Raw genomic sequence first — 95,527 nt, forward strand, 5'->3', positions numbered from 1 at the left:
GGTCAGGCCGGGGGTGTCGGCCGGCACCAGGAAGGCGGAGACGCCGTGGTGGCCGGGGGCGTCGGTGGAGCGGGCGAAGAGCAGGACGACGTCGGCCCAGGTGCCGTTGGTGATGAACATCTTGGTGCCGTTGACGACGTAGTCGTCGCCGTCGCGGACCGCGCGCGTGGCGAGGTTCCCGGCGTCGGAGCCGGTACCGGGCTCGGTCAGTCCGAAGCAGCCCACGTGCTCACCGGAGGTCAGCCCCGGCAGCCAGCGCCGCTTCTGCTCCTCGTCACCCCAGGCGGCAACGGTCTTGGCGACCAGGCCGAGGGAGACCGAGACGATCCCGCGCACGGACGAGTCGCCGCGGCCGAGCTCCTCGGTCACCAGGCAGTACGCGAGGTGGTCGCCGCCCGAACCGCCGTACTCCTCGTCGATCGTCAGCCCCAGGAAGCCGACCTCGCCGAGCTTCTTCACGATGCCCCGGTCGACCTCCTCGGCCCGGTCCCAGGCGATCGCGTGCGGGTCGATCTCGCGCTCCACGAAGTCCCGGGCGAGCCGCCGGACCGCGGTCTGCTCCTCGCTGAGCTCCAGGTTCACGCCGAGTCACTCCCCATCACAGACATTTAAATTAGCACTGCTAGTTTAAGGTTGCAGCCCTACTATGTGCGCCATGGCCCGACCGCGCAAGCCCCTCCTCAGCACCGACCGGATCGTCGGGGCGGCCCGCACGCTCGTGGACGCGGAGGGCCTGGCCGCCGTCTCCACCCGGCGGCTCGCCGCCGAACTGGGGGTGAGCGGCCCTTCCCTCTACAACCACTTCAGCACCAAGGACGAGATCCTGGAGGCGGTCGCCGACTCGGTCAGCGCCCAGGTCGACCTGTCGATGTTCGACGACGGACGGGACTGGCGGACCGCCCTGCACGACTGGGCCGTCTCCTACCGGGCCGCCCTGCGCGCGCACCCGAACATCGTCCCGGTGCTGGCCCACGGCCCCGGCCGCCGCCCGGCCGGTCTGCGGCTCGCGGACGCGGTCTACGGCGCCATGGTCGCGGCGGGCTGGCCGCCCTCGCAGGCCACCTCGATCGGCGCGCTGATGCGGTACTTCGTCATGGGTTCCGCGCTCGGCTCGTTCGCCGGCGGTTTCGTGGACGACGCCAGCGCCTACGACCCTGCCGACTACCCCCACCTCGGACAGGCCCACCTCCTCGCCGAACAGCAGGAGAAGATCGACGAGCGGGCCTTCGAGACCGGCCTGACGGCCCTGCTGGACGGTCTGGCACAGCAGTACGCGCAGGTACGGCAGAGCGCGTAGACCGGTCCGACGGACACTTCGGCGGGCGCCGAAGCGTGCGTGTCCCATGCTGGACCACATGACCACCACCGACCCGCGGGCCACGGCCCTGGCCCGGTTCGCCGCGCTGATCGCCGACGAGACCCGGGCGGCCTGTCTGCTCGCGCTGCTCGACGGGCGCGCGTGGACCGCCGGGGAACTGGCCCGGCACGCGGGCGTCGCCGCCTCGACGCTGAGCGAGCATCTGAGCCGCATGGTCGCGGGCGGGCTGCTCACCGAGGAACGGCAGGGGCGGCACCGCTATGTCCGGCTGGCCGACGCCCGGGTCGCCCACCTGGTGGAGGACCTGGCGGCCCCCCTCGCACCCGGGGCCGCCCGGCAGCCGCGCACCCTGCGGGAGTCCGGCGCCGGGTCCGCGATGGCCCGCGGCCGCACCTGCTACGACCATCTCGCCGGACGGCTGGGCATCGTGGTCACCGACGCGCTGACCGCGCGCGGGCTGCTGCGCCAGGACACCGGGTTCGCCCTCACGGACGCGGGCGTGCGCTGGTTCGCCGCCGCGGGCATCGGACTGGACCGGCACGGCCGACGGCCGCTGGCCCGCGGCTGCCTCGACTGGACCGAGCGCCGCCCCCACCTCGCGGGGGTCGCGGGCGCGGCGCTGTGCCGGCACGCCCTGGACACGGGCTGGTGCGTGCGCATCGGCACCGAGCGGGCCGTGAAGGTGACGGCGGCGGGCGAGCGCGCGCTGTCCGAACTGCTGGGCATCGAGGCGCCGGCACTGCGCTGAGCAGCGCCCGCGTCCGCGGCCCCCGGTCCGAAATCCGCCGGTGGGGCCACCTCTTCCCCACCTAATCTCGGGAGCATGATGAACACCTCACCGCCCGCCCGTACGGGGCTGCTCACCGCCGGGGCGGCCACTGTCACCGTCGTGCTGTGGGCCTCCGCCTTCGTCTCGATCCGCAGCGCGGGCGCCGCGTACTCGCCGGGCGCGCTGGCGCTCGGACGGCTGCTGACGGGCGTACTCGCGCTGGGGGCGCTCTGGGCCGTACGGCGGGAGGGGCTGCCGCCGCGGTCGGCCTGGCGCCGGACAGCGGTGTCCGGGGTGCTGTGGTTCGGGTTCTACATGGTGGTGCTCAACTGGGGCGAGCAGCAGGTCGACGCGGGCACGGCGGCGCTGGTGGTGAACATCGGCCCGCTGCTGATCGCCGTGCTCGGCGCGCGACTGCTCGGCGACGCGCTGCCGCCGCGGCTGGTCGCAGGCATGGCGGTGTCGTTCGCGGGTGCGGTGACCGTGGGCCTGTCGATGTCGGGCGGGGGCGGCTCCTCGGCCCTCGGGGTGGTGCTGTGCCTGCTGGCCGCGATCGCCTACGCGGGCGGGGTGGTGACCCAGAAGCCGGCCCTGGAGCGGGCGAGCGCGCTCCAGGTGACGACGTTCGGGTGCCTGGTCGGCGCGGTGGTCTGCCTGCCGTTCGCCGGGCAGTTGGTGCGGGAGGCGGGCGAGGCCCCGCTGTCCGCCACGCTGAACATGGTCTACCTGGGCGTGTTCCCGACCGCGCTCGCCTTCACGACCTGGGCGTACGCCCTGGCCCGTACGACGGCGGGCCGCATGGGCGCGACGACGTACGCGGTGCCCGCGCTGGTCGTGCTGATGTCCTGGCTGGTCCTGGGCGAGGTGCCGGGCGTGCTCACCCTGGCGGGCGGGGCGCTGTGCCTGACGGGTGTCGCGGTGTCGCGGTCGCGGTCGCGGCGGCCCGCCGTCGTACCGGCTGCCGGTCCGGCCGCCGCGCCGCGGCCGGACCAGGAGCAGGTGTCCTGAGGCGCGCGTCTCAGAACACCACCAACGCCCGTCCGCCCTTGCTCGCCAGCATGTTCTCGAACGCCGCCGGGATGCCGTCCAGGCCGATCCGTTCGGTGACCAGGGCGCCCAGGTCCAGGCGGCCGGCGCGGACGTGCTCGGCCAGGACGGGCAGGTCGACCGCCGGGTTCGCGTTGCCGTAGACACAGCCGGAGAGGGTGCGGCCCCAGTGGAAGAGCTCAAGGGCGTTGAAGGTGACCTGCTGGTCCTTGCCGCCGATGCCGACGACCGTGGTGCGGCCGCCGCGGCGGGTGGACTCCCAGGCGGTGCGGATGGTGACGGCCCGGCCCACGCACTCGACGGCGACGTCGACGCCCGCCCGGCCGGTCAGGGCGCGGATCTCGCGGGCGGTGGCGTCGGAGGCGACGACGTAGTCGGTGGCGCCCGCCGCGCGCGCCAGTTCCTCCTTCGCCGGGGAGACGTCGACGGCGATGATCCGTGAGGCTCCGGCGATCCGGGCCGCCTGGAGCGCGGCGAGACCCACTCCCCCGGCGCCGAACACCGCCACCGTCTCGCCGCGCCGCACCTGCGCCGAGTGGTGGACGGCTCCGTGACCCGTGAGGACCGCGCAGCCGAGGAGGGCCGCGTCGGTGAGCGGTACGCCGGGCGGGGCCGGCAGCAGGCAGGACTCGGGCACCACGGTCTCCTCGGCGAACGCAGCGACGTTGAGACCGGGATGCAGTGCGACGCCGTCCACGGTACGGGCGTACACGTTCCCGGCGCCGTTGAGGGCGTTGGCGCACAGCCAGACCTCACCGAGCGAGCACGCGTGACAACTCCCGCAGGCGGGAGCCCAGTTGAGGACGACCTCGGATCCGACCGCGAAGTCGGTCACCCCCTCGCCGACGGCGACGACCGTGCCCGCGCCCTCGTGGCCGAGGACCGCGGGGACCGGCACCTTCATGGTGCCGTCGGACAGGGACAGGTCGGAGTGGCAGACCCCGGCGGCGGCGAGCCGGACCCGGACCTGGCCGGGGCCGGGCTCGGGCAGCTCGATCTCGGTGATCTCCAGCGCGGAGCCGATGGCGGGCAGGACGGCGGCACGGACAGCCATGACGGGTGACTCCCCTGGAACTGGACGGACTGGGACTGGGACTGGGACTGGGACACGAAACCGGACGGACCGGGGCCGGAGGGCCTAGAACTGCAGGGACTTGGTCTGGAGGTACTCGGACAGGCCGTGCGCGCCGAGTTCACGGCCGACGCCCGACTGCTTGTAACCGCCGAAGGGGGCCAGCGGGTTGAACCGCCCGCCGTTGATGTCGACCTGGCCGGTCTCCATCCGCCGGGCGAAGGCCACCGCCCGCTCCTCGTCCGCGGCCCAGACGGCGCCCGCGAGGCCGTAGACCGTGCCGTTGGCGATCCGCAGCGCCTCCTCCTCGTCCTCGTAGCGCAGGATCGACAGGACCGGGCCGAAGATCTCCTCCTGCGCGATCGCCATGTCGGGGGTGACGTCGGCGAAGACCGTGGGGGCGACGAAGTAACCCTGTTCGCGCGGGGGTTCGCTGCCCCCGGCGACCAGTCGCGCGCCCTCCGCCACGCCCTTGTCGATGTAACCGCGCACCCGCTCCTGCTGCTTGGCGTTGACGAGCGGGCCGATCCGGTCGCCGTACTTGGCGGCGGCCTCCGCGGCGAGCGCGACCGCCTCGTCGTACCGCTCGGTGTGCACCAGCATGCGGGTCCAGGCGCTGCACGTCTGACCGGAGTTGGACATCACGTTGGCGACGCCGACCTTCACCGCCCTGGCGAGGTCGGCGCCGGGCAGGATGACGTTGGCGGACTTGCCGCCGAGCTCCAGGGCCACCTTCTTGACGGCGGCACCGGCCGCGGCGCCGATCCGCCTGCCGACGGCCGTCGATCCGGTGAAGGAGACGAGGTCGACGCCCGGGTGCTCGGCGAGCGCCTGGCCGGCCACCGGTCCGAGGCCGGTGACGAGGTTGAAGACGCCCGCGGGCACCCCTGCCTCGTGGACCGCCTCGGCGAAGAGCTGGGCGGTGAGGGGGGTGTCCTCGGCGGGCTTCAGCACGACCGTGCAGCCCGCCGCGAGGGCCGGGGCGACCTTGGCGACGATCTGGTGGAGGGGGTAGTTCCAGGGGGTGATCGCGCCGACCACGCCGACCGGCTCGTGGTGGACGGTGGAGTTGCCGACCTTCTCCTCGAAGGCGTACGTCGCCGCGAGGTCGGCGTACGAGCCCGCGACCGCGACGGGGACGCCCGCGTGGACGGCCCGGGAGAACTCCGGGGGCGAGCCCAGTTCCGCGGTGACGGTCGCGGCGATCTCCTCCGCGCGGGTCACCAGGACGTCCCGCAGGGCGCTCAGCCGGGCGGCCCGCTCGGCGGGCGCGGTGGCGGCCCAGCCCGGCAGGGCGGCGCGGGCGGCCCGTACGGCGGTGTCGACGTCCAGGGCGGTACCCGCGGGGACCGTGCCGAGGACCTGCTCGTCGGCCGGGTTCACGACCTCGATCACGTCCTGGCCGGCGGCGGGGCGCCAGGCGCCGTCGATGTACATGCCGTCGTGTGCCTTCATCGTGCTTCCTCCCGGGCGGGGCCGTGACGCTGCGTCTTCCGGCACACAAACTAGCGGTGATAGTTTTTGTGCGCCAGACGCCGCTCGCCCAGGATGCCGCAGCGGCCTCATTCCTCCAGGTCCGGCAGGCGGTCCGGGGCGGGGCAGATCCGGTCGCCGTACTGGTCGAACACGAACAGATGGGCCAGGTCGACCAGGAGCGGCACGTGCATGCCGTGCCGGAGGTCGAAGTCCGGGGTGGTGCGCACGACGAGGTCACCGGGCAGGCGCCCGTCCGGCGAGGTCACCGCGGCACCCGGCGGCGCGGAGTCGGGGGAGAAGAGGCCGCGGGAGACGGAGCCGTGCGGCTCGGGGTCGTCCGCGGCGAGGACCGGTCCGGCCCGCAGGGATCCCGCCCGCCCCCGCAGCCGGTCCAGGACCGTTCCCTCCCGGCGCCTGCGGCGGACCGGCCGGACGGCGGGTCGCGGAGCCTCCAGATCGGGTACGACGGCGGGCCGCGACCCGGTGTCGAAGTGGACCAGCACCTCGTGCCCCTGGAACTCGACGTGCTCCACCAGTCCGGTGATCGCCACCTCGCCGGGCCGGGCGTCGGCGCGCGTGGCGATCCGCACCGCCTCCGAGCGCAGCCCGACGATCACCTCGCGGCCCTGCTGCACCCGCAGCAACTGGTGGTCCAGGCACAGGGGTTCGGGCAGCCGGAGGAACTGCTTGCCGAGACTGACGGTCATCGCCCCGTCGAGCGGCGCGCGGACCAGGCCGCGCAGCAGGTTGATGCGGGGGGTGCCGATGAAGGCGGCCACGAAGACGTTGCGGGGCAGCGCGTAGACCGAGCGCGGGGTGTCGACCTGCTGGAGCACCCCGCCGCGCAGCACGGCGACCCGGTCGCCGAGCGACATGGCCTCGGCCTGGTCGTGGGTGACGTAGACCGTGGTGACGCCCAACTCCCGGGTGAGCTTGGAGATCTCCGCCCGCAGGTGGTTGCGGAGCTTCGCGTCGAGGTTGGACAGCGGCTCGTCCATCAGGAACACCGCCGGGTGCCGGGCGATGGCCCGGCCCATGGCGACCCGCTGGCGCTCCCCGCCGGAGAGCTGGCCCGGGAACCGGTCGAGGAGGTCCTCGATGCCCAGCATGCGGGCGGTGGCGTCCACCCGCGGACGGGGGTCCGCGCCGGGCGCCTCGATGCGCAACGGGAAGCCGATGTTGTCCCGGCCGGTCATGCTCGGGTAGAGGGCGAAGTTCTGGAAGACCATGGCGATGTCCCGCCCGGACGGCGGCAGGTCGTTGCCGTGCTTGCCGTCGAGGAGCAGCACGCCCTCGTCGATGTCCTCAAGGCCGGCGATCATTCTGAGCACCGTGGACTTGCCGCAGCCGGAGGGGCCGAGCAGGACCAGGAACTCGCCCGGCGCGATGTCCAGCGAGAGCCGGTCCACCACCCGGACGCCTCGTGTGTAGGCCTTGCTCACGTCGTGCAGGGAGATGGCGCGTGTCATGAAGGTGTCCCTGGGGGCTCACTGGGGCGCTGGTGCTCCGCGGTCGATTGTCCCGTGCGGGTCGTACGGGGCTGTGAGTCACGGAAGTTAACGGACCGTGCCCGGCAGAGGGAAGACACCTGACGCGATCGGGGTGATCCGTCCACTGGGTGAGAAACCGGACGATCGCGTTCAGCAGATACCGGCCGACTGACGGCCGAAACACCGCAGTCGGCGGCCGCCGGCCGGAGTCCGGCGGCCAGGGCGACGACGGGTCAGGCCAGGAAGCGCTCGACGGCCTCGCGGGCACGGGCGTTCGAGGCCGCGGCGTCGGCCAGGGAGCGGGCCCGGACCGCGGTGCCCAGCGCGGTGAACTCCACGCCTCCTGCCGAGAACCCGCCGGTCTGCAGCCTCACCCCGACGATCCCGTCGCCGCCGAGGGCGCGGCACTCGCTCTCCGCACGGCGCAGCGCCAGCCTGCGCGCCGTGTACATCGTCCATTCCAACGGCTCGTAGGACGAGGCCCAGTGCGGCGAGGCGCCCCCCGGGCCGTCCGTGGCCGACCACGCGCCCGGGCAGCCCCAGACGCCGGTGTAGCCGATGTTGAAGACGGCCGTGCCGAGCACCTGCCCGACCGGTTCGAACCCGGCGCCCTCGATCGCCGCGAACTCCCTGGCGGTCAGCGCCGAGTCCCAGGTACGGCCGGCCGGGGGCCGTGCCGCCCCGTCGGCAGCGGCCTCCGGCGGACCGGCGTCCCATCGGTGTGTCATCGGCCCCCGTGCCTTCGCCCTTCCGGCTCGGCGCGCGGATCGCGTCGGCATTCGGCAGCGTATGCCATCGGGTGGCCCGGCGAGACGTCCGGTACCGGTTCCAACTGGCCTTTTCCTAGCGGTGTTTGGGGAGCGGCGGCACCGGGAGGGCGGGTGTCCCGCACCTCAGCCGACCGGGGCGACCTCGACGGGGAAGCCGTTGAGGACCGCGGTGCCCGACAGCGGGTCGAGCAGGGTGCCGTCGAGGAGCTGGTTGACGTTGACGCCGGGGTCGGTGGCGGCGTGGGCGAGGCGGGTGCCGGGCCGGTCGTGGCCCCAGCCGTGCGGCAGGCTCACCACCCCGGTGCGCACGCCGTCCGTGACCTCCGCCCGGGCGGTCACCTCGCCCCCGGCGCCCTTGACGCGTACCGGTTCTCCGTCCCGTACGCCCAGCCGTGCGGCGTCCTCGGGGTGGATGTGCAGGGTGCATCGGTTGGTGCCGCCGGTGAGGGCGGGGACGTTGTGCATCCAGCTGTTGTTGGAGCGCAGATGGCGGCGGCCGACCAGGACGAGCCCGTCGGCCCGCTCGCCGAGGGCCCGCCGCAGCCGTGGCAGGTCGGCGACGATGGGCTCCGGCAGGAGCTCGATCCGCCCGCTCCTGGTCTTCAGCGGCTGCGGCAGCCGGGGGCGCAGCGGTCCGAGGTCGATGCCGTGCGGGTGGTCCAGCAGCCGCTTCAGGCACAGTCCTTCGGGCCGGGCGCCGAAGCCGTCGCCGTAGGGGCCCAGGCGCAGCATCATGTCCAGCCGTCGTTCGGGCCCGGTGTCGCCGGTGAGCGCGGCGGCCAGCTCGCGCGGGTCGCGGCCGTGCACCGGGGAGCCGGGGTCCTTGACGGCCTTGCCGAGGGTCTGGTCGACGACGAGCGCGTCGACGGCGGCGGGGTCCGCTCCGTGCATGCCGGTCACGGCGAGGGTGAGCCGGGCCAGGATCTCGGTCTCTGCCATCCTGCCGGGTTCGAGGGGGACGGCGGGGCGGGTGTAGCGGACCTGGTTGCGTATCGCGAGGGTGTTGAAGGCGAAGTCGTGGTGCGGGCTCTGCGAGGGCGGGGGCGGCGGCAGTACGACGTCGGCGTGGCGGGAGGTCTCGTTGAGGTAGGGGTCGACGCTGACCATGAAGTCCAGCGAGTCCAGGGCCTTGTCGAGCCGGTCGCCGTCGGGCGCGGAGAGCACGGGGTTGGCGGCGACGGCGATCAGCGCGCGGACGGGCTCGCCCTCGGCGGTGGCGGTGTCGATCTCCTCGGCGAGCGCGGAGAGCGGCAACTCGCCCTTGGCCTCGGGGTGCCGGCCGACCCGCGAGTGCCAGCGTCCGAGCGCGAAGCCGTGTCCGGGGCCGGCCGGACGGGGTGTGCGGTCGGTGGCGGCCTGCGGGAAGAGGGCGCCGCCGGGGCGGTCGAGGTTGCCGGTGAGGATGTTGAGGACGTCGACGAGCCAGCTGGCCAGGGTGCCGTGCGGGACCGTACAGCTGCCGATGCGGCCGTACACGGCGGCGGTGGGGGCGGCGGCGAGCTCCCGGGCGAGCGTGCGGATGACGTCGGCCTCGACGTCGCAGGACCCCGCGACCGCCTCGGGGGTGAAGTCCCGCATGGCCGTGCGGAGTTCCGGCACGTCCTGGACGTGGGGCGCGAGCCGTCCGAGGTCGACGAGGTCCTCCTCGAAGAGGACGTGCGCCATCGCGGCGAGGAGCAGGGCGTCGGTGCCCGGCCGGATCGAGATGTGCCGGTCGGCGAGCTTGGCGGTGCGGGTGCGGCGCGGGTCGACGACGGTGAGGGTGCCGCCGCGGGCCTTGAGCGCCTTGAGCTTGCCGGGGAAGTCGGGGGCCGTGCACAGACTTCCGTTGGACTCCAGCGGGTTGGCGCCCAGGAGGAGCAGGTGGTCGGTGTGGTCCAGGTCGGGCACGGGGATGGCGTTGGCGTCGCCGTACAGCAGTCCGCTGGAGACGTGCTTGGGCATCTGGTCGACCGTGGACGCGGTGAACAGACTGCGGGTGCCGAGGCCGGCGATCAGGACCGGCGGGTAGAGACCGCCGGCCATGGTGTGCACGTTGGGGTTGCCGAGGACGGCACCGACGGCGTGCGGGCCGTACCGCTCGACGACGGGCCGGATCCCGGCCGCGACCGCGTCGAACGCCTCCTCCCAGGTGGCCTCGCGCAGCTCTCCGTCCCGGCGCACGAGCGGGGTGCGCAGCCGGTCGGGGTCACCGTCGACGGCCCCGAAGGAGGCCCCCTTGGGGCAGATGAACCCACGGCTGAACACGTCGTCGCGATCGCCGCGTGCCCCGGTCACCCGGGTGCCCTCGATGGTCAGGGTCAGGCCGCAGGTGGCCTCGCACAGGGGGCAGATGCGCAGAGCGGTGCGGGACACGGGTCCTCCCGGAGGGTGGCGGCGACGGTGACGCACGCGGATGCCGCCGAGCATACCGACCGGTATGCACGAGCGGGAGGGTCTTGAGCCCGCCCGCCGGGACCCGTGGCCGCCGACCCGACACCCCCGGCAGCCCCCGGACCGTCAGTCCAGCACCCGTCCCAGATAGGCGCGCAGCAGTTCCCTCGCCTCCGCGATGATCTTCTCGTCACCCTCCGGGTCCATCCGGAAGGCGAGGTGGACCAGGGTGTCGGCGGTCTCCACCGCGATCAGGAAGGTGCGGCGCAGGTCGTCGTCCGGGGTGCGGCCCAGATAGCCCGAGAGCAGGTCGGTGAGGCGGTCGGCCACGCGGTGGTTGGGTTCGGCGTCGCGGGCGCCGACCGGGATCTGGTTGCCGAAGTCGACGAGCGTGAAGCCGGGCGCGGTGTGCTTCATGGCCAGGTACTCGTCCAGCACGGCGTCCACGGCCGCGCGCCAGTCGCCCCGCTCCGCCCCGGCCAGCCGCCGGGTGACGCGCTCGGAGTAGCGTTCGAGATTGCGCTGGGCGAGGGCGTCGGCCATCTGGCGCTTGTTGCCGAAGAAGCGGTAGACGGAACCGATGGGGACACCCGCGCGCTGGGCGACGGCGCGGGTGCTCAGGTCGTCGTAGCCGACCTCGTCGAGAAGGTCGGCGCAGGCGTCGAGGATCCTGGTCAGCCGTTCGGCGCTGCGGCGCTGCACGGGCGCACGGCGCAACGAGGTCGCGTGGGGCACGGGTTTCATGATGCCTCTCCGCCGGGGTCCGGTGAACGTCGCCCCCCTGTACGAGGATTGATGCCCTGTGCACTCATCCCGGCCGGTCCGCCGTCGGGCCCGCGGCACCCGGCGGGACCGCCCCGGGCGACGGCACCGGTGTCCGCGGCGGTGCGCGCGAAGACGCCGAGCACGCCGAGAAGGTCGCGTCCGTCCGACATGCCCCGGAGCGTAGAGCACCGCCCCGCGGCACGGATCCCCTCGACGTCGGCGCGTGGGCGAACCCGCGTCCGCCACCCCGGGAGGGAAGTGGACCCCGGGTCCCTCTTGCGCGCGGGAAACCGCAATCCTACGGTGTTCCATAGGAATGAGGTTGCAAGGGAGCGATCATGAGCGATGGGGGCACCGCCCGCGCGAGCGAATCCGAGCGTGGGGGAGCACGGAAGACCGCCGAAGGGCTGTCCTATCTCTCCGGTTTCGGCAACGAGCACAGCTCCGAGGCCGAGCCGGGAGCACTGCCCGAGGGCCGCAACTCGCCGCAGCGCGCCCCCCTGGGCCTGTACGCGGAACAGCTCAGCGGTACGGCGTTCACCGAGCCCAGAGCCCACAACCGTCGCTCGTGGCTCTACCGGATCCACCCCTCGGCCGCCCACCCGGCGTTCGTCCGCACCGACAACGGCGCACTGCGGACCGGCCCGTTCACCGAGACCCCGCCCGACCCCAACCGGCTGCGCTGGAACCCGCTGCCGGCTCCCGCGGAGGGGACCGACTTCCTGGCGGGCCTGTGGACTCTCGGCGGCAACGGCGACGCGGCCCAGCGCGCCGGCATGGCCGTGCACCTCTACCACGCCGACGCTTCCATGGACCGCGTCTTCAGCGACGCCGACGGCGAACTGCTGATCGTCCCGGAGCGCGGCGGGCTGCTGCTGCACACGGAGTTCGGCAGGCTGCACGCCGAGCCCGGACACATGGCGCTGATCCCGCGCGGTGTCCGCTTCCGGGTGGAACTCCTGGACGCCACCGCCCGCGGTTACGTCTGCGAGAACTACGGCGCCCCCTTCCGCCTTCCCGACCTCGGCCCGATCGGCGCCAACGGACTCGCCAACGCCCGGGACTTCCGGGCGCCGACCGCCGCGTACGAGGACGTCGAGGGGCCGGTGGAGGTGGTGAACAAGTTCTGCGGCAACCTCTGGACGGCCCGTTACGACCACTCGCCGCTCGACGTGGTGGCCTGGCACGGCAACTACGTGCCGTACGTGTACGACCTGCGCCGCTTCAACGTGATCGGCTCGATCTCCTACGACCACCCCGACCCGTCGATCTTCACGGTGCTGACCTCGCCGTCGGACACCCCGGGCCTGGCGGGGGTCGACTTCGTGGTGTTCGCGCCGCGCTGGCTGGTGGGCGAGGACACCTTCCGGCCGCCGTACTTCCACCGCAACGTGATGAGCGAGTACATGGGGCTCGTCGAGGGCGCGTACGACGCCAAGGCGGAGGGCTTCGTGCCGGGCGGCGGCTCGCTGCACAACATGATGTCGGCCCACGGCCCGGACCGGGAGACGTTCGACCGGGCGAGCGCCGCCGAACTGCGTCCGCAGAAGATCGACGACGGACTGGCCTTCATGTTCGAGACCCGCTGGCCGCTCACCCTCACCCCGCAGGCGGCGCGGGCGGAACACCTCCAGCAGCGCTACGACGACGTCTGGCAGGGCCTCGAACGTCACTTCCGCCCGTTGCACTGACCGGTCACGACAGGTACGGATAGCCCGTGACCTCCTTCGCCCCGGACTCGATCGTCCTGAACCGCAAGCTGCCGCTGTGGTACCAGGTGTCGCAGTCGCTCCGCGCCTCCATACTCGGCCGTTCGCCCCACGACCCGCTACGGCTGCCCACCGAGGAGCAGTTGGCGGGGCACTACGGCGTGAGCGTGCTGACCATGCGGCAGGCGCTGAAGGAGCTGGAGGACGAGGGGCTCATCTCCCGGCACCGCAGGCGCGGGACGTTCATCGAGCCGGACGTGCTGCGCAGCACGCCGGTGCGGCTGCTGGGCTCGGTGGACGCGATCGTGGCCCAGCAGTCCGGCATGACGACCGAGCTGCTGGACCACGGACCGGCGCCGGTGCCGTCCGAACTCGCCGAGTTCTTCCCGGATCTGGCGCGGGTGGCGGGCTACCACCGGCTGCGCAGCGACGAGAAGACCGGCGAGCCGACCAACCACGCCCGCAACTGGGTCCGTCCGGAGCTGGCCGAGCGCATCGATCCGGCGGACCTGGTCCGCTGGCCGATGACGAAGGTGCTGCGGGACGTGGTGGGCGCGGACATCAGCCGCATCACGGACACGGTGGAGGCGCGGCTCGCGGACCCGGAGACGGCGCGGCTGCTCCAGGTCCCGCTGCTCAGCCCGATCCTGCACTACACGGGCATCACCTACGACCCGGCCGGGCGGCCGCTGGACGTGGCGGTCATCCACTACCGGGGCGACCGCTTCTCCTTCACGGTGACGCTCGACGCCACCTGACCCGCCCCGCCCCGGCCCGTCGTACGATGCCCAGCGTGACGCCCGACGACGCTCCGCCGCTGGCGGACCTCATGCCGTGGTCCGTCGCACCGCCGCGGCTCGGCCGGAGGTGGCCGACGGCCCCCGACCCGGCGTCCCTGAAGGCGCGCTGGGACACGCTGATGAAGGCCGAGGGGGCCGACCGGGAGGCGCTGTTCGAGCCCAGCCGCTCGCGCACCCTGCGCTCGGCGGTGGGCGGGCTGCCCGGCCAGACCAGCGGCACCCAGCGGCTGGCCCGCGCCTCGGGCCCGTGCCCGGAGCCGGTACGCGTCCTGCACGCGCCCTTCGACGAACAGTGGCTGATCCCCGACCACCGGCTGCTCGACGCGGCCCGGCCGGAGCTGTGGCGGGTGACCGACGAGCGGCAGATCCTCGTCGTGGAGAGCGCGGAGGGCCCCGGTCCGCGCCTGCTCGCCACCTCGCTGGTGCCCCTGCTGCGCCCCGGCCGGGTCCGCCCGCTCTACCGCCGGCCCGGCGGCACGGAACCGAACCTGGCCCCCGGCCTGCTGGAGCACCTGGCCGGCCGGCTCGGCCGGCTCCCCACCCCCGAGGACTTCCTGGCCTGGACCCTGGCGGCGGTCCGCCCCGACCTCACCGTCCCGCTCACCGGGGACGCCGATCTCTGGTACCGGGGCGTCGAACTGGGCCGCCGCTCACTGTGGCTGATGCGCCGCGACGGCGACCGCCCCAAACTCCCCGGCGGCCGCCGCCCCTACGTCCGCGCCCCGCTCCCCACCCGGCCCCTGGACGTGCGTTACGACCGGGACGAGGAGACCCTGCACCTCGACGAGGGCCGGATCTCCCCGGTGCCGCCGCAGGCCTGGGACTTCGAGGCGGCCGGGGTCAGGGTGCTGGAGCAGTGGATCGCGACGCGGACCGCCGAGGGCGAGCCGGGTTCCCTGGCGGCGATCCGCCCGGCGGCCTGGCTCCAGACGTGGACGTCGGAGCTGCTGGAACTGATCACCGTCCTCGCCCTGCTGGCGGAGGTGGAGCCGCAGCGGGCGGGGCTGGAGCCGCTCCACCCGGTCCCGGCCGCCGAGCTGCGCGCGGCGGGGGTCCTGCCGGTCCCGGAGGCGGCCCGCCGCCCGGCGACGGTCCTGGACCACCACGAGGAGGGCCCCGAGGGGCAGTTCGCCCTCGTCTGAGCCGGTTGCCCGGCTCCCCCGTCGACCACCGGACTGCCACCGGGTGCCACCGGGCTGCCGTCGCGCCCGGCCGGAGGTGAGCCGGTACACGCGCTCCCGGGCATGACAACGGGGCGGGCGCAGGACATGATCCAGCGCATGAGGCCACTTCCCCCGCCCCTGGAGGGCATCACCGTCGTCGCCGTCGAGCAGGCCGTCGCGGCCCCCTTCGCCACCCGGCAGCTCGCCGATCTCGGCGCCCGGGTCATCAAGGTGGAGCGGATCGACGGCGGCGACTTCGCCCGGGGCTACGACACCGCCGCCGGCGGCCTCGCCTCGCACTTCGTGTGGTGCAACCGCGGCAAGGAGTCGATCGCCCTGGACCTCAAGGACGAGCGGGGCCTGGACGTCGTACGGCGGCTGGTCGCGGACGCGGACGTATTCGTGCAGAACCTGGCGCAGGGGGCCGCCGCCCGGCTCGGTCTGGACGCGGCCACCCTGTGCGCGGCGCATCCGCGGCTGATCGCCGTCGACGTCTCGGGCTACGGGGCGTCCGGTCCGTACGCGGACAAACGGGCGTACGACATGCTGGTGCAGTGCGAGGCCGGGCTGGTGTCGGTGACGGGGACGCCGGAGCAGCCGGTGAAGGCGGGGATCCCGGCGGCCGACATCGCGGCGGCCATGTACGCGTTCTCCGGGGTGCTGGCGGCGCTGGTGCGGCGGGGCACCACGGGGCGCGGCGGGCCGGTGGAGGTGTCGATGCTGGAAGCGCTCGCGGAATGGATGGGGCATCCGCTGCACCACGCGATGCACGGGGGCACTCCCCCGGCGCGCACCGGGCTCGCGCACGCCGTCATCGCGCCCTACGACTCCTACCCGACGGCGGACGGCGGACGGGTGCTGCTGTCGGTGCAGAACGACCGGGAGTGGCGGCGACTGGCCGAACAGGTTCTCGGGGAGCCGGAGTTGGGGACGGATCCGGCCCATGCCACGAACGCAGCCCGAGTCGCGAACCGGGGCGGCACGGACGCGCACGTGGCGAAGGCGCTGGGCACGCTGGACGCCGACGAGGCCGTCGCACGGCTCGAGGCGGCGGGCATCGCGTGTGCGCGCCTGCGGGACCTGCACGAGGTGGCGGAGCATCCGCAGCTGGCGGCTCGGGAGCGGTGGCGGGAGGTGGGGACGCCGGTCGGGCCGCTGCGGACACTGCTGCCACCGATCACACTGCCGGGCGGAACGGAGGCGGACCTGGGGGACGTGCCCGCGCTCGGGGAGCACACCGAGGCACTGCTGCGCGCCGTGGGGATGACGGACGAGCTGATCGCAGCGCTGCGCCGGGACGGTGTGGCCGCCTGAGCGCGGGCCTCAGTTCCCGCCGAACAGGGAACGGCTCAGCCGGCGCAGCGGCGCGAAGAGCGAGACGCGACGGACGCGGGCAACCCTGCTGGTCTTGTCGGGCTGGGTGCTGCGTGCCGTCAGTTCGAGCATGAGCGAAGTCGCCTCGACCGTCTCGCGCTGCGGTATGGCGGGCCCCGCCAGCACCGACAGATGACGGTCGAGGCGCGAACTTGTCGCGCTGCTCCCGCAGGTGATCGCAGGGACCCTCGCCCTGCTGCGCACTGTTATCTGTTCCATGTCACTCCCCACCCGTACGAGTCCACCCAGCTCGGGCAGAGTAACCCTATCGCCCTCATGGGGCACTCGTGTATCGCAGGCACAGGATTCACCTGTTTCGCAAGGGGGTTGACGATTACTCTCCGAATCCGAGCGATTTCAGGGCGAGTTGGACAATCGGCTGGGTAGTGGGCTGCGCGGAGCCCCCGTCGGGCTCGACGGTGACAGCGAGTGACGTGGCGGATTTGTCGAGACCGGAGGTGACCAGGGGCGTGTCGCCGTCGAAGAGGCCCAGGGAGCGCGGTGGCCCGGAGGGGGGCATGAGCCACAACTGGTGCACGTGTCCGCTCGCCAGACCGTCGTATCCGCTCAGGGTCACGATCGCCCGGCCCTGCGAGGCGGAGGCGATCACGCCGATGCTGCGCCCCTGGGCGTCCCGGTCGGTGGTCGCTCGGGTGTCCGGCGCGGCGAGCACCCGGGCGATCTCCCGCGACTGGGCCCGCTCGGCGTCCAGCCGGTCCTGGGCGTGACCGGCCTGGACGGCGAAGAGCGAGGCGACGACGAGGGCCGCGGCGGCCGTCGCCGTGGCGAACGGCACGAACAGCGGGCGCGGGCGGGACACCCGGATCCGGGCGGGCGGCGGCCGGTTCCCCCAGACGTGCGGCGGCAGTTGGGCCGTCATGCGCTCCGGCTCGGGAGCGGACATCTGCGGAGTCGTCCGTACGGCGGCCAGGACCCGGTCGCGCATCGCGGCCGGCGGCGGGGCCGCGGTGGACCAGGCCAGCCGGACGGCGTCCTCCGACAGCGCGCGGACCTCGGCGGCGCACACCTCGCAGCCGTCGAGGTGCCGTTCGAAGCGCAGCCGCTCGGCGGGTTCCAGCGCGTCGAGGGCGTAGGGGGCGGCGAGCGAGTGCAGGTCCTCGCGTCGCAGCAGTCGGTCCAGGACGCTCATGCGACGCCTCCCAGGCATTTGCGCAGGCCCGTGAGTCCGTCGCGCATACGGGTCTTGACCGTGCCGAGCGGGAGCGAGAGCCGCTCGGCCACTTCACGGTAGGTGTATCCGTCGTAATAGGCGAGAGTGACGGACTGGCGTTGCAGGGCGGTCAGCCGGTCCAGGCAGCGGCGCACCCACTCGCGCTCCAGACCCGCCTCGACCTCCTCGGTGACCTGGTCGAAGGCGGGGTGGTGGGCGCGTCGCGCCTCGCGCTGCTCGCGTTCGCCGGCCGCCCGGACGCTGCGCACCCGGTCGACGGCGCGGCGGTGGGCGAGGGTGAGGATCCAGGACAGCGCGCTGCCCCGGCCGGGGTCGAAGCGGGCGGCGGAGCGCCACAGTTCGAGCAGCACCTCCTGGGACACCTCCTCCGACTGCGCGGGATCGCGCACGACGCGCCGCACGAGCCCGAACACCGGCCCGGACACCAGCGCGTACAGCTCCTCGAATGCCTTCTGGTCGCCACCCGCCACGAGCACCAGTAGCTCGTCCGCCTCCACGCGGTTCCCCTCTCCCCGGCCGCAGCCGGCCCGTCCCGTCACACCAGGCATTCGCAACGAACACACCTCCGGATGGGGTTACGGATCAGGGTGCACGAAACGCGGGTGGGGCAGGGAGAAAAGAAATTTCCCGATCGACCAATCCGACCGGTGCCTCCGCGCCGTATACCCGTCCGTCAAGCAAGTTGGACTGAGGACGGACGGCATGACACCTATCTCCAGGACCGGTACGGGACGCCGAGGCGTCGCGGCCCTCATATGTGCTGCGCTGGCCGCCGGGGGGCTCACAGCCGCCGGTGTGGCCCTGCTGGAGCCCGGGGCGGCCTCCGCCTCCAGCCACCGCGAGGCGCCGCTGATCTCGGGGACCCCCCAGTACGACAACACGGACGTGTACGCCTTCGTGAGCCCGGACAAGCCGGACACGACGACGATCATCGCGAACTGGATCCCCTTCGAGGAGCCGGCCGGCGGACCGAACTTCTACACGTTCGCGGACGACGCCCAGTACGACCTCCACATCGACAACGACGGTGACGCGCAGGGCGATCTGCTCTTCCGCTACACCTTCAAGACGCACGTCAAGAACAAGAACACGTTCCTCTACAACACGGGCGCCGTCGAGAGCCTCGACGACCCCGACCTCAACATCACGCAGACGTACGACATCGACCTGATCCGGCTGAAGCACCAGCACCAGGTGTCGAAGACGAAGATCGCGCACGATGTCCCGGTCGCGCCGTCGAACGTGGGCAAGGCCTCGATGCCGGACTACGGCAAGCTGCGCTACCAGGCGATCCACAAGCTCTCCAGCGGTGCGCAGACGTTCGCCGGGCAGGCTGACGACCCGTTCTTCCTGGACCTGCGGGTCTTCGACCTCCTCTACGGCGGGAACCTGTCCGAGGTCGGCCGGGACACCCTCAAGGGCTACAACGTCAACTCGATCGCCCTCCAGATCCCGAACAAGATGATCACGGAGTCGGCCCACCAGCCGATCGTGGGCGTCTGGTCGACGACCCAGCGCAAGACCGCGGGCGGCTACTACACGCAGGTGTCGCGCCTGGGCAACCCGCTGGTCAACGAGGTGGTCAACCCGCAGAAGGACAAGGACAAGTTCAACGCGTCCTCGCCCTGGCAGGACGCGCAGTTCCTGAAGAACGTCACCAACCCCGAGCTGCCGAAGCTCATCGAGGGGATCTACAAGATCAAGGCGCCGGCCGAGCCGCGCAACGACCTGGTCGACGTGTTCCTGAAGGGCGTCAAGGGCCTCAACCAGCCGCCGAAGGTGACGCCGGCCGAGGAACTGCGCCTCAACACCTCGATCAAGCCGACCGCCCACCCCAAGCGGCTGGGCGTGCTGGACGGCGACAACGCGGGCTTCCCGAACGGCCGTCGGCTCACCGATGACGTGATCGACGAGGCACTCCAGGTCGTCGAGGGCGAACTGGTCGGTTCCAAGAACGACCTGGGCGACGCGGTCGACGCCAACGACCAGAAGTTCGGTCACTCCTTCCCCTACCTGGCCAACCCGACCTCGGGCTCGCGCGGCGCGCTCGCCAAGGGCACGACCAGCGGCGCGGACGTGCGCAGCCAGCTCGGTGACGCGCTCCAGCCGGCCGGCACCTCGGGCAGCGGCACCGACACCACCCTGATCGCCGCCTCCGCGGCCTCGGGCGCGGCCGGCGTCCTGCTGATCGGCACGGGCCTGGCCTGGTGGCGCCGCCGCTCGCAGCGGCCCTACTAGGGCGTGTTTCGAAAGTCCCGTCTGCCCGGCGGCGTCTGGCACGCACTCCCCCAGAGGGGGCACCCCCAGCCGCGTTGTCGGGATCCCCCCGATACAACCAGTATCGGGGCGACCCTCCGCCTTGCGATCGCACGCACCAGACGCCGCCGGGCCCGCCCTTCGGGCGGACGACGCTACTTTCGAAACACGCCCTAGTCCGCATCCCCACAGACCGGCGCGGCCCGCACCTCTCCACACCCCCCACGGTGCGGGCCGCGTCGCCCCACGCGACGACCGAGGAGAGGGCATGTCCCCGCGCACGAACGACAACTCACCGCAGAGGGATTCCGTCTCGCCCTCCGCCTCGCCGGAGCCGGACCACTCGGGGACCGCGGCGCCCGGCACCGAACCGGGGGGTGACAGGACCGGGTCCGGCGAGGGTGCAGCCCCGGACCACGCCGGGACGGCACCCTCGCCGGACCCGGACGGGACCGGGACCGTCGCCGCTCCCGCCGACGACGCGTCTCCCACGGACACTTCACCCGCGGATGCTTCTCACCCGGGCGCTTCGCCTGGGGACGCCTCTCCCGCGGACGCCGCTCCCGCACACACTCCGCCCGCGGACGTCCGCGTCGCCGCTCTGCGGCGCGTCGCCGACGCCGGGCGGCGCTGGCGGGTCGGCCAACTCGCCTGCTGTGCGGCTCTGTTGGCGGTGGCACTGACCGCCGGATCCATCGCGGTGGGCGCGGTGCGGGACAGCCGGCCGGTCGCCGTCGCCGCGCCCGCGGCGGTGTCGCCCGCCCTGCTGGGCAGCGGCGACCTGAACGCGGGCATCTCCGCGCTCCAGACCCATCTGCGCGCGCAGCCACGTGACTTCGGCAGCTGGGCGACGCTCGGGCTGGCCTATGTCGAGCAGGCGCGTACCCAGGGCGACCCCTCCCGCTACCCGCAGGCCGCGCAGGCGTTCACCCGCTCGCTCGCCCTGGCACCGGACAACGACCCGGCCCTCGCCGGCCGCGCCGCCCTCGCCGCCGCCCGGCACGACTTCAAGAACGCCCTGGTCTACGCCGACCGGGCGCTGAAGCAGAACCCCTACAGCGAACGCGCCCTGTGCTCCCGTATCGACGCGCTCGTCGAACTCGGCCGGTACGAAGAGGCGCAGCAGGCGGCCGACCTCGCCGACGCCCGGCACCCCGGCGTCCCCGTCTTCACCCGGTACGCGTACGTCCACGAGCTGCGCGGCGACGTGGCCACGGCCCGCCGCGTCCTGCGGCAGGCGCTGGACACCGCGACCTCCCCGGGCGACGTGGCCTACGTCTCCGCCCAGCTCGGCCAACTCGCCTGGAACCAGGGCGACTACAGGTCGGCACTCGACTACTACGCCCGCGCGCTCGGCGCCGACGAGAACTACCTTCCCGCCCTGGAGGGCCGGGCCCGCGCCCAGGCCGCGAGCGGCGACCGGGCCGACGCGATCACCGGAATGGAGAACGTCGTCTCCCGGTACCCGCTGCCCGGACCCCTCGTCGAACTCGGCGAACTGTACGAGGCCCGCGGCGCCGAAGGGGACCGGGCGAAGGCCGGCGACCAGTACGCCCTGGTGGAGGCCTGGATCGCACTCGCCCGCGCCAACGGCGTCGACGCCGACCTCGACACCGCGCTCGCCGCGGCCGAGCACGGCGACGCCGAGGCCGCGCTGCGCGCCGCCCGCGCCGAGTGGGCCCGCCGGCACACCGTGCACACCGCGGACGCCCTCGCCTGGGCCCTGCACGTCAACGGGCGGGACGCCGAGGCCCTCACGCACGCCCGCGAGGCCACCGCGACCGGCTACCGCAACGCCTCCTTCCTCTACCACCGCGGGATGATCGAGCTGGCCACCGGACACCCGGAGGACGCCCGCACCCACCTGACCGCCGCGCTGAAGCTGAACCCCGGCTTCTCCCCCCTCGGCGCCCGCGCGGCCCGCGACGCGCTGAAGTCCCTGGAGGCCGCCCGGTGAAGCTCCGTCGTCCGTTCGCCTCCGTCATGGCCGTCCTCACGGCCGCCTGCGCGCTCGCGCTCGTCCCCGTCGCGTCCGCGAGCGCCCACCCGCTCGGCAACTTCACCGTCAACCGCTACGACGGCCTGGTCGCCGCCCCCGGCCGGCTCCGCGTGGACCACGTCGAGGACCTGGCCGAGATCCCGGCCACCCAGGCCGGCCCCGACCTGCGACGGCTGGGCACCGCCGAGTGGGCCAGGCAGCGCTGCGCGAAGGCCGCCGAGGACAGCCGGGTCACCGTCGACGGGCACGCCGTCGCCCTCACGGTCGGCGCCGCCCGGGCGCGGCTGCGGCCCGGCCAGGCGGGACTGCACACCCTGCGCGTCGAATGCCGTCTGACGGCCGAACTGCCCGAGGGCCGGCCGATCGCCCTCGGCTTCCACAGCGCGGGCGCCGCCACCGGCCCCGGCTGGCGGGAGATCACCGCGCGCGGCGACCGCACCACGCTCACCGCGACGGACGTACCGAAGAGCTCGGTCTCGCACGAACTGACCAGCTACCCGAAGGAGTTGCTCTCCTCCCCCGCCGACACCGCCACCGCCTCCCTGCGCGTGCGGCCCGGCGGTCCGGCACTGGCCGACGACACGGGACGCGACGCGCCCGCCGCCTCCGTGCTGCCGCGCGGCGCCGACCGCTGGACCCAGGCCCTGGACAACCTGGTCGCGCGCCAGCACCTCACTGTCGGCTTCGCGGCCCTGGCCCTGCTCGTCGCGGTCGTCCTGGGCGCGATGCACGCGCTCGCCCCTGGTCACGGGAAGAGCATCATGGCCGCGACGGCCGCGGCCCGCGGCGGCCGGGCCCGCCTCAAGGACGTCCTGCCGCTGGCCGCGTCGGTGACCGTCACCCACACCCTGGGCGTGGTCGCCCTGGGCCTCCTGGTCACGGCCGGCTCCGCCGCGGCGCCCTCGGTGATCGCCTGGCTGGGCCTGGCGAGCGGCGCGCTGGTGTTGTTCGCGGGCGTGAGTCTCGTACGCCGGGCCTGGCACAACCGGAACCACGGGCACGGACACGGTGGCCACGGGCACGGGCACGACCACGGACACGGGCATACCCACGGCCACGAACACGGCCATGAAGAGGGGCACACGCACACCCACACGCACGAGCCGGAGCCCGGGAGGACGCCGGAGCGTCCGCTCGCCCTCGTCGGCGCACGCGCCTCGACCGTGACCGCGCCTCACCGGACGCCCCGGCGTCCCGCCACGCACGGCCACGAACACGACCACAGCCACGAGAACGAGCACGAACACGGGCGCCCCCACGCCCACGAACACACCCCTGAACACGACCGCGGCCATGCGCACGCCCATGCCCACGGTCTCGAACACACCCACAACGGGTTCACCCACACCCACCCCACGGCCCCCACCCTCCGCGGCACGATCCTGCTCGGTTTCGCCGGCGGGCTCGTGCCCAGCCCCTCGGCCGTCGTCGTGCTCGTGGGCGCCGCCGCACTGGGCCAGGCCTGGTTCGGGCTGCTGCTGGTCGTCGCGTACGGCGTCGGACTCGCGCTCACGCTGACCGCGGCCGGGTTCGCCGTCGTACGGCTGGGCAGCCGTATGACCCGGGTACTGGACGAGGGCCCCCGCTGGACGACCCACCCGCTCGTCGCCGCGGTACGCCGCACCACCCCCCTGTGGTCGGCCCTGGTCGTCGTGCTCCTCGGGGCCGGACTGGTGCTCAAGGGGGCGGCATCCGTTATCGGTTGAGCTATTTTGGGGAGGATGTCCGCCAGGCTGCGGAGGGGGATGCCGGTGTCCGGAGAACAGGGCGCTGATCGTCTGGTCGCGGGCCGCTACCGCCTGCTGTCCCCGCTCGGCGAGGGCGGCATGGGGACCGTGTGGCGGGCCCGCGACGAGCTGCTGAACCGCGAGGTCGCCGTCAAGGAGGTGCGGGCGCCGGCCGGTCTGCCGACGTCCGACATGCAGCGGATGTACGCCCGGCTGGAACGCGAGGCGTGGGCGGCCGCCCGGATCTCGCACCGCAACGTGGTGACGGTGTACGACGTGGCCACCGAGGACGGCCGCCCCTGGATCGTCATGGAGCTGGTCCGCGGCATCTCGCTGGCCGAACTCCTGGAGACCGAGGGCGCGCTGACCCCGCAGCGCGCCGCGCACATCGGCGCCGAGGTGCTGGCCGCGCTGCGGGCCGCGCACGAGGCGGGGGTGCTGCACCGGGACGTGAAACCGGCCAATGTCCTGCTGTCGAACGACGGCCGGGTGGTGCTCACCGACTTCGGCATCGCCAGGGTCGAGGGCAGCTCGGCGCTGACCATGACCGGCGAGGTCATCGGCTCGCCCGAGTTCCTGCCCCCCGAGCGGGCACTGGGCCGCACCCCCGGACCCGAGTCGGACCTGTGGTCGCTCGGGGTGCTGCTGTACGCGGCGGTCGAGGGCAACTCCCCCTTCCGCCAGGCCACTCCGCTGAGCACGCTGCGCGCGATCGTGGAGGACGAGCTCCCTCCGCCGCACCGGGCCGGACCGCTCGCGCCCGTCATCGCGGGGCTGCTGCGCAAGGACCCCGCCGAGCGGCTGACCGCCGAGCAGGCCGGGCGGGACCTGCGGGTCGTCGGTGCCGGGGGCGCGCCGAGCGCGGACACCGTGCGGGCGGTGCCGTATCCGACGGCTCCGACCCGCCCGCTGCCGTCCCGGCAGGAACCGCCGCCGTGGCCCGGCCCCGCGGCCACCGCGCGCACCGCGCCCGTCGCGCCGCCGGACGAACGACGGCCGGACCGCGACCGCCGCGCCGCCGTGGTACTGGCCGCGGGGGTCATCGCTCTCGCGCTGGCCGTCGGGGGTCTGACGTACGTGCTGCTGAACAACGACAAGGGCGGGGGCGACGGCGGCCGGAACACCGCCACCGAGAGCGGCGGCGGGCTGACGCCCGGCACGAGCGCGCCGACCACCTCGGCCGCTCAGCCGACTCCCTCGGCGACCCCCAGCAGCAGTGCGCCCACGTCCGCCACCCCGCCGCAGAGCGTCGACATCACCCTCACGGGCAAGCACACGGACTACACGGGCAGTTGTCCGCCGTCGGACGCCGACGCGCCGACGTTCACGGCGACTTTCACGGTGGGCCGGCTGCCGGCCGAGGTCGACTACCGGTGGGTGTCGAAGAACGGAAGGATCTCGGACTCGGGCTGGAAGACGCTGTCGTTCCCCGAGGGCGGCGCGCGGTCGCGGCAGGACCAGGTGATCGTGACGACGTACTCGGAGAGCGGCACGTTCTCGAACGAGATCAGCGTGGAGGTGCGCGACCCGGTGCACCGGACGTCCGAGCCGGTGCCGTTCACGGTGACGTGCGTGAAGGAGACCCCGTCGGACGAGGTCTCCTCCTCGCCTGCCGTCACTCCATGAGGGTTCAGGCCGCGTTCGTGAGCACCGGGAGGTAGCCGCCCGACTGCCCGGTGGCGGTCGGGTGGTAGGACTCGCCGATGTCGAGCCAGTTCAGGCTGTGCAGCCAGGCGCTGCCGGAGCAGAGCTCGTGGCCGGTGAACGTGGAGCGTACGTCGCCGAAGGTGAAGCCGTGGGCGGCGGCCCGCGCGGCGACGGCGGTGTCGAGGTAGTCGGCCGCGCCGTTGATCGCGGCGCGCTTGGTGTCGGAGAGGCCGAGACAGGTGGCGCCGAGCTTGTAGAAGCGGGGGTAACCGATGACGACGACGCGGGCGTTGGGGGCATTGGTGCTGATCGCCGTGTAGACGGCGTCGAGTTTGCCGGGCAGCGTCGAGTCGACGTACGCCTTGGCGGTGTTGATGCGGGAGACGCAGCCGCTGTCGGACGACAGGACGCAGGTCGTCATCACGTCGGCGAACCCGGCGTCGTTGCCGCCGATGGTGATGGAGACCAGGCCGGTGGAGGAGTTCAGACCGCCGAGCTGACCGGCCAGAACATCATCCGTTCGGGCGCCCGAGCAGGCGGCGAAGGTGAACGAGGACGGCGCGTGGGCGGCGTTCCAGAGGTAGGGGTACGCCTTGGTGCTGCGGTCGCAGTCGCCGCTGGAGCTGATGTAGCTGCCGGAGCCCACTCCGGAGGAGTAGGAGTCGCCGAGGGCCACATAGCCGGTGGCCGCGGCCGTCGACGAGGCCTGCGCCACACCGCTCCCGGTGAGGGCGATGCCGCCGGCCAGGAGGAGTGAACTGACGAAAGCCGCGATTCGGGAACGTCTCATGGAACCTCCCTTTAGCAGGATCTCTGCCTCGACTTACGTAGCAACTACGCGTGTTGACAGGAAGTGTCCATGCCAAGATTGTTGCCCTCCGCCACAACTCGCGCCCAGAACGCACCAGGAGCGCACCCGCCGTTCGGCGGCGGATCAGAACCACGACGAACTTCCGCATCTTGACGGCCACCTTCGGGCTGCGCGACATTGAAGCCCGGCATCCGGCACTTCGGGGGGCAAAGTCGCCCATGCGGAACATCCAGAACATCCAGAACATGCAGCACATCCAGCACATGGACAACCGGACTTCACCGGCGCCCGCGGACCGCACCGAGCGCGCGGGGCCGGGACCGGGACCGGGCAAGGACCTGTCGCCGCTGCTCGCGGGAGCCGCCACGGCGGTCGGGGCGATCGGCGCGCTGCTCGCGCTCACCGGCTCCGGCTCGCCCCTGCGCGGCCCGTTCGTGCTCTTCTTCCTGCTCGCGGCCCCGGCGGCCGCCGTCGCCGCCGCGCTGCGCGGACTGGATCCGTTCGCCCGCGTGCTCGTCTCGGTCGCGGGCGCGGTCGTCCTCGACATGCTGGTGGCCCAGGCCATGCTGGCCGTGCACCGCTGGTCGGTGCCCGGCGGGATCGCGGCCGTGACCGTGCTCAGCGCCCTCGCCCTGCTGCTGGTCGTGGTGGGCCGACGCCGTGGCCGCACGGCGGGAAGACAGGGTTCCTGACATGGACATCAGCGTGTACCGCCCCGGCGAGCTGACCGCGGCCGACCGGGCGGCGTGGACGGCGATGCAGTCCAAGGCCCATCTGCACGACGCGCCCGGCCTCGCGAACCCCTTCCTGTCACCGGAGTTCACGCTCGCGATGGGCCGGGTCAGACGGGGCGTGCGGATCGCGGTCGTCCGCCAGGACGGGGAGCCGGCCGCGTACTTCCCGTTCCAGAGGTCCGCCGCCGGGGTCGGCAGAGCCGTCGGCCTCGGTGTCTCCGACGCCCAGGGGCTGGTGCACCGGCCCGGGTTCACCTGGGACGCCCGCGCGCTGTTACGGGCCTGCGGACTCTCCCTGTGGGAGTTCGACCATCTGGTGCAGGGCCAGGAGCCGTTCGAGGCGGGAGCCACCGGCACCTTCCCGTCCCCGGTCATGGACCTCGACCGGGGTTACGAGAGCTACCTGGGCGAACTGCGCGCCCGGTCGCCCAAGTTCACCCGGACCACGCTCGCCAAGGAGCGCAGGCTCGGCCGGGACGCACGGGACGTGCGCTACGTCCACGACGAACGCGACCCGGCCGCCCTCCAGACGCTGATGGCGTGGAAGTCCGCGCAGTACCGGCGCACCGGCCGCAGCGACCGCTTCGCCCACGCGTGGATCACCGGGCTGGTGCAGCAGCTGTTCCACACCCGTCACGAGCCGTCCGGGGGGATCCTGTCGGTGCTGTACGCGGACGGCCGTCCGGTCGCCGCGCACTTCGGACTGCGTAGCGAACGCGTCCTCGCCTGCTGGTTCCCGGCGTACGACCCGGCGTACGCGAAGTACTCGCCGGGCCTGATCATGCATCTGCGGATGGCCGAGGCGGCCGCCGCCGACGGCATCGCCTACCTCGACCTGGGCCGGGGGCACAAGGAGTACAAGGACTCCCTGAAGACACGCGAACTCGTCGTGTCCGAAGGGTGGGTGACCAGGCGTCATCCGGTGGCGATCGGGCACCGGGCGCACCGCGCCCCGGTCCGGGCGCTGCGCAACGCGGTGCTGGCCCGTCCGCAGCTCTTCGAGCCGGCGGACCGGCTGCTCAAGCGCCTGGGGCAGGCGCGTTCGAATCGGTGAGCAACACCGCACAGCGTATGTAACGCCCAAACCAATAAAAAGGTGAGCCCTCGTTCCAGGTCTTGCCATACGGGTTCATTCGTCAATACCGTCGTACAACTCACCCGCATCGGTCCGTCGGCACACGGCTCCAAGGGGAGGGACCAAGGGCCACGGCGTACCGGGGCGGGGCGCGGTAGGGGGGTGCCGTGCTCGGTGAGCGCAGTTGTCGCCGAGCCGTGCCGCGCAACCGGCCGTCGTACCACGGCGGACCGGTCAGCTTTGCCTGCTCATCCACGTGTACGGAGAGTGATCGTGTCGTGCCGTGGGGGAGAAACCCCCCTTTCGAACCGGACACACAGCCGGGCCGCCCAGGGGCGGGCGGTCCACCGGACGAGAGGGACCAGACTCATGAGTTCAGTTCTGCGCCCGCCCGCATCGGGCCAGGATCCGACGACGGCCGGCCATTACCGGCCGGTCTCCTCCCACCTGGCCATCGCGCCACCGGTGAGCGTGGTCATACCCGCCATGAACGAGGCGGAGAACCTGCCGTACGTCTTCAAGACCCTGCCGGACTGGATCCACGAAGTGGTCCTGGTGGACGGCAACTCCACCGACGGCACCGTAGAGGTCGCCCGCGACTTATGGCCCGGGGTCCGGGTCGTCGCGCAGGACGGCAAGGGCAAGGGGGATGCCCTGATCACCGGCTTCGAGGCGTGCACCGGCGACATCATCGTGATGGTCGACGCGGACGGCTCGGCCGACGGCAACGAGATCCTGTCGTACGTCTCCGCCCTCGTCTCGGGCGCGGACTTCGCCAAGGGTTCACGCTTCGCCAACGGCGGCGGCACCGACGACATGACCTTCGTCCGAAAGCTCGGCAACTGGGCGCTGTGCACGGTCGTCAACCGCAAGTTCGGCGCCCGCTACACCGATCTGTGCTACGGCTACAACGCGTTCTGGCGGCACTGCCTCGACAAGATCGACCTCGCCTGCACGGGCTTCGAGGTCGAGACCCTGATGAACATCCGGGTGGTCAAGGCGGGTCTGAAGGTGCAGGAGATCCCGAGCCACGAGTACCTCCGCATCCACGGCACGAGCAATCTGCGCGCCGTCCGGGACGGACTGCGGGTGCTCAGGGTGATCCTCGGCGAGCGCTCCAACCGGCGGGAACTGCGCCGCCGGAGCCACCACTCCCCGATGCTCGACTCGGCCCGGGGAGAGGTGTCTTGAGCGGTCCCGACATCTCCGTCGTGATCTGCGTCTACACGGAGGACCGCTGGGAGGACATCCTCGCGGCGGTCGCCTCCGTGCGCGCGCAGTCCCGTCCGGCCCGGGAGACGCTGCTGGTCGTCGACCACAACGCGGCGCTCCTGGACCGCCTGAGCGAGGAGTACGAGGACACCGACGGAGTGCGCGTCCTCGCCAACGCCGGACCCCGCGGACTGTCCGCGGGCCGCAACACCGGCATCGCCGTCTCGCACGGCGAGGTCGTCGCCTTCCTCGACGACGACGCCGTGGCCGAGCGGGACTGGCTGCGCCGCTTCGCCGAGGGGTACGCCGACCCGCGCGTGCTGGCGGTCGGCGGCCGTACGGTGCCGATCTGGGCGTCGGGGCGCCGGCCCGCCTGGTTCCCGGAGGAGTTCGACTGGGTGGTGGGCTGCACCTACCGGGGCCTGCCGACGGGCCGGGTCCGGGTGCGCAACGTCCTCGGCGGCAACGCCTCCTTCCGCCGCACCGCGTTCGACGCGGCGGGCGGCTTCGCCACCGGCATCGGCCGGGACGGCGACCGGCGGCCGCTGGGCTGCGAGGAGACGGAGCTGTGCATCCGGCTCGCCCGGGTCAGGCCGGACGCGGTCCTGTTGATCGACGACCGCGCGGTGATCCACCACCGGGTGCCCGCGACGCGCGAGCGCTTCGGGTACTTCCGCACCCGCGCCTACGCGGAGGGCCTGTCCAAGGCCCTGGTCTCCCGCAGCGTCGGCGCCGCCAAGGGCCTGGAGTCCGAACGCCGTTACGCCACCAGGGTGTTGCCGGCCGGGGTGGCGCGCGGCCTGCGGGACGCGCTGCTGGCGCGGCCGGGCGGCGCGGGCCGGGCCGGCGCGATCGTCGCCGGGGTGCTCACGGCGGCCGGCGGGTATGTCGTGGGCCGGATCCGGACCCGCGGGGGCGGGGCCGCCGTCTTCTCGGTGCCGCGGATCGGGGCGCCCGCCGGGCGGACCGGGGCGGTCCAGGGGCACGGGACGGCCCACCAGCCCTGGCCGGTCCGGAAGAACGGGACGGCCCACCAACCCCGGACGGTCCGGAAGAACGGGACGACCCGGCAGACCGGGACGCTCTGGGGGAGCACGGAGGAAACAGATGGCTGAACCGTCCGTGCCCATCCTGATGTACCACGCGGTCGCGGCCGACCCCGGCGACGCCACCCGCACCCTGTCGGTCGCCCCGGAGGCGTTCGCCGAGCAGATGGCGCTCGTCGGCGATCTGGGCCTGACCCCGCTCGCCACGGCCGAGCTGGCCGCTCGTTGGCGCTCCGGCCGGCCGCTGCCCGCGCGGCCCGTGCTGATCACCTTCGACGACGGCTACGAGGGCGTGCACCGGCACGCCCTGCCGGTCCTGGCCGAGCACGGCTTCGCGGCCACCCTGTTCGTGTCCACCGGCTGGTTGCGGGGCGCGTACGACACCGGCGGCGGCCTGGACCGGATGCTGGACTGGGACCAGGTGCGCGAGCTGGCCGGCGCGGACGTCGAGATCGGCGGCCACAGCCACAGCCATCCGCAGCTCGACCAGCTCGACGAGGACGACCTGCGGGACGAGCTGACCCGCTGCCGGGACATCGTCGCCGACGAACTGGGCGCCCCGCCGGTGTCGTTCGCCTATCCGTACGGCTACTCCAGCCGCCGGGTGCGGCAGGCGGTGCGCGCCCACGGCTTCGCCCAGGCGCTCGCCGTCGGCAACGGTCTCGCCCGCCGCCGCCAGGGGCCCTACGCCCTGCAACGCGTCACGGTGCGCCGCGACACCGGCATCGAGGAGTTCGGGCGGCTCGTCGAGGGCCGCGCGATCGCCCGCACCTTCGCCGCGGACCGTGCCCTCACCAAGGGGTACGCGATGGTCCGCAGAGCCCGCCGGATCCGCCGGAAGGCCGACCGCTCCCGTGTCTGACACCACCACGGCCCAGGAGGCGTCGACCGCGACCGAGCCGCCCGTGCGGCCACCCCGCCGACTGCGTCTGCCCGGCCTGGGCAGCTCCCCGGGCGGCGGCAGTCAACTGTTCCGCAACGCCTACGCGCTGATGCTCAACACCGGCATCAGCGCGGTGCTCGGGCTCGGCTTCTGGCTGGCCGCCGCCCGCTACTACTCCGAGTCCGCGGTCGGTCAGGGGTCCGCCGCGATCGCCGCGATGAAACTCCTCGCGGGCCTGACCGCGGTGACCCTGACCGGCGCGCTGGCCCGCTTCATCCCGATCGCCGGCCGGGCCACGCGCCGACTCATCTCCGTTACCTACGCGGGAAGTTCGGCGGTCGTGGCGCTGGCCGCGGGCGTCTTCCTGCTGACCCTGGACGTGTGGGGGCCGTCGTACCGCTTCCTGCACGGGCCGCTCAACGGGCTCGGTTTCGTGGTGGCGGTCGTCGCCTGGAACCTGCTCACCCTCCAGGACGGGGTGCTGACCGGACTGCGCAGCGCCCTGTGGGTACCGGTCGGCAACACCGCGTTCTCGGCCGTCAAGCTGGGGCTGCTGGTCGCGTTCGCGACGGCGCTGCCGACCACGGGCGTCTTCGTGTCCTGGGTCGCCGCGATCGCCACCTCCGTGCTGCCGCTGGGCTGGCTGGTGTTCCGCCGGCTGGTGCCCCGGCACGTCCGGGCGACCGAGCGGCAGGCGAGCCCGCCCACCCCGAGGGAGATCGGACGGTTCCTCTCCGGCGACTGCACCGGTTCGCTGTTCTCGCTCGCCGTGGTCTATCTCGTCCCGGTGATCATCGCCTCGCAGGTCAGCTCCGCGGACAACGCGTACTTCTACATCACCACGACCATAGGCGGCACGGTCAATCTGCTCGCCATCAACATGGGCGCCTCGCTGACCGTCGAGGGCTCGCACGACCCGGCCCGGCTCGCCGCCGACACCCGGGCCGCGCTGCGGCGGATGGCGCGGATCACGCTGCCGGTCAGCGGTGCGCTGTTCGTCGGCGCGCCCTGGATCCTGGGCGTGTTCGGCGCGGGCTACGCGGACGCGGCCACCGGGCTGCTGCGCTGGTTCGCCGTCGGCGCGGTGCTGCGGGTGGTGATGGAGACGTACTTCGCGGTGCTGCGCGCCCAGAGCCGCACCGGTGGACTCGCGTGGCTCCAGGGCCTGTTGTGCTTCCTGGTGCTCGGCCTGACACTGTTGCTGCTGCCGCGCATGGGACTGGTCGGGGCGGGCGTCGCCGAGATCGCCAGCCTCGCGGTGATCGTGGCGCTGGCCGCGCCGCGGCTGTACCGGACGGTCAGGGCGACGCCCGTCGCGTCGCCCTGGACCGCCGCTCCCGACGGGGACCTCGCCGACCTGGGGGCGTGCGAGGTCCCCGCCGCGGGGGCACCGCGCCGTCGCGGGCCCGCCCGGGCGCCGGACTCCGACACGCTCGCGCTCGGCGTCCGCGTCGACTTCGACCACCAGGAGCGCCGGCCCGACGTCCGCCCGGGTCCGGGCACCCCGCCCGCCGGTACGCCCGTCCTCGGCACCGGGTCCGGCGGTGCAGTCGGGACCGAACCGGTACGGGAGGATCCCGCCGCCGCCCCGGACGGGCAGCCCCCCGGCGGACCCGCCGCGCCGCGGCCCTGGCGCGAGCGGCTGCTGCCCAGCCGCCCCGGGGTGCTCCTGGGCTGCCTGCTGACCGCCGCGCTGCTGCTCTACTGGGCGCCCGTGCTGCGGCTCTCCGACGCCGACCTGGACGGGATGGGCGGGCTCGGGCTGATCTCGGTACTGCCGCCGCCCACGCTGATCGGCGCGGCGCTGCTGGTCGTGGTCTTCGCGGCACTGCTCCGGCGCGGCCGTGAGCACCGGGCGCTGCTGCTGGTCACGCTGCTCGCCACGGTCGTCTCGCTGCACGCGCTGCCCGCCGTGATCGAGACCGAGCCCCGGTTCGCGACCGCCTGGCAGCACCTCGGCTTCCTCGACTACATCGACCGGACCGGTGCGGCCGTGCCCGACCTGGACGCCCGCTGGAGCTGGCCGGGCTTCTTCGCGGCGGCCGCGTTCGTGCTGAAGGCGTGCGGGGTCGACGACCGCACCGAGCTGATCCGCTGGTGGCCGACGGCCATCCAACTCCTCTATCTGGCACCGATGTTCCTGCTGGTCCGCTCGATGCGGGCGAGCTGGCGGGCCAAGTGGACCGGCGTCTGGGTCTTCGTGCTCAGCGGCTGGGTCGGCCAGGACTACTTCTCCCCGCAGGGCTTCACCTTCCTGCTGTATCTCGCCTTCGTGGCGATCCTGCTGGTCTGGTTCCGTCCCCCGCACGTGCCGTGGACCGAGCGGCGGCCCGGGGAGGCGGAGGTCGAACCGGCCGACCGCCGTCGGCGGGCGGTGCTGCTCGCGGTGCTCATCGGCCTGTTCGCGGCGAGCGTGCCCGCCCACCAGCTGACCCCGTTCGTGATGCTGGGCGTGCTGACCTTCCTCGTCCTGCTCGGCCGCTGCGAACTGCGTGGTCTGCCGCTGCTGTTCGCGGTGATCGTGGCGACCTGGGTGGGCTTCATGGCCGAGCCGTACTGGTCCGGTCACTTCGACGAGCTGTTCGGCGGGGTCGGAGGGGTCGGCAGCAATGTGTCGACGTCCGTCTCCGGCCGTATCCAGGGCGGCAGTTCCACCCACAAGCTGGTGCTGTACGCGCGGGTGCTGCTGGCCGGCGGGGTCATGGCGTTCGCCTGCTGGGGCTGGTGGCGGCGGCGCGCGCACAGGTACCGCGAGCGGTCGCTGCTCGTGCTCGCCTTCGTCCCGTTCCTCGGCTTCGGCATGCAGTCGTACGGCGGGGAGATGGCACTGCGCGTCTTCATGTTCGCCCTGCCGGGCGCGGCCCTGCTGGCCGGGCTCGCGCTCTTCCCGCGCACCGGGGCCACCGGCGAGGAACGCGGCCGGGACCGGGCGAGCCTCGCCCCGGCGGCGGCGCTGCTGGCGGGGCTGGTCCTCATGGGCGGCTTCCTGGTGGCCCGTTGGGGCAACGAGTCGTTCGAGCGGATCCGGCCGGGCGAGGTCGCCGCGATGGACTACGTCTACGCCCACGACGATCCGACCGTGCGCCTGCTGTGGCTGAGCAACGACACCGAGAACAACGTGACCCCGGCGATGCCTTGGGGCACCAAGGACATGGAGAAGGTCCAGTACGTGCCGACCCTGGCGCCCGCCGACCCGGTCCTGGTTTCGGGCCTGGTCGAGGCGCTCGAGGAGGCGGGCCCGAACTCGTACCTCATGGTCAACCGCAGCCAGGTCGTCTACCTCGAACTGGACGTGGGCTACTCGACGTACTGGGAGCCGCGCCTGCTGGCGAACCTGGACGGGCGGCCGGAGCTGAGGAAGGTCCTGGTCAACGACGACGTGACCATGTACGCGCTGCGTGACCGGCCCGCGGGCGAGGTGCCCGGGGCCGACCCGGGCCCGATCGGGCCGCAGATCACCTGGACGCCCTGGTCGGTGGTCGGGGCGTCGGCGGCCGTCGTGCTGATCCTGCTGCTGACGGCGCGCGAGGTGCTGCGGGTCGCCGGCCGGCCGGGCGTGCGGCAACGGCGCCGGTTGCGGAGCGGCTTCTGGTTCGCCCTGCCGCTGCTGGCGGTCCTGTGCGCGGCGCTGGTGCAGCGGTTCCTCACGATGAAGTGAGCACGGCGGCTCACCGGGTGCGCACCGGCTGCTCCCCCGGTGCTCACCTGGTGAGCCACTTCACCTCGTACGCCCGCATCTCGAACCGTCGTCCGTCGACCTGCGCGCTGATCGGCCGGTCGCGGATGTTCACCACCAGGACGGCCCTGTCGGTGGCCAGGACCCGGACGTTGGGCACGTCGTCCGCGGCGACGGACACGGTGTCGTACCGCGTACCCGGCGGGAACTCCTCGCCGAACCGGGAGACCAGACCGTACATGGGCAACTGCGCGCCGCCGTCCGCGCGGTCGGTCGGTGTCCACAGGCAGCCGGGGCAGCCGGGGCCCTTCTCGTCCTCCGGGTTCCAGTAGAAGCCGGAGGAGGCACCACCCTTGACCATGGCGATCATCCCGGCGGCCTGCACGGCGACCCGGCGGTTCTCCGGCCAGCCCTTGCGGTCGTCGTCGCCGTCGGCGGGTTCGACGTAGTACTCCGCCCACCACAGGGGCAGGCCGCCGGTCCGCCGTCGCACCCAGGCGCCGACGGCGGTGAGCTTGTCGGTGGCGCCGAACGCGTCGGGCAGCAGCTCGTCGTCCTTGGTGTAGCTGGAGCCGTCGACGACGACGAAGTCCGCGCCTGCCTTGTGCCGGTTCCAGTAGGCGAAGGCGTCGAGGACCCGCCGGTCCATCGCGCCCCACGGGCCCGCCAGGGCCGTCGAGGCCTCCTCGGCGCGCGGGTCCACACTGTCCATCACCAGGTACGGGCCGCCGACCATGATGTCCTTGTCGACCTTCTTCAGGGCCTCGTAAACAAGGTTGTAGAGGCGGGTGTACCCCTCGTAGTCCCAGCGGCCCTCGGCGTCGTTCCAGAAGCCCTTGAACTCGTTCCAGACGACGAAGTGGCGCACGTCGGGGTAGCGCCGGGCGACGGTCGCGGCGAGCGCGGCGAAGTCCGCGTAGTTCTCGGGCCGGGGGGCGGTCTCCAGCGCGGCCTGGCTCCAGTCGGTCCGGCCCGCGCCCGCCCGGCCGCCCTTCATCCAGTCCGGCGAGCAGCACAGGGTGATGACCGGGGTGCCGCCGGAGGCACGTACGAAGTCGATCCGGCGATCCAGCGCGGCGAAGTCGTAACGCCCCTTCACCGGCTCGGGGTTGTCGGCCCCCCAGCCCATGATGGCCTGGTTCTGCGGCAGGTCCCCGCTCTTCGACAGCAGGCCCTCGACCCGCCGGGTGGCGGCCCCGCTGCCCTCGTCGGCGCTGAACTGGGTGTGGGTGAAGCCCCAGCCGACCTCCGGCCGCGGCGCCCGCGCCGGGGTGGCGGGGGTGCCGTGCACCTCGGCGCCGTCGGACGTGGTGCCCGCGGTGTCGCCGCCCCCCGGCAGTGTGTTGATCAAGGTCACGACCAGAGCCAGTGCGGCCACGGCCGCGCCGAGCAGCGCGGTGAGCCGCCACCGCCGAGCCCCCGAATTCCACTCATGACGTCCCATCAAGGACAACACTAACGGCGTGAACGGCTGTACGGGCAGGTGCAGTCGAGGCACAGACCGGTGACAGGACGCGGGCGAGGCACACCGAGCGCGCGGCACTCCGAGCAGGAACGGGACGTGACATGACAGGACTCACCGGACATGACGGGAGACAGCGGGCGGCGGCGGACTACCCCGGACGTGGGGAACACGCCCGACACTTCACGCGCAGCGCGGAAACCGGGTGCACTCGGCGCCCGTGTGCCGGATCATGGCGGCATGTCAGCGAACCCGCACGACGCGCTGCCGATCCGGCTCAACGTCGACGACTCCGACTCCCCTTCCGACGTCGTCGACGCACTGTTCCTCGGCCGCTTCGCGACGGGCGAGCAGCCGTTCTCGCACGCGTCGAACATCGAACGGGTGCGGTCCGGCGCGTCACTGCTGCCGCCGGACGCCCGGGTGCTGCGCATCGCCCGCGACGACGACCGCAGCGCCACCCTGGCCGAGGGCGATGGCTGGACCCTGCTCGTCTCCCGCTGGAACCGGGGGGCCGACGTCACGGTCACGGCGACCAGCGCCGAGCTCGCCCAGAAGGTCCTGGACCAGGCGACCGACGGCGCCACGGACGAACCGGAGCCGCAGCCGGAGAACGTCACGATGGGCTTCTGGTACGTGTCCCCGCGACGGGGCCCGCACCGCACCACCCGACAGATCTCGGCGGGCACCTGGGAGGACGTGCGGGCCAACTACACCGCTCCGGTGGCCGGCGCGATGGACCGCCTGATGACCACGACCCCCGAGGACATCGCCGGCCGGCTGCTCCTGCTGCACGGCCCGCCCGGCACCGGCAAGACCTCGGCGCTGCGCACGCTGGCCCGGTCCTGGCGGGAGTGGTGCCAGGTGGACTGCGTGCTGGACCCGGAGCGGCTGTTCAGCGACGTCGGCTATCTGATGGACATCGCGATCGGCGAGGACGACTCCACGGGCAAGGGCCGCTGGCGGCTGCTGCTCCTGGAGGACTGCGACGAACTGATCCGCGGCGAGGCCAAGCACACGGCCGGGCAGGCCCTGTCCAGGCTGCTGAACCTGACCGACGGTCTGCTCGGCCAGGGCCGCAACGTCCTGGTCGGGGTCACGACCAACGAGGACCTGGAACGCCTGCACCCGGCCGTCGTCCGCCCCGGCCGCTGTCTGGCCCGGATCGAGGTCGGCAGGCTGACCCGCGCGGAGGCGGTGGACTGGCTGGGCACCGAGGAGGGCGTCGGCCGGGACGGGGCGACCCTGGCGGAGCTGTACGCCCTGCGGCGCGGGACGACCCCGGCATCGGTCCCGGAGCCGCGGGACGGGGTGGACGCGGGGCTCTACCTGTAGAACCCCGGGCTGCCGTCAGCCGCCGTACGCCGCCCGCAGGGCGTCCCGTACGGCGGCCAGCGCGTCCGCCTCGGTGAGCCCGAGCCGTCGGGCCCGCTCCACGTACGCCTGCGCGGCCGACGCCAGCTCCCGCTCCGCGGCCGCCCCGGCCGCCGCGACGTACGTCCCGTGCCGCCCGCGCGTCTCGATCACGCCGTCCGCCTCCAGCGCCCGGTAGGCCTTGGCCACCGTGTTCACCGCCAGGCCCAGCGACTCGGCCAGCCCGCGCACGGTCGGCAGCCGGAACCCCACCGGCAGCACCCCCGACCGCGCCTGCTCGGAGATCTGCGCCCGTACCTGCTCGTACGGCGGGGCGCCGTCATCGATGTCGATCTTCAAGGTCACGGGGTGATTGTCCCGCACCCACCGCCGCCGCGCCCGAAAATGGGAGGCGTTCCGTTCGACGCCCACGTAGCGTGCGCCTCCATGACGATGATCGTGCGTGATGTCCGAGCCGGGGTCCGGGCGGACGCCGAGGGTTTCTCCCGGGTCCGGCGGCTGAAGCTGCCCTTCATGGTCTCCACCCCGGAGTCACTGGTGCACGACCTCACCCGCACCCACCCCGCCGCCCGTTTCCGGCAGTTGGTCGCCGAGGAGGACGGCGAGATCGTCGGCACGGCCCAGGTGGGCCTGGCGCACGAGAGCCCGGAACCGGGGCAGGGCTACCTCAACGTGTACGTGGACCCCGGGCGATCGCGGAGCGGCGCGGGTTCGCTGCTGACGCGGGCCGCCGAGAAGCACCTCATGACCGAGGGCGCGACCAGGCTGTTCAGTTGGGTCCTGGACGAACCGGACAACCGCACCTTCGCCGAACGGCGCGGCTACCGGGCGAGCCGCTCCGCGCACTTCCTGCGCCTCGACCTCGCCCACGGCACGCTGCCGGACCTGCCGGACCTGCCGCCGGGCGTCGAACTGCGCACGGCCGCCGACTTCGCGGCCGATCCGCGCCCGCTGTTCGAGCTGGACGCGCAGGGGGCGTCGGACGAACCGAGCGACATCGACCTCGCGTTCACCGACTACGCGGCCTGGCTCGACGAGACCTGGAACCACCCGCTCCTCAGCCTTGAGCTGACCTCGGTCGTGCTGGTCGACGGCCGCCCCGCCGCCCTCAGCGCGGCCCACACCGACGGCGCGACCCGGTACTCCAGCGCCATGACCACCACGGACCGTGCCTTCCGCGGCCGGGGCCTGGCCAAACTCGCCAAGACCGCCTCCCTGCACCGCGCCCGCGCGGCCGGCTGCACGGAGGCGTTCACGGGCAACGACGCGGGCAACGACCCGATGCTCGCGATCAACGCATGGTTCGGATACGAGATCTGCGCAACGGAGGTGCGGTATGTCCGCGAACTCGGCTGACACGGCCCGCACGGTGGAGGTCGTCCTGGTCAAGGCCGGCCGGACGAAGATCCGTTACCCCGCGGAGCTGCTCCAGGACGACGGCACCCGGATCGTCGTACGCGCGCCGTTCGCGAGCGGGGCCGTCCGCGACTTCGGCTTCGTGCGCTTCGAGCCGGGGGACGTCTTCACCGAGTACTACTGGCGGGACCGCTGGTACTCGGTGAAGGAGCTGCGTGACCCGGTGGGCGCGCTCAAGGGGTGGTACTGCGACATCGCCCGGCCCGCGGCCCTCTCCGGCGCCGAACTGGTCGTGGAGGACCTCGACCTGGACCTGTGGCGCTCCGCCGACGGCCACGACGTACGGCGCCTGGACGAGGACGAGTTCGAGGAGAGCGGTCTGACCGGGCGGGACCCGGCGGCCGCGGCCGCCGCCGTGGCCGCCCTCGACGAGCTGGAGCGACTGGCCCGCGAGGGCGGCTTCGACGAACTGCTGGTCTAGGAGCTGTCCGCCTGCCCGTCGACTTGCCCGAAGCGACGGAGGGCTGTCGCCGGACTCAGCGGAGCGTCGCCACCACCGCGTACCGCTCGTCCGTCACTTCCTTGCCCCACAGCAGCACGTCGTCCGACAGGCGCTCCAGGCGCACCTCGTCGGCCCACGGCGTCACGAGGGACAGGAGCCGCTCGGCGGGTATGCCGACCGGGTCGAGGGTGCCCCACACGCCCTCGACCAGCACGAGCCGGCCGCCCCCGGGGCACAGCAGGCCCCGCCAGTGCCGCAGGGCTCGGCCGGGGTCGGGCAGGGCCCACAGCAGATGCCGTACGAGGACGGTGTCGAAGCCCCGCTCGTCCACCGGCGGGGCCGCCGCGTCGCCGACGAGGAACACGGCGTCACGCCCGGTGAGCTTGTGGCGCGCGAGGTCCACCATGGCCGCGGACCGGTCGACGCCGGTGACCCGGTGTCCCTGCTCGGCCGCGAGGAGCGACAGGCTGCCGGTGCCGCAGCCGAGGTCGAGCACGTGCCCGGCCCGTGCGGGCAGCCAGTCGCGCAGCCGCCGCGCCCAGGCGTCCCGCACCAGGGGGTCCCGCAGTCCGTGGTCGGGCTCGTCGTCGAAGGTGGCGGCCTGCGCGTCCCAGTCCACGTCCACCGAGGTCACGGCGGTGCCGGCCGTGCTCCCGGCCGTGCCGTCCCCGGTGATCCGGCCCGTGGTGTCGTCAGTGATCCCATCCGTCATGCGGCAAGCGTGACACCCACCACTGACAATCGAATGGTGACCCCGGCCACTGACAGACGGCCGCCGATGAGGAACTCTCCCCGAAAGCGTCTGCCCCCGTGAGGACACGGGCCACGGCAGGCACTCGAAGGAGGCAGCCATGCGCCGCATCACCGTGCAGAAGCCCCTGAGGAAGACGGACGGCCGACGAGTCCGCGAGGACGCCGAGGCGCGCCCCGACCAGCGGCCCGAGGTCCGCAAGGAGATCGCCCGGACCTGGTGGCCGGACGGCTGACCGGACCGGCCCCGCGGGCCGGTCGGCGCAGTCGGCACGGTCAGCGCAGTCGCTTGCGGTAGTGGACACGGTCGTAGGGCCCGTCGACGCGGCGTTCCACGACCTCGTACCCGTACTTCGGGTAGATCTCCTGGTTCTCCCACATCAGCGCGTTCGTGTAGAGCCTGACCTCGGGCAGGCCCAGCTCACGCGCGCGTGCGTCCACGAACTCCAGCAGTCGCCGCCCCACCCCGCCGCCCTGCGCGTCGGGGTGGACGGCGATGCTGTCGAGGAACAGATGGTCCTCGTGCGTCTCCAGCACGACGAGGCCGGTCACCTCGGCGGTCCCGGGGCCGACGGTGACGAACACCCGGCCCGCGGCCACGTTCGCCGCGTGGTCCGCCTCCATCGGCTGCGGCACCACACCGATCCGCTCGATGTAGCGGTGGTAGGCCGCGTCGGTCACGGCCCGCACGGCCGGTACGTCGGCGGCCACGGCAGGCCTGATCCCCTCGTGCGTCATGCCGTGCACGGTACCTACCTGATCCCAGCCTGAGCACTCCCTTAAGACGAACCTAAGGATCTCCGTCGATCGCCCTCAGCAGGCGATTCCACGGCTTTCCGGGGCTAACTTGCTGATCACCCCACGGGATCCAGCCCGCCCGAAGGACCGTTTCGAGGAGTTCCCCCATGCCTGCTCGCCGCAAGCTCGCCGTCGCCGCCGCGCTGGGCACGGCCCCGCTCGCCCTGACCGCCCTCGCGGCCGCCCCCGCGTCCGCGCACGGCTCGATGGGCGACCCGGTCAGCCGGGTCGCCCAGTGCTACGCGGAGGGCCCCGAGAGCCCGAAGTCGGACGCCTGCAGGGCGGCGGTCGCGGCCGGCGGCACCCAGGCGCTCTACGACTGGAACGGCATCCGGATCGGCGACGCGAACGGGCAGCACCAGGCGCTCATCCCGGACGGCAGGCTGTGCAGCGCGAACAACGACGAGTTCAAGGGCCTGGACCTGCCCCGCGCCGACTGGCCGGCGACCGCCGTACGCAGCGGCTCGTACACCTTCAAGTACCGCGTGACCGCCCCGCACAAGGGCACTTTCAAGGTGTACCTCACCAAGGCCGGCTACGACCCCACCAAGCCGCTGGCCTGGTCCGACCTGGACCTGGAGCACCCGGTGGCGACGGCCACGGACCCGGTCGCCACGGGCGGCTTCTACACGTTCTCCGGGACCCTCCCCGAGCGTGCGGGCAAGCAGCTGCTGTACGCGGTCTGGCAGCGCTCGGACAGCCCGGAGGCGTTCTACTCCTGCTCCGACGTCGCCTTCGGCGGCGGCTCGGCCGGAACCGGTGGCTCGACGGGCGGCAGCGGCTCGACGGGCAGCGGTTCCGTCGCGGCCCCGGCCGCCTCCGCGCCCTCCGAGCGGCAGATCGAGGCCGGTGCCGACAAGTCGACGATCGAGCACCACGGCCACGGGGACGACGACGCCCGTACGTCCGCGGAGCCGACCACCGGGGCGACCACCGGGGTCACCGCGGAGGCCACCGCTCCGTCGTCCGCGCAGCCGGCCACCGAAGCGGCGGCACCGGCCGCGCGGACGACGGCCGCCAATGACCCGAAGGCCGCGGTCGTCGGCGAGAACCTGGCCGAGACCGGCGGCGACCCCCGTACCCCGTACTTCGCGGTCGGCGGCGCGGCGGCGCTGGCGCTGGGCGCGGCCGCGCTGTTCGCCTCGGTGCGACGGCGTGCGGTGAGCGGTGGCCGGCACGGCCGCTGAACAGGACTCCGGGGCCTGACCGGCGGCTCAGGCCGGACAGGCCCCGGCGGAACGACCGCGTGTCAGCTGAGGACCGACGCGCAGGTGGTGGGGCTGGCGTGGGCCGGGTCGAGGGCGTTCGCCACCTCGTGGAAGGCGATCCGGTCGGTCACGCCGAGCAGCGCGTGTTCCGAGAGGTCGAGCGAGCACAGGTCCTGGATCAGCACGTTCTTCACGTCGGACCCGCTCAGGAACTGGCTCTGGTACGGGGTGACGACCTCGTCGTACTTGCTGGCGATGACCGTGTAGTGGACGCCGGGCACGGTGTCGCCGCCCTGGTTGAGCCTGGTCATGAAGTCGGACCCGACGACCTGCTGGGCGAGTGCGGGGGTGGCCAGGGTGAGCAGGTCCTCGGCGCCGGGGAAGTACGGCAGCAGCTTGGCGAGTCCGCTGAGGGTGGTGCCGTGGCTGTTGGGCGCGATGCCGACGAGGGCGTTCACCTTGGCGGCGCCGCCGAGGAACTTCAGGTAGTAGCGGGGCATCATGCCGCCCTGCGAGTGACCCACGAGGTCGGCCTTGGCGGTGCCGGTCGCGGCGAGCACCTTGTCGACGAAGGCGGACAGCTCCTCGGCCGACTTGTCGATGGGGCCGAGGCCGTGGACGAGGGGTACGCCGGCCAGCTCGCCGTAGTCGAAGGAGAAGACGCAGTAGTCGCGGCTCTCCAGGTAGGGGGCGAGGGACAGCCAGTTGTCGACGGAGTTGGCGAAGGTGCCGTGGACCAGGATCACCGGGCGGGGGTGCGCGGCGGACGGCTTGCAGGAGTAGTCGTTCCAGCCGTGGCTGGGAGCCGCGCTCGCGGCGGCGGACACACGGGCGGTGGTCGCCCGATCGGCGGACGCGTGGGCGGCGGTGGCGGGGACGGCGGCGACCGCGGCGGTCATCAGCAGCGCGGCAAGCGGTCTGAGCACTCGCTTCCAGGGCAGCATCGGGTGATCTCCTTGCGGCTCATGGGGGGTACGACGGCATTACGCCCTGTGATCCGGATCACGGGATGCTGTTCATCCGTCAAGTTACGGGCGAGTAGCCCCGGTGTGAAGTTACGCGTCAGTAAAAAGTTCCCAGTGGTCACTGGCAGAGTCGGGGCGCAACGGACGAAGCGTCACCAGGAAGGCCTGAGCGGCCCGTAGGGCGCGATACGCACCAAGTGATCGCGCAGCAAGCCCACTTCGGACTCACCCAGCAGCCCGGCCCACTCCCCCACGATCTCGGCGATCGCCTCCTCCGCCGCCCGGGTGCAGGCCCAGCCGCGTTCGGTCAGCACGACGAGCCGGGCCCGCGCGTCCCCGGGATGCGGCCGCCGCTCGGCGTACCCCGCGGACATCCGGATCGTCCGGCCCGGGCCGGGAAGGTGACCCGGGGTGTCGACTCGTCGATGAAGGCACCGCCGCGCACGGGGGTACGGCGCCGCTCCGGCCGTACGGACTTGCTCTGCCGGTCCGGTCCGGCATCCGCACCTCCCGCACCCGTGAGCCCGATCAGCTCTCGAATATTCGTTCACAACTACCCCGCCACCGCCGCACCCCCATTTTCCAACGCGCGTGCGATGCCGTTCCGAACCTCTCTCACCTGCGCAAACACCGCGCGCCGGGTCGGCCGGTCAGCCGATCCGGGCACCGAGGGCCGACAGCGCCCCGGTGACCGGCTGGAAGAAGGTCACGCCGCCCGCGGTGCAGTCGCCGCTGCCGCCGGAGGTGAGGCCGATCGCCACGTCGCCGTCGAAGAGCGGGCCGCCGCTGTCACCGGCCTCGGCGCAGACGTCCGTCTGGATCAGACCGCGCACGGTGTCGCCGTTGCCGTAGTTCACGGTGGCGTCCAGGCCGGTGACCGTGCCGGAGCGCACCCCGGTCGTCGCACCGCTGCGGGTCACCCGCTCGCCGACCCTGGCGTCGGCAGCTCCGGTGACGGCCCGCGCGGACCCGTCGTGGAGGTCGACCTCGCTGGGGTGGGCCACGTCCGCGGTGTACTCGACCAGGCCGAAGTCGGTGCCCGGGAAGCTGGACCGCTCGGTGCGGCCGATCGTGGCGCCACGGGAATCGGTCCAGGTGGAGGCCGCCTCGGTGCAGTGCCCCGCGGTGATGAAGTACGGCCGGCCGCCCTTGACCACGTTGAAGCCGAGCGAGCAGCGGCCGCCCGGACCCGCGATCGCGTCGCCACCGGCGATCAGGGGCTTGAACTCTCCGTTGCCGCGCCTGAGTTCGACGACCGGGCCGAGCCGGTCGACGACCTTGCCGAGCCTGGCCCACGCGGCGCCGGAGACGGTGCGGTCGGCGGTGACGACGATCCGGCCGGTGCGCGGGTCGGTCACCCAGGAGGTGCCGGGCACGGTCGCCTCGTCCGCGAGGACCGCACGGGCGCTCCTCGACCCGGCGAGGTTCCCGGCGGGCGTCGAGGCGAGATCTCCGGCCGCCGCGGCCGACAGGATCCCGGGCGGGGACGCCTCGGCCGGCTCACCGGCGTTCGCACTCTGGAGAGGGACTCCCGCGACGAGCAGCGCGGCGACACCCGCACCCGCCACGGCCGCACGGCGTCCGGGTGTGCGTCGGTACTTCAACTCATGTCCTCCTGCGGGAGGCCGACCCGACGGGCGTTGGGGACCCGACAGGCCGGAAGGCCGGTTGACGAGCGTCAACTCTCGCGAGTCGCACAGGGAGCACACAAGGTCGACTTCGGGGCGCGCGCACGGCCGCTCTCGCACGCCCCGGCGCGCCGACCGGGCTCACCACCCGATGACTCGCCGTCGGCCGGTGGGGTCTACTCCTGCCTCGAATCTGCCTCTTCGGGATTCGTGTTCAAGGGGGCTGCGGCCGGGAAAAGTTGCTGCTCCACGGGCAGCTCGACCACCGGAGCCGACGGCGGCACCGGGGCCGGCTGCGGCACCGGCTGCTGGAGCGGCGTCGGCTGCTGGACCGGGGCCGGCTGCGGGACCGGTACCGGCTGCTGGGCCTTCTCCAGGAAGCGCAGCAGCTCCACCGGGAAGGGCAGGACGAGCGTGGAGTTCTTCTCGGCGGCGACCGCCACCACCGTCTGCAGCAGCCGCAGTTGGAGCGCGGCGGGAGTGTCGGCCATCTGCTGCGCGGCCTCGGCGAGCTTCTTCGACGCCTGGAGCTCGGCATCGGCGTTGATGACCCGGGCCCGCCGCTCCCGGTCGGCCTCGGCCTGGCGGGCCATGGAGCGCTTCATGGTCTCGGGCAGGGACACGTCCTTGATCTCGACCCGGTCGATGGAGACACCCCACTCCACGGCCGGGCTGTCGATCATCAGCTCGAGACCCTGGTTGAGCTTCTCCCGGTTGGACAGCAGGTCGTCCAGCTCGCTCTTGCCGATGATGGACCGCAGCGAGGTCTGCGCCATCTGCGCGACGGCGAACCGGTAGTCCTCGACCCGTACGACCGCCTCGGCCGGGCCGATCACCTTGAAGTAGACGACGGCGTCCACGCGCACGGTCACGTTGTCCCTGGTGATGCCCTCCTGGCCCGGCACCGGCATCGTGACGATCTGCATGTTGACCTTGCGGAGCTTGTCCACGAACGGCACGATCATCGTGAACCCGGGTCCGCGCACCTCGGGCCGGAGTTTCCCGAGCCGGAACACCACGCCCCGTTCGTACTGCTTGACGACCCGCGCCGCCGTCATCATGTACACCGCTCCGGCGGACGCGAGCACCGCTCCCGCCGCCACCAGCTCCTCGACCATCACGACCCCCCGGGGTCCGACGTGGGTGCCGCCCGGGCCGGTACCGCCCGCGGCATTCGCCACGTCCGACGGTAACGCCGGCGCCCGGACAAGGGCGAGCCCCCGCACGCCGGTTGCGTACGGGGGCTCGCCGGGACGTCGGCCGGGGACAGAACGTCAGCCGACGCTGACGCCGTAGTAGCTCAGCGCCTCGGTGACCGGCTGGAAGAACGTCGTACCGCCGGAGGTGCAGTTGCCGCTGCCGCCGGAGGTCAGACCGTAGGCCACGGAGCCCGAGTAGAGCGGGCCGCCGCTGTCGCCGCCCTCGGCGCAGACCGTGGTCTGGATCATCTGGTAGACGACGTCACCACTGCCGTAGTTGACCGTGGCGTTCAGCGCGGTGACCCGACCGCTGTGCGTACCGGTGGTGGAACCACGACGGTAGACGGTCGTGCCCACGCTCGGCGTGGCCGCGCTGCTGATGGTCTGGCTGCCGACGGCGCTCGGGTGCGCGGCCGAGCCGGTGTAGCGCACCAGCGCGAAGTCGTTGGTCGGGAAGCTGTAGCTGACGTTCGTGCCCAGCACGGTGCTCTGACCGGAGTTGGAGTACCAGGTGGAGGCGACCTCGCCGCAGTGGCCCGCGGTCAGGAAGTAGTAGGTGCTCCCGCTGTGCACGTTGAAGCCGAGCGAGCAGCGGTAGCCGCCGCCGTAGATGGCGTCGCCACCGGTGATCAGCCGCTTGAACTGGCCCGCGGTGTGCTTGATGGTGAGGGCGCCCGCGTTGCTGCCCGCGTCCGCCTTGATCTGTGCGATCTCGGCGGCGGAGACCGTGTCGTCGACGGTGACGACCACACGGTTCGTCTTGGCGTCGACGGCCCAGGCGGTGCCCGCGATGTCGGACCTGAGCACGGACTGGTTGGCGCTGCTGAGCTGGTTCGCGCTGAACGTCTGGACGTCGGTCGCACTCGCGGTGGGGACGGCGAACGCGGCTGCGGCCACGAATCCGGTCGCCACGGCGATCAGCCGGGTCCGTCTCGCGATGCCGCTTCGAAGGGTGGTGCGCTTGATCCTCACTTTTCGTTCCCTCCCAGGGGAATTCGGGGGCCCGCGTGGGGTCGAGGCCCGTGAGGCGCAGCCGGGGAAGGCCGCCCGGATTTCGGACGTGCCGTGTCCCTGACAAGCGCTGTGGGGGAGTATTCGACCGTACGGCCGACACGCGCAAGGGCGCCTTTCGGCCGTGCAGCCTTCAACTTAATTACGCCTGCGGACGGTTGCCCACTCCGTCAGGCCAAGTCCCGCTCCCCCGCGGCGATCGCGACGCTCAGGCCGTGCTCGCGCCGGGTCACCCGGCGCGCTCAGATCCCGCAGTCGCAGCACTCGCAGCACTCGCAGATGTCGCAACAGCCGCTGCAGTCGCCGCAGTCACCACAACTGCCGCAACACCCCTCGCGCCTCCTGCCCGACCAGGGGCCTTCGTAGCTGTCGGCACAGCACACCTTGCAGGTGCAGCAGAGCCCGATCGCGACCGCGCACCCGGCCCAGAATCCCCGCTTGCCGGGGCTCGGCGGCAGCCCGCCGAAGGGGTCGCCCCCGCCGGGACTCGCATAGGGGTTCCCCGGCACCGGCCCGCTCCCCGACCCGGGCTGCCCCCATCCCGGCCCCTGTGGCGTGAAAGCGCCCTCCGGCGCGTGCCCGCAGGCTTCCGTCCCGAACGTCCGGTCCACCGACCGCCTCAGCTCGTGCGCGAGCAGCAGATGGGCCAGCCGGCCGTCCGTGAACTCCACCTCGCGCAGGGCGAGCCGGATGCCGTGCAGCGCGTCGTCGGCGAGCCGCCGGGCCTCACCGAGCGGGGTGCCGGTCGCGGCGAGCGGGTTCCAGGCCCCCGACGCGGCGTCGGCCTCCCGGTCCTCGACGGCGTCCAGCAGATGCGCGAGCCGCCCGAACAGCCGTCCGGCCTCGGCGAGCGGAGCGGCGTTGCCCGGCCGTCCGGCCAGCACCGCGGTGTGCGCGAAGGCCGCCGCCGTGGCGGTCTCGGTGGGTTCGGTGACCGTCAGGATCGGCGTGCCGGGCCCGGCGAGGGTCTCCAGACCGGACTGCCGGTCCACCGCCTCGACGAGCACGGCGGTGTCGAACCCGACGGCACTCCCGCCGCGCGCACCCGCCCGCTCCCAGCTCCGGGCGACCCGGCGGGCGGCGAGCGCCACCGGCCTGCGGGCCAGCAGCCCGTCCCCGTCGGCGACATGGTCGTGCACCTTGGCCGAGGCGAGCACCAGCGAGACCGCGGCGGCGAGCCGGGCACCCTCGCCGTCCGCGACCGACGCGGTGCGCATGCCGCGCAGCGGGCAGGGGCCCGCCGTACGCCGGCCGCCGCCCTCGGCCGCCGGGCGCTGAGCCTCCGTCAGAACCGATATGAGCAGCCCGTCGTAGTTCGTCACGATCCGCGCGAACTGTCCGTGGTCGGCGCGAAGGGCGAGGCAGAGCCCGCACAGATGCGCCATCCACTGGGCGCGCAGCCCCTCACCGAGACGGTGGCTGCACGGCCTGACGATTCCGAACACGACGACCCCCCGTGGTCCGTACGGTGTCGAGCAGCGGCATCGTATCGGCTGCCGTACCGGCCCTCCGTTCACCCGTACGCACCGCTCGTCACCCGTCCGCCGCGAAGAATCATATTTCACTCATAGTCAGCAGCCGCATACAGCACGCCCCTTGGGGAACGCGGGCTCTCGACGGATCGACTGTGCACCAGTACCGTCACAAACCCCCCGTGCGGCGTCTATCCACTTGGCGCGACATCCGCATCATGGACGACCATAGGGATGCGGATAGCAAGAAAGACCGCTGTGAGAGGAGGCGTCCATGGGATCTGTGCGCAAGGCGAGTGCCTGGCTTGGCCTCGTCGACGACAACGATGACGAGCGTTACTACGACGACGACTACTCCGAGGGGACCGACTCCGGGGACGCCTGGGTCACCGACCCGCGGGTCAAGGTGGCCACGGACACGGCCGAGGAGAAGGGTCGCCGGATCGGCACGGTCACCCCGGACAGCTTCCGGGACGCCCGCGCCATCGGCGAGATGTTCCGGGACGGGGTCCCGGTCATCATGAACCTCACCGCCATGGAGGCCGCCGACGCCAAGCGCGTCGTCGACTTCGCGGCCGGACTGATCTTCGGACTGCGCGGCTCGATCGAGCGTGTGTCCACTCGCGTGTTCCTGCTGACCCCCGCCGACACCGAGATCGTCAGCGGGGAACCGGCCGCACGCCGTTCCGACGGCTTCTTCAACCAGAGCTGAGGCAGGGCCGGTCACCGGCCCTGCCCCGGCGGGGGCCCATCGGCCCTGCCCGGCGGGGTCTCACCGGAAGGCGTCGAGCCCGGTGAGCGCCTTGCCCCGCACGAGCTGATGCGTCTCGACGGTGCCTTCGCACGTCAGCACCTCCCGCACGTTGTCCGGCTTGCCGAAACCGACCTGCTCGGGACGCAGGCGGCCGGCGCCCGTACGCCGCCCGAGGTGATGGGCGAGCAGGATCCCCTTGTGCAGCTCGACCGCCATGTCGGCGAGCTCGGCCCGGGTGAGCCGGAACCCTCCGACGGGCCGCCCGAACTGCTCCCGCGCCCGCGCGCAGGAGACGGCGGGCAGGCGCTCACGCCGAGACGCGTGACTCCACGGGTTGCTCCGTCGGGACCGGGACGCGGACGAGTTCCGTGGCATCGTCCGCCGGGACGCGGGACTCGGCCGCCTCCCGCGGCGTCGGTACCGCGGGTGCCGTCGCGTCCTCCCCGCACTGCATGACCCTGGGCAGCCGCAGCGCCATCACCGCGCCCAGCAGCAGCAGACCCGCGCTCACCAGCAGCGTCACATGCAGCCCGTGCACGAAACTGTCCCGGGCGGCCCGGCGCAGGGCGTCGCCCGCCGGACCCCCGAGCCGTCCGGCCACGTCGTAGGCCTCGCCCAGGGAATGCCCCGCCGCGGCGGACGCGGCCGCCGGAACACCCGGCACGGACGCCAGACCGGGCGCGTACGCCGCGTTCATCACCGTGCCCAGCAGGGCGATCCCGATGCCGGCACCGAGCTGGTAGGACGTCTCGCCGATCGCCGAGGCCCCGCCTGACTGCGTGGGCGGCGCCTCGCTCAGCATGGACTCGTACGCCCCGAACAGCGTCGTCTCCAGCCCGAAGCCGAGCAGCACGAACCCGGACAGCAGCAGCCCCGGGTTGTCCGAACCGCCCATCGCGGTCAGGGTCACCACCGCGGCCGCGGTGAGGCAGAACCCGGCGCTCACCATCCGCCGCGGCCCGAAGCGCCGCAGCAGCCGCGCCCCCGCCAGCCCGGCGGCCATCGCCGCGACGGTCAGCGGCAGCAGCCGCAGCCCCGTGCGCAGCGGCGAGAGTCCCAGCACCAGCTGGAGGTACTGCGCGGCGATCAGCTCCAGGCCGACCAGCGCCAGCATCGCCAGCACGATGCACCCCACCGAGACGCTGAACGCCGGCCGGGCGAACATCCGCAGGTCCACCAGGGGATGCGGGCGGCGCCGCTGACGCCGTACGAACAAGGTGAGCAGCACCGCGCCCAGCACGAGCGGCAGCACGGTGAACGCGCTCGCCGCCGGTTCGCCGGCGCCGAGCCGCTTGACGCCCAGCACCACACCGAACAGTCCGGCCGCGGCCATCAGCGCGCCGACGACGTCCCAGGGCCCCTCGCCGTTCCCGGTGGACTCGGGCAGGAGCACCCGGCCGACCGGCAGGCTCACCAGCATCAGCGGGATGTTGACCAGGAAGACCGAGCCCCACCAGAAGTGCTCCAGCAGGAACCCGCCGAGCAGCGGGCCGACCGCCGCGCCGACCGCGGCGACCGCGCTCCAGATGCCGATCGCCATCGCGCGTTCCCGCCGGTCGGGGAAGACCTGCCGCAGGATCGAGAGGGTCGCGGGCATGATCATCGCGCCGCCGACGCCCAGCAGGGCCCGCGCGACGATCAGGGTCTGCGCGTCCTGGGCCAGGGCGGCCAGGCCGGAGGCGACCCCGAACAGCGCGTACCCGAGCAGGAGGATCCTGCGGCGGCCCACCTTGTCGCCCAGGGTGCCGAAGAGGATCAGCAGCGAGGCGCAGACGAGCGGGTAGGTGTCGACGATCCAGAGCAGCTGCATCGCGTCCGGCCGGAGGTCCTCGGTGACGGCCGGCACCGCGACGTGCAGCACGGTCGCGTCGACGGCGACGAGGAGCAGGCTGACACACAGGACGACGAGCACGACCCAGCGGTTGGCACCGGCCCCGGCCGCCCGGCGGCGCAGCGCGGCGGCCGTGGTCGTCCCGGCCATGTAAGTACCTCCCAGAAGATCCCTCGGCGTGCGGCGGGCTCACAGGGTCGGGGACTTCCCCATGACTCGGCCGGAGCGGAGCGGTGCTCTCCGGCCCGCGCGGTTCGCACGCGAGTGGCACGTCAGCGTACGCGAGTTCGTTCCCGCGCCCAGTGGCGGACCTCTCACACCCGGCGGGGAACCCGTATGGCGTGGGTCACGGCCCCCTTCCCCGCACGCCCCGCGCGCCCCGCCGGGCCGTCCGGTTCCGGGCGCGGTCGATAATCGGACCCGTGACCCATCCAGCGACGCGTACGGCGTCCCCGCCCGCCGCCACCCTGCACCGGGCGGCTCCGGCCCTGCTGGGGTACGCGGCCGTGCGCGCCCTGGGCCTGCTCACGCTTGCCTTGTTCGCCCAGGCGCGGGGCAAGAGCGCGTACACCCTGCTGACCGGCCGGTGGGACTCGCTCTGGTACACGAGGGTCGCCGAGCTGGGATACGGCTACGAGGTGCGCCTGCCGAACGGCGACGTGCACTCCGACCTGGCCTTCTTCCCGTTGCTGCCCTGGCTGGAGCGGCTGCTGCACGCGGTCACCCCGCTGTCGTACGCCGGTGCCGGACTGACCGTCTCCCTGCTCGCCTCGCTCGCCGCGGCCTGGGGGATCTTCGCGGTGGCGGACCTGGTGTACGGGCGCCGGGCCGGTGTGTGCGCCGTGCTGCTGTGGGCGGTGCTGCCGGTGGGGATCGTGCAGTCGATGGCGTACAGCGAGTCGCTGTTCACCGCGCTCGCCGCCTGGTCCCTGTACGCGGTGCTGAGCGGTCGCTGGCTGACCGCCGGGCTGCTGGCCGCGCTGGCCGGGCTGACCCGCCCGGTCGGGCTGGCCGTGGTCGCTGCGGTGTGGACGGCGGGCATCGCCTCGTTCGGGCGAACCTCGTTCGGGCGAACCTCATTCGGGCGAACAAGGAGCGAAACGCGCCCGGAGGGCGCACGGACAGAGGAGCGCGCCCCGTCCCGCACGCGGCGCGCCCTCGCCATGCTGATCGCGCCCTTCGGTGCCGCCGGGTACGTGCTGTGGGTCGGTCGGCACACCGGCCGGGGCCCGCTCGGCTACCTCGACGTGCAGGCCGGCTGGCGCAACGGCTTCGACGGCGGCTACGCCTTCGCCCGCTTCGTCGCCGACAAGTTCACGTCATTTCCGTCGGCCCTGGCCGGCGCCGGGCTGGTCATCGGGGTCGGCCTGGTGATCTGGCTGTACGTCGTCGGCGTACGGCAGCGCCAGCCGCTGCCGCTGCTGGTGTACACGGGTGTCGTCACCGCGCTCGCGCTGTGCGCGTCGAGCTACTTCGGCTCGAAGCCGCGCCTGCTGCTGCCCGCGTTCCCGCTGCTGCTGCCGCCCGCCCTGGCCCTGGCCCGGCTGCGCACCTCGAGGTCCGCGCTGGTGGCGGGCGGTGTCGCGGTGCTGTCGGCCGTGTACGGAGCCTTCTGGCTGAACGGCTCCGGTCCGCCGTGACCGGCCCCGGCCGGCCGGTGAGCGCCCGGAGAATTCCACCCCAGGATTCGGTGAACGAATTCATAAGTGACATAAAACCGCTCTCTAGAATGATCAAAGGAATTGCAGGGACCGGCATCCCGGCATTGGCGATTCAGCGGAAATAAAGCCTCGCCTGAGAGGAATCCCACATCACATCGTCATCACAAACACGCTGAATCGACCGGGAACTGAGCTCACTCGCTGTAACGTCGATTGGGTGCGTACCGAACGAAAGCTCACCCGTCTGGACCGGGTGTTCGCCAGGCTGGACCGTGAGCCGGAACGGCCGGCTCACATCGATGTGCCGAAGATGAGCCGGCACAGGATCGTGCTGTTCAGCGCGACCCTTGCCTTCTACCTGGCGATCGTGTGGGCCGTGGTGATCACCTCCTGGCTGGTCCGGCTCGACTGGCAGGTCATGTTCTTCCGGCCGTACCAGCAGTGGCCGCAGATCCACGCCTTCCTCGACTACTACGTGGTCCTCGGCCAGCGCGGCCCGACGGCGGTGATGGTCGCGGCCTGGCTGGGCTGGCGCTCCTGGCGTCAGCACACGCTGCGCCCCCTGCTGAGCCTGGGCGCCTCGCTGCTGCTGCTGAACCTCACGGTCGGCGCCGCCAAGCTGGGCATGGGCCGGCTCGGCCCGCACTACGCGATCACCATCGGCTCGAACGAGATGGGTCTGGGCGGCGATATATTCCCCAGCGGCCACACCGCCAACGCGGTGGTGACCTGGGGAATTCTGGCGTATCTGGCCTCCACGCCGAGAGCGCGCCGCTGGCTGTCGGCGCTCTCCGCGGTGACCTCGCTCGGGGTCGGCCTGACCACCGTCTACCTCGGCACGCACTGGCTGAGCGACGTGGTCCTCGGCTGGGCCGCGGGCCTGCTGATCCTGCTGGCCCTGCCGTGGTTCGAGCCGCTGGTGGCCCGCGCCGAGACCGCGCTGTTCGACCTGCGCGACCGCTTGCGCGACCGCCTGCGCGAGGGGCGCTCCGGCACGAAGGTCGCGCCGGTGCCGGCCCCCGCATCCCCGGTCAATGCCCCGGTGCTGCTCAAGCCCCGTACCGCGGCACAGGGCGAGGCCGCGGCGGCCCGCGAGGGGACCGTCCAGGTACGCCCGCAGCGGGCCCCCGTCCATCTGGCCCCCGGACCGCACACCGCCCGCTCGGAGCGCACCCCGGCCGCCCCGGCGGGCAGCCGCCGGCCGCCACCGCACCCGGACCGCCTGCCCCGGGGCACGGCCGCCTCGACGGCCCGCCCCCTGACCGGCGGCTGACCCCCCGCGCACGGCGGGGCCGCCGGTACGCACCACCCGGCCCCGCGACGACGAAGGCCCGGCTCCTGGACCACAGGAGCCGGGCCTTCGTCGTCGCCGCGCGCGTCAGCCCTTCCAGGCCCGCGTCACCCTGCCGCCCTTCACCTCGAAGTTCAGCCGGCCCACGCGGTACTCCATGGTGATGACCGTGCCCGGCGGCAGCGAACGCACCGCCGTCCAGCCGCGCTCCCGCGCGAGCCGCTCGGCACGCCCGGCCTCCAGGCCGACATACGCGTCCGGACTGTCCTGGGGCTCCGCGGGCGGAGTGGGAATCGATGCCATGCCGCCACGCTAGGCCGTGATCGGCCTCCTCGGAAGGCGGGACTGCGTCGTGGATCACTCCGGTCACACTTCTGTCACAGGATCACGACATACGTTTCGATCGAACTGCGTCACACGATCGGGCGGTTGCATAACTCTTCCGTGTTATTCGAACGCAATTACCGTGCGTCTGTCCGGCCCCGTGAAATGGGCTACGGGAAATACCGGGAGAACCGCTCCGGAGCGACGTCCCCCGGCGATTTCACGCGGGGGCGCGGGAGCTGACGCCGCATAGGAAATTCACGGCTTCGTCACACGTCCCTCGTACGGCTCCGTTCGGGAGCAGGGCGGCGCGGGTGTCATGCGCGGGCCCGTGGGTCCAGGCGCGGCGGGGGCTCCGGCGGACCGGGCCAGCGCGGCGTCCAGCCGGTCCCGGGCCGTCCTGATCGCCTCGACGAGTTCGGCCGGCTCCAGCACCTCGAACGGCAGGCCCATCATCATGACGTGGACGACCATCACGTCCAGGTTCGTGGCGCCGGTGCGCAGGACGCAGGCGTCGTCGCCGTCGGCCTCCAGCGTCCCGGCGGAGGGCGAGACCCGCTCGGCCGCCTCGTGCAACGGCACCAGCAGCCGGACGGCGGCGTGTGCGGCGTACGCGCGCGTGGAGACCCCCCGGGAAACATAGGCGGCGAGGTCGTCGGCGGGCGGCTCACGGGGCGTGAAGCGCGGTCCGTGCGGCGGTCTTGGCGTCATGCGGTCGACGCGGAACGTACGCCAGTCCTCCCGGTCGAGATCCCAGGCGACCAGGTACCAGCGGCGCTCGGTGCACACCAGGCGGTGCGGCTCGACGCTGCGGCGGGTGGCCGAGCGGTCGTGCCCGAGGTAGTCGAAGCGAAGCCGTTCGGTGTCCCGGCAGAGGTGGGCGAGTTCGGTGAGCACGGCCGGGTCCACGGCGGACGGCCGCGGGCCGCGCAGCATGGGCACGGTGAAGGCGTTCAGGGCGGCCACCCGTCGGCGCAGCCGGTGCGGCAGCACCTGCTCCAGTTTGGCGAGGGCCCGTACGGAGGTCTCGTCGATGCCCTCGATGCCCTGCCCGGCGGCCGTGCGCAGCCCGACCGCGACGGCCACCGCCTCCTCGTCGTCGAGGAGCAGCGGCGGCAGTTCGGCGCCGACCCCGAGTTGGTAGCCGCCGCCCGTGCCGGGGCTGGCGTTGACCGGGTAGCCGAGTTCGCGCAGCCGGTCCACGTCCCGGCGCACGGTGCGCGCGGTGACGCCGAGCCGGTCGGCGAGTTCGGCCCCGGACCACTCACGGTGGGCCTGCAGGAGCGAGAGCAGGCGCAGCAGTCGTGCGGAGGTCTCCAGCATGGTCGAAGTGTCGCGCACGGGGCGCACGACGGCCGCCCCCCAGCTCTCCCGCGCGGGAGAAGTGGGGGGCGGGCGGCTCAGAGGTCGAGGCGCTGTCCGGGCAGGATCACGTCGGGGTCGTCACCGATGACGGCCTTGTTGGCGGCGTAGATCCGCCGCCAGTCGGTGCCGTGCCGGGCCGCGATGCCGCTGAGCGTGTCACCGGGCCGGACGGTGTAGTCGCCGTGCGAGGCGCCGCGGGCCGGGTGCTCCGTCGGACGGGCCGGCGACGTCGACCGCTTCGAGGACTCCGACTCCTTCGAGGACTTCGTCGACTTCGAGGAGTGCGAGGAGTGCGAGGAGTGCGTGGAGTGCGCGGACTTCGAGGACTTCGCCGTCGACGACGATGTCGACTTCTGCTTCTTCGGGGCCGCCCCGTGGTTGCCCGCGGGGGCGCTGCCGGACGCTCCGGCGCGCGCCGAGCAGGTGGGCCAGGCACCCCAGCCCTGGGCGCCCTGGACCTTGGTGGCCACGGCGATCTGCTGGGACCTGGTGGCCCGGTCGGCGGTAGGGGCGTAGGCGCCACCGCCGTACGCGCGCCAGGTGCCGGCGGAGAACTGGAGCCCGCCGTAGTAGCCGTTGCCGGTGTTGATGTGCCAGTTGCCGCCGCTCTCGCACCGGGCGATGCGGTCCCATACCCCGCCGTCCGCCGCCGCCGAGTTGCCGGCCGTGGCGAGCAGTCCGAGGGGGGCGAGCAGTGCCGCCCCGGCGAGGACCGCCGTCGCACGGGTCTTACGGGTGATGCCGCCGCTGGTATCGGCACATTCGGACATGTGAGTCCCTCTCGAACAACTCGGGGTCCCCCCGAGCGGACCGTTCCGACCGCGTACGGACGCGGTCGGCACGCTCCGCCCGTCCGCCGGACGGTGGTGCTGCGCCCTGTTGCGGCGCGGTCGGCGGACTTCCCGAGCGGTGCTCTGTGCACACGGCGGAGGAATGTATGGAGCGGAGCGCGGCGACATCAACCAACTCCCCGTCGCCCCAGGCCAGTTCATGGTTACCGCGGGTATCGGCGAAATCCGGCCACCCACTTAATTCGTCTATTTCTGCATTTGTCGACCAGGCGCCGAGGCGATTTGTGACTCACTTCACCGAATGAACTTCCTTGACTTTCTCCGCCCTTGACGTTGAGTGTCCGATTCCGCACCGGACGTGACCCTGTGCGGTGGATGGTTCGATTCCGTTCGCCCGGGAGCGTGACCCCCGCCACAGATCGCCCGTTGTCTTCTGCATGAGCCCGGGACCACCCCGGACCACGGGCCGGGGGCCACCCGGTCCCGCCACGCACCGCATCCCGAGGGAGCCACCGTGCCGCGCATGCTCGACGTCAGCGACGAGGTACGCGCCGAGATCGGCGACGAAGAAGCCGACCGGCTGCTCGCCGGAGAGAACGCCCCGGGCAGTTACGACTGCACGTCCTGTCGCACCCCGGGCGACTCCGAGCACGAGCGCACCAGCACCGTCCTGTTCATCGGGGACGAGACCGCCGTACTCGCCTTCGCCCACGCGGGCTGCCTGCCCTCGCAGGTCGTCCAGGTCACCGAGGAGCAGTTGCAGGGCGCCGTCCGTTCCATCGGCGGCACCTCGGGCGGCGGTGACCCGCGGCAGGCCATGCCCGAGCAGGCCGTGCTCGGCGTGACCAGCGGGCTCGTCCTGATCGCCGGGGAGCTGCACCCCGCGCTCGTGGTGGAGCCGACCGCGCCCATCGTGCGGCCCGGATCCACGGAGATCGGCGACGACTTCCTGCCGCTGCTGATCGAGCAGGGCTTCATGCCGCTCATCGAACTGGCCGAGGTGCCGCCCGTGCTGCACGGCTGGTCGGTGCTGCTCGCCGCGGGCCAGCTGCACGCCGTGCTCCAGCCGGGCGCGAACGGGGGCCAGCCGGTCGCCTGGTGGCAGGCGCACCAGCCGCTCCAGGTCACCGACAGCTGGCGGGCCGCGGCCAACAAGCACCAGCAGGTGCTCATGTACGCGGCACCGGTCGGCTCGATCGGGCGCCAGCCCCGTGAGGACCTGCTGCGCGACGCGCTCGACAAGGCGGCGGCCAACGGCAAGCTGGTCGGCTCCGCGCTGCCGCTCGCGGGGACCTGAGCGTCCCCGCCCAGGTCCGCCGAGCACTCAGGTCGGCCATGGCCGGCCTGATCCAAACGAAAGGCCCTGGCGGCCGGCCTGCGGAACGCGACCCGGCCGCATCCCCTGGGCGGCGGGGTCGTTTGGACATACGTGCACGCATACGACGTTCCCCGCCGCCCGGCCTTCCAGCCGGTCCCGCCCGCAGGCTCCCCGCTCCGTCCGGGACGGGAGGTGCCCGCGCCGCGACCGGCTCAGGAACCTCATGGCGCTCCCTCGGCCACCCCGATCTACGACGCGCTCTACGCCGAGTACGTCAAGTCCTTCCGCACCCTGCCCGGCGACCGCAGCGGCGAGGACGCCCTGGACTTCACCGCCTTCGCGAGCATCGCGCACCGCACGGGCACGCCCGGCGGCCATCGCGCGGGCACCTTCAGCAGTTCGTACAGCGCCTACAGCGCGGGGGGGAGCAGCGCGCGGGGCAGCGGTGGGCAGCCGTCCCCGTGGCAGCGCGTCGGACCGATCGGGCAGCTCGGTCAGGGCAGGCAGGCGGCCCAGTCGGCACAGGGCAGCACGCAGCACGGCACCGGCACCGGCACGCAGCACGGCACGGGCATGCGGCACGTCCCGGCGGCGCTGCCGCCCACACCGCGCAGCGGCCTCTGACCTCCGGGCCCGCACAGGGCCTCCGGGCCCCACGTACGACACGCGAGGGCGGCCCCGGGTTTCCCCGGGGCCGCCCTCGCGTGTCGTGCGCGTCCTACTTCCGCTTCGCGCCGCGCTTCTCGCGCACCCGCACGGAGATGTGGATCGGGGTGCCCTCGAACCCGAACTCCTCGCGCAGCCGGCGCTCGATGAAGCGGCGGTAACCGGCCTCGATGAAGCCGGAGGCGAAGAGCACGAACCGCGGCGGCTTGGTGCCCGCCTGGGTGCCGAAGAGGATGCGGGGCTGCTTGCCGCCCCGGATCGGGTGCGGGTGGGCGGCGACCAGCTCGCCGAGGAAGGCGTTCAGCCGGCCGGTGGGGACCCGGGTCTCCCAGCCCGCCAGCGCCGTCTCGATGCCCGGGACCAGCTTCTCCATGTGCCGTCCGGTGCGCGCGGAGACATTGACCCGCGGCGCCCAGGCGACCTGGCCGAGCTCGGTCTCGATCTCCCGCTCCAGGTAGTAGCGGCGCTCCTCGTCGAGCGTGTCCCACTTGTTGAAGGCGAGGACGATCGCCCGGCCGGCGTCGACCGCCATCGTGACGATGCGCTGGTCCTGGACGGAGATGTTCTCGGACGCGTCGATCAGGATGACGGCGACCTCGGCCTTCTCGACGGCAGCGGCCGTACGCAGCGAGGCGTAGTAGTCGGCGCCCTGCTGGAGGTGGACGCGCTTGCGGATGCCCGCCGTGTCGACGAACTTCCAGGTGACGCCGCCGAGTTCGATCAGCTCGTCGACCGGGTCGCGGGTGGTGCCCGCGAGTTCGTTGACGACGACGCGCTCCTCGCCCGCCACCTTGTTCAGCAGCGAGGACTTGCCGACGTTCGGGCGGCCGATGAGGGCGATCCGGCGGGGGCCGCCGACAGCGGTCCCGAAGGACTGCGCGGGCGCCTCGGGCAGCGCCTCCAGCACGGCGTCCAGCATGTCGCCGGTGCCACGGCCGTGCAGGGCCGAGACCGGGTGCGGCTCGCCGAGACCCAGCGACCACAGGTACGAGGCGTCGGCCTCGCCGCTCGGGCCGTCGACCTTGTTGGCGCACAGCACGACCGGCTTGCCGGCCTTGCGCAGCAGTCGTACGACCGCCTCGTCGGTGTCGGTCGCGCCGACCTTGGCGTCGACGACGAACACGACGGCGTCGGCCGCCTCGATCGCGTACTCGGCCTGGGCGGCCACGGAGGCGTCGATGCCGAGGACGTCCTGCTCCCAGCCGCCGGTGTCGACGACCTTGAAGCGGCGGCCCGCCCACTCGGCCTCGTAGGTGACGCGGTCGCGGGTGACGCCGGGCTTGTCCTCGACGACCGCCTCACGGCGGCCGATGATGCGGTTCACCAGAGTCGACTTGCCGACATTGGGGCGGCCGACGACGGCGAGCACGGGCAGCGGGCCGTGGCCCGCCTCCTCGATGGCTCCCTCGACCTCTTCCAGGTCGAAGCCCTCCACCGCGGCGAGCTCCATGAACTCCGCGTACTCGGCGTCGCCAAGTGCTCCGTGGTCGTGCTCCTCGCCCGAGCCCTCGGAGTGGATCTGGTCGTTCATGAAGTCCGTACCTCGTTCATCGTGGTGATCGGTGGACCGCCCGTATCGGGTGATCCACTACTCAAGTGTCTCTTAGCGCCCGGTCAGGCGCCTGGCGTGGTCCAGGTGCGCCGCGAGCTGCTTCTGAATGCGTTCGGTCGCCTCGTCCAGCGCCTTGCGCGTGCGCCGCCCGCTTCCGTCGCCCGCCTCGAACGGGTCGCCGAAGACGACGTCGACCCGGGAGCGCAACGGGGGCAGCGCCTTGGTCAACCGGCTGGCGCGCTCGGAACTTCCCAGGACCGCGACGGGGACGATCGGCGCCCCGCTGCGGACCGCGAAGTAGGCGAGCCCGGCGCGCAGCGACGCGAAGTCGCCCTCGCCCCGCGTGCCCTCCGGGAAGATCCCGAGGACCCCGCCGGCCGCGAGCAGGTCGAGGGCCTGGGTGATCGCGGTGCGGTCGGCGGACTGACGGTCGACCTTCACCTGCCCGATGGCGAGCAGGAACGGGTCGAGCGGGCCGACGAACGCCTCCTTCTTGATCAGGAAGTGCGTCGGCCGGGGTGCCACGCCCATGACCATCGGGCCGTCGATGTTGTGGGAGTGGTTGACCGCGAGGATCACCGGGCCGGTCGCGGGGACCTTCCAGGCGCCCAGGACGCGCGGCTTCCACAGCCCGTACATCAGGCCGACGCCGATGCGTCTGCCGACCTCGGCGCCCTTGACGGAAGGGACGGAGCGGGTGTTCACCGCGCGGCCCGCTTCTCCTCGACGAGGCTGACGACACACGCGATGACCTGCGGGAGCGTGAGGTCGGAGGTGTCCACCTCGACCGCGTCGTCCGCCTTGGCGAGCGGGGAGGTCTTACGGCTGGAGTCGGCCGCGTCCCGCTTCAGCAGGGCCTCGCGGGTCGCCTGCACGTCGGCGCCCTTGATCTCACCGCTGCGGCGGGCGGCGCGCGCCTCCGGGGAGGCGGTGAGGAAGACCTTCAGGTCGGCGTCGGGCAGCACGGTGGTGCCGATGTCACGGCCCTCGACGACGATCCCGCCGGCCGCCGAGGCGGCCAGGGAGCGCTGGAGCTCGGTGATCCGGGCCCGCACCTCGGGCACCGCGCTGACCGCGCTGACCTTGGAGGTGACCTCCTGGGTGCGGATCGGGCCGGCCACGTCGGTGCCGTCGACCGTGATCGTCGGGGCGGCCGGGTCGGTGCCGGAGACGATGTCGGGCTTGCCGGCCGCGTCGGCGATCGCGGCCGGGTCGTCGATGTCGATCCCGTTGTCCACCATCCACCAGGTGATCGCCCGGTACTGGGCGCCGGTGTCCAGGTAGCTCAGCCCGAGCTGTGCGGCCACGGCCTTGGACGTGCTCGACTTGCCCGTGCCCGAGGGGCCGTCGATGGCGACAATCACTGCCGGGACGCTTTCCACAGTGGGGACCTTCCTGGAACCGGGGTGGCGGACGGGCGCGAGGGCGCCCCGCACAAGGTTACTGGCTCCCCGGCGGCCGTTTCACTGCCGGATGGCCCAGCCCCGCTCGCGCAGCGCCGCCGTCAGGACGGGCGCCGACTTCGGCTCCACCATCAGCTGCACCAGACCGGCCTGCTGACCGGTCGCGTGCTCGATGCGTACGTCCTCGACGTTGATCCCGACCCGGCCCGCGTCGGCGAAGATCCGGGCCAGCTGGCCGGGCTGGTCGTCGATGAGGACGGCCACCGTCTCGTACACCCGCGGCGCGGACCCGTGCTTGCCGGGGACGCGGACCTGGCCCGCGTTGCCGCGGCGCAGCACGTCCTCGATGCCGGTGGCGCCCGCGCGACGCTTGTCCTCGTCGGAGGACTGCAGCGCGCGCAGCGCCCGGACGGTCTCGTCCAGGTCGGCGGAGACGTCCGCGAGGAGGTCGGCGACCGGCCCCGGGTTCGCGGAGAGGATGTCGATCCACATCCGCGGGTCGGACGCGGCGATCCTGGTCACATCGCGGATGCCGCCGCCGCACAGCCGTACGGCCGCCTCCTCGGCGTTCTCCAGCCGCGCGGCGACCATGCTGGACACCAGGTGCGGCATGTGGGAGACGAGGGCCACGGCACGGTCGTGCGCGTCCGCGTCCATCACCACCGGCACCGCACGGCAGTGCGAGACCAGCTCCAGGGCGAGGTTGAGCACCTCGGTGTCGGTGTCCCGGGTCGGGGTGAGCACCCAGGGACGGCCCTCGAAGAGGTCGGCGGTCGCGGCCAGCGGCCCGGACTTCTCCCGGCCCGACATCGGGTGGGTGCCGATGTACGACGTCAGGTCGAGGCCGAGCGCCTCCAGCTCGCGGCGCGGGCCGCCCTTGACGCTGGCGACGTCCAGGTAGCCGCGGGCCACGCCCCGGCGCATGGCGTCGGCGAGCACCGCGGCCACGTGAGCCGGTGGGGCGGCGACGATCGCGAGGTCGACGGGGCCCGCGGGCGGCTCGTCCGTGCCCGCCCCGAGCGCGGCGGCCGTACGGGCCTGCTCCGGGTCGTGGTCGGCGAGGTGGACGACGACGCCCCGCTGGGCGAGGGCGAGGGCAGCGGACGTGCCGATGAGCCCGGTGCCGATGACGAGTGCGGTCCTCACTGGGCGATGTCCTTGCGCAGGGCGGCCGCGGCGCCGAGGTAGACATGCGCGATGTCGGCCCGGGTCCGGTCGGTCTCGACATGGGCGAGCAGGCGGACCACCCGGGGCATGGCGCCCGCGATGTCCAGTTCCTGGGCGCAGATCAGCGGCACGTCCACGATGCCCAGCTTGCGGGCGGCGGCCGCCGGGAAGTCGCTGTGCAGGTCGGGCGTGGCCGTGAACCAGATGCTGATCAGGTCGTCCGTGCCCAGACCGTTCCGTTCCAGGACCGCGGTGAGCAGGGCACCGACCTGCTCACTCATGTGGCCGGCTTCGTCCCGCTCGAGCTGGACGGCCCCCCGGACCGCTCGTACCGCCACGGTGCTGCTCCTCGCTGATGTGCTGATGTGCCGATGTACGTGATGTACGGATCACTGTCCCGTCCGTCCAGCCTAGCCAGACCGCGCGTGACCGGTACGCGGCGCCCGTCCGCTGAGACGGCGGGCGCGCTGGGCTGTCGGTCGTACGTGTTGCACCTTTTATGGCACTCCGTACCGGAATGCTTCGCCTTGGGTGCTTTCGGTGCAAAGATGCTGCTGCTCCGTCCGGAGCGATCACCCGGCCTCCGCCTTCCGGTTCTCCCCACCTTCGGAGTGACGACATGACCCACGGCCCGACGCGGCGCACGGTACTCGCGACGTGCGCCGCCGCCTGTGTCGCGGGGTGCGGCAAGTCCGGCGAGAGCATCGGTTCCGGATCCGCCACCTCGCCCGCGGCCGCGTCCACCGCCTCGGCCGCCACCGCCACCGCCACCTCGGCCGCCGGGTCGACGGCCGACTCGTCCACCGCCTCGTCCGCCTCGTCCGCCTCGTCCGCCGCGTCGGCCGCGTCGGCCGTCGGCAAGGAGCTGGCGAAGACCGCGGACATCCCGGTCGGCGGCGGCACGATCTTCGCGGCCGACCAGGTCGTCGTCACCCAGCCGGAGAAGGGCGAGTTCAAGGCCTTCTCCAACATCTGCACCCACCGGCAGTGCCCGGTCGCCGAAGTCTCCGACGGCACGATCAACTGCACCTGCCACGGCAGCAGGTTCCGCATCACGGACGGTTCGGTGGCGCACCCTCCGGCGACCCAGCCGCTGCCCGCGAAGAAGATCACGGTCGAGGGCGACACGATCCGCCTGGTCTGATCCGGGGGCGCCCCGGCGGGTGCCCGGTCAGGCGTCCCAGAGCGCCCCGAGCTCAAGCAGCTCGTCCCGATACTCGATCCGGTCCGCCCAGGCGGCGGGCCAGGCGTCGGCGCCCAGGTGGGCGCCCGCGAAGGCGCCGGCCAGACAGGCGATCGAGTCGGAATCGCCGGAGCTGCACGCGGCCCGGCGCAGCGCGGTCACCGGCTCGTCGACGAAGAGCAGGAAGCACAGCAGCCCGGTCGCCAGCGCCTCCTCGGCGATCCAGCCCGCCCCGGTGGCCAGGCACGGGTCGGTCTCGCGGGACCCGGCCCGCACCGCGGCCTGGAGCCGGTCCAGGACGGCCAGGCACTCGTCCCAGCCGCGCGCGATGAAGTGCAGCGCGCTGGGGTCCTGCCCCCGGGTCCACAGGTCGCCGAGCCAGCGCTCGTGGTAGCGGGTGCGGTTGTCCAGGGCGTACGAGCGCAGCAGCCCCACGAGTCCGGTCGGCTCCGCGCCTTGAGCCAGCAGGTGTACGGCGTGCGCGGTCAGGTCCGAGGCGGCCAGCGCCGTCGGATGCCCGTGCGTGAGGGCGGACTGCAACTGGGCGGCTCCGGCGCGCTGTTCGTCGTCGAGACCGGGCGCCAGACCGATCGGCGCCACGCGCATGTTGGCGCCGCAGCCCTTGGAGCCGATCTGGCTGGCGTCCTGCCAGGCCCGGTCGTCGACCTGGAGCAGAGCACACGCCGTCAGACAGGTGCGTCCCGGCGCCCGGTTGTTCTCCGGCGAGCGGTACCACTCCACGAACTCCTCGCGCACCGGCCGCGCCAGCCGCTTCGGCCCGAGCAGCCCGCGGTCCATGGCGGTGCGCAGCCCCCGGCCGAGGGCGAGGGTCATCTGGGTGTCGTCGCTGACGATCGCGGGCCGGATCAGCTCCATCTCCCGCCAGGGTCCGCACTTGGCCAGGATCGACGGCACATCGTTGAACTCGGTCGGAAAGCCCAGCGCGTCGCCGAGGGCGAGGCCCAGCAGCGCTCCGGTGGCGGCGCGCTTGCGGACGGTGGTCGTGGTAGTCATGCGGGGCGTCCTTCCCGTGCGGTGCGAAGCAGCGGCGGATGGAGGGTGGCGGCGGTGCCGGGCCGGTACAGCGCGGCCGGCTTGCCGCGGCCGCCGGTCAGCCGGGCGCCGCCGGGCACGGGCTCGACGAAGCCGGGAGTGGCGAGCACCTTGCGCCGGAAGTTGGGACGGTCCAGGACCGCGCCCCAGACGGCCTCGTAGACCTGCTGCAACTCGCCGAGGGTGAACTGGGGCGGGCAGAAGGCGGTGGCGAGGCCGGTGGACTCCAGCAGGGTGCCGACGCGGTCGTGGGCGTCGGCGAGGATCCGGTCGTGGTCGAAGGCGAGCGGCCCGGCACGGTCGTAGGGCAGCCAGCGGGCCTGTGCGGCGTCGCCGCCGCCGCGCGGTTCGGGCGCGTCGGGCAGCAGGGCGGCGAAGGCGACCGACACGACCCGCATCCGGGGGTCGCGGTCGGGTTCGCTGTAGGTGCGCAACTGCTCCAGGTGCAGCCCGGAGACGTCCGACAGGCCGGTCTCCTCGGCGAGTTCGCGCCGGGCCGCGGTCTCCGCGGACTCCTCGGGCAGCACGAAGCCGCCGGGCAGCGCCCAGTGTCCGGCGTACGGCTCCTGTCCGCGCTCGACGAGCAGGACGTGCAGGGTGCCGGAGCGCAGGGTGAGGACGGCGAGGTCGACGGTGACGGCGAAGGGTTCGAAGGCGTACTTGTCGTAGCCCTGCATCCACCCACCTCCTTAATAGTCACCACGACTATAAATAGCCCGGGCGCCCGGACACAAGGCCCGGACACAAGGCCCGGACACGAGAGGGCGGGCGGAAGAGGGCGGGCACACGAAAGCGGCCGGTCCGGAGATCCGGAACCGGCCGCCTCGGTGATCAGGAGATCAAGAGCTCAGGAGCTCGGGCGGGCGACCTACAGGTCGACTTCCTTCATCAGCATGCCGACCTCGGTGTTGGACAGCCTCCGCAGCCAGCCGGACTTCTGGTCGCCCAGGGTGATCGGGCCGAAGGCGACGCGCACCAGCTTGTCGACCGGGAAGCCGGCCTCGGCGAGCATGCGGCGCACGATGTGCTTGCGGCCCTCGTGCAGGGTGACCTCGACGAGGTAGTTCTTGCCGGTCTGCTCGACCACCCGGAAGTGGTCCGCGCGCGCGTAACCGTCCTCCAGCTGGATGCCGTCCTTGAGCTGCTTGCCCAGGTCGCGCGGGATCGGGCCCACGATGTGCGCGAGGTAGACCTTCTTGACGCCGTACTTGGGGTGCGTCAGCCGGTGGGCCAGTTCACCGTGGTTGGTGAGCAGGATGACGCCCTCGGTCTCGGTGTCCAGCCGGCCGACGTGGAAGAGCCGCGTCTCGCGGTTGGTCACGTAGTCGCCGAGGCACTGACGGCCCTCGTTGTCCTCCATGGTCGAGACGACACCGGCGGGCTTGTTCAGCGAGAAGAACTGGTACGACTGGGTCGCCACGGTCAGACCGTCGACCTTGACCTCGTCCTTCTCCGGGTCGACCCGCTTGCCCTGCTCCAGCACGATCTCGCCGTTGACCTCGACGCGCGCCTGCTCGATCAGCTCCTCGCAGGCCCGCCGGGAGCCGTAGCCGGCGCGCGCGAGCACCTTCTGGAGGCGCTCGCCCTCCTGCTCGGCGCCCGGGAAGGTCTTGGGCAGCTTGACGTCCTTCTTGCCCGCGTACCGCTCCCGGTTGCGCTCCTCCGCGCGGGCGTCGTACTCCCGGGAGGTGGCGGGCGCCCAACGCCCCCGTCCGGTGCCCGGAGACTGCTTCGGTCCGCCCTTGGCCCCGCCGCGCGCCGAAGCGCCGCGCCCGGACTTGGGGCCTTCCGGGGAGGCGCCGGGGCCCACGTCGTAGCGGCGCTCCTCGGGGCGGGGCCTCTTCGGCCGGCCGCCCTGCTTGTCGTCGCGGTTGCCACCGGCGCCACGGCTCCCGCCGCGGCCACCGCTGCTCCCGCCGCGGCCGCCGCTGTTGCCACCACGGCTCCCGCCGTTGTTTCCGCTGCTGTTCCTGCCGCTGCTGCTTCGCATCAAAGTTCCGTCTTGTCGTCTGCGTCCTCGGAATCCGGAGCGTCCGGATCGAACGACGGGACCCCTTCCATCGTCTCGGCCTCGATCGCCGCCGCCTCCGGGAGGAAGGGCGCGAGCTCCGGGAGCTCGTCCAGGCCGCGCAGGCCCATCCGCTCCAGGAAGTAGTTCGTCGTCACGTACAGGATCGCACCTGTTTCGGGTTCCGCGCCCGCCTCCTCGACGAGACCGCGCTGGAGCAGGGTCCGCATGACCCCGTCGCAGTTCACTCCGCGGACCGCGGAGACCCTGCTGCGGCTGACCGGCTGGCGGTAGGCGACCACGGCGAGGGTCTCCAGCGCCGCCTGGGTGAGCCGGGCCTGCTGGCCGTCCAGGACGAAGCCCTCCACGGCCGCCGCGTACTCGGGCCGGGTGTAGAAACGCCAGCCGCCCGCGATCAGCCGCAGCTCGAAGCCGCGCCCCTGCACGGTGTACTCGTCGGCCAGCTCCCGCAGCGCGTCCCCGATCCGCCGCTTCGGTCGCTGGAGGATCTTCGCGAGGTGTTCCTCGGTCGCGGGCTCGTCCACGACCATCAGCACGGCCTCCAGGGCCGGCTTGAGGTCGAGGTCGGCCACGGTGCCGGAACGGGCCGGGATGTCGGTGCTCTCCTCGCTCACGCCTTCTTCTCCTCGCTCGGTGCCTCGGGCGGCCGGTCGAACTCGTCGGTGACATGCGGGGCCTCTCCCCCGGCCCCGCCGGTCCAGCGCACCAGCAGATCGCCGAGGGCGTCCTCCTGCTCCAGGGCGACCGCCTTCTCCCGGTACAGCTCCAGCAGCGCCAGGAACCTCGCCACCACGGTGAGGGTGTCGGCGGTGTCCTCGACGAGGGTGCGGAAGCTGGCCTCGCCGAACTCCCGCAGCCGCGCGATCACGATCCCCGCCTGCTCCTGGACGCTGACCAGCGGCGCGTGGATGTGGTCGACGTAGACCTGCGGTTTGGGTCTGGGCTGCATGGCCTTGACGGCGAGCCGGGCGAGCCCTTCCGGGCCGATGCTGATCACGACCTCGGGCAGCAGCTCTGCGTGGTGGGGTTCGAGGCCGACGGTACGGGGCAGGCGGCGGGCCTCCTGCGTCAGCCGGTGCTGGAAGATGTCGGCGATCTGCTTGTAGGCCCGGTACTGGAGCAGCCGGGCGAACAGCAGGTCGCGGGCCTCCAGGAGGGCCAGATCGGCCTCGTCCTCGACCTCGGCGGCGGGCAGCAGCCGGGCCGCCTTCAGGTCGAGCAGGGTGGCGGCCACGACCAGGAACTCGGTCGTCTGGTCCAGGTCCCAGTCCGGGCCCATCGCCCGGATGTGGGCCATGAACTCGTCGGTCACCTTCGACAGGGCGACTTCGGTGACGTCGAGCTTGTGCTTGGAGATCAGCTGGAGGAGCAGGTCGAAGGGCCCCTCGAAGTTCGCCAGCCGAACCTTGAAGACCCCGTCGGGGGACTCCTGGGCCTCGCCGGATCCGGGCCGGGTCTGCGACACGGGCGCGGCCGCGACGACCGCCTCGGGCTCCGGCCCCGGCTTCGACCCCGGCTCCGGTCCCGGCTTCGAACCCGGCTCCGGTCCCGGCTCCGGCTCCGCCGCGGGTCCCGACTCCGGCTCGGATTTCGGCTTCGAGCCCGGCTCGGGTTCGGGCTTCGCCTCCGGCTCGGGTTCCGGAGCCGAGATTTCAGGCGCCGGTACCAGGCTCGACCCGGGCCCGGTCTCAGGCCCGGGCTCGGGCGCCGGTGCCGTTCTCGACCCGGGCCCGGGTTCGGGTTCGGGTTCGCCGCGGACGCTCTCCGGCTCCGGCTCGGGCTCGGGTCCGGCGGGGACGCTCTCGGACCCCGGCTCGGGACCGCTGTCCCGCTCGGGCTCAGGCCCGGCAGGGACACTCTCCGGCCCGGACCCGGCAGGGACACTCCCAAGCCCTGGCTTGGGACCGGTCCCGGCAGGGACGCTCTCCGGCCCCGGCTCGGGCTCCGGCTCCGGCTCGGGCCCGGCGGGGACGCTCTCGGACCCCGGCTCGGGACCGGTGTCGGGCGGCCCCGTCCGGGGGGCCGGGGCCGGCTCGGGCTCATGCCCGGGCGGCTGTTCGCGCTCGGGTGCGACGGCCTCGGGCTCCGGCGGTACGACCGCCGGGCTCGTCGCCGGGGCCGTGCCCGGCCCACGCCCCAGCGCACGCCGACGACGACCGGAGCCGCCGGGAACGGAAGCGTCGTTCGAGGACTTCGAGGACATAGCCCCCGCAGGCTACCGCTAGCGTCCGCGCAGGCGTCGAACGAGAATGCTCGCGTCCCCCCGGGACTCCAGGTCGGCCAGCACCACGGCGACCGCCTCCCGGACGATCCGCCCGCGGTCGACGGCCAGCCCGTGCTCGCCCCGGAGCACGAGACGCGCGTGCTCCAGGTCCATGAGCTCCTCGGCGGACACGTACACCGTGATCTTCTCGTCGTGCCTCTCGCGCCCGCTGGGCCGCCGTGCGGGCGACCGCCCGCGCTTGCGCGACTGCCCCTGCGGGTCGGCAGAACCTTCCTGCGCGGCCCCGCGCCGGGCGGTGCGCTCCGCGGCGGCGGCCCGGATCCGGGACTCCCCCGCGTCGGCCCCCTCCGGATCGGCGGCCACGTGCTCGGCGCCCTCGCCGTCGCCGCCCTGCGCGGGCACCGCGGGCGGCGCGTCCTCCGCGGGGGCGGCGGCGCTCTGGTCGCTCTCCCCCGCCGGGGCCGGCACCCGGGCCTCGCCGTTGGCCGGGCGCCGTGGAGTGGACGGCTGGAGTGCCGTTCCCCCTGTCGTACGGAACAGTTCGTCGGCCCCCGGCAGACTCACTCGGCGTGACACCGGGCGAGCACCTCCCTGGCGAGCTGACGGTAGGCGGCGGCGCCGACGGAGTTGGACGCGTACGTCGTGATCGGCTCACCTGCGACCGTGGTCTCCGGGAAGCGGACCGTACGCCCGATGACCGTGTGGTAGACGTGGTCGTCGAAGGCCTCGACCACCCGCGCGAGCACCTCACGGCTGTGCACGGTGCGCGAGTCGTACATCGTGGCGAGGATCCCGTCGAGCTCCAGCTCCGGGTTCAGCCGCTCCTGGACCTTCTCGATGGTCTCCGTCAGCAGCGCCACACCGCGCAGGGCGAAGAACTCGCACTCGAGCGGCACGATCACCTTGTGCGCGGCCGTCAGGGCGTTCACCGTGAGCAGGCCGAGCGAGGGCTGGCAGTCGATCACGATGTAGTCGTAGTCGGGCAGCAGCGGCTTCAGCGCCCGCTGGAGCGTCGACTCGCGCGCGACCTCGCTCACGAGCTGGACCTCGGCGGCCGACAGGTCGATGTTGCTGGGCAGCAGGTCCATGTTCGGGACCGCCGTCTTCAGGAGCACCTCGTCCGCCGACATGCCCCGCTCCATGAGCAGGTTGTAGACGGTGAGGTCCAGCTCCATCGGATTGACGCCGAGACCCACCGACAGCGCGCCCTGCGGGTCGAAGTCCACGAGCAGCACGCGACGGCCGTACTCCGCGAGGGCGGCACCCAGGTTGATGGTCGACGTCGTCTTGCCGACGCCGCCCTTCTGGTTGCACATCGCGATGATCTTCGCGGGTCCGTGGTCGGTCAACGGGCCCGGGATCGGGAAGTACGGCAGCGGACGTCCGGTCGGGCCGATGCGCTCGCGACGCTGGCGTGCCGCGTCGGGCGCGAGCGTGGCCGCGTACTCCGGGTCGGGCTCGTACTCGGCGTCGGGGTCGTAGAAGTGCCCTTCGGGCAGTTCGTCGTAGTCGGCGAAGTGGTTGTGGGGCGCGCCACTTCCGTCGCCGGCCATGGCGTTCACGTGATGGCCATCCATGCTCTGGGGTGCTGTCCGAGTCGCCTGCGGACTCTGGCGGGCTGCGAAGGTGCGCACGGCGACGGAGCCGACAGCCTCGAACCCCTCGGGGCCCTGGCCTCGGACCGGCGTTCCTGGTTGACCACCCCCGGGAGAAAATGTCGACTCATTCACAAGTCGTCTTACCTCCTTGGTGACCAGGAAACTTCTAGACAGGTCAGCGTGACACCATGCCGACGGTTGGCGACTCTATGGCGTGTCGGGCGTCCGCAGCAACACAATCCGCCGGACCCGGCAGGATGTGTCGGCAATGAAACATCCCTCTGTCAAGGGCGTACGGCCGTCGCACAGCAGGTTTCACCGGTGTACGAATCGGTTCAAGGGTTACGTTCGAGGCGAGTTGGCACGGCGACGCAAAGTGACCATACACACACCATGCCGGACCTTGTCGGGCAAGGTCCGGCATGGTGTGCGCGGTTGACGATCCTTGTTGACGTATCGCCTTTACTGTTTGGAGACTTAGCCGAGAAGCGCGTCGAGGGAGACGTGGTCGAGGCCGTGCGCCTCGGCGACCTCGCGGTAAACGACCTGGCCGTCATGGGTGTTGAGGCCCCGGGCCAGGGCCGCGTCGCGGCGCAGCGCCTCGGCCCAGCCGTTGTCGGCCAGCGACACGATGTAGGGCAGCGTGGCGTTGGTGAGGGCGTTGGTGGAGGTGCTGGGCACCGCGCCGGGCATGTTGGCGACGCAGTAGAAGACCGAGTTGTGGACCCGGAAGGTCGGCTCGGCGTGCGTGGTGGGACGCGAGTCCTCGAAGCAGCCGCCCTGGTCGATCGCGATGTCGACAAGGACACTTCCGGGCTTCATCCGGGAGACGAGCTCGTTGGTGACCAGCTTCGGGGCCTTGGCGCCCGGGATGAGCACCGCGCCGATGACGAGGTCGGCGTCGAGGACGGCCTTCTCCAGCTCGAAGGAGTTGGACATGACGGCCTTGACCTTCGTACCGAAGATCTTGTCCGCCTCGCGCAGCTTGTTGATGTCGCGGTCCAGCAGGGTCACGTCGAAGCCCATGCCGACGGCGATCTGGACGGCGTTCCAGCCGGAGACGCCACCGCCGATGACGACGGCCTTGGCCGGCGTCACGCCCGGGACACCGCCCGGCAGCACGCCACGGCCGCCGGCCGCGCGCATCAGGTGGTAGGCGCCGACCTGCGGGGCCAGCCGGCCCGCGACCTCGGACATCGGGGCGAGCAGCGGCAGCCCGCGACCCGGCAGCTCGACCGTCTCGTACGCGATCGCGGTGGTGCCGGACTCCAGGAGGGCGTCCGTGCACTCCTTGGACGCGGCCAGGTGCAGGTAGGTGAAGAGCGTCTGGTCCTTGCGCAGGCGGTGGTACTCCTCGGCGACCGGCTCCTTGACCTTCAGCAGCAGGTCGGCCGTGGCCCAGACCTCGTCCGCCGAGTCCAGGATCTCGGCACCGGCGGCGGCGTACTCCTCATTGGTGATCGACGAGCCGAGGCCGGCGTCGCGCTCGACGACGACCTGGTGGCCGTGGCGCACCAGTTCCAGCACACCGGCGGGGGTGATGGCCACCCGGAACTCGTTGTTCTTGACCTCGCGGGGGATGCCGACCTTCACGTCGATCACGGTCCTTGGCTCAGAGGGTGTGGGGCAACACAAGACATACCTGTGCACATGGGACGCACGGGGATGCACCGCAGGAGAACGTGCGGCAGAGCCAGTCTAATGAAGGTGTTCTCGGTGTCCAGCCTTTCAATGCTTCAATCTTCAGTCGATGCACTACGGATTTCGCAGGCGTTAGCGCCGTGTTCCGGCTCTGGGTCGCTCTCCGGGAGCTCGTCTCCCAGCATGCGCCCGGCGGCGCCGCGGTGCAGGCGGGCGGCCGCCGGGTCGCCCAGATGCTCCAGCGTGTCCGCCAGCCGCAGCTGGAGCGCGGCCTGGAGCCGTACGTCCTCGGCGCGGCGCGCCCACTCCACCGCCTCCTGGCAGGTGCGCAGCGACTCCGCCGGTCGCCCCGCGTACTCCTGGACCCGCGCCAGCTCGCTCAACGCCCTTGCCTGGGCGCCCACATCACCGTTCTTGCGGTGCCCCGCGACGGCCGCCCGCCAGTGCCGCAGCGCCTCGCCGTAGCGGCTCGCGTAGGTGTGCGCGGTGGCGATACGGCCGTACAGCCGGGCGGCGTCCGCGCGCTCGTCCCGGGCCAGCCGCTGGGCCAGCGCCCGGCCGAACCAGTCGGCGGCCCGGTCGAAGTCCCCGAGCTCCAGGTGCGCGCCGCCTACGGATTCCATCGCGCGGCCGGTCGCGTACGGATCGTTCGCCTCGCGTCCGGCGTCCAGCGCGGCCCGGTAGCGCACCAGCGCCTCCGCCGTACGGCCGGTCCGCGCGTCGACGTCGGCGAGGTTCAGCAGCGCCGCGGCCTTCTCCCGGGGCAGGTTCCGCCGCTCGGCGACGTCCAGCACGAGCCGGTGGATGCCGTACAGGTCGGCGGCCACGGCCTGGGTGCCGAAGTGCGCGATCATGGCCCTGACGAGCTGGGACATCAGCCGACGGGCCAGGGTGTCCAGCTCGCCGTCGGCGACCGCGAGGCGGGCCGCGGCCAGCAGCGCGGGTCTGCGCACGGTCAGCCACTCGGCGGCCGCCCGGGGGTTGGGGAAGCGCAGCGCGCGGGGCATCGCCTGGAGCTTCTCGCGTCCCTCGGGGTCGTCCGTCTCGGTGATCGCCCGGCAGGACTGCAACAGCCGTACGGTCCGCTCCAGCATCCGGGCGCGGGCCAGCTGGAGCTCCGCGGGACGGTCCTCCGCCTCGCCGGCGGCCTTCAGCAGCGGGTGCAGGGCGCCCGGGACCTCGTACTGCGGCAGCGGCGACTCCACGGCCCGCAGCAGGCCCAGCGCGACGAGGTCGTCGAGGACGGTGCGGGCGCCGTCCACCGAGCAGCCGGCCAGGGCGGAGGCGGTGTGCGGGTCGACGAGACCGGCCGGGGCCAGGGAGAGCAGCCGCAGTATCCGGGCGGCAGTCGGGGGCAGGGAGGCGTGCACGAGCCGGAACAGCCGGCTCAGGGGCGTGCCGTCCGTCCCGTCCGTGTGCAGTTGCTTGGCCAGATCGGCGACGGCGGTCTTGGGCCGGGCCGCGAGCCAGCCCCCGGCCAGCCGCAGCGCGGCGGGCTGGGCCCGGCACTCCTCGACCAGGCCCTCGGCGGCGCGCGGGTCGACCGTGATGCGGACGGAGCCGGTGTGGCGGGTCAGCAGTTCCAGGGCGGACTTCGTGTCGAGACCGCCGATGGTGCACGGGCGGACGTCCGAGATCCCGGTCAGCGGGCCTCCGGCGACGGCGACGACAAGGCACTCGGGGGTGTCCGGCAGGAGGGCGTCGACCTGCTCGGCGCCGGCCGCGTCGTCCAGCAGGAGCACCGCCCTGCGGTCGGCGAGGGCGGCCCGCAGGGCCTCGCTCAGCTCGTCCTCGTCGGCGCCGGGCGGGCTCGGCCGGTCCAGTGCGGCGAGCAGTTCGCGGGCGGTGCGCTCGACCGGTACGGGCGTGCCGTCGGGCTCGCTGAGCCGGGCGCGCAGCACCCCGTCGTCGTAACGGTCCGCGACCTCCCGCACCAGTTCCTCGGCGAGTGCCGTGCGGCCCGATCCGGGCTGGCCCGCGATCAGGAGCACCCGCGCGCGCGGTGCCTTGCGGCCGGCCAGGGTGTTCAGGCCCGCGCGCTCGATGTCGGCGCGCAGCTCTTTCAACTCCCTTGTACGGCCCAGGAAATGGCGTTCCACCGGCGTGCGTCCCGACAGCTGAACGCCGTCCGTGTCCACCGCCTGATCCGTCACGGGCCACACTCCCGTCCCACCGCACGCGCAAGCCCGCCGGGTCTCCGGTCCGGGCGTCTCCAGAGCCTAGTTCACGCTCTGCGACCTCCCGGGCGGAGCACGGCGGGCACATCCCCCGATCGGATCAGGCGATCGTCACATCGGCAGTCGAGCAGGTGAGCTGCCGACGGCGGGAGACCGGCAGCCGGACGCACCCCGGCACGCCGGAAGCGGCGGCCGGGGTCGTGGGGGCGCGGTCGTGGGGCGCGGTGGGGGCGCGGTCTCAGGCGTCGAAGGGGCGGGCCGGCCAGGGCGCCTCGGCCTGCCGCAGGGCGTCGAGGCCGGCCCCGGCGCGCGCGGCGGCCAGCGACAGGACGCCGACGACGAGGCAGTTGTTGTGCAGTTCGCCCGCGAGCACTCCCCGTACGAGTTCGTCGACCGGCACGCGCGCGTGCTCCATGTCGGCCTCCTCGTCCTCCACCGCGAAGCGCTGCCCCTCGGCCTCGGACAGGTCGCGGGCGAGGAAGATCCGCACGGCCTCGTCGCAGCCGCCGGGCGTGGTGTAGACGTCGGTGAGGACCCGCCAGTCCTCGGCCTTGACGTGCGCCTCCTCGTACAGCTCGCGCTGGGCGGCGTGCAGCGGGTTCTCGCCGGGCACGTCGAGCAGCCCGGCCGGGATCTCCCACAGCTTGTGGCGCACGGGGTGGCGGTACTGCTTGATGAGCAGGACCCGGTCCTCCTCGTCGAGGGCGAGGACGGCGACCGAGCCGGGGTGGACCTGGTAGTCGCGGCGGACCACCGAGCCGCCGGGCATGACCACGTCGTCGGTGCGGACGGAGGTCTTGTTCCCCACGAAGGGGGTCTGCGTCGCCCGGATCTCCCACTGCTCGGCAGTGTCCTTGATCGTCATGCCCTGTCCTTCCACACGTGCGGGACGGGCCGGCGCACCACGCGGGAGACCGGCCGTCGGAAAAAGCCGGGGTGCCCACCCGTCGAGGGTCTGCACCCCGGCAACCGTACAACCGGTGTGTTACTCGGAATCCTGCCCTGCCGCGACCTTGCGCTGCACGGCCGCCTTCACCAGGCCCGCGAACAGCGGGTGCGGGCGGGTCGGCCGCGAGCGCAGCTCCGGGTGCGCCTGGGTGGCGACCAGGTAGGGGTGGACGTCACGCGGGTACTCGACGTACTCGACGAGCTTGCCGTCGGGCGAGGTGCCCGAGAAGAGGATGCCGGCCTTCTTCTCCAGCTCCGCGCGGTAGGCGTTGTTCACCTCGTAGCGGTGGCGGTGGCGCTCCTCGACGTACTCCTTGCCGTCGTACACCTCGCGCACGATCGAGCCCTCGGCCAGCTTGGCCGGGTACATGCCCAGTCGCATGGTGCCGCCCATGTCGCCCTCGCCGGCGACGATGTCGAGCTGCTCGGCCATGGTCGAGATGACCGGGTGGCCGGTGCCCGAGTCGAACTCGGTGGAGTTGGCGTCGGGGATGTCGGCGAGGTTGCGGGCCGCCTCGATCACGATGCACTGCAGGCCCAGGCACAGGCCCAGCAGCGGGATGCGGTTCTCGCGGGCGTAGCGGATCGCGCCGACCTTGCCGAGCACACCGCGGTCGCCGAAGCCGCCGGGGATGCAGATGCCGTCGACGTCGCCGAGCTGCGCGGCGGCGCCGGCCGGGGTCTTGCAGTCGTCGGACGTGACCCACTTGATCTTCACCCGGGCCCGGTTGGCGAAACCGCCGGCGCGCAGCGCCTCGGTGACCGAGAGGTAGGCGTCGGGCAGGTCGATGTACTTGCCGACCAGCGCCAGGGTGATCTCGTGCTCGGGGTTGTGGACGCGGTCGAGCAGGTCGTCCCACGTCGTCCAGTCCACGTCACGGAACGGCAGGTCCAGCTTGCGGACGACATAGGCGTCCAGGCCCTCGCCGTGCACGGTCTTCGGGATGTCGTAGATGGAGCGCGCGTCGGGGCAGGCCACGACCGCGTCCTCGTCGACGTCGCACATCAGCGAGATCTTGCGCTTGATCGCGGTGGGGACCTCGCGGTCGCAGCGCAGGACGATGGCGTCCGGCTGGATACCGATGTTGCGCAGCGCCGCGACCGAGTGCTGGGTCGGCTTGGTCTTCAGCTCGCCCGAGGGGCCGATGTAGGGCAGGAGCGAGATGTGGACGACGAAGACGTTGTCCCGGCCGACCTCGTGGCGGACCTGGCGGACCGTCTCCAGGAACGGCAGCGACTCGATGTCGCCGACCGTGCCGCCGACCTCGGTGATGACGACGTCGACCGCGTCGGTGGCCATCCGGCGGATGCGGTGCTTGATCTCGTTGGTGATGTGCGGGATGACCTGCACCGTGTCGCCCAGGTACTCGCCGCGCCGCTCCTTGGCGATGACGGTCGAGTACACCTGGCCTGTAGTGACGTTGGCGGAGCCGTCCAAGTCACGGTCGAGGAAACGCTCGTAGTGTCCGATGTCCAGGTCGGTCTCGGCACCGTCGTTGGTGACGAACACCTCGCCGTGCTGGAAGGGGTTCATCGTGCCGGGGTCGACGTTCAGGTACGGGTCGAGCTTCTGCATCACCACGCGCAGGCCCCGGGCCTTCAGCAGCATCCCGAGGCTGGACGCCGTCAGGCCCTTGCCGAGCGAGGAGGCGACACCCCCGGTGACGAAGATGTGCTTGGTCGTCGTGGATTTGGGCGTCATGGCCAAGAGGGGGCTCCCGTGGTCGCGTTCTGGGGGTGCGGTGCGGCTGCTGTCCGGACCGGGGATTTCCGGTTTCCGGGGAGGCGCCGTCGCTGCGGTTCGGGGGTTTCCTGCCCACCGGTCCACGGGCTACCAGGGTATCAGCGCCTGGGGGAGATGGCTTCCGGCAACGCTTCGCGCACGCACCGACACGGAGCCGGACACGGGCCCGTCACCTGCTCCTCACCCGTTCGGCTCAGGCGCGTTGTCCGGAGCAGCACGCAGATCATCTACGTGCGTCGTATCCTGCTCGGACACTCGCTGCCGAGCCCGGCCCGACACCAGGGCACCACCCCTCGCCCCCTCGACATCGGAACAACGAGAGCTCGTCAGCTCGTTGAACAACAATCGTTGTTGAACAACAATCGGCGCTTTGCCTCACGGCTGAGCGACTGCTTTGCTTCACCGCTCAACAACACACGAGAAACAACCCTTTGACCGCACTGGCGACCGCCCCATTCGCGTGGGGTGACGTGGCCGTTCGACTGGAGTTACACGTGGCCGGGCGCATCGAGGACTACGCACTCATCGGAGACATGCAGACAGCGGCGCTGGTCTGCCGGGACGGCACCGTCGACTGGCTGTGCCTGCCCCGCTTCGACTCGCATGCCATCTTCGCCGGTCTGCTCGGCACCGAGGAACACGGGTTCTGGCGGTTGGGCCCGGCCGGCAGCACCGACACCCCGCCGCCCCCGGCGGACCGGCGGACCTACCGCGGCGACTCGCTGATCCTGGAGTCCGAGTGGGACACCCCGCGCGGCACCATCCGGGTGATCGACTTCATGCCCCCGCGCGAGAACGCCGCCCCGCAGCTCATCCGGATCGTGGAAGGCGTCTCGGGCCGCGTCCCGGTGCAGTCGACCCTCCGGATGCGTTTCTCCTACGGCCGTGTGGTGCCGTGGGTGCACCGGCGCGACGGACGCACCGTGGCCGTCGCGGGCCCCGACTCGGTGTGGTTCGACACCGACGCGGAGACCTACGGCGAGTCGCTGACGACGTACACGGACTTCACGGTCTCCCCCGGCGACCGGATCACCTTCACCCTGTCGTGGCAGCCCTCGCACCACGCCGCGCCCGGGCTGCCGGAGCCGGAGCAGGCGCTGGAGGCGACCGAGGAGTTCTGGCGCGAATGGGTGGACCACTGTACGTACCACGGCCCCTACCGTGAGGCCGTGGTCCGCTCGCTGATCACGCTCAAGGCCCTCACCTACGCGCCCACCGGCGGCATCGTCGCGGCCCCCACCACCTCCCTGCCGGAGGAGATCGGCGGGGTGCGCAACTGGGACTACCGCTACACCTGGCTGCGCGACGCGGCCATCACCCTCTCCTCGCTGCTGCGCACCGGCTACCGCGAGGAGGCCCGCGCCTGGCGCGAGTGGCTGCTGCGGGCCGTCGCCGGCGACCCGGAGAACCTCCAGATCATGTACGGCATCGCGGGCGAGCGCGAGCTCGGCGAGGCCGAGCTGGACTGGCTGCCGGGGTACGAGAACTCCAGCCCGGTCCGGGTCGGCAACGGCGCCGCGAACCAGCTCCAGCTCGACGTGTACGGAGAGGTCACCGAGGCCCTGCACCTGGCCCATATGACAGGCCTGGCCCGCAACGACTACGCCTCCCTGCTCCAGCTCAAGCTGATCCGCTACCTGGAGGACCACTGGGACGAGCCGGACGAGGGCATCTGGGAGGTGCGCGGCCCGCGCCGCCACTTCGTGCACTCCAAGGTGATGGCCTGGGTCGCCGTCGACCGCACGATCAAGCTGATCGAGTCCGGGGACGCGAACGGCCCGCTGGAGAAGTGGCGCCAGCTGCGCGAGGACATCCACCGGGACGTCTGCGAGCGGGGCTACGACAAGGAGCGCAACACCTTCACCCAGTCGTACGGCTCGAAGGAGCTGGACGCCGCGCTGCTGCTGATCCCGCAGATGGGCTTCCTGCCGCCGGACGACAAGCGCGTGATCGGCACGATCGAGGCGATCCAGCGCGAGCTGTCCACCTCGGACGGCTTCATCCTGCGCTACCCGACCGACGGCAACCAGGAGGGCGTCGACGGGCTCCCGGGCGACGAGGGCGCCTTCCTCGCCTGCTCGTTCTGGATGGCGGACGACCTCGCGATGATCGGCCGCGTCGACGAGGCCCGCAAGCTGTTCGAACGGCTGCTCGCCCTGCGCAACGACCTGGGCCTGCTCGCGGAGGAGTGGGACCCGCGCCTCCAGCGTCAGGTCGGCAACTTCCCGCAGGCCTTCAGCCACGTCCCGCTGATCGACACGGCACTGCGCCTGACGGCGTCCGGGGCGTACGCGGGCTGAACCGGACCGCGCGGCCGCCTCCCTCCTACGCTGGATGGGGACAGACACCCCTATCGGGAAGGGGGGCGGCCATGGCTCCCCCATCGAAGGCGGCCACTGCCCTCGCAGCGCTGCGCGCGGACCTCTCGGGCGAGGTGTTCGCCCCGGGGGACGAGGGCTACGACACGGCCCGGACCGTTTTCAACGCCATGATCGACCGGCGCCCGGCCGTCATCGCGCAGTGCGCCGACGAGGCCGATGTCGTCCGGGCGGTGCGCTTCGCGAGGGATCTGGACCTGCATGTCGCGGTGCGCGGCGGCGGACACAGCGTGGCGGGCATGGCGCTCGGCGACAACGCGCTCGTCGTCGATCTGCGCCGGATGCACGAGGTGACCGTCGATCCGGCGGCCGAGGCCGTACGGCTCGGCGGCGGCGCCACCATGAGCCATCTGGACCGCGCCACCCGGCCCCACGCTCTGGCCACGACCGGCGGCCGGGTCTCGACCACCGGGGTCAGCGGCTTCGTGCTGGGCGGCGGCACCGGCTGGCTGGACCGCTGGTGCGGCCTGGCCGTCGACAATCTGCTGGGTGTCGAGCTGGTCACCGCCGACGGCTCCCGGATCCACGCGAGCGACGACGAGAACCCCGAGCTGTTCTGGGCCCTGCACGGCGGCGGCGGCAACTTCGGCGTCGCCACCGCGCTCACCCTGAAAGTCCATGAACTGCCCCGGTTCTCGGCCGCAGTGCTGCTGTACCTCCCCGAGTTCGGCCCGGAGGTGGTGCGCACCTACCGCGACGTCATCGAGTCCGCTCCGCACGAGGCGGGCGGTGTTGCGATGTACCTGACCGGCCCGCCGGAGGAGTTCGTGCCGCCGCCCCTGGTCGGCCGGCTCGTGTGCGTCGCGCTGCTGACGTACGCGGGCGCCGAGGAGGCCATGCGCAAGCTCGCCCAGCCGCTGCTGGCGCTGCCGCACGAGGGGGAGGTGGTGGCCGAGCTGCCGTACGCCGACTTCCAGACCATGTTCGACGATCCGCCGGGGATGCGGAACTACTGGTCGGCGGAGTACCCGGCGAGCCTGCCCGACGAGCTGGTGGACGTCTTCTGCGCCCTCGCGGACACCGTGCCCGTGCCGACCGGCACCCGCCACGTGCTGTTCCCGCAGGGCGGCGCGATCGCCGAGGGGCCCGCGCAGTACCCGGTGCCCTACCGGGACGCGCCGTGGGCGGTGCACCCGTTCGGGGTCTGGGAGGACCCCGCCGACGACGAGCGGGCCGTGGCGTGGGTGCGCGGGGTGCGGGACGCCGTCCGGCCGTGGAGCACCGGCGCGGTCTACCTCAACTTCATCGGCGACGAGGGCACGGAGCGGGTGGAGGCCGGCCTCGGCGCCGAGAACGGCCGGCGGCTCGGCGAACTGAAGCGGCGGTACGACCCGGACAACGTCTTCCGGTTCAACCACAACATCCGGCCGCTCTGAGCTCCGCGGGTCCCGGCCCGCGCCGGGCCGGGGCGGCCGGGGCGGCCGGGGCGGGCCGGGACCAGGGCGGGGATGTCGCCCGGACGTCCGCGCAGGTAGCGTCCGTGCATGGACAGCAGCACCGAGCATCACCCGGACGGCCGCGCGGACGGCCCCCGGGACCGACGATTCGACAGCCAGGGCGCCGGGATCACCGTGCAGCGGGCGCTGGAGCTGCCGGGACTGCGCAGCGGGCTCCCGGAGGTCCTCGCGGGCGCCGACCGGCTGTCGCGGACCGTGCGCTGGGTGCACGCGGGCGAGGTGCCCAACATCGCCTCGCTGCTCAAGGGCGGCGAGCTGCTGCTGACCACCGGGTACGGGATCGGCACCCGTCCCGCCGACCAGCGCGCGTTCGTGCGCACCCTCGCCGACCGCGGCATCGCGGCCCTGGTCGTCGAGCTCGGCCCGCGCTTCGCCCGGCTGCCCGCCGCCCTGGTCGAGACCGCGCAGACAGCCGGTCTCCCGCTGGTCCAGCTCCACCGCGAGGTGCCGTTCGTGGCGGTCACCGAGGAGATCCACACGGAGATCGTCAACGGTCACTACGCCCTGCTCCAGCGGGCCGAGGAGGTGCATCGCCGATGTACCGAGGCCCTGCTGGGCGGCGGCGGGATCCCCCAGGTCCTCGGCATCCTGGCCGACTTCAGCGGCAACCCGGTCTTCCTGGAGACGACCGACGGACGGCTCCTGTACGCCGCCGGGGCGGGCCCCGAGGGCGCGGATCCGCTCCAGGTGTGGGAGGGGCTGCGCGGCCAGCACAAGGACACACCGCCGCCGTCGGGCTCGGTGCTCGTCGACGTGCCCGGCGGGGGGCCGGGCGCCGGCTCGGTACGGGCCCGGCTGGTGCTGCTGCCCGTGCTCGGCCCGCTCGCCCCCGTGCACCGGATCGCCGCCGAACGGGCCGCGGGCATCCTCGCCGTGGTCCTGATGCAGGCCCGCCAGGAGGAGGAGCTGGCGGCGCGCGGCCGCGGCGACTTCCTGACCGATCTCGCCGAGGGCCGCGTCGCCGCGGCGGACGCCCCCGCGCAGGCCCGCGTCCTGGGCTTCAAGCCGGGCGACAGCCCCCTGCTGCCGGTGGTCATGCGGCTGGGCGACGCACTCTCCCCGGGCGGCGGCTGGGCGGTGCTGGCGCGCGCGGTCGCCGAGGAGCTGGCGTCCGTGGGAGTGCCGGTCCTGCTGGGCGTACGCCCCGTCGAGGGCCGGGTCCCGCTGCTGCTGGGCCTGCGCTCGGAGTCGGAGCGGGCGGCGGTCGCCGACCGGGTCGCGGCGGCGCTGCGGGCCGGGGTGGAACGGGCCGGGATGCAGCGGCCGGGAGCGCCGCAGCCGGTCGTGGTCGTCGGGATGTCCGGCGGCTGGGCGGCGGCGTCGGCGGGCCTGCGGCACGCGGCGGAGACGGCGACCGCGGCCCAGGGGCTGCCCGGCCGCCCCTGGTACGACGCCCGCCGCCTCGACATCGACCTGCTGCTGTGGCGCCTGCGGGACCATCCCGACCTGGCGGCCTTCGTGGACCGCGCGATCGGCCCGCTGCGCGAGCACGACAACCGCGCCAAGCCGCCGCTGCTGCCGACGCTGGAGACGTATCTCGCCCATACGGGCCGCAAGGCGGAGACGGCCCGCGAACTCCATCTCAACCGCCAGACGCTGTACAACCGCCTCGCCCGCATCGGCGAGTTGCTGGGTACGGACCTCGACGACCCGCAGACGGTCCTGGTGTTGAGCCTGGCCCTGCGGGCGCGCCGGCATGTGCCCTGAGCGGCGGCCGCTCAGGGCAGCGGCGTCGGCCGCGTCAACTCGTCGTAGACACTGAGCACCTGGTTGACCGTCTCGTCCTCCGTCGGCCAAGTGACCGCCTGCCGGAGCCCCTTGTCGGCCAGCAGCGCCCGGCGCCCGGGGTCGCCCAGCAGGCGCAGTACGGCGTCGCAGAGAGCCTCGGCGTCACCGTACGGGACCAGTTCGGCCGCGTCGCCGACGAGTTCGGGGGTCCCGCCGACGTCGGTCGCGACGAGCGGGACGCGGGCCCGCAGTGCCTCCTGCGCGAACACGGACCGCGCCTCCCACCGGCCGGTCAGCAACGCCAGGTCGGCCGCGGCGATCAGCTCGCCCACGTCGTCGCGGCGGCCGACGAGCCGCACCGGCAGTGCCTCGTCCTCGATACGGCGCTGGAGCTCGGCCCGCAGCGGGCCCTCCCCCGCGACGACGACCAGCGGTTCCGGGTCGAGCCCCCGCCAGGCCCGCGCGGCGTCCAGCAGCACGCGGTACCCCCGGTGCGGCTCCAGGGAGCCGACGGCCATCAGCAACGGGCGGCCGGTGGCGCCGAGTTCGGCCCGGACCTTGGAGCGGTGCCGGTCGGGGTCGTCCGGCTCGGCCGGACCGCCGGGCCCGGGCAGCGCGACCGCGGCGAGCCGCGCGTCCCGGGCGCCCGTACGACGGGCCCGGTCCACGAGGGTCGAGGTGGTGCCGAGCACCACGGTGGCGGCCCGCACCACCCGGCGCTCCAGCAGTCGTACGAGATGGGCGCGGGCGCCCTCGGCGTACGCGCGGTCGTGCCAGGTGACGACGAGCGGGGTGTGCCGTCCGCTGAGGGCGAGCACGGCCCGGAAGGAGGCGTGCAGCCCGTGCGCGTGCACCAGGTCGGCGTCCGTGCAGGCCGCCCGGAGCGCGGCGACCGCCCCCGGGTCGCTGCTGCGCGGCACGTGCACGTGTTCGGCGCCGGCGCCCGTGAAGTCGTAGAGGTGATCGGCCTCGACGGGGGCGCACACCGTGACCCGCACGCCCCGCGCGGCGAGCCCCGAAGCCAGGGATCGCACATGTGTGCTACTGCCGGCGTTGCCTCCGCCCAGCACCTGCACGGTACGCAGCGGCGACCGGCCGTGCGATGAGGGGCGGCTGACGGGGCTCACGCGGCCGGGGCTCCTGGTTCGGCGTCGGACGGTCACGACGAAAATACAGAAGGATCGGGCGCGGGTGGTGAACCGCGCGATTCCCTCTCATGTCCTACGCCAAGGATGCCAGGACGTACGGGTGTTCCGGGAACCCCGACGGTTCCGGCCGCGCCCCGCCCGCCCGCACGCGTCACTCACCCGAGTGAATCCGCCGTGGCCGGGTACGGCCCTGCGGCACCCGCGGCCCGGCAGCGCGTCCGGCTGCCGGGCAGGTGCGGCACCGGAGCGGACCCGGGCGTCGGACCCCGCCCGACCGGGCTCGACGCCCGGCCGGTCCGCTCGGCCGGAGCTCCCCGGCAAAGCCGCAGCCGGACCTCCCCGGCGAAGCGCCCGAGCGGAGCGCTACGCGTCCGCGCGGGCCGCCGCGAGCAGTTCCTCCGCATGGGCCCGTGCCGTCTGCGAGTCCTCCTGGCCGGCCAGCATCCGGGACAACTCCCTGATCCGGTCCTCCCCTTCGAGCACCTTCACGCCGGAGCGGGTCACCGATCCGTCGTTGGTCTTCTCCACCAGCAACTGCCGGTCCGCGAAGGCCGCCACCTGCGGCAGATGGGTGACGACGACGACCTGCGCGCTCTTCGCGAGCCGGGCCAGCCGACGTCCGATCTCCACCGCCGCCTTGCCGCCGACGCCGGCGTCGACCTCGTCGAAGAGGTACGTCGGCACCGGGTCCGTGCCGGCGAACACGACCTCGACCGCCAGCATCACGCGCGAGAGCTCACCGCCGGACGCGCCCTTGGCGATGGGCCGCGGCGGGGCACCCGGGTGCGGGGCCAGCAGCAGCTCCACCTCGTCGGCGCCGGACGGCCCGTACGCGACCGTGCGTCCGCCGACCTCGACGCCCTCGGCGTCCTCCGTCTGGCGCAGGTCGAACGACACGCGCGCGTGGGGCATGGCCAGCGAGGCCAGCTCTGCGGTCACGGCGGCCGCGAACCGCTCGGCCGCCTCCGTCCGGGCGTCCGTCAGCGCCTGGGCGAGCCCGCCCAGTTCGGTCCGCAGCGCGTCCCGCTCGGCGGTCAGCTCGCCGATCCGCTCGTCGTCGCCGTCCAGTTCGGTCAGCCGGCCGGCGCCCTGCTCGGCCCAGGCCAGCACGGAAGCGATGTCCTGGCCGTCCCGGCCGTACTTGCGGGTCAGCGCGGTGAGCGCGGCCCGGCGCTCCTCGACGGCCGCCAGCCGCAGCGGGTCGGCGTCCAGGTCGTCGGCGTAGCCCGCCAGCTCCCCGGCCACGTCGCCCAGCAGGATCCCGATCTCCCCGATCCGGTCGGTGAGCGCGGCCAGCGCGGGGTCGTGCGACCGTACGGCCTCCAGAGCCCGCTGGGCGCCCGCCACGAGCGTGGCGGCGTCGATGCCCTCGGGATCCTCCGGGTTGCCCGCGAGAGCGGCGTGTGCGGCCGTGGCGGCCGACGACAGCGCCTCCGCGTGCCCGAGCCGCTCCGCCTCCTCGGCGAGCTCCACGTCCTCACCGGCACGCGGCTCGACGCCCGCGACCTCGTCGAGGCCGTAGCGCAGCATGTCGGCCTCCTGGGCCCGCTCACGCGCCCGGGTGACGATCTCGTCGAGCTCGACGGCGACGGCCCGCAGCCGTCGGTAGGCCTCCGTGTACTTGGCGAGCGGTCCCGTGACGGCGTCGCCCGCGTACCGGTCGAGCGCGGCCCGCTGCCGCGAGAGCTTCAGCAGCCCCTGCTGGTCGGTCTGCCCGTGGACGGCGACCAGTTCGTCGGCGAGTTCGGCGAGCATCCCGACGGGCACGCTCCGCCCGCCCAGATGGGCCCGCGAGCGCCCCTCCGCGGAAACGGTACGGCTGATCAGCAGAGCCCCGTCGTCGAGCTCGGCCCCCGCCTCCTCCGCGCGCACGATCGCGGCCGTGTGCGCGGGTACGGAGATCCGCCCCTCCACGACCGCGTTCTTCGCCCCGATCCGCACGAGCGCCGGGTCCGCGCGCCCGCCGAGGAGCAGTCCCAGGCTGGTGACCACCATGGTCTTGCCCGCACCCGTCTCACCGGTGACCGCGGTGAACCCGGGCGACAACTCGACGACAGCGTCGTCGATGACCCCGAGTGACCGTATCCGCATTTCCTCCAACACGCACCCGACCATACGAGGTTTTCCGGGCCGTGTGCGACGCCGCCCCCTGCAACGAGTGCCGAGCGTTACCTGCCCGGGGCAATCCTCGTTGTGCTCGCGGCCTCCGCGCTCCCACGAGGCGATCCGGTCCACCCGGTCCCGGACGAGGCACGGATGCGGTGCCCCGGCGTCGACCGGGGCACCGGGACCGTACTACTGCCGGGCCCCTCGCCACCCCGACACGGGCAGCGCGAACTTCGCCACCAGCCGGTCGGTGAACGACGCGTGGTGCAGCCGGGCCAGGCGCACGGGCACCGCCCCGCGCCGCACCTCCACCCGCGCCCCGGGCGGCAGCTCGACCGTCCGCCGGCCGTCGCACCACAGGACACCGGGCGGGACGTGCGGCAGCACCTCGACCGCCAGCACCGAGTTCGGCGAGGTGACCAGCGGCTTCGCGAACAGCGCGTGCGCGCTGATCGGCACCATCAGCAGCGCCTCGACCTCGGGCCACACCACCGGCCCGCCCGCCGAGAAGGCGTACGCCGTCGATCCGGTCGGGGTCGACAGCACGATCCCGTCGCAGCCGAACCCGGTCACCGGCCGCCCGTCGATCTCCAGCACGACCTCGAGCAGCTTCTCGGCGCCGGCCTTCTGCACGGCCGCCTCGTTCAGCGCCCAGTCGGTGTGCACGATGTCGCCGTTGCGGTGCACGACGACGTCGACGGTCATCCGCTCCTCGACCTCGTACGCCTTGGTCACCACCCGGTCGACGACCTTGTCGAGGTCGTCGCGCTCGGCCTCCGCGAGGAACCCGACGCTGCCCAGGTTCACGCCGAGCATCGGCACCCCGGACGCCCGCGCGAACTCGGCGCCGCGCAGCAGGGTGCCGTCACCGCCGAGGACGATCAGCAGCTCGCAGCCCTCCAGGCACTGCGGGGTGGCCTCCGCGACCAGCTCCACCTCGTCCGGGAGCGGCAGGTCGGCGGCCTCGTACTCCAGCACCCTGACGCCCACGCCGGCCCGCAGCAGCCCCTTCACCACGAGTTCGGCACTGCGGATGGCCGCGGGCCGCCCGGTGTGGGCGAGCAGGAAAACAGTACGAGCTCGGTTCTCTGTCAACGCGGCCCCTCCGCCACTGCACGGTCGACGTCGGCCGGGTCCAGTTCGGGAGCTCCGGCACGCAGCCACAGAAAGTACTCGACGTTGCCCGAGGGACCGGGCAACGGACTGGCGGTGACACCCTTCACCCCGAGCCCCAGCTCCCACGCCTTCTGCGCCACGCCCCGCACGGCCTCCGCCCGTAGCTGCGGACTCCGTACGACACCCCCGCTCCCCAGCCGTTCCTTCCCCACCTCGAACTGCGGCTTGACCATCATCACCAGGTCGGCGTCCGGCTTCACGCACCGCGCCAGGGCCGGCAGCACCAGCCCGAGCGGGATGAAGGACAGATCGCCCACGACAAGATCCACAGGTTCCCCATCGATCGCTTCAAGCGTCAACTCGCGTACGTTCGTACGGTCCTTGACGGTGACGCGTTCATCGCTCTGGAGAGACCACGCGAGTTGTCCGTAACCCACGTCCACGGCGACGACGTGCGCGGCTCCCGTCCGCAGCAGTACGTCGGTGAAGCCGCCGGTGGACGCGCCCGCGTCCAGCGCCCGCCGTCCCTCGACGGCCAGCCCCTGCGGCACGAAGGCGGCGAGCGCCCCGGCGAGCTTGTGGCCGCCGCGCGAGACGTACTCGGGGTCGCCGTCGTCGGACGCGACGACGATCGCCGCCGCGGTCTCCACCTGGGTGGCGGGCTTGGTCGCGACGGTCTTGCCGACCGTCACCCGGCCCGCGGCGATCAGCTGGCTGGCGTGCTCGCGCGAGCGCGCGAGCTTCCTGCGGACCAGCTCCGCGTCCAGACGGCGGCGTGCGACTCCTGCCACGTTCGGTTCAGCTCCTCGTCATCCCGTACGGCGGTCGTACCGTACGGCGGTCGAAAGGTGAGACCCGAAGGATCTCATTACGCGGTGGCGGCCGGGGGACGGGTGGGAGCGGGCAGTCCCGGGCGGGCGTCGAGCGCGGTGAGTGCGTCCCGCAGCCCCCGGTGCACATCCTCGTACACCTCGACGTGTCCGTCGGCGGCGAGGTGATCGGCGTCACCGAGCCGCTCCAGCAGCGCGTCCACCTCGGGGTTGCCGGTGGGGACGCGGGAGACCTCCAGCGGAGCGGGGGCGGCGGGGTCGGACATCGGCGCGGCCTGCGCGGTCGCCGCGTCCGTCGGGGTCGCGGCCTCGGGCACGGAGTCGGTCATGCCCCGACGCTACCCCGAACCGCTGCGGTACCGTCGATCACCATGGCCACCATCGAGGAGTGCCGCACCGCGCTCGAGAAGCTCTCCGAGTCCATGGGAGGCGCCGAGGGCGACGTCCGTGAGGCCGCCGCCCTGGACCGTTCGGTGAGCTGTCGCATCACCGACCTGGACGTCACCTTCGCCGGGCGGCTCGCCGGCGGCCGGATCGAGGTGCTCGACACCCATCCCGGCCCGCCGCGCAAGAAGGCCGAGATCCGGCTGGCCATGGCCGGCGACGACCTGGTGGCGCTGGTCGACGGCAGGCTGAACTTCGCCAAGGCCTGGGGCTCGGGCCGGGTGAAGCTGGAGGCGGGCCTGCTCGACCTGTTCCGGCTCAGGAAGCTCCTGTAGCGGCTCACCCGTCCGGGCCTCCGCCGGCCGCCTGAACCTCCCCTGGCCCGGGACCTCCCGAAGCCGCGCCCTCTACCGCGGGGCGGCGGCCTTCGCCTCGGTACGGGCCCTGCGCGCCGCCGGGACCACCAGCGGCGTCCCCGTCTCGGGGTCGTCGATGACCTGGCAGCGCAGCCCGAAGACCTCCTCGACCAGCGCGGCCGTGACGACCTCGCCGGGCGCGCCCTGGGCGATGACCCGCCCGCCGCGCAACGCGATGAGATGGGTGGCGTACCGGGCCGCGTGGTTGAGGTCGTGCAGCACGGCGACCAGCGTGCGGCCCTGCTCCTCGTGGAGCTGGGCGCAGAGGTCGAGCACGTCGATCTGGTGCTGGATGTCCAGATAGGTCGTCGGCTCGTCGAGCAGCAGCAGCGGCGTCTGCTGGGCGAGCGCCATCGCGATCCACACGCGCTGGCGCTGGCCGCCGGAGAGCTCGTCGACATAGCGCTCGGCGAGTTCGGCGATGCCGGTCTGCGCCATGGACTCCTGCACGACCCGCTCGTCCTCGGCCGACCACTGGCGCAGCAGCCCCTGATGCGGGTAACGGCCGCGGCCCACCAGATCTGCGACGGTGATCCCGTCCGGCGCGATCGACGACTGCGGCAGCAGGCCCAGCGTGCGCGCGACCTTCTTCGCGGGCATCGACTGGATGACCTGCCCGTCGAGCAGCACCCGGCCCTCGCTCGGCTTCAGCATCCGCGACAGCGCCCGCAGCAGCGTCGACTTGCCGCACGCGTTCGGGCCGACGATCACCGTGAAGGAGTTGTCGGGGATCTCCACCGACAGCTGTTCGGCGATGACCCGCTGGTCGTAGGCGAGGGTGACGTTCTCTGCGGACAGGCGGTTCACGGTGCTCCTCGGGTTGTTCGGTCCGCCGGTGGGGGTGGCTGCGGTGCTCATATCCGGCCCGCCCTGCGCTCGGTGACCAGCAGCCACAGCAGGTAGACACCGCCGAGCACACCGGTCACCACGCCCACGGGCAGCTGTTCGGCGCCGAAGGCCCGCTGCGAGGCCCAGTCGGCGGTGACCAGGAGGGTGGCGCCCATGCACAGCGACGGCACGAGGTTCGGCCCGGGGGACCGGGTCAGCCGCCGGGCGAGCTGCGGCGCGGTCAGCGCCACGAAGCTGACGGGTCCCGCGGCGGCGGTGGCGGTCGCGGTGAGCAGCACGGCGGCCACCATCAGCAGCAGCCGTACCCGCTCCACCCGCACCCCGAGGGCGCCTGCCACGTCGTCGCCCATCTCCGTCATCCGCAGCCCGCGGGCGTTGGCGAGGACGAGCGGCACGAGCACCGCGCACAGACCGAGCAGCGGCCAGACCTGTTCCCAGTCGCGACCGTCGAGGGAACCGGTCATCCAGACGACGGCACGGGCCGCGTCCACGATGTCGGACTTGGTCAGCAGATAGCCGTTGACCGCCGTGACGACGGCCGACACGCCGATGCCGACCAGCACCAGCCGGTAGCCGTGCACGCCCTGTCGCCAGGACAGCAGGTAGATGGCGAGGCCGGTCAGCAGACCGCCGACGAGCGCGCCGAGGGTGACCTCGGTGGCGTCCCCGGACAGCAGCACGATCACCACGAGCGCGCCGGCCGTCGCCCCCTGCCCGAGCCCCAGGACGTCCGGACTGCCCAGCGGATTGCGGGAGATGGACTGGAACAGCGCGCCCCCGAGCCCCAGCGAGGCGCCCACCAGGAGGCCGACCAGGACCCGCGGCAGCCGGAGTTCGTTGACGATGAAGTCCTGCCCCGGCGTGCCGTTCCCCGCGAGCGTCTTGAGGACGTCGCCGGGCGGGATCGGGAAGTCGCCGGTGCCGATCAGGACCACGCTCGCGGCGAGCGCGGCGGCCAGCAGCAGCACGACGACGACGAGCGCGCGCACGTCCAGCCGGAGGGAGAGGCCGCCCGGCGTGCGCAGCGCGCGGGTGGCCCGGTTCGCGCCGGAGGTCCGGTTCGCCTTGGTGGCCCGGGAGTTCTTCACTGCCGTCCTCACAGCTGCGCCGTCCTGCGTCGTCGTACGAGAAAGATGAAGACCGGGCCGCCGACGAGCGCGGTGACGATGCCGACCTGGAGTTCCGAGGGACGCACGACCATCCGGCCGACGACGTCCGCGCCGAGCAGCAGCACGGGCGACAGGACGGCGGCGTACGGCATGATCCAGCGCATGTCGGGGCCGGTGAAGGAGCGCACGATGTGCGGCACCATCAGCCCGACGAACACGATGGGCCCACAGGCGGCGGTCGCCGCTCCGCAGAGCACGGTGGCCGCGAGCATGGACAGCGCCCGGGTGCGGTTGAGATGGGCGCCCAGCGCCTTGGCGGTGTCGTCGCCCATGGACATCGCGTTGAGCGGCCGGGCGAGCGCGAGCGCGAGCAGGGTGCCGACGGCGAAGAACGGCAGCACCTGGGCGATGGTCGAGTCGGTCGCCGTCGACAGCGACCCGACCGTCCAGAAGCGCATCCGGCCCAGCGCCGCCTTGTCCATGATCATCACGGCCTGGACATAGCCGTACAGCGCGGCGCTGATCGCGGTGCCGGCCAGCGCGAGCCGCACCGGAGTGGCACCCCGGCTGCCGCCGAGGAACCACACCAGCGCGCCCACGGCGGCCGCGCCGAGGAAGGCGAACCACACGTAGCCGCTCAGGCTGGTGACACCGAAGTAGGTGATCGCCGTGACGACCGCGGCGGACGCGCCCGCGTTGATGCCGAGCAGCCCGGGGTCGGCGAGCGGGTTGCGGGTCAGCGCCTGGAGGACGGCCCCCGACAGACCGAGCGCCGCGCCGGCGAGCAGCCCGAGGAGGGTCCGCGACAGCCGCTCGTCGACCACGACGTCGCCGTAGGTTCCGGTACTGGTGAACAGGCCGTGCCACACCTGCTCCAGGGACAGCTCTTTCGCCCCGATCGCGATGCTCGCCATCGCGACGAGCGCCAGGACCGCGGCGGACAGGAGCAGCCCGAAGCTGCGTATCGCCCGGCGGGTTGGGGGCGCGGGGGCGGTCTCCGCGCGCTGCTGAGGAGGACTGTCGACCAACACGTGGTTAGGTTAGCCTACCCTCCTATTTTCCCTCGACGGCCGGTGGTTCACCGGCCGGGCTCACAACCCCAGCCGTGCCAGCGCCTTTCCGCCGTCCAGCGTGCACGAGCCGTCCCCGGCCGCGGTCCAGGCCGCCGCGCACAGCGCGCGCAGTCCGTCCAGGGCCTCACCGTCACCGGTCAGTTCCAGGCTCTCGGCTCCCGCGGTCGCCGTCCAGCCGCCGCAGCGGAAGCCCTGCCCCTCTTCCTCGACCTCCGGCTGCCCGGTCAACAGCCCGCGCAGATCCGCGTCGACGTACGTCGGCCGGTGCTGCGGCGGGGCGGCGAGCAGCTGCGCGCCGTCGGTCACCCCGGTCAGCACGAGCAGGGAGTCGACTTCCCCCTTGAACGCGCCCTCGATGTCCGTGTCCAGCCGGTCCCCCACCACCAACGGCCGTTCGGCACCGGTCCGCAGGATCGTCTCCCGGTGCATCGGCGGCAACGGCTTGCCCGCCACCTGCGGTTCGGCGCCCGTCGCGATCCGCACGACCTGCACCGCGGCACCGTTGCCCGGCGCGATACCGCGTCCGCTGGGAATCGTCAGATCGGTGTTGGACGCGAACCACGGCACCCCGCGCGCGACGGCGTAGGAAGCCTCCGCGAAACGTCCCCAGGTCAGATCCGGCCCGCCGTACCCCTGCACCACGGCCGCCGGCTCGTCGTCGGCCGACTCCACGGGCTCCAGGCCGCGCTCACGCAGGGCGACCCGCAGCCCCTCCCCGCCGATCACCAGCACCCGGGAGCCGGCCGGCACCTGCTCGCTGATCAGCCGCGCCACCGCCTGCGCCGACGTGATGACGTCGCCCGCCTCCGTCGGGATCCCCAACTCGGTCAGATGCCCGGCCACCGCGTCCGGCGTGCGCAGCGCGTTGTTCGTGACGTACGCCAGGTGCATGCCACCGGCACGGGTCGTGGCCAGCGACTCCACCGCGTACGCGATCGCCTGCCCGCCCGCGTACACCACCCCGTCCAGATCGAGCAGCGCCGTGTCGTACGCCTTGCTCAGGGCCTGCCCACTGCCCTCGGGCCTTGTCCTGACGCTCCGGCTCATTCCGCATCGCTCCTCGATCGATCCCTTTCCCAGATCATCTCTCATGCGACTGGCACACGTACGATGCCTGGATGAACCTTGCAGGTCACTCGGAAGCAACGGCGCGCCGAGGCCTGGAACTCACCCCGTTCCAAGGCCTGCGCTACGACCCCGACCGGGTCGGCAGCCTGGCAGCCGTGACGTCGCCCCCGTACGACGTGGTCGTACGGCCCGACGGCGTGTACCACCTTCAGTCGGCCGATCCGCACAACATCGTCCGGCTGATCCTCCCGCAGGACACCACCCCCTCGGCCCGCAACGAACGCGCGGCCGACACCCTGCACCGCTGGCTGGACGAGGGCATCCTGACCGCGGACTCCGAGCCGGGCCTCTACGTCTACGAGCAGAGCGACGACGCCGGCCGCCTGCTCCAGCGCGGCCTGATCGGCGCCCTGCGGCTGACCGAGCCGGCGGAGGGCGTGGTGCTGCCGCACGAGGACGTGATGCCGCACATCGTCGCGGACCGCGCCGCCCTCATGCGCGCCACCTCCGCGAACCTCGAACCGCTCCTGCTGACCTACCGCGGCGACGGCGACACCGCCGACGCCATCGAGCGCACCGCCGAGCGGGAACCACTTCTGTCGACGACCACCGAGGACGGTTACGGCCACCGCCTCTGGTCGATCACCGACCCCACCGAGCTGGCCCGTGTCCAGACGGATCTCTCCCAGCACCAGGCCCTGATCGCCGACGGTCACCACCGCTGGGCGACGTATCTGCGTCTACGCGCGGAGCATCGCTCGCCCGGACCCTGGGACTACGGTCTCGTCCTCCTCGTCGACACGCTCCGCTACCCGCTGCGCGTCCGCGCGATCCACCGGCTCCTGCACACCCTCCCGATCGCCGACGCCCTGGCGGCCCTGCACGGCCTCTTCCGCGTCCGGCGCCTCGACGTCCCGCTGCCGGACGCCCTGAAGGCACTCGCCGAAGCGGCCGAAGCGGGCAACGCGTTCCTGCTGGCCGGCGACGGCTCCTTCCATCTGGTCGACCAGCCGGACCCGGGGCTCCTGGCCCGGACGGTCCCCGCGGACCGCCCCGCGCTCTGGCGCACCCTGGACGGCACGGTCCTGCACGCCACGCTCCTCGAACACGTCTGGCGCGTCCCCGAGGACTCCCCCGCCCATATCGCCTACATCCACGACACGGCCGCCACCGTCGAGAAGGCGGAGCGGAACGGCGGTACGGCCGTCCTGATGCACCCGGTCCGCGAGGAGGTCGTCCGCGACCTGGCCCGGCAGGGCGTCACCATGCCCCGCAAGTCGACGTCCTTCGGCCCGAAGCCCGCGTCGGGCCTGGTACTGCGCACGCTGGAGTCCTGACCGTCCGGGCACCGGCCCCTGACACCGACTCCGGACACACGAAAGGGCGGGGCCCCGTCACCGGGATCCCGCCCTCACTCACTGCTGCAGGCGCTGCCGCAGGTCAGTCCTTGTCGACAGCCTTCGCGTCGGCCTCGTCGTGAACCTTGCCTTCGACCTCGACCTCGTCGTCGGCCTCGTCCTCGGCCTCGTCGTCGGCCTCGTCCTCGGAGGCGTCGTCGTCCGTGTCGTCGAGCGGCTCGTCGTCGCTCAGGTCGTCGTCGCTGTCGTCGATGTAGCTGTCGTCATCCTCGTCGTCATCGACATCGGCGTCCGCCGCGGAGCGGCCCCGGGGCTCCTCCCGGGACTCGTCCTCGTTGTCGTCGAGGGCGTCGACGAACTCCACCCCGTCCAGCTCGGCGAGCCGGTCGGAGGCGTCCGTGCTGCCGTCCCGGTCGGCCTCGACGGCCTTCGCGAACCACTCCCGTGCCTCGTCGCGCCGCTCGACGGCCAGCAGCGCGTCGGCGTACGCGTACCGCAGTCGCGCGGTCCACGGCTGCACGGAGCTGGAGGCCAGCTCCGGGCTCTGAAGCGTCACGATGGCCGCCTCGAGCTGCCCCATGTCACGCCGGGCGCCGGCCGCGACGAGCCGCATCTCGACCTGACCGGCCTTGTCGAGCTTGTGCACCTCGGGGGCGCCGGCCATGTCGAGGGCCTTCTCCGGCCGCCCGAGCCCACGCTCGCAGTCGGCCATGACGGGCCACAGCTCGACGGTGCCGGTCATCCGACGCGCGGCACGGAACTCGGCGAGGGCCTCGCTGTACTTCTGGTTCGCGTACGCGGCGAAGCCGGCCGCCTCGCGCACGGCCGCGACACGGGAGGCGAGCCGCAGGGCGATCCGCGAGTAGGCGTAGGCGCGCTCGGGCTCCTCGTCGATCAGCCGCGCGACCATCACCAGGTTCTTGGCGACGTCCTCGGCGAGCGACTTGGGCAGGCTCAGCAGCTCCTGCCGCACGTCCGCGTCGATCTCGTCGCCGGTGACGTCCTCCGCGATCGGCAGCCGCTTGATCGGCTCACGGTCCCGGTCCCGCTCGTCGCGGAAACGCCCGCCACCGCGCCGGTCGTCACGGCGGTCGTCCCGCCGGTCGTCACGGCCACGGAAACCGCCGGGACGGCCGGAGCGGTCATCGCGTCGGTCGTCACGGCGGGGACCACGGCTGCCGCGGTCGTCCCGCCCCTGGAACCCACCGCGGTCGCCGCGGCTGTCGTCCCGACGGCCGTAGCCGCCACGGTCTCCACGGTCCTCGCCACGCCGGTCGTCACGACGGAAGTCACCACGGTCGTCACGGCGGTCGTCACGGCGGAAATCACCGCGATCGTCACGACGGAACGCCGGACGGTCACCGCGGTCGTCACGACGGAAGGGCGGACGCTCACCACGGTCATCGCGACGGAAGCCACCGCGCTCGCCGCCCGGACGGTCGTCACGCCGGCCGTAGCCGCCACCGCGGTCGTCGCGCCGGTCGTCACGGCGGAAGGGGGGACGCTCACCGCGGTCATCACGGCGCGGACCGCCCGAACGGTCGTCACGCTGGTACGCCGGACGAGACCCACGGTCGTCACGCCGGTCATCCCGGCGGTCATCCCGCCGGTCGTCACGGCGGTCGTCACGGCGGAAATCACCGCGATCGTCACGACGGAACGCCGGACGGTCACCGCG

Annotated in this window: 84 protein-coding genes and 3 pseudogenes (1 of these 87 running past the window's edge); 34 read left to right on the forward strand and 53 right to left on the reverse strand. The window is 72.8% G+C overall.

What is annotated here, in order from left to right; all coding sequences use genetic code 11:
* Positions 1-582, reverse strand: partial view of an acyl-CoA dehydrogenase family protein gene (locus ACWC24_RS20745; protein ID WP_450664301.1) — the 5' portion only. Its footprint begins 570 nt before the window's first position; 582 of the gene's 1,152 nt are visible here — the first part of the coding sequence; its start codon is at positions 580-582; its stop codon lies beyond the left edge, outside the window.
* A 73-nt stretch (positions 583-655) separates the two neighbouring features.
* Between ACWC24_RS20745 and ACWC24_RS20750 the strand changes: the two genes are divergently transcribed.
* From ACWC24_RS20750 to ACWC24_RS20760, 3 genes are all read left to right on the forward strand, one after another.
* Entirely contained in the window at positions 656-1,297 is a 642-nt protein-coding gene (locus tag ACWC24_RS20750) for a TetR/AcrR family transcriptional regulator (RefSeq protein ID WP_450664302.1), read from the forward strand.
* A gap of 46 nt (positions 1,298-1,343) precedes the next feature.
* Positions 1,344-2,066: an ArsR/SmtB family transcription factor gene (locus ACWC24_RS20755; protein ID WP_450664303.1), complete on the forward strand. Its 723-nt coding sequence runs from the start codon at positions 1,344-1,346 to the stop codon at positions 2,064-2,066.
* A 75-nt stretch (positions 2,067-2,141) separates the two neighbouring features.
* Positions 2,142-3,095, forward strand: a complete 954-nt coding sequence (locus tag ACWC24_RS20760; RefSeq protein ID WP_450664304.1) for a DMT family transporter — start codon at positions 2,142-2,144, stop codon at positions 3,093-3,095.
* A 10-nt stretch (positions 3,096-3,105) separates the two neighbouring features.
* On the opposite strand, the gene ACWC24_RS20765 is transcribed toward ACWC24_RS20760, so the two are convergent.
* The 6 genes from ACWC24_RS20765 to ACWC24_RS20790 all read right to left on the reverse strand — a co-directional run bounded on the left by ACWC24_RS20765 (position 3,106) and on the right by ACWC24_RS20790 (position 11,059).
* Positions 3,106-4,188, reverse strand: a complete 1,083-nt coding sequence (locus ACWC24_RS20765) for a Zn-dependent alcohol dehydrogenase (protein ID WP_450664305.1) — start codon at positions 4,186-4,188, stop codon at positions 3,106-3,108.
* Positions 4,189-4,272: 84 nt separating this feature from the next.
* Positions 4,273-5,661 (reverse strand): aldehyde dehydrogenase family protein, encoded by a 1,389-nt coding sequence (locus tag ACWC24_RS20770; RefSeq protein ID WP_450664306.1) that lies wholly within the window; start codon positions 5,659-5,661, stop codon positions 4,273-4,275.
* A 107-nt stretch (positions 5,662-5,768) separates the two neighbouring features.
* Positions 5,769-7,151, reverse strand: a complete 1,383-nt coding sequence (locus ACWC24_RS20775; protein WP_450664307.1) for an ABC transporter ATP-binding protein — start codon at positions 7,149-7,151, stop codon at positions 5,769-5,771.
* A gap of 254 nt (positions 7,152-7,405) precedes the next feature.
* Positions 7,406-7,900 carry a heavy metal-binding domain-containing protein gene (locus tag ACWC24_RS20780; protein WP_450664308.1) on the reverse strand — a complete coding sequence of 165 codons (495 nt, stop codon included), beginning with the start codon at positions 7,898-7,900 and terminating at the stop codon, positions 7,406-7,408.
* A 165-nt stretch (positions 7,901-8,065) separates the two neighbouring features.
* Positions 8,066-10,297 (reverse strand): molybdopterin oxidoreductase family protein, encoded by a 2,232-nt coding sequence (locus tag ACWC24_RS20785; RefSeq protein ID WP_450664309.1) that lies wholly within the window; start codon positions 10,295-10,297, stop codon positions 8,066-8,068.
* 144 nt (positions 10,298-10,441) lie between these two features.
* Positions 10,442-11,059, reverse strand: coding sequence for a TetR family transcriptional regulator (locus ACWC24_RS20790; RefSeq protein WP_450664310.1), 618 nt, complete (start codon positions 11,057-11,059; stop codon positions 10,442-10,444).
* Positions 11,060-11,418: 359 nt separating this feature from the next.
* On the opposite strand from ACWC24_RS20790, the gene hmgA reads away from it, so the two are divergent.
* From hmgA to ACWC24_RS20810, 4 genes are all read left to right on the forward strand, one after another.
* Positions 11,419-12,771, forward strand: coding sequence for a homogentisate 1,2-dioxygenase (gene hmgA, locus ACWC24_RS20795; RefSeq protein WP_450664311.1), 1,353 nt, complete (start codon positions 11,419-11,421; stop codon positions 12,769-12,771).
* A gap of 26 nt (positions 12,772-12,797) precedes the next feature.
* Complete coding sequence (locus tag ACWC24_RS20800) at positions 12,798-13,547, forward strand: GntR family transcriptional regulator (protein ID WP_450664312.1); 750 nt, start codon at positions 12,798-12,800, stop codon at positions 13,545-13,547.
* A 26-nt stretch (positions 13,548-13,573) separates the two neighbouring features.
* A complete protein-coding gene (locus ACWC24_RS20805; RefSeq protein ID WP_450664313.1) occupies positions 13,574-14,731 on the forward strand; it encodes a type ISP restriction/modification enzyme in 1,158 nt (385 codons plus the stop codon).
* A gap of 126 nt (positions 14,732-14,857) precedes the next feature.
* Positions 14,858-16,066 (forward strand): CaiB/BaiF CoA transferase family protein, encoded by a 1,209-nt coding sequence (locus tag ACWC24_RS20810; RefSeq protein WP_450664314.1) that lies wholly within the window; start codon positions 14,858-14,860, stop codon positions 16,064-16,066.
* A gap of 9 nt (positions 16,067-16,075) precedes the next feature.
* On the opposite strand, the gene ACWC24_RS20815 is transcribed toward ACWC24_RS20810, so the two are convergent.
* The 3 genes from ACWC24_RS20815 to ACWC24_RS20825 all read right to left on the reverse strand — a co-directional run bounded on the left by ACWC24_RS20815 (position 16,076) and on the right by ACWC24_RS20825 (position 17,815).
* Positions 16,076-16,345: a hypothetical protein gene (locus ACWC24_RS20815; RefSeq protein ID WP_152895176.1), complete on the reverse strand. Its 270-nt coding sequence runs from the start codon at positions 16,343-16,345 to the stop codon at positions 16,076-16,078.
* Positions 16,346-16,460: 115 nt separating this feature from the next.
* Positions 16,461-17,276, reverse strand: coding sequence for an anti-sigma factor (locus ACWC24_RS20820; RefSeq protein ID WP_450664315.1), 816 nt, complete (start codon positions 17,274-17,276; stop codon positions 16,461-16,463).
* A complete protein-coding gene (locus ACWC24_RS20825) occupies positions 17,273-17,815 on the reverse strand; it encodes a sigma-70 family RNA polymerase sigma factor (RefSeq protein WP_450664316.1) in 543 nt (180 codons plus the stop codon). The genes ACWC24_RS20820 and ACWC24_RS20825 overlap by 4 nt, the downstream gene beginning before the upstream one ends.
* A gap of 205 nt (positions 17,816-18,020) precedes the next feature.
* Between ACWC24_RS20825 and ACWC24_RS20830 the strand changes: the two genes are divergently transcribed.
* The 4 genes from ACWC24_RS20830 to ACWC24_RS20845 all read left to right on the forward strand — a co-directional run bounded on the left by ACWC24_RS20830 (position 18,021) and on the right by ACWC24_RS20845 (position 24,926).
* On the forward strand, positions 18,021-19,556 hold the full coding sequence (locus ACWC24_RS20830) for a DUF4331 domain-containing protein (RefSeq protein WP_450664317.1): 1,536 nt from the start codon (positions 18,021-18,023) through the stop codon (positions 19,554-19,556).
* A gap of 286 nt (positions 19,557-19,842) precedes the next feature.
* Positions 19,843-21,531, forward strand: coding sequence for a tetratricopeptide repeat protein (locus tag ACWC24_RS20835; RefSeq protein WP_450664318.1), 1,689 nt, complete (start codon positions 19,843-19,845; stop codon positions 21,529-21,531).
* A 26-nt stretch (positions 21,532-21,557) separates the two neighbouring features.
* Positions 21,558-23,279: an urease accessory protein UreH domain-containing protein gene (locus ACWC24_RS20840; protein ID WP_450664375.1), complete on the forward strand. Its 1,722-nt coding sequence runs from the start codon at positions 21,558-21,560 to the stop codon at positions 23,277-23,279.
* 45 nt (positions 23,280-23,324) lie between these two features.
* Complete coding sequence (locus ACWC24_RS20845) at positions 23,325-24,926, forward strand: protein kinase domain-containing protein (protein WP_450664319.1); 1,602 nt, start codon at positions 23,325-23,327, stop codon at positions 24,924-24,926.
* Between the two features lie 4 nt (positions 24,927-24,930).
* Here the strand turns inward: ACWC24_RS20845 and ACWC24_RS20850 are convergent, their stop codons facing one another.
* Positions 24,931-25,737, reverse strand: a complete 807-nt coding sequence (locus ACWC24_RS20850) for an SGNH/GDSL hydrolase family protein (protein WP_450664320.1) — start codon at positions 25,735-25,737, stop codon at positions 24,931-24,933.
* 239 nt (positions 25,738-25,976) lie between these two features.
* Here ACWC24_RS20850 and ACWC24_RS20855 point away from each other — a divergent pair, with 239 nt between their 5' ends.
* The 6 genes from ACWC24_RS20855 to ACWC24_RS20880 all read left to right on the forward strand — a co-directional run bounded on the left by ACWC24_RS20855 (position 25,977) and on the right by ACWC24_RS20880 (position 34,366).
* Entirely contained in the window at positions 25,977-26,450 is a 474-nt protein-coding gene (locus tag ACWC24_RS20855) for a hypothetical protein (protein ID WP_450664321.1), read from the forward strand.
* Between the two features lies 1 nt (position 26,451).
* A complete protein-coding gene (locus ACWC24_RS20860) occupies positions 26,452-27,546 on the forward strand; it encodes a GNAT family N-acetyltransferase (RefSeq protein WP_450664322.1) in 1,095 nt (364 codons plus the stop codon).
* Positions 27,547-27,936: 390 nt separating this feature from the next.
* Complete coding sequence (locus tag ACWC24_RS20865) at positions 27,937-28,758, forward strand: glycosyltransferase family 2 protein (RefSeq protein WP_450664323.1); 822 nt, start codon at positions 27,937-27,939, stop codon at positions 28,756-28,758.
* The gene (locus ACWC24_RS20870; RefSeq protein WP_450664324.1) at positions 28,755-29,894 is read left to right on the forward strand and encodes a glycosyltransferase; all 1,140 of its coding nucleotides are present in this window, start codon (positions 28,755-28,757) and stop codon (positions 29,892-29,894) included. Before ACWC24_RS20865 ends, ACWC24_RS20870 begins: the two co-directional genes overlap by 4 nt.
* A complete protein-coding gene (locus tag ACWC24_RS20875; protein WP_450664325.1) occupies positions 29,887-30,687 on the forward strand; it encodes a polysaccharide deacetylase family protein in 801 nt (266 codons plus the stop codon). Before ACWC24_RS20870 ends, ACWC24_RS20875 begins: the two co-directional genes overlap by 8 nt.
* Positions 30,680-34,366, forward strand: coding sequence for a lipopolysaccharide biosynthesis protein (locus tag ACWC24_RS20880; RefSeq protein WP_450664326.1), 3,687 nt, complete (start codon positions 30,680-30,682; stop codon positions 34,364-34,366). Before ACWC24_RS20875 ends, ACWC24_RS20880 begins: the two co-directional genes overlap by 8 nt.
* 43 nt (positions 34,367-34,409) lie before the next feature.
* Here ACWC24_RS20880 and ACWC24_RS20885 read toward each other — a convergent pair whose 3' ends face one another.
* Positions 34,410-35,828 carry a GH39 family glycosyl hydrolase gene (locus ACWC24_RS20885; protein WP_450664327.1) on the reverse strand — a complete coding sequence of 473 codons (1,419 nt, stop codon included), beginning with the start codon at positions 35,826-35,828 and terminating at the stop codon, positions 34,410-34,412.
* A 258-nt stretch (positions 35,829-36,086) separates the two neighbouring features.
* Here ACWC24_RS20885 and ACWC24_RS20890 point away from each other — a divergent pair, with 258 nt between their 5' ends.
* A complete protein-coding gene (locus tag ACWC24_RS20890) occupies positions 36,087-37,181 on the forward strand; it encodes a DUF5925 domain-containing protein (protein ID WP_450664328.1) in 1,095 nt (364 codons plus the stop codon).
* 15 nt (positions 37,182-37,196) lie between these two features.
* Here ACWC24_RS20890 and ACWC24_RS20895 read toward each other — a convergent pair whose 3' ends face one another.
* Positions 37,197-37,565, reverse strand: a complete 369-nt coding sequence (locus tag ACWC24_RS20895) for a GntR family transcriptional regulator (protein WP_450664329.1) — start codon at positions 37,563-37,565, stop codon at positions 37,197-37,199.
* An 81-nt stretch (positions 37,566-37,646) separates the two neighbouring features.
* Between ACWC24_RS20895 and ACWC24_RS20900 the strand changes: the two genes are divergently transcribed.
* Together ACWC24_RS20900 and ACWC24_RS20905 are read left to right on the forward strand one after the other, a co-directional pair.
* Positions 37,647-38,576, forward strand: a complete 930-nt coding sequence (locus tag ACWC24_RS20900; protein ID WP_450664330.1) for a GNAT family N-acetyltransferase — start codon at positions 37,647-37,649, stop codon at positions 38,574-38,576.
* Positions 38,557-39,057, forward strand: coding sequence for a DUF402 domain-containing protein (locus ACWC24_RS20905; RefSeq protein WP_450664331.1), 501 nt, complete (start codon positions 38,557-38,559; stop codon positions 39,055-39,057). The genes ACWC24_RS20900 and ACWC24_RS20905 overlap by 20 nt, the downstream gene beginning before the upstream one ends.
* A 55-nt stretch (positions 39,058-39,112) precedes the next feature.
* Here the strand turns inward: ACWC24_RS20905 and ACWC24_RS20910 are convergent, their stop codons facing one another.
* A complete protein-coding gene (locus ACWC24_RS20910) occupies positions 39,113-39,790 on the reverse strand; it encodes a class I SAM-dependent methyltransferase (RefSeq protein WP_450664332.1) in 678 nt (225 codons plus the stop codon).
* Positions 39,791-39,929: 139 nt separating this feature from the next.
* Here ACWC24_RS20910 and ACWC24_RS20915 point away from each other — a divergent pair, with 139 nt between their 5' ends.
* Entirely contained in the window at positions 39,930-40,064 is a 135-nt protein-coding gene (locus ACWC24_RS20915) for a hypothetical protein (protein ID WP_152890293.1), read from the forward strand.
* Between the two features lie 40 nt (positions 40,065-40,104).
* On the opposite strand, the gene ACWC24_RS20920 is transcribed toward ACWC24_RS20915, so the two are convergent.
* Positions 40,105-40,566: a GNAT family N-acetyltransferase gene (locus tag ACWC24_RS20920; protein WP_450664333.1), complete on the reverse strand. Its 462-nt coding sequence runs from the start codon at positions 40,564-40,566 to the stop codon at positions 40,105-40,107.
* 167 nt (positions 40,567-40,733) lie between these two features.
* Here ACWC24_RS20920 and ACWC24_RS20925 point away from each other — a divergent pair, with 167 nt between their 5' ends.
* Positions 40,734-41,813, forward strand: coding sequence for a lytic polysaccharide monooxygenase auxiliary activity family 9 protein (locus tag ACWC24_RS20925; RefSeq protein ID WP_450664334.1), 1,080 nt, complete (start codon positions 40,734-40,736; stop codon positions 41,811-41,813).
* Positions 41,814-41,875: 62 nt separating this feature from the next.
* Here the strand turns inward: ACWC24_RS20925 and ACWC24_RS20930 are convergent, their stop codons facing one another.
* The 6 genes and pseudogenes from ACWC24_RS20930 to ACWC24_RS20955 form a co-directional block, all read right to left on the reverse strand.
* Positions 41,876-42,778, reverse strand: coding sequence for an esterase/lipase family protein (locus ACWC24_RS20930; RefSeq protein ID WP_450664335.1), 903 nt, complete (start codon positions 42,776-42,778; stop codon positions 41,876-41,878).
* A 173-nt stretch (positions 42,779-42,951) separates the two neighbouring features.
* A pseudogene (locus tag ACWC24_RS20935) lies at positions 42,952-43,164 on the reverse strand (MarR family winged helix-turn-helix transcriptional regulator); the annotation flags it as partial.
* A 285-nt stretch (positions 43,165-43,449) separates the two neighbouring features.
* Positions 43,450-44,403, reverse strand: coding sequence for a S1 family peptidase (locus ACWC24_RS20940; RefSeq protein WP_450664336.1), 954 nt, complete (start codon positions 44,401-44,403; stop codon positions 43,450-43,452).
* A gap of 200 nt (positions 44,404-44,603) precedes the next feature.
* Positions 44,604-45,545 (reverse strand): slipin family protein, encoded by a 942-nt coding sequence (locus tag ACWC24_RS20945; RefSeq protein WP_450664376.1) that lies wholly within the window; start codon positions 45,543-45,545, stop codon positions 44,604-44,606.
* A gap of 156 nt (positions 45,546-45,701) precedes the next feature.
* Entirely contained in the window at positions 45,702-46,598 is an 897-nt protein-coding gene (locus ACWC24_RS20950) for a S1 family peptidase (protein ID WP_450664337.1), read from the reverse strand.
* Positions 46,599-46,879: 281 nt separating this feature from the next.
* Positions 46,880-48,082 carry a DUF5685 family protein gene (locus ACWC24_RS20955; RefSeq protein WP_450664338.1) on the reverse strand — a complete coding sequence of 401 codons (1,203 nt, stop codon included), beginning with the start codon at positions 48,080-48,082 and terminating at the stop codon, positions 46,880-46,882.
* Positions 48,083-48,383: 301 nt separating this feature from the next.
* Between ACWC24_RS20955 and ACWC24_RS20960 the strand changes: the two genes are divergently transcribed.
* On the forward strand, positions 48,384-48,821 hold the full coding sequence (locus tag ACWC24_RS20960) for a cell division protein SepF (protein ID WP_351608661.1): 438 nt from the start codon (positions 48,384-48,386) through the stop codon (positions 48,819-48,821).
* A 60-nt stretch (positions 48,822-48,881) separates the two neighbouring features.
* Here the strand turns inward: ACWC24_RS20960 and ACWC24_RS20965 are convergent.
* Together ACWC24_RS20965 and ACWC24_RS20970 are read right to left on the reverse strand one after the other, a co-directional pair.
* Positions 48,882-49,226, reverse strand: a pseudogene (locus ACWC24_RS20965) (acyl-CoA dehydrogenase family protein); the annotation flags it as partial.
* Positions 49,171-50,844 carry an MFS transporter gene (locus ACWC24_RS20970; RefSeq protein WP_450664339.1) on the reverse strand — a complete coding sequence of 558 codons (1,674 nt, stop codon included), beginning with the start codon at positions 50,842-50,844 and terminating at the stop codon, positions 49,171-49,173. The pseudogene ACWC24_RS20965 and the gene ACWC24_RS20970, both read right to left, overlap by 56 nt.
* Positions 50,845-51,116: 272 nt before the next feature.
* Between ACWC24_RS20970 and ACWC24_RS20975 the strand changes: the two genes are divergently transcribed.
* Both ACWC24_RS20975 and ACWC24_RS20980 read left to right on the forward strand, forming a co-directional pair.
* A complete protein-coding gene (locus ACWC24_RS20975) occupies positions 51,117-52,334 on the forward strand; it encodes a mannosyltransferase family protein (protein ID WP_450664340.1) in 1,218 nt (405 codons plus the stop codon).
* 238 nt (positions 52,335-52,572) lie between these two features.
* Positions 52,573-53,628 carry a phosphatase PAP2 family protein gene (locus ACWC24_RS20980; protein ID WP_450664341.1) on the forward strand — a complete coding sequence of 352 codons (1,056 nt, stop codon included), beginning with the start codon at positions 52,573-52,575 and terminating at the stop codon, positions 53,626-53,628.
* 105 nt (positions 53,629-53,733) lie between these two features.
* Here the strand turns inward: ACWC24_RS20980 and ACWC24_RS20985 are convergent, their stop codons facing one another.
* The 3 genes from ACWC24_RS20985 to ACWC24_RS20995 form a co-directional block, all read right to left on the reverse strand.
* Positions 53,734-53,949 (reverse strand): I78 family peptidase inhibitor, encoded by a 216-nt coding sequence (locus tag ACWC24_RS20985; protein ID WP_450664342.1) that lies wholly within the window; start codon positions 53,947-53,949, stop codon positions 53,734-53,736.
* Positions 53,950-54,228: 279 nt separating this feature from the next.
* A complete protein-coding gene (locus ACWC24_RS20990) occupies positions 54,229-55,293 on the reverse strand; it encodes a helix-turn-helix transcriptional regulator (protein ID WP_450664343.1) in 1,065 nt (354 codons plus the stop codon).
* A 77-nt stretch (positions 55,294-55,370) separates the two neighbouring features.
* Positions 55,371-56,105, reverse strand: a complete 735-nt coding sequence (locus ACWC24_RS20995; RefSeq protein ID WP_450664344.1) for a transglycosylase family protein — start codon at positions 56,103-56,105, stop codon at positions 55,371-55,373.
* Positions 56,106-56,640: 535 nt separating this feature from the next.
* Here ACWC24_RS20995 and ACWC24_RS21000 point away from each other — a divergent pair.
* Both ACWC24_RS21000 and ACWC24_RS21005 read left to right on the forward strand, forming a co-directional pair.
* Positions 56,641-57,423: a hypothetical protein gene (locus tag ACWC24_RS21000; RefSeq protein WP_450664345.1), complete on the forward strand. Its 783-nt coding sequence runs from the start codon at positions 56,641-56,643 to the stop codon at positions 57,421-57,423.
* A 132-nt stretch (positions 57,424-57,555) separates the two neighbouring features.
* Positions 57,556-58,068 (forward strand): hypothetical protein, encoded by a 513-nt coding sequence (locus ACWC24_RS21005; RefSeq protein WP_450664346.1) that lies wholly within the window; start codon positions 57,556-57,558, stop codon positions 58,066-58,068.
* A gap of 94 nt (positions 58,069-58,162) precedes the next feature.
* Here ACWC24_RS21005 and der read toward each other — a convergent pair whose 3' ends face one another.
* The 5 genes from der to aroH form a co-directional block, all read right to left on the reverse strand.
* Positions 58,163-59,641 (reverse strand): ribosome biogenesis GTPase Der, encoded by a 1,479-nt coding sequence (gene der / locus ACWC24_RS21010; protein ID WP_450664347.1) that lies wholly within the window; start codon positions 59,639-59,641, stop codon positions 58,163-58,165.
* A 72-nt stretch (positions 59,642-59,713) separates the two neighbouring features.
* Positions 59,714-60,301: a lysophospholipid acyltransferase family protein gene (locus ACWC24_RS21015; RefSeq protein ID WP_450664377.1), complete on the reverse strand. Its 588-nt coding sequence runs from the start codon at positions 60,299-60,301 to the stop codon at positions 59,714-59,716.
* 62 nt (positions 60,302-60,363) lie between these two features.
* Positions 60,364-61,026, reverse strand: coding sequence for a (d)CMP kinase (cmk, locus tag ACWC24_RS21020; RefSeq protein WP_450664348.1), 663 nt, complete (start codon positions 61,024-61,026; stop codon positions 60,364-60,366).
* Between the two features lie 99 nt (positions 61,027-61,125).
* Entirely contained in the window at positions 61,126-62,211 is a 1,086-nt protein-coding gene (locus tag ACWC24_RS21025; protein WP_450664349.1) for a prephenate dehydrogenase, read from the reverse strand.
* Positions 62,208-62,570, reverse strand: coding sequence for a chorismate mutase (gene aroH, locus ACWC24_RS21030; RefSeq protein ID WP_450664350.1), 363 nt, complete (start codon positions 62,568-62,570; stop codon positions 62,208-62,210). The genes ACWC24_RS21025 and aroH overlap by 4 nt, the downstream gene beginning before the upstream one ends.
* A 42-nt stretch (positions 62,571-62,612) precedes the next feature.
* Between aroH and ACWC24_RS21035 the strand changes: the two genes are divergently transcribed.
* Both ACWC24_RS21035 and ACWC24_RS21040 read left to right on the forward strand, forming a co-directional pair.
* Entirely contained in the window at positions 62,613-62,855 is a 243-nt protein-coding gene (locus tag ACWC24_RS21035; protein WP_450664378.1) for a DUF6529 family protein, read from the forward strand.
* A complete protein-coding gene (locus ACWC24_RS21040) occupies positions 62,852-63,376 on the forward strand; it encodes a Rieske (2Fe-2S) protein (RefSeq protein ID WP_450664351.1) in 525 nt (174 codons plus the stop codon). Before ACWC24_RS21035 ends, ACWC24_RS21040 begins: the two co-directional genes overlap by 4 nt.
* A gap of 27 nt (positions 63,377-63,403) precedes the next feature.
* Here the strand turns inward: ACWC24_RS21040 and ACWC24_RS21045 are convergent, their stop codons facing one another.
* The 11 genes from ACWC24_RS21045 to ACWC24_RS21095 all read right to left on the reverse strand — a co-directional run bounded on the left by ACWC24_RS21045 (position 63,404) and on the right by ACWC24_RS21095 (position 76,787).
* The gene (locus tag ACWC24_RS21045) at positions 63,404-64,429 is read right to left on the reverse strand and encodes an ADP-ribosylglycohydrolase family protein (RefSeq protein WP_450664352.1); all 1,026 of its coding nucleotides are present in this window, start codon (positions 64,427-64,429) and stop codon (positions 63,404-63,406) included.
* Positions 64,426-65,145 (reverse strand): NUDIX hydrolase, encoded by a 720-nt coding sequence (locus ACWC24_RS21050; protein WP_450664353.1) that lies wholly within the window; start codon positions 65,143-65,145, stop codon positions 64,426-64,428. Before ACWC24_RS21050 ends, ACWC24_RS21045 begins: the two co-directional genes overlap by 4 nt.
* A gap of 191 nt (positions 65,146-65,336) precedes the next feature.
* Positions 65,337-66,458 carry a pseudouridine synthase gene (locus tag ACWC24_RS21055; protein ID WP_450664354.1) on the reverse strand — a complete coding sequence of 374 codons (1,122 nt, stop codon included), beginning with the start codon at positions 66,456-66,458 and terminating at the stop codon, positions 65,337-65,339.
* Entirely contained in the window at positions 66,458-67,111 is a 654-nt protein-coding gene (gene scpB, locus ACWC24_RS21060) for an SMC-Scp complex subunit ScpB (protein ID WP_450664355.1), read from the reverse strand. The genes ACWC24_RS21055 and scpB overlap by 1 nt, the downstream gene beginning before the upstream one ends.
* On the reverse strand, positions 67,108-68,148 hold the full coding sequence (locus ACWC24_RS21065) for a segregation/condensation protein A (protein WP_450664379.1): 1,041 nt from the start codon (positions 68,146-68,148) through the stop codon (positions 67,108-67,110). Before ACWC24_RS21065 ends, scpB begins: the two co-directional genes overlap by 4 nt.
* A 570-nt stretch (positions 68,149-68,718) precedes the next feature.
* Entirely contained in the window at positions 68,719-69,297 is a 579-nt protein-coding gene (locus tag ACWC24_RS21070; RefSeq protein ID WP_450664356.1) for a hypothetical protein, read from the reverse strand.
* Complete coding sequence (locus tag ACWC24_RS21075; protein ID WP_450664357.1) at positions 69,282-70,451, reverse strand: ParA family protein; 1,170 nt, start codon at positions 70,449-70,451, stop codon at positions 69,282-69,284. Before ACWC24_RS21075 ends, ACWC24_RS21070 begins: the two co-directional genes overlap by 16 nt.
* A gap of 345 nt (positions 70,452-70,796) precedes the next feature.
* A complete protein-coding gene (gene ald, locus ACWC24_RS21080) occupies positions 70,797-71,912 on the reverse strand; it encodes an alanine dehydrogenase (protein ID WP_450664380.1) in 1,116 nt (371 codons plus the stop codon).
* A 143-nt stretch (positions 71,913-72,055) separates the two neighbouring features.
* The gene (locus tag ACWC24_RS21085) at positions 72,056-74,113 is read right to left on the reverse strand and encodes a tetratricopeptide repeat protein (RefSeq protein ID WP_450664358.1); all 2,058 of its coding nucleotides are present in this window, start codon (positions 74,111-74,113) and stop codon (positions 72,056-72,058) included.
* Between the two features lie 262 nt (positions 74,114-74,375).
* A complete protein-coding gene (locus ACWC24_RS21090; RefSeq protein WP_450664359.1) occupies positions 74,376-75,002 on the reverse strand; it encodes an NUDIX domain-containing protein in 627 nt (208 codons plus the stop codon).
* A gap of 120 nt (positions 75,003-75,122) precedes the next feature.
* Positions 75,123-76,787, reverse strand: coding sequence for a CTP synthase (locus tag ACWC24_RS21095; protein ID WP_450664360.1), 1,665 nt, complete (start codon positions 76,785-76,787; stop codon positions 75,123-75,125).
* 536 nt (positions 76,788-77,323) lie between these two features.
* Between ACWC24_RS21095 and ACWC24_RS21100 the strand changes: the two genes are divergently transcribed.
* From ACWC24_RS21100 to ACWC24_RS21110, 3 genes are all read left to right on the forward strand, one after another.
* Positions 77,324-79,129, forward strand: coding sequence for a glycoside hydrolase family 15 protein (locus ACWC24_RS21100; RefSeq protein WP_450664361.1), 1,806 nt, complete (start codon positions 77,324-77,326; stop codon positions 79,127-79,129).
* A 71-nt stretch (positions 79,130-79,200) separates the two neighbouring features.
* The gene (locus ACWC24_RS21105; protein ID WP_450664362.1) at positions 79,201-80,583 is read left to right on the forward strand and encodes an FAD-binding protein; all 1,383 of its coding nucleotides are present in this window, start codon (positions 79,201-79,203) and stop codon (positions 80,581-80,583) included.
* 108 nt (positions 80,584-80,691) lie between these two features.
* On the forward strand, positions 80,692-82,371 hold the full coding sequence (locus ACWC24_RS21110; RefSeq protein ID WP_450664363.1) for a PucR family transcriptional regulator: 1,680 nt from the start codon (positions 80,692-80,694) through the stop codon (positions 82,369-82,371).
* A gap of 11 nt (positions 82,372-82,382) precedes the next feature.
* On the opposite strand, the gene ACWC24_RS21115 is transcribed toward ACWC24_RS21110, so the two are convergent.
* The 5 genes from ACWC24_RS21115 to ACWC24_RS21135 form a co-directional block, all read right to left on the reverse strand.
* Positions 82,383-83,519, reverse strand: coding sequence for a glycosyltransferase family 4 protein (locus ACWC24_RS21115; protein WP_450664364.1), 1,137 nt, complete (start codon positions 83,517-83,519; stop codon positions 82,383-82,385).
* Positions 83,520-83,903: 384 nt separating this feature from the next.
* Entirely contained in the window at positions 83,904-85,655 is a 1,752-nt protein-coding gene (gene recN / locus ACWC24_RS21120; protein ID WP_450664365.1) for a DNA repair protein RecN, read from the reverse strand.
* 180 nt (positions 85,656-85,835) lie between these two features.
* A complete protein-coding gene (locus ACWC24_RS21125) occupies positions 85,836-86,741 on the reverse strand; it encodes an NAD kinase (protein ID WP_152889669.1) in 906 nt (301 codons plus the stop codon).
* Positions 86,738-87,553, reverse strand: a complete 816-nt coding sequence (locus ACWC24_RS21130; protein WP_450664366.1) for a TlyA family RNA methyltransferase — start codon at positions 87,551-87,553, stop codon at positions 86,738-86,740. Before ACWC24_RS21130 ends, ACWC24_RS21125 begins: the two co-directional genes overlap by 4 nt.
* Positions 87,554-87,630: 77 nt before the next feature.
* Positions 87,631-87,921 carry a hypothetical protein gene (locus ACWC24_RS21135; protein ID WP_450664367.1) on the reverse strand — a complete coding sequence of 97 codons (291 nt, stop codon included), beginning with the start codon at positions 87,919-87,921 and terminating at the stop codon, positions 87,631-87,633.
* Between the two features lie 42 nt (positions 87,922-87,963).
* Here ACWC24_RS21135 and ACWC24_RS21140 point away from each other — a divergent pair, with 42 nt between their 5' ends.
* Positions 87,964-88,311 carry a sterol-binding protein gene (locus tag ACWC24_RS21140; protein WP_450664368.1) on the forward strand — a complete coding sequence of 116 codons (348 nt, stop codon included), beginning with the start codon at positions 87,964-87,966 and terminating at the stop codon, positions 88,309-88,311.
* A 72-nt stretch (positions 88,312-88,383) separates the two neighbouring features.
* On the opposite strand, the gene ACWC24_RS21145 is transcribed toward ACWC24_RS21140, so the two are convergent.
* Genes ACWC24_RS21145 through ACWC24_RS21160 form a run of 4 tightly spaced genes read right to left on the reverse strand, consistent with a single transcriptional unit; the run spans position 88,384 to position 92,470 of the window.
* The gene (locus tag ACWC24_RS21145) at positions 88,384-89,250 is read right to left on the reverse strand and encodes an ABC transporter ATP-binding protein (RefSeq protein WP_450664369.1); all 867 of its coding nucleotides are present in this window, start codon (positions 89,248-89,250) and stop codon (positions 88,384-88,386) included.
* A complete protein-coding gene (locus ACWC24_RS21150; protein ID WP_450664381.1) occupies positions 89,247-90,329 on the reverse strand; it encodes a FecCD family ABC transporter permease in 1,083 nt (360 codons plus the stop codon). The genes ACWC24_RS21145 and ACWC24_RS21150 overlap by 4 nt, the downstream gene beginning before the upstream one ends.
* Positions 90,330-90,337: 8 nt before the next feature.
* Complete coding sequence (locus tag ACWC24_RS21155) at positions 90,338-91,381, reverse strand: FecCD family ABC transporter permease (RefSeq protein WP_450664370.1); 1,044 nt, start codon at positions 91,379-91,381, stop codon at positions 90,338-90,340.
* 60 nt (positions 91,382-91,441) lie between these two features.
* Positions 91,442-92,470 carry an HAD hydrolase-like protein gene (locus ACWC24_RS21160; protein ID WP_450664371.1) on the reverse strand — a complete coding sequence of 343 codons (1,029 nt, stop codon included), beginning with the start codon at positions 92,468-92,470 and terminating at the stop codon, positions 91,442-91,444.
* A 71-nt stretch (positions 92,471-92,541) separates the two neighbouring features.
* On the opposite strand from ACWC24_RS21160, the gene ACWC24_RS21165 reads away from it, so the two are divergent.
* Positions 92,542-93,828: a DUF1015 family protein gene (locus ACWC24_RS21165; RefSeq protein WP_450664372.1), complete on the forward strand. Its 1,287-nt coding sequence runs from the start codon at positions 92,542-92,544 to the stop codon at positions 93,826-93,828.
* Positions 93,829-93,931: 103 nt separating this feature from the next.
* Here ACWC24_RS21165 and ACWC24_RS21170 read toward each other — a convergent pair whose 3' ends face one another.
* A complete protein-coding gene (locus ACWC24_RS21170; protein WP_450664373.1) occupies positions 93,932-94,822 on the reverse strand; it encodes a hypothetical protein in 891 nt (296 codons plus the stop codon).
* Positions 94,804-95,527, reverse strand: a pseudogene (locus ACWC24_RS21175) (hypothetical protein); the annotation flags it as partial. The gene ACWC24_RS21170 and the pseudogene ACWC24_RS21175, both read right to left, overlap by 19 nt.

The sequence above is a fragment of the Streptomyces sp. NPDC001443 genome (assembly GCF_053597355.1).

Coding starts and splice junctions, on each gene's coding strand:
- ACWC24_RS20750 (WP_450664302.1), top strand. CDS start 656: ATGGCCCGACCGCGCAAGCCCCTCCTCAGCACCGACCGGATCGTCGGG.
- ACWC24_RS20755 (WP_450664303.1), top strand. CDS start 1,344: ATGCTGGACCACATGACCACCACCGACCCGCGGGCCACGGCCCTGGCC.
- ACWC24_RS20760 (WP_450664304.1), top strand. CDS start 2,142: ATGATGAACACCTCACCGCCCGCCCGTACGGGGCTGCTCACCGCCGGG.
- ACWC24_RS20765 (WP_450664305.1), bottom strand. CDS start 4,188: ATGGCTGTCCGTGCCGCCGTCCTGCCCGCCATCGGCTCCGCGCTGGAG.
- ACWC24_RS20770 (WP_450664306.1), bottom strand. CDS start 5,661: ATGAAGGCACACGACGGCATGTACATCGACGGCGCCTGGCGCCCCGCC.
- ACWC24_RS20775 (WP_450664307.1), bottom strand. CDS start 7,151: ATGACACGCGCCATCTCCCTGCACGACGTGAGCAAGGCCTACACACGA.
- ACWC24_RS20780 (WP_450664308.1), bottom strand. CDS start 7,900: ATGACACACCGATGGGACGCCGGTCCGCCGGAGGCCGCTGCCGACGGG.
- ACWC24_RS20790 (WP_450664310.1), bottom strand. CDS start 11,059: ATGAAACCCGTGCCCCACGCGACCTCGTTGCGCCGTGCGCCCGTGCAG.
- hmgA (WP_450664311.1), top strand. CDS start 11,419: ATGAGCGATGGGGGCACCGCCCGCGCGAGCGAATCCGAGCGTGGGGGA.
- ACWC24_RS20805 (WP_450664313.1), top strand. CDS start 13,574: ATGCCCAGCGTGACGCCCGACGACGCTCCGCCGCTGGCGGACCTCATG.
- ACWC24_RS20810 (WP_450664314.1), top strand. CDS start 14,858: ATGATCCAGCGCATGAGGCCACTTCCCCCGCCCCTGGAGGGCATCACC.
- ACWC24_RS20815 (WP_152895176.1), bottom strand. CDS start 16,345: ATGGAACAGATAACAGTGCGCAGCAGGGCGAGGGTCCCTGCGATCACC.
- ACWC24_RS20820 (WP_450664315.1), bottom strand. CDS start 17,276: ATGAGCGTCCTGGACCGACTGCTGCGACGCGAGGACCTGCACTCGCTC.
- ACWC24_RS20830 (WP_450664317.1), top strand. CDS start 18,021: ATGACACCTATCTCCAGGACCGGTACGGGACGCCGAGGCGTCGCGGCC.
- ACWC24_RS20835 (WP_450664318.1), top strand. CDS start 19,843: ATGTCCCCGCGCACGAACGACAACTCACCGCAGAGGGATTCCGTCTCG.
- ACWC24_RS20840 (WP_450664375.1), top strand. CDS start 21,558: ATGGCCGTCCTCACGGCCGCCTGCGCGCTCGCGCTCGTCCCCGTCGCG.
- ACWC24_RS20850 (WP_450664320.1), bottom strand. CDS start 25,737: ATGAGACGTTCCCGAATCGCGGCTTTCGTCAGTTCACTCCTCCTGGCC.
- ACWC24_RS20855 (WP_450664321.1), top strand. CDS start 25,977: ATGCGGAACATCCAGAACATCCAGAACATGCAGCACATCCAGCACATG.
- ACWC24_RS20860 (WP_450664322.1), top strand. CDS start 26,452: ATGGACATCAGCGTGTACCGCCCCGGCGAGCTGACCGCGGCCGACCGG.
- ACWC24_RS20865 (WP_450664323.1), top strand. CDS start 27,937: ATGAGTTCAGTTCTGCGCCCGCCCGCATCGGGCCAGGATCCGACGACG.
- ACWC24_RS20875 (WP_450664325.1), top strand. CDS start 29,887: ATGGCTGAACCGTCCGTGCCCATCCTGATGTACCACGCGGTCGCGGCC.
- ACWC24_RS20885 (WP_450664327.1), bottom strand. CDS start 35,828: ATGGGACGTCATGAGTGGAATTCGGGGGCTCGGCGGTGGCGGCTCACC.
- ACWC24_RS20890 (WP_450664328.1), top strand. CDS start 36,087: ATGTCAGCGAACCCGCACGACGCGCTGCCGATCCGGCTCAACGTCGAC.
- ACWC24_RS20900 (WP_450664330.1), top strand. CDS start 37,647: ATGACGATGATCGTGCGTGATGTCCGAGCCGGGGTCCGGGCGGACGCC.
- ACWC24_RS20905 (WP_450664331.1), top strand. CDS start 38,557: ATGTCCGCGAACTCGGCTGACACGGCCCGCACGGTGGAGGTCGTCCTG.
- ACWC24_RS20910 (WP_450664332.1), bottom strand. CDS start 39,790: ATGACGGATGGGATCACTGACGACACCACGGGCCGGATCACCGGGGAC.
- ACWC24_RS20915 (WP_152890293.1), top strand. CDS start 39,930: ATGCGCCGCATCACCGTGCAGAAGCCCCTGAGGAAGACGGACGGCCGA.
- ACWC24_RS20920 (WP_450664333.1), bottom strand. CDS start 40,566: ATGACGCACGAGGGGATCAGGCCTGCCGTGGCCGCCGACGTACCGGCC.
- ACWC24_RS20925 (WP_450664334.1), top strand. CDS start 40,734: ATGCCTGCTCGCCGCAAGCTCGCCGTCGCCGCCGCGCTGGGCACGGCC.
- ACWC24_RS20930 (WP_450664335.1), bottom strand. CDS start 42,778: ATGCTGCCCTGGAAGCGAGTGCTCAGACCGCTTGCCGCGCTGCTGATG.
- ACWC24_RS20945 (WP_450664376.1), bottom strand. CDS start 45,545: ATGGTCGAGGAGCTGGTGGCGGCGGGAGCGGTGCTCGCGTCCGCCGGA.
- ACWC24_RS20960 (WP_351608661.1), top strand. CDS start 48,384: ATGGGATCTGTGCGCAAGGCGAGTGCCTGGCTTGGCCTCGTCGACGAC.
- ACWC24_RS20970 (WP_450664339.1), bottom strand. CDS start 50,844: ATGGCCGGGACGACCACGGCCGCCGCGCTGCGCCGCCGGGCGGCCGGG.
- ACWC24_RS20985 (WP_450664342.1), bottom strand. CDS start 53,949: ATGGCATCGATTCCCACTCCGCCCGCGGAGCCCCAGGACAGTCCGGAC.
- ACWC24_RS20990 (WP_450664343.1), bottom strand. CDS start 55,293: ATGCTGGAGACCTCCGCACGACTGCTGCGCCTGCTCTCGCTCCTGCAG.
- ACWC24_RS20995 (WP_450664344.1), bottom strand. CDS start 56,105: ATGTCCGAATGTGCCGATACCAGCGGCGGCATCACCCGTAAGACCCGT.
- der (WP_450664347.1), bottom strand. CDS start 59,641: ATGAACGACCAGATCCACTCCGAGGGCTCGGGCGAGGAGCACGACCAC.
- ACWC24_RS21015 (WP_450664377.1), bottom strand. CDS start 60,301: ATGTACGGGCTGTGGAAGCCGCGCGTCCTGGGCGCCTGGAAGGTCCCC.
- ACWC24_RS21035 (WP_450664378.1), top strand. CDS start 62,613: ATGTACGGATCACTGTCCCGTCCGTCCAGCCTAGCCAGACCGCGCGTG.
- ACWC24_RS21040 (WP_450664351.1), top strand. CDS start 62,852: ATGACCCACGGCCCGACGCGGCGCACGGTACTCGCGACGTGCGCCGCC.
- ACWC24_RS21045 (WP_450664352.1), bottom strand. CDS start 64,429: ATGACTACCACGACCACCGTCCGCAAGCGCGCCGCCACCGGAGCGCTG.
- ACWC24_RS21050 (WP_450664353.1), bottom strand. CDS start 65,145: ATGCAGGGCTACGACAAGTACGCCTTCGAACCCTTCGCCGTCACCGTC.
- ACWC24_RS21055 (WP_450664354.1), bottom strand. CDS start 66,458: ATGCGAAGCAGCAGCGGCAGGAACAGCAGCGGAAACAACGGCGGGAGC.
- ACWC24_RS21090 (WP_450664359.1), bottom strand. CDS start 75,002: ATGACGATCAAGGACACTGCCGAGCAGTGGGAGATCCGGGCGACGCAG.
- ACWC24_RS21095 (WP_450664360.1), bottom strand. CDS start 76,787: ATGACGCCCAAATCCACGACGACCAAGCACATCTTCGTCACCGGGGGT.
- ACWC24_RS21105 (WP_450664362.1), top strand. CDS start 79,201: ATGGCTCCCCCATCGAAGGCGGCCACTGCCCTCGCAGCGCTGCGCGCG.
- ACWC24_RS21110 (WP_450664363.1), top strand. CDS start 80,692: ATGGACAGCAGCACCGAGCATCACCCGGACGGCCGCGCGGACGGCCCC.
- recN (WP_450664365.1), bottom strand. CDS start 85,655: ATGGTCGGGTGCGTGTTGGAGGAAATGCGGATACGGTCACTCGGGGTC.
- ACWC24_RS21135 (WP_450664367.1), bottom strand. CDS start 87,921: ATGACCGACTCCGTGCCCGAGGCCGCGACCCCGACGGACGCGGCGACC.
- ACWC24_RS21140 (WP_450664368.1), top strand. CDS start 87,964: ATGGCCACCATCGAGGAGTGCCGCACCGCGCTCGAGAAGCTCTCCGAG.
- ACWC24_RS21145 (WP_450664369.1), bottom strand. CDS start 89,250: ATGAGCACCGCAGCCACCCCCACCGGCGGACCGAACAACCCGAGGAGC.
- ACWC24_RS21160 (WP_450664371.1), bottom strand. CDS start 92,470: ATGAGCCGGAGCGTCAGGACAAGGCCCGAGGGCAGTGGGCAGGCCCTG.
- ACWC24_RS21165 (WP_450664372.1), top strand. CDS start 92,542: ATGAACCTTGCAGGTCACTCGGAAGCAACGGCGCGCCGAGGCCTGGAA.